This is a genomic window from Nonomuraea sp. NPDC049725 (assembly GCF_040674795.1).
GTDB classification, from domain to species: Bacteria; Actinomycetota; Actinomycetes; order Streptosporangiales; family Streptosporangiaceae; genus Nonomuraea; species Nonomuraea ceibae.
Window position 1 is genome coordinate 338818 of the sequence record NZ_JBFANJ010000005.1, and the last position, 111164, is coordinate 449981.

The window sequence follows — 111164 nt, forward strand, 5'->3', positions numbered from 1 at the left end:
CCCTAATGCAAGGAAACTCACTACATGTCCGCTGTTGACCATTTCACCCACGGTCCGCTCACGCCGGTCCTCGCCTACGTGATGTCGTGCATGGGATCGATGCTCGGACTGCGGCTCACCGCCCAGGCCCACGCGTCGCGAGGTGCCTCGCGGATGCGCTGGCTGATCGGCGCGGCCATCTCCATCGGCGGCACCGGGATCTGGGTCATGCACTTCATCGCCATGATGGGCTTCGAGGTGGAGGGCACCCAGATCCGCTACGACGTGCCGCTCACCGTCGCCTCGGCCCTGGTCGCGATCATCGTCGTCGGCACCGGCCTCTTCCTCGTCTCCTACGGCGGGGGCCGCGTCCCCGCGCTGCTCGGCGGCGGCCTGCTCACCGGGCTCGGCGTGGCGAGCATGCACTACCTCGGCATGTACGCGATGAACATGTCCGCGCACGTCTCCTACGACCGCACCCTCGTGATCGCCTCCGTGGTCATCGCCGTGGTCGCGGCCACGACCGCCCTGTGGTTCACGCTGCGGGTCAAGCGGACCGTGTGGATCACCGCCGCGGCGCTCGTCATGGGCCTGGCCGTGGCGGGCATGCACTACACCGGCATGTTCGCGATGATCGTCCAGCTCCACCCGCAGCCCGCGGCCGTCTCCGGGGCCGACGCGCTCGACTTCCTGGTGCCGCTGATGACCGTGATCAGCCTCATCACGCTGACCATGCTGCTCATGGTCATCCTGGCGCCGTCGGAGCAGGAGCTGAACGAGGACGCCGAGCTCCTGGCCCGCCTGGAGCTGCGCCGCAAGGCCGCGCAGGAGCAGCAGCAGCTCAGCTACCCCGCCGCCGCCCCGGGGCCGCAGCCGGTCTACCCCGCCCCGGGGCCGCGGCCGGTCTACCCCGCGCCGGTGCCCCACCAGCAGGCCGCGCCGCGCAGCCGCCGGAGATAGTTGCCTCTGCGGCGATGTGCCCCCATACTCCCTGCGTCGGCTTATGGGGGCACACCGCTGACCGCCGCCTCGGCGCTGCCGGCCGTCGTCCTGTCGCCCTCGGAGCGGGAGCTGCGCAGCGAGCGGGAGTTTCTCGACCGGCTGCGGGGAGGCGACGAGGGCGCGCCGGAGGTGGATCTCTCTGGCACGCCCCGCGGTTGAACTATGCGTAGGTACGGCTTGCGACGCGTGGTGGGCCGCCGACTCTCCGCGGCGCAAGCCGTACCCTCGAAGGGGGTTGTAGCGGTAACCCCGCTGCTCCAGAAGGTACGGCCGCCCGCTTGCAAGCCGCTTTCAATCAGCCGAAGAACACCTCCGCCTCGGCGTAGCGCGAGGCCGGGACGGTCTTCAGCTCGGCCGTGGCCTCGTCGAGCCCGACCCGGACGATGTCGGTGCCGCGCAGCGCCACCATCATGCCGAAGTCGCCCTCGTGCGCCGCGTCGATCGCCTGCAGGCCGAACCTGGTGGCCAGCACCCGGTCGTAGGCCGTCGGCGTGCCGCCGCGCTGGATGTGGCCGAGCACGGTCGTGCGGGCCTCCTTGCCGGTGCGCTTCTCGATCTCCTTGGCCAGCACCTCGCCGATGCCGCCGAGCCGGACGTGCCCGAACGCGTCGAGCTCGCCCGCCTGCAGCGCCATCTGCCCCTCGATCGGGTGGGCGCCCTCGGCGACGACGATGATCGGCGAGTAGCGGGTGCGGAAGCGGGACTCCACGTACTCGCAGACCCGGTCGATGTCGAAGGGCTTCTCCGGGATGAGGATGACGTTGGCGCCGCCCGCCATGCCTGCGTGCAGCGCTATCCAGCCGGCGTGGCGGCCCATGACCTCGCAGATCAGCGCCCGGTGGTGCGACTCGGCCGTGGTGTGCAGCCGGTCGATGGCCTCGGTGGCGATGTTGACGGCGGTGTCGAAGCCGAAGGTGTAGTCGGTGCCGGACAGGTCGTTGTCGATCGTCTTGGGCACGCCGACGACCTTGACGCCGCGGTCGTAGAGCTGCTTGGCGACGCCCAGCGTGTCCTCGCCGCCGATGGCGATCAGCGCGTCGACGCCGGTCGCGGCCAGGTTGTCCTTGATCCGGTCGACGCCGCCCTCTATCTTGATCGGGTTGGTCCGCGACGAGCCGAGGATGGTGCCGCCCCTGGGCAGGATGCCCCGCACGGCCTGGATGTCGAGCGGCATCGTGTCGCCTTCGAGCGGGCCGCGCCAGCCGTCGCGGAAGCCGACGAACTCATGACCGTAGACGCCCACTCCCTTCCTGACGACAGCCCTGATCACAGCGTTGAGACCGGGGCAATCGCCACCTCCGGTGAGCACTCCGATACGCATAACGGGTTCCTCCCGACGGGGTTCACGACCAGAATCGCATTGTGCCCATACAGGCGGGCATTGGTCTAGACCAAACGCGTGTGGACCGAGTGAAAGGCGATTTCGTGAGCGTGTTGGCCATCGACGCCGGCACCACGGGCGTCACCGCTCTCGTGGTGTCCGAGGACGGCCGGGCCGAGTCCCGCGGCTACGAGGAGTTCGCCCAGCACTTCCCGGAGCCAGGCTGGGTCGAGCACAACCCCGAGGACATCTGGCAGGCCACGCTGAGCGCCTGCGCCGAGGCGCTGCGCGGGGCCGCCGCCACGCCGGTCTGCGTCGGGATCACCAACCAGCGCGAGACCGCGGTGCTGTGGGACCGCGAGACGCTGGCCGCGCCGCGCCGCGCGATCGTCTGGCAGGACCGGCGCACCGCCGGGATCTGCGCCCGGCTGCGCGAGCGGGGCCACGAGCCGCGCGTCGCCGAGCTGACCGGCCTGCGCCTCGACCCCTACTTCACCGCCTCCAAGCTGGCCTGGCTGGCCGCGCACGACCCGCGCGCGTGGGAGGGCGTCACGTCCGGCCGGGTGGTGGCGGGCACCGTCGACTCCTACCTGATCGCCCGGCTCACGGCGGGCGCGCGCCACGTCACCGACCCGTCCAACGCCTCACGCACGCTGCTGTACGGGCTGGAGTCGGGCGGGTGGGAGCCGGAGCTGTGCGAGTTGTTCGGCGTGCCGGAGTCCGCGCTGCCGGCGATCGTGCCCAACTTCGGCGAGCTGGGGCGCACCGAGCCCGCCGCGTTCCTCGGCCTGGACCTGCCGATCAGCGGGGTGGCCGGCGACCAGCAGGCGGCGCTGTTCGGGCAGACCTGCTACACGCCCGGCGAGGTCAAGTGCACGTACGGGACGGGCTCGTTCATCCTGTCCAACACCGGCACGGAGATCGTCAGGTCGCCGGACGGGCTGCTGACGACGGTGGCCTGGCAGGCGCCGTCGGGCGAGCGCACGTACGCGCTGGAGGGGTCGATCTTCGTGACCGGCGCGGCGGTGCAGTGGCTGCGCGACGGGCTCGGCCTGATCGGCACCGCGCCGGAGTCGGAGGCGGTGGCGCGCACGGTGCCCGACAGCGGCGGCGTGGTGTTCGTGCCCGCCCTGACGGGGCTCGGGGCACCGTACTGGGACCCGGACGCGCGGGGGCTGATCACCGGCATCACGCGCGGCACCACGCGGGCGCACCTGGTGCGGGCGACGCTGGAGGCGATCGCGTTCGAGGTGCGCGACGTGGCGGCCGTGATGGGCGGCGACGGCATCCCGGTGCTCAAGGCCGACGGCGGGGCCAGCGCGAACGACCTGCTCATGCAGTTCCAGGCCGACCAGCTCGGCACTCCGGTGGAGCGCCCGGCGGTGCGGGAGACGACGGCCCTGGGCGCGGCGTTCCTGGCGGGGCTGGGCGCGGGGGTGTGGGGGTCGGCGGACGAGCTGCGCGAGACGTGGCGGCTGGAGCGGCGCTTCGAGCCGGGCGCGCGCGACGACGCCGCCTACGACCGCTGGCGCGCGGCCGTGGCCCTGGCGTGTGACGACCGGCGCTAACCTGCCCCGCACCCGCGTGCCCGGCGGGGCGCGGCCTGGCGTGTAAATAAACTTTGACATCGTGTCCGCGGCGTTTTACATTGACCAATGTCAGCTTTGTTTTACATGAGGAGCGGGCATGGCCTTCGAGGAAAAGCGCGCCTGGGTGATGATCGTGCTCTCCGTCGGCGCGTACGCGATCTACGTGGCGATCGTCCTGAGCCGGGCCGGCGATGGCCCGTTCGCCGACGTCGCCTACGCCGGAGCCCTGCTGTGGACCATCGGCGGCGCCGTCGTCGCCGGGATCGCGGCCAACATCGCGATGGCCGTCGCGGGCGGCAAGGGCGCCGACCGCACCGACGAGCGCGACCGCGAGATCAACCAGGTCAGCGAGCGCATCGGGCAGTCCTTCGTCGTCATCGGCGCGCTCGCCGCACTGATCATGGCCGTCGCCGAGCTGCGCCACTTCTGGATCGCCAACGCCGTCTACCTGGCGTTCGTGCTGTCCTCGGTGCTCAGCTCGATCGCCAAGATCATGGCCTACCGCAAGGGCGGCTTCCAGACGTGGTGAAGCCGACGCAGGTCACCAACACGATCCGGGCCCTGCGGTTCGCGCACGGCGAGATGACCCAGGCCGAGCTGGCCGACCGGGTCGGCGTCACCCGCCAGACCATCATCGCGATCGAACAGGGCCGCTACTCCCCCTCCCTGGAAATGGCGTTCCGCATCGCCCGGGTGTTCCGGGTCGGGCTCGACGACGTCTTCCAGTACCCCGACACCGAAGGAGACCCCCCATGAAGGCGATCGTCCAGGACGAGTACGGCCCGCCGCGCACGCTGAGCCTCGGCGAGGTCCCGACGCCGGAGCCGGGCGCCCGCGAGGTGCTGATCCGGGTGCACGCGGCCGGCGTCGACTACGGCGTGTGGCATCTCATGACCGGGCTGCCACTCGTCGGCCGCGTCGCCTTCGGCCTGCGCCGGCCGCGCAACCGCGTGCCGGGCATGGACGTGGCCGGTGTCGTGGAGTCCGTCGGCGCCGGCGTGAGCGGCTTACGCCCCGGCGACGAGGTGTACGGCGCGGCGACCGGCGCGTACGCGGAGTTCGCCGTCGCCCGCCCGGGCAAGCTCGCCCGCAAGCCCGCCAACCTGAGCTTCACCGAGGCGGCGGCGGTGCCCGTGTCGGGGGTGACCGCGTTACGGGCCGTCGGCCGGGTCACGCCCGGCGAGAAGGTGCTGGTCATCGGCGCGGGTGGCGGAGTGGGCAGCTTCGCGACGCAACTGGCGGTCGCCGGCGGCGCCGACGTCACCGGCGTGTGCAGCACGGCCAAGGCCGGCCTCGTCCGGTCGCTGGGCGCCGGGACCGTCATCGACTACACCCGCGAGCCGCTCACCGGGACGTACGACCTGATCATCGACATCGCGGGCAACCGGCCGCTGCGCGAACTGCGCGGGCTGCTCGCCGAGCGGGGCCGACTCGCCCTCGTCGGCGGCGAGGGCGGCGGCCGGTGGTTCGGCGGGCTCGGCCGGCTGCAGGCCGCCCGGCTGATCACTCCGTTCACGCGTCAGCGCCTGGACCCGCTGCTGGCGCTGACCCGCACCGCCGACCTGGACACGCTGCGGGACCTCATCGAGGCCGGGGCCGTGCGGCCGGCCGTCGGGCGCACGTACGCCCTGGCGGAGGCCGCAACCGCGGTGGGCGACCTGGCCGCGGGCGACGCGCCGGGAAAGCTCGTCATCACGGTGCGCTGACCCGGGGCCGAAACCGGCAGGCCAGGCCAGGGCTACGCGGGGAGCACGCAGGACGGGCTCTCGACCTCGATCACCTCGCCGGTCGGCGCCGGCACGCCGCCGGTCAGCGCGAAGACGGCGACGCCGCCCGACTGCTGGTTGGCCACGTAGAGGCGGTCGCCGTCGAGGGCGAAGTGGCGCGGCCAGTCGCCGCCCGAGGGCACCTCCGCGACCGGGCTCAGGTCGTCGGCGCGCAGCACGGCGATCGTGTTGGGGCCGCGGTTGGCCACGTACACGAAGTCGCCGGCGAGCTCCAGGTGGGACGGGTAGTTGGTCTCCCCGGAGGCGGAGGCGGGCACGGTGGTGAGGCTCCCGCCCTCCAGCAGCGTGACGGTGCCGTCGAGCTCGCCCGCCACGTAGAGGCGCGATCCGGCGAAGGCGAAGTGGCGGGGGCCGGTGCCGGGCGGCAGCCGGATCGGCTCCAGCGGCGCGCCGTCGAGCGAGTAGCGGCGGATCTCGTCGGTGCCCAGGTCGGAGACGTGCAGCACGTCGTCGTGGAAGACGCACTGGTGGGCGTGCGGGCCCTGCTGGCGCTCGGGGTCGGGGCCGGAGCCCTGGTGCCGCAGCACGATCGGGTCGCCGGTGAACACGCCGCGCCCGTCGAGGCGGTGCAGGCTGGCCACGCCGTCGCCGTAGTTGGCGACCGCGAGCAGCTCGCCCGACGGGTGCACCGCCAGGTGGCAGGGGCTGTCGCCCTCGGAGGAGCGCTCGTCCCAGGGCGAGAGCCCGCCGTCGGTGCCGAACGCGGTGATCCAGCCCTGGGCGAGCTCGCCGGCCGCGTAGAGCACCGGGAGCGAGGGGTGCGGGGCCAGGAACGACGGCGAGGCGAGGCGGGTCAGCCCTTCGCCGGTGCTCAGGATGCCGGGACCGTAGCCGCCGACGTAGAGGTGCCTCTTCACACCCGCCATCATCTCATGCTTGACTGAGGCAATGGATTCGCTGACGGAGTCAAGAGCTTTCGAGGTACGGGCGTTCAACCGCTTCTACACGCAGGCCATCGGGGTCCTCCAGGCCGGCATGCACCACTCGCCCTATTCGCTGACGGAGAGCAGGGTGCTGTTCGAGCTCGCCCAGGCGGGCAAGCTGGAGACCGGCGAGGTGCGGGCCCTGCTCGACCTGGACGCGGGCTACCTCAGCCGCATCCTGACGCGCTTCGAGAGCGACGGGCTGATCGTCCGCGAGCGCTCGGCCACCGACGGGCGCAAGCAGGTCATCCGGCTCAGCGCGGCCGGCACGGAGGCGTACGGCATGCTCGACCGGCGCTCCCAGGAGGAGATCGGCCGCCTGCTGGCCCGGCTGCCCGAGGAGGGCCAGCGGCGGCTGGTCGAGGCGATGGCGACGATCCGCGACGTGCTCGGCCCGCCGCCCGAGCGCGAGCCGGTGGTCATCAGGGCGCCGCGCGCGGGCGACCTGAGCTGGGTCGTCCACCGGCACGGCGTGCTCTACGCGCAGGAGTACGGCTGGGGCATGGCCTTCGAGCGGACCGTGGCGAAGGTCGTCGGCGAGTTCGACCCGGGGCGCGACGCGGCGTGGATCGCCGAGGCCGGCGGCGCGCCCGCGGGCTGCGTGTTCTGCGTGCGCAAGGACGCCACGACGGCGCAGCTGCGGCTGCTGCTCGTCGAGCCGTCCGCGCGCGGGCTCGGCCTGGGCCGGCGGCTGGTCGAGGAGTGCGTGCGCCACGCCCGGGCCGAGGGATGCCGGCGGATGGTGCTGTGGACGCGCTCCTGCCTGGAGAGCGCGCGGCGCATCTACCGGGCCGCCGGGTTCACGCTCGACTCGCAGGAGCCCGCTCTGGAGAACGGGGTCGAGGTGGTCGACGAGATGTGGTCGCTCGACCTCGCGGCCACCAGTTGAGCGGCCCGGCCAGCCGCATCAGGCTCGGCACCAGCACCGCCCTGATCACCGTCGCGTCCACCAGCACGGCCACCGCCATGCCGACGCCGAGCATCTGCACGAACGACACCGACGCGGTGGCGTAGGCGGCGAAGCTGAGCGCCAGGATGCCGCCCGCCGCCGTGATCAGCGGCGCGCCGCGCTGCAGCCCGGCGGCCACGGCCTGCTCGGTGTCGCCGGTCCTGTCGTACTCCTCCTTGACCCGCGACAGCAGGAATACCTCGTAGTCCATCGACAGCCCGTAGGCGACGCAGAGCATGAGGATGGGGATGCTCGGGTCGAGCGAGCCCGTCGGGGTGAAGCCGAGCAGCCCCGACAGGTTGCCCTCCTGGAAGACCCAGACGATGGCGCCGAACATGACGCCGAGGCTGAGCACGTTCAGGATCGTGGCCTTGACCGGCAGGATCACGCTGCGCGTCATGAGCGCCAGCACCGCGAGCGTCACGCCGAGCATGAGCGCCAGCAGCAGCGGCAGCCGGTCCACCACCGAGGCGCGATAGTCGGCCAGCTCGGCGGGATAGCCGCCCACCAGCACCTCGAACGGCGGCTCGACCGCGCGCACCGCCCCGGCGAGGCGGACGGGGTCGCCGGCGAGCGCCTCGGCCGAGGGCACCACCGACAGCCAGCTCCCGCGCCCCTCGAACCGGGACGGATCGCCGTCGCCGGTCCGCCGCCCCTCGGTGAAGACGCCGGCGGCCGAGTCGACCTGGGCGACGCCGGGCAGCCGTGACAGCTCGGCCGCGTAGGCGGTGACGTCGCCGCCCGCGCCGGTGGAGACGACCTGGATGGCGTCGGTCTCCTCGGCGGGGAAGGTCTGGCGGATCACGTCCTGCACCTGGCGGGGCCCGGCGTCCGGGGGCAGGATGCGGTCGTCGGCGACGCCGAAGCGCAGCCCCAGGAACGGCGCGGCCAGCACGAGCAGCACCGCCGTGGCCACCCCGCCGTACAGCAGCGGGCGCCGCATCACCCGGACCGCCAGCGCGTGCCAGAACGTGCCCGGCCGCTCGGGCCGGGATCGGCGCGGCAGCATCGCGCCGCCCGCGACGGCCAGCACGGCCGGCAGCACGAACACCGCCGCGACCAGCCCGCCGATCACCACGGCGATGCCGGAGTACGCGAACGACCTGAGGAAGTCGAACGGCAGCGCGAACAGCACGGCCAGGGACGCGGCCACCGTCAGGCCGCTGAACAGCACCGTCCGCCCGGCGTGCTCGACCGCCCCGGCCACCGCCTCGGCCCGGTCGCGGCCCAGCGCCACCTCCTCGCGGAAGCGCGCGATCACGAACAGGCAGTAGTCGATGCCCAGCCCGAGCCCCATGGCGAGCGTCAGGTTGAGCGCGAACGTCGAGATGCCGGTGAACAGCAGCGGCCCGCGCAGCAGCGCCAGCGCGATCGCCATCGCGAACACCCCGGCCAGGATCGGCACCAGCGCGGCCAGCGCCCGGCGCAGGTAGAGCCAGAGCAGCGCGAACGCCAGCGGGAAGATCACCAGCTCGGCGCGGACGAAGTCCTGCCTGGCCAGCGGCACCGTGGCGCGGAAGACCTCCTCCCCTCCCCCGGCCCGCACCCGCAGCAGCTCGTGCTCGGCGGTGATCGCCGGGACCAGCCGGGGCAGCACGCCCGCCCGCACGTGGTCGGCGTCGCCGGGGACGCGCACGAGGATCAGCGCGTGCCTGCCGTCCGCGCTGCGCAGGGTGGCGGGCCTGCCCCGGCCCCAGTACGAGGCGACCTCGGCCACGCCGTCGTGCGCGGCGGCGCGGGCCGCGAGCTCGCGCCCGGCGGCCTCCACGGCGGCGTCGTCGACCGTGCCGCGTTTCGCGGTCACCAGGAAGATCAGGTCCGGGCTGCCGGTGCCGAACCGGGCGGCCAGCTCGGCCCGCGCCCGGTCCGACTCCGATCCCGGCGCCTCGAACCTCGCCAGCGACAGCCGGGGCACCGCGCCCGCCGCCAGCGCCCCGGCCAGCACGGCCAGCGCCAGGGCCAGCCCGAGCACCGCGCGCCGCCGCCTGACCAGGAAGAACCCCAGCCTGCGCAGCGGCGCGTCCCGCCCTTGGGTCGTCACCACTCCCCGCCCCCAAACTCGGTAAACTACTCGTGTTTCATTGGCCGAACCAGAAATACAAGTAAATGCTCGCATTTGTCAACGGGGAGACCGCATGACCGAACGCGCGGTGCGCCGGCAGGCGCGCGGGCTGAAACGGATGGCGGAGATCCTCGACGCCGCCGAGCTGGTGATCGCCGACGTCGGCTACCCGGACCTGACGACCAACCAGGTCGCCGCCCGCGCCGGGCTCTCACCGGGCTCGCTCTACCAGTTCTTCCGCAACAAGGAGGAGATCCTCGACGGCCTGGTCACCCGCTACACCACCGACCGGGAGGAGTTCTGGGCGGCCAGGCTCGCGGCGGTCACACCCGACGTGCCGCTGGAGGCGCTGGTCGGCGCGCTCGTGGACGAGAGCGTCGCGTTCAAGGCCGCCAGCCCCGCCTACTGGTCGCTGCTGTACGGCAGCGCGACCGGCGACAAGCTGGCCGCCGCCGCCCGCGTGCTGCACGAGGCCGTCGCCGCCCAGGTCGCCGCCATGCTGCGCCGCCGCTCCCCCGGGCTGGACGAGGAGCGGGCGCTGATGATGGGCACGATGGCGGTGGCCATGGTCAAGGCCGTGATGCCGCTCGCCGGCGACGCCACCCCCCGGCGGGCCGCCGAGCTCGTCGAGGAGCTCAAGGTGATGCTGGTGCGCTACCTGAGCTGATCAGCCCCGGAACGGGCCCGCCACCTCGTACGTGGTCGCCTCGCCGGACGCCGCCGTGGCCGAGAAGTAGAGGCGGTCGCCGCCGGGCGCGAACGCCAGGCCGGACAGCTCGGCGTCGCCGTCGAGCGTGAGGAACGGCGCCATCTCCCGGTCCGGCGTCACGACGTCGATCCGGGAGCCCCGGCGGGCCACGTACAGGTCACCGGAGGGCGCGGCCGTGACGGCGCCGACGCCGTCGCACACCCGCTCCACCGCGCCGGTCCGCGTGTCGTACGCCCACAACGCCCCGCCAACGGTCGCGGCGCCGCTTCGGGTGGTGTCGCCCCGGGTGGTGTCGCCTCGGGTGGTGAGGAAGCAGACGCCGTCCGCGTAGTGACAGGCGTCGCCGCCGTCGAAGCGGCGTGCCCCCGCGACCTGGTGGCGGACCGGCTTGAGCAGTGCGGCCGGTGACGGCACCCGCTCCCACGCGCCCGAGCCGCACAGCACCTCCAGCGTGCCCTCCGTCAGGTCGCCCCAGTCGCCGGGCCGGAACCGGTAGAAGCAGCCGTCACGCTCGGCCTCCGTCAGGTAGACGACGCCGAGCCCGGGGTCGCAGGCCGCCCCGCCGTGCGCGAACCGTCCCATCGCCAGCCTCGGCCTGCCCGCGCGCATGCCGTACGGGTCGCACTCGAACACCCGGCCCCGGTGGCCGAGCTCGCAGGACAGCCAGGTGTGCCACGGGGTGGCGCCGCCGCCCCGGTTGACCTCGGTGCCGGACAGGATGCGGTAGGCGCCGCCCACGCTGCCGTCGGGCCGGAAGCGCAGCGCCGACGCGCCGCCGACCACCGGCAGCGCGGCGTTGGAGACGTAGATCCAGCCGGGGCCGTCGGGGAAGCACGCGCCCGCGCCGGGCGCGGCGTGCCACGTCAGCCCGGCCACCTTGCCGCCGGAGCGCGCCACCACCCGCCCCCGGAACCCGCCGGGCACGGCCGGCCGCCCCGGCCCCGCCGAACCGCCCGAGCCCGCCTGACCGCCCAGGCCGCCTGTGCCGCCTGGGGCCGCGGGCTCGCCGGGGCCCGGCTCGGTGATCGGGCCGTACGGGCTCGCGCCGCTCTGCCGGATCGGGCCCGTGCGGAGGAGAGTCTTGCGGGACATCGTCAGGCCTCCCTCTTGATGCCACGCTAGTCCACCGCACCGACGTGAATGGGGAGGATCCCCAAGTCCGAACAGTACGCAAACTGCCACGCGAAAGCCCGGGGCGCGGGACTCCGGCTCCGGGCTTCGGTTTCGAATCTCGTCCCCCCGGCAGGGTCAGCGCTGGGCCTGGAACATCCAGCGCTGCTTCTCCACGTCCTGCGTCACGGCGATGAGGATGTCCTGCGACACCTGGTCGGGCTCCTCCGTGGCGTCGATGCGCTCGCGCATCCGCTTGCTGATGCCGTCGAGGACGTCCGTGATCGTGGCGACCACCTTGCCGTCCTCGATCCAGCCGTGCTCCGGCTGCGGGAGCTTGGTCGCCTTCGCGACGGTGGCGGCGCGGCCGTCCGGGCTCACGCCGAGCGCCACGAGCCGTTCGGCGACGACGTCGGTGTGCTGGCGCGCCAGGTCGGTGAGCTCGTCCAGCTGCAGGTGGATGGGGCGGAAGTGGGAGCCGATCACGTTCCAGTGCGCCTGCTTGGCGACCAGGGACAGGTCGATCAGGTCGATGAGAGCGCCCTGGAGAGCCTGGGCGGTGGTCTTCTGCGCGTCACCCTTGATCGGGCCGGAAATCGTAGACATGTCCTCCCCTCTCCCCGAGGAAGCGGGCTTCATTCCCCTCGTTCTTGACAGTGCAACAATGACAGTGTCAGTGTGGTGGCATGAGCGAGACGTGGACGATCGGCGAGCTGGCGGAGCGCGCGGCCGCCCAGCTCCGCTCGCGGGCGCAGCCGCTCAACGGCCGGGTCCGCGAGGTGCCGGGCGAGCGCCTGATCAGGTGGTACACCACGATCGGCCTCGTCGACCCGCCCCTCACCCGCCAGGGCCGGATCGCCCGCTACGGGCGCAGGCACCTGCTCCAGCTCGTCGCCGTCAAGCGCCTCCAGGCCGCCGGGCTGTCCATCGCCGACATCCAGACGGCCCTCGCCGGAGCCACGGACGCCATGCTGGAGGAGGCGGCCCGCCTCACCCCGGATCCCGGCCCCCGGTTCTGGACCCGCCACCCGGCCCCCGACTCCTCCTCGGACGGGCCCCGGGACCTGCCGAACGCCCAGGACGCCCCGGCCGATGCGCCCCCGGCCGCGGCGCAGGACCTCTCAGGGCCGCGAGCCCCCGCACGGGCATCCTCGGGGCCGCCGTCCGAGGGTGCGGGCGGGCCCCGGGGATCGGACGGGCCGGGCGCTTCGGAGGAGCCGGAGGGTCCGGCGGTGCGTGGCCGGAGGGCTGCCGGTGGGCACGGTCCCGGTGAGGCCTCGCCCCTGTGGGGGGTCAGGCTCGGGGAACGGGTGACGCTGCTCGTGGAGGGACGGGCTCTGTCGGACGAGGACATCCAGGCCGTGCTGGCGGCGGCGGAGCCGCTGCTCGCGGTGCTCGAAGAGAGGAATCTGGCATGAACATCACGACACTCGAGCCCGCCCGGTGCGCGCCGGTGCCCGACGCCGGGATCGGCGCGCTGCGGACCGCGCGCGGCAACCTGCCGCTGGAGAGCGTGGACGTGTCCGCCGAGGTGTCCGGGCTGGTCGCCGGGGTGAAGGTGGCGCAGGGGTTCCGCAACCCGTTCGACGTCACGCTGGAGGCCACGTACGTGTTCCCGCTGCCGGACCGGGCGGCGGTGACGGCGTTCCGGATGGAGGCGGACGACCGGGTCGTGGAGGGCGTGCTGAAGGAGCGCGGCCAGGCGCGGGCCGACTACGACCGGGCGCTGCGGGAGGGGCGGCGGGCGGCGATCGCCGAGGAGGACCGGCCCGACGTGTTCACGATCCGGGTGGGCAACATCCTGCCCGGGGAGCGGGTGACGGTGCGGCTGGAGCTGAGCCAGCCGCTGCCGTACGAGGACGGGGCGGCCACGTTCCGGTTCCCGCTGGTGGTGGCGCCGCGTTACGTGCCGGGCACGCCGCTGGACGGGCCCGCGGCGGGCGACGGGGTGGCGCCCGACACGGACGCGGTGCCGGACGCGTCCAGGATCAGTCCCCCGGTGCTGCTGCCCGGCTTCCCGGACCCGGTGCGGCTGTCGCTGGCGGTCAAGGTCGACGCGGGCGGCCTGGATCTGCGGGAGCTGGCGTCCAGCCTGCACGTGGTGGAGGAGGCCGGCGGTGTCGTACGGGTGCGTCCCGGCGAGCGGCTGGACCGCGACTTCATCCTGCGGATGGCGTTCGATGCCTCGACGGCGCTGCAACTGGACGGCGCGGGCACGTTCGCGCTGACGGTGGTGCCCCCGGCGCTGGAGTCGCCGAGGGCGCCGCGTGACCTGGTGCTGCTGCTGGACCGGTCGGGCAGCATGGCCGGCTGGAAGATGGTGGCGGCGCGGCGGGCGGCGGCGCGGATCGTCGACACGCTGACGGCTCAGGACCGGTTCGCGGTGCTGGCGTTCGACTCGGTGGTGGAGGAGGCGTTCGAGGGGCTCGCGGAGGGCGGCGACCGCAACCGCTACCGGGCGGTGGAGCATCTGGCGCGGGTCGACGCGCGGGGCGGCACCGAGCTGCTGGAGCCGCTGCGCCGCGCGATCGACCTGCTGGGCGGCGGCGACGGCGGCCGGGAGCGGGTCGTGGTGCTGGTGACCGACGGCCAGGTGGGCAACGAGGACCAGATCCTGGAGCGGGCCGGTGGCGCGCTGTCGGCGATGCGGGTGCACGCGGTGGGCATCGACCGGGCGGTGAACGCGGCGTTCCTGGGCAGGCTGGCCGGGCTGGGGGCGGGCCGGTGCGAGCTGGTGGAGTCGGAGGACCGGCTGGACGCGGCGATGGAGCAGATCCACCGCCGGATCGGCGCGCCGCTGGTGACGGACCTGTCGCTGAAGGGCCTGGACGTGGAGCCGGGCACGCTCACGCACCTGGGCTCGATCTTCCCGGGCGTTCCGCTGCGGGCCTACGGGCGGTGCCGGGAGGGTTCGGCGGTGACCGTGCGCGGGCTGGCGGCCGGGGCGCCGTGGGAGCAGCGGGTCGAGGCGACGGTCGTCGACAGCCCGGCGCTGCGCGCCGTGTGGGCGCGCGCGCACCTGCGCGAGCTGGAGGACCGCTACGCGATGGGCGAGCACGGGCTGGAGCCGGAGATCGTCCGCGTGTCGCTGGAGCACGGGGTGCTGTGCCGCTTCACCGCGTACGTGGCCGTCGACAGCAGGCAGGTGGCCGAGGGCGCGCCGGAGCACCGGGCGATCCAGCCGGTCGAGCCGCCGAGCGGCTGGGAGATGCCGGCGCCGGCGGGCGGGTTCGCCTGGATGGCGGCGGAGGCGCCGCGCGGGATGCGGGCCATGGCCGCGCCCGCTCCCGGGCTCAACCCCGGCGGCGGGGGCGACCCGGTCGTCATGGCGGCGGCGCGCGGGCCGCTGTTCGCCGCGCCGATGGCGGCCGGGCCGGCGCGGAGCGCGCCGATGGGGGCCAGGCCGGTGCCGCACGGGCTCGACACGGTCCGCGCGCAGCTCGCCGCCGAGCTGGACCGGCTCAAGGCGCTGACCGTGCCGGACGTGCTCTACCTTGCGGACCTGGGCTCCCGGCTGGCGGCGCTGGCGTCCTACCTGGGCGGGCACGCGGAGCTGGCGGCGCTGGCCCGCGAGCTGGAGACGGCCGAGCGGCCGGGCGCCGACCCGGAGGCGCTGCGCCGCCGGGCGATCGAGGTCCTGACCGCCCTGACCGCCCCCGACCGCCCCACCCCCGGGGGAGGCCCCGGGCTGGGCGGCGGGCCTGCCACCGGCGGCGGCTTCGGGCCTGGTGGAGGGGCCGGGCCGGAGGGGCGGGCCGGGGGTGAGGGGCCGCGGCGGCCCTTCTGGAAGCGCGCCTGAGCCGGGGCAGCGGCACGTCAAGGGAAGGGCAAGGCGGGGCCGGCGGACGCGGGCGCGGCGGCCCCGCGCACCCGTTCGGGGACCATACTCTGGACGGGTGACCACACTCGTGCTGGACGGCGGCCTGTCCACCCATCTCGAAGCGCTCGGCGCCGACCTCGGCGACGCGCTCTGGTCGGCCAGGCTGCTGCTGGAGGACCCCGGGCTCGTCCGGCAGGTGCACGCCGACTACTTCGCCGCCGGCGCCGACGTGGCCACCACCGCGAGCTACCAGGCGTCCATCCCCGGCTTCCGGCGCCGGGGGCTGGACCTGGCCGAGGCCGAGCGGCTGATCGGGCTGTCGGTCGAGCTGGCCGCGCAGGCCCGTGACGAGGCGGGCGGCGGGCTGGTCGCCGCCTCGGTCGGCCCTTACGGGGCGTTCCTGGCCAACGGCGCCGAATACACCGGCGACTACGACCTGGACGAGGACGGCCTGCTGGCCTGGCACCGGCCGCGCTGGGAGATCCTGGCCGCCTCCCAGGCCGACCTGCTGGCCTGCGAGACCATCCCCTCCTACGCCGAGGCGCGGGCGCTGGCCCGGCTGCTGGCCGAGACGCCGTCGGTCAAGGCGTGGGTGAGCTTCTCCTGCCGTGACGCGGCCCGCATCAGCGACGGCACCCCGATCGCGGAGGCGGCGGCGCTGTTCACCGGCAACCCGCAGGTGATCGCCGTCGGCGCCAACTGCACCGCGCCGCGCCACATCCCCGGCCTGATCACCGAGCTGACCGGCAAGCTGCCGGTCGTCGTCTACCCCAACTCGGGCGAGACGTGGGACGCCGGCGGGCGCCGCTGGCTGGGGCTGTCGGACCCGCTGGAGTACGGCCAGGCGGCCAAGGAGTGGCAGGCGGCGGGCGCCGCGCTGATCGGCGGCTGCTGCCGCACCACTCCCGACCACATCCGCGAGGTCCGCGCCCACCTGTCCTGACCGACCGCCCTGACCGAACTGTCCTGATCGAGCTGTCCTGATCGGGCTGTCCTGACCGGGTGCCGCTTCGTCGCGGTCAGGCGGCGCGGCTGCCGGTCAGCTTCTTGTCCAGGCCGAGGATCCGGTCCAGGGCCAGCGCGCCGCCGCCGGTGAAGCCGATGGCCAGGCTGGCCGCGGCGAGCGCGAGCACGTACTCGTAGCCGCCGTCGCCGACGGCGAAGCCCGCCTGAAGGTGGGCGAAGAAGATCGCGCCCACCATGTCGAGCGCGAGGAGCGTGCCGAAGACGGGCAGGCCGACGCCGAGGATGAGCGCGATGCCGCCGACGACCTCCAGCACGGCGACGAGCGGGGCGGCGAGGCCGGGGAGCGGGATGCCGATCGACTCGAAGAACTGCGTGGTCCCGGCGATCCCCATGGTGGCGAACTTCTGGTAGCCGTGGACGAGGAAGATCACGCCTGTGGCCACCCGGGCGAGCAGCAGTGCGATGTTACGCGCTCGGTCAAGCATGTTGACTCCTTGAAGTTCGTACAGATTTGAACGAGACTCTACCGCGAAAGTTCAAATGTGAACAACAAGTAGACTGATCTGATGAGTGACACCCGGTGGCTCGACCCGACGGAAATGGCGGCCTGGCGCGCGTTCCTCTCCACCGCCCACCTGCTCGAACGGCGCATCGAGGAGCAGCTCAAGGCGGCGGCGGGGCTGACCCATCCGCAGTGGGAGATCCTGGTCAGGCTGGCCGACGCGCCCGACCGGCGCATGCGCATGACCGAGCTCGCCCGGGGCGTGGTGGTGTCCAAGAGCGCGCTGACGTACCAGATCACCCAGTTGGAGAAGGCGGGGCTGGTCGAGCGGACGACCTGCCCGTCCGACGACCGGGGTGTGCTGGCCGTGCTCACCGACGCCGGGACGCGCTGCCTGGAGCAGGTGGCCCCGGGGCACGTGGAAGTGGTGCGCGCCTATCTGATCGACCGGCTCACCCGCGAGGAGCTGGAGACGATGACCAAGGCGATGGGCAGGACCGAGCAGGCCCTGCGCGACTGACCTGGCGGGCGGCCGTCAGCCCGCCGCGGCGGCGCGGGCGGCGCGCTCCATCTCGACCTTGGCGCTGGCGGCGTACTTGTCGACGTACTCCTGCTCCGACAGCTCCATCAGCGCGTACATGATCTCGTCGGTGACCGCGCGCAGCACCAGCCGGTCGTCCTCCATCCCGTAGTAGCGGGAGAAGTCGAGCGGCTTGCCGAACCGGACGCCGGGCCGGATGCCGAGCTTGGGCAGCGGCCGGCCGGGCGGCATCATCTCGAACGTGTTGACCATGGCCCACGGGATGACCGGGGCCCGCGACTCCAGCGCGAGCCGGGCCACGCCGGTCTTGCCCTTGTAGAGGCGGCCGTCGGGCGAGCGGGTGCCCTCGGGATAGATGCCGAGCAGGTTGCCCTCGCGCAGCACGCGCAGGCCGGTGCGGAGCGCCGCCTCGCTGGCCTTGCCGCCGGACCGGTCGATCGGCACGGTGCCGACGCCGCTGAAGAACAGCCGGGTGAAGAAGCCCTTGACGCCGCGCCCGGTGAAGTAGTCGGACTTGCCCAGGGAGATGACCTTGCGCCTGAGCTGCAGCGGGCCGAAGAAGTGGTCGGCGAAGGACAGGTGGTTTCCGGCCAGGATGGCGGGGCCCTGCCGGGGCACGTTGTCGATGCCCTCCGCCCACGGCCTGAAGACGAGGTGGAGGATCGGCGCCAAGATGGCCTTGACCACCCAGTAGAACACCCGGCCACCTCTTCCTCATGCGACTGTCTGCGAGCACTCTGCGCGAGCACAGTCATCTTCCCATCCCGGCCCCGATGCTCCTACACCAGCTCTCGCACAATTGCCCCGGATCGTGCGACGATCGGGCAGTTCGGGGATGAAAATGCATGGAGGAGCTGTTATGCCGCTCATGCCAGGCGCTGAGCCCTATCACCATCACGCAGGTCAGGTCGGCGTGCTGCTGTGCCACGGATTCACCGGCAGCCCGCAGTCGCTGCGCCCCTGGGGCGAGCACCTGGCCGCGCACGGCGTCAGCGTCTCGCTGCCCCGCCAGCCCGGGCACGGCACCACCTGGCAGGAGATGAACCACACCCGCTGGGAGGACTGGTACTCCGAGGTGGAGAAGGCGTTCAAGGACCTCCAGGGGCGCTGTGCGGAGGTGTTCGTGGCGGGGCTGTCGCTGGGCGGCTGCCTGGCGCTGCGGCTGGCCGAGGTGCACGGCGACGCCGTCCGGGGCGTCGTGGTGGTCAACCCGTCGATCACCAACGACGTGCCGCTGCTGCGGCTGGCGCCGGTGCTCAAGTGGTTCGTCGCCTCGGTGCCGGGCGTGGCCAACGACATCAAGAAGCCGGGCGCGACCGAGCTCGGCTACACGCGCACCCCGGTGAAGGCCGCCGCGTCGCTGCCCCGGCTCTGGTCCCTGGTCCAGGCCGACCTGGAACGGGTGACGCAGCCGCTGCTGGTCTTCCACAGCACCGAGGACCATGTGGTGAAACCGGCCAGCGTGGCGATCATCCGCCGGAAGGTGCCCCAGGCCACGATCGAGGAGCTTACCGATAGCTACCATGTTGCGACGCTTGACAACGATGCCGACAGGATCTTTGCCGGGAGCCTCGACTTCATCCGGACACATGCCTCGGTACCCTTGCAGAGGGACTGATCGCACCCAGGGGGAAGTCGCGATCGCTGTGGAGAGGCCCATCTAGGTGACGCCCCAGAGTGACGAGGACGAGGTCTGGCGGCAGATCGTCGCGTCCTTCAACGACACGGCCGAGCGCGACTCGGCTGATCAGCCATGGCCGGACAGCGAGAACGTCCCCGCCGAACCGCTGCGGCGGGTGGTGAAACCACCGGAGGAGTTCGCCGACCTCGACCTGAACGGGGAGCCCAGGGAGCCCCGCGAGTCCCGTGACGGCGACACGCTGGACCGGGGTGACGAGGGCGACACGCCGGGCGACGAGGAGGACGAGGGCCACTTCGAGCCGCCGCCTCCTCCCCCGCTGCCCAAGCTCGACCTGCCGACCAAGCTGGCCTGGCTGGCGCTGTTCGGCGGTCCCGCCTACCTGCTGGTGGCGGCGATGGCCGACTGGCGCATGGAGGGCTGGGCGCTGTTCACCGCGGTGGCGGCCTTCATCGGCGGCTTCGTGGCGCTGGTGGTGCGCATGGGCGACGGCCCGCCGAACGACGGCGGCTGGGACGACGGCGCGGTCCTCTAGACAGCTCTGGAGGACCGGCGCCCCGGAAGGACCGGGTCAGGAGTCGGGGTCGTCCGGCTGGCCCGGGCCGAACGACTCCACCACGTCCGTGTAGCGCTCCTGGTCGTCGACGGCGTGCCCGACGGCCCACACCGCCTGCCTGCCCGCCAGGTAGGCGACCGCCTGCAGCCGCACGCTGCTGCGCCCCTCGGCGGCGGCGCCGCGCAGGACCTCGCACGAACGCTTGTCGCAGCGCAGCATGAACGCCTGCGAGGCGCGCGCCGGGTCGTAGCCCGAGATCCAGTAGCGGCCCTTGCCGTCGCCGGTGACGCCGTAGAGGCGGGCGCCCTTGACCGGCAGCGACAGCCGCTTCCACCGCTTGCCGTTCCAGGCCAGGGCGAGCGGGCCGACCTCGCCGGGGCCGTGGTAGACGCCGCCGACGGCCAGCGCCCGCTTGCCGCTGTCGACGTGGATGTCACGCAGGTAGCCGCCTGGCACCGACGGCACCGGCATGCTCTTCCAGTCGCCGCCGGACTGGTGCACGATCAGCGGCGCCCGCCCGGTGTCGCCCACGGCGAAGCCGCCGGACACCGCGTACAGGGCGCCCTTCTCCTTGGTCGGCTGGAACGTCCACTCGTTGTCGTGCCAGGTGACGATGAGGCCCTTGTCGTCACGGCTGCCGACGGCGGTGACCCGCTCGCCCGCCGCGTCGATCCCGCCGAGCCAGTCGCCGCTGCGCAGCCCCTCCGGCCGGACGCGGTCGAAGCCGCCCGTGTCGCCGCGGGCGATGAACGGGACGCCGTCGTGGCCGTCGCCGGCCGCCCACACGTCGCCGGAGGAGGCGGCCGAGATCGAACGCAGGCTGCCCGCCCCGGTGGTGTCGCGGATGGGGGCCTCGCCCCAGCGCTCGCCGTTCCAGTGGCGGATGGTGCCGCGGTTCTTCCACACGTCCCAGATCTGCTGCTGGCCGACGGCCCACACGTCGCCGGAGGACAGGGCCAGCACGTCGGAGAGCGAGCCGTCGGCCACCAGCCGCACGCTCGTCGTCCGCTCCCACGCGTCGATGGCGGCGGGGCGGGGCTCGGCATGCGCGGCGGGCGTGACCCCGGACAGGGCCACGGACGTCGCCAAGGTCAAGGAGAGCGCACGCCGCTGATAGCGACGGGTCATGGATCAAATGCTATTGGCTGAACGCCGCTGATGCCCCGTTAGGGGAAGACTCGCAGTTCGGCGAGCACCGGGAGGTGGTCGCTGGCCCCGGTCAGGTCGGGGCTCGCGGCTTCCACGCCGCCGCACGACTCGACACGCAGCCCGCGCGCGGCGAACAGGGCGTCGATGCGGTGGCGTGGCTTGGCGGCGGGGAAGGTGAGCCCGTCGCCGCGCGGCGCGGCGGCGTGGCAGTCGGCCAGGCGGGCGGCCAGCAGCCGCCAGGCCGGCCGGCAGGGGTGCTCGTTGAGGTCGCCGCCCAGCACCGCCTCGGCGTCGTGGCGGGCGGCGACGGCCTCGGTCAGCTCCAGCGCCTCGGCGGCGTGGCACGTCCTGGCGGCCTCGTGCAGGTCGAGGTGGAACGAGCCGACCGCCAGCCGCGCCCCCTCGACCTCGACGACGGCCACGGCCAGGGCGCGGGCCTCCAGCCCGGCGAAGACCTTGAGCACGTGGCTCTCGGCGTGCAGCACCCGGGCGCGCGGCCCGGCCAGCACCGCGACGCCGCGCCGGGTGTGCCCGCCGGCCGTGCGCAGCCCGTGGCGGGCGATCAGGCGGCGCCAGCGCAGCCGCCGGTGGGGCAGCCGCGGCACCTCCTGGACGCAGATCACGTCGGCGCGGGCCGCCGCGATCACCCGCTCCAGCGCGGCCCCGTCGTCCCTGAGCCCATGCAGGTTGTACGTGACCACCCGGACATCCGGGACAGCGGGAACGTCACGGCCGGGCGGGCCGGGCACGGCGGCAGACTCAGGCCCGGCGGCGCCGCCGGGGGCGCCGGCGGTCAGCGGCGGCGGGCGAGGTCGGCGGCGCCCACGACGCCGGCCGAGGCGCCCAGCTCGGCCATCCGCACCTCGGCGACGGGCCGGTGGCCCCGGCCGGTGAGCCGCTCCTCGAAGGCCGCGCGGGCCCGGTCGAGGAACAGGTCGGCGGCCCTGGACACGCCGCCGCCGAGGATGAAGCACCCGGGGTCGAGGACGGCGGCGAGGTCGGCCATGCCCTGGCCGAGCCAGTCGGCGACGCTGGCGAAGGCGGCGAGCGAGGCCTCGTCGCCCATCCGGGCCGCCTCGGTCACCTCCTCGCCCTCGATCCGGCCGCCGGCCAGCCCGAGCAGCGTCCGGGCGCGCTCGGGGTGCAGGGCGGCGGTCTCCCTGGCCTCGGCGACGAGCGCGTTGCCGCTGGCGTACTGCTCCCAGCAGCCGTGGCGGCCGCAGCCGCACAGCCGCCCGTCGGGCACCACCTGCATGTGGCCGAGTTCGGCGCCCATGCCCCAGTGGCCGCGGTAGAGGTGGCCGTCGAAGACGATGCCGCCGCCGATGCCGGTGCCGATCGTCAGGCAGACCACGTGGGACTGCCCGCGTCCGGCCCCGAACCTGGTCTCACCCCAGGCCATGGCGTTGGCGTCGTTCTCGATCACCACGGGCAGGCCGACGAGCCCGCTGATCTTCTTCTGCAGGGGCTCCTCGCGCCAGGCGAGGTTGGGGGCGAAACGTACGATCGACCGGGTCTCGTCGACGAACCCTGCCGCGCCGACGCCGACGGCCTCGATCTCGCGGTCGCCCGCGAGCTCGCGCACCACGTCCGCGACCGTCTCGGCGACCAGGTCGGGCCGGTCGGCGGCGGTGGGCCTGAGCGCGTGCTGGACGATCTGTCCGTCGTCGTCGACCACACCGGCGGCGACCTTGGTGCCGCCGATGTCCACACCGATCGTGAACATTGCCCGCCTTCCCCTTTTTATCCCAGGTCTATGTGCTCGACATTGTCGCGGTCGCGCTCGTCGCGCGGCCGGCGGGGGGCGGGCCTGCTCAGCGCGTCGAGCGCCTCGCGGAAGGCGGCGAACAGCTCGCCGCCGGCGGCCATGATGTGCCCGGCGACGTCGCCCGCCGCCTCGCCTGCCCGGTTCGTGGCGCCTTCGCGCTGCGCCGCGATCGCGCGGCAGAAGGGGCACGCCTTGCAGACGTACTCGCCTTCGGGCTCGGACACGGCCTCGCCCCAGACGTCCTTCTGCTCCCGCCCGCCGCCGCCCGTGAACGAGTTGAACACGGTCTTGCCGACCTGGCGGGTGGCCCGGCCCTGGATCGCGTCGAAGAGCTTGCGCGCCTCTTCGGCGACGGTCCCGATGGGATCTCTGTCGTTGTTGTCGGTCATGTGGCCCTCCCGGCTGATGCGGCGCTCATCCCGTCGCGTGCGCTTCGTCGGATTTCGCCTCCGAGGTGAACCGTACCCGGAGCGCGCCGTCGCGGAGCACCGCCGAGCTGATCTTCCTGCGGGCGAGGGCGGCGGGCAGCGCCAGGATGCGCCGGTAGGGCCCGGCGGTGATGATCAGTTCGTCGCCCTTGCGGGCCAGGTCGACGTCGCCGTGGCGGGCGCCGGGCAGCGCCAGCGTGAGCTCGTCGGCCGACAGCCGCAGCGGCGGCGGCGCGGCGGGCGGGGCGAACGGGTCGGCCTCGCCGTAGAGCGCCTCGCCGAGCCTGGCCAGCGCCTCCTTGCCGACCGGCTCGGCGGGCAGGTAGGGGACGACGTGCACGGGCAGCGGCGCGAACGACTCCTCGGCCTCGGCCAGCAGCCTGCTCTGGGCCTCCACCCACTGGGCGCGCCACGGGTCGGCGTCACCGGCGGGGAAGACCCGGTTGGCGACGACGGCGTCGACGCGGTAGCCGTACAGGTTGAGCGAGGTGAGGGTGCGCCGGGCCTCGGCGAGCACCACCGACTCGGGCGTGAGCACGAGGCGGACGGAGGCGTGGCCGCCGGTGAGCAGGTCGCGCACCTCCATCAGGCCGCGGTGGAAGCGTTCGGCGGCGCCGACCACCTCGTCGCCGGGCGCGCTGACGCGGGCGACGCCGCGCACGAACGGCGCGGCGACCCGCAGCAGCCGGCGGCCGAGCGGCATCAGCCGGTTGACGTGCCAGTCGAGCGCCTCGGGCAGCGCGAGCAGGCGCAGCGTCTCGGCGGTGGGCGCGCAGTCGACGACGATGACGTCCCAGCGGCCCTCGCGGGCGTGCTCGCGCAGCTCCATGAGGGCGATGAGCTCCTCCGCGCCGGGCAGCACGGTCAGCTCCTCGGAGGTGATCTCGTCCAGGCCCAGCTCGGCGAGCAGGCCGCGGGCGTAGTCGCGCAGCTCGCCCCAGTGGCGCTCCAGCGAGCGCTGCGTGTCGACCTGGTGCAGGTGCAGGCCGGGCGCGACCTCGCCGGGCTCGACGGCGAGCGCGTCGGCCAGCGAGTGGGCGGTGTCGGTGGAGACGATCAGCGTCTTGAGCCCGCGCCGGGCGGCGAGCGTGGCGGTGGCCGCGGCGGCCGTCGTCTTGCCGACGCCGCCCTTCCCGGTGAACAGCAGGACGCGGGGGCTCACCTCAGCGGCCTTCGACGCGCTTCTTGAGGCCCTTGAGCGCGGTGTCCACGATCACCTTCTCCGCCTTGCGCTTGATCATGCCGATCATCGGGACGGCGAGGTCGACCGCGAGCTCGTACGTCACCTCGATCCCCCTGCCCGTGTCGGCGAGCAGATAACTGCCGTCGAGGCGGGAGACCATCTTGCCGGGCTCCGACACCCGCCAGCTCACGCTCTCGTCGTCGTTCCAGGTGTAGGCGAGGGTGTAGGTGTCGCTGATCATGCCGGCGTCGAGGACGAACCGCACGGACTCGGGCCTGCCGTCGGCGCCGGTGGACAGGACCTCGGCGCTCTTCACCTGGCCGGCCCACTCGGGGTAGGCGGGCAGGTCGGCGATGACCGCCATGACGCCGGCGCGATCGGCGTCGATGACGATGCTCGAACTGGTGCGATCAGCCATGCGACCAAGATACTGGGCCGCTCACCATTCGAGGATGTACGGAACGCCCTTTCCCCGGAAATGGCCCACGTTCACGCATTCGGTGCGGCCGATGCGCAGGCGCGGGTAGAGCGGCTGGTGGACGTGGCCGAACAGGGCGTAGCGCGGCTGGGTCCGCCTGATCAGCTCCAGCGTGGCCTCGCTCCCCCGCTCGAAGCGCCGGGCGACCACGTCGTAGAGCAGCTCGGGCACGGCGGGCGGGATGTGGCAGCACAGCACGTCGACCTCGCCGAGCGCCTCGACCTTGGCGGCGTACGCCTCGTCGCTGATCTCGTACGGGGTGCGGTAGGGGGTCTTGAGCCCGCCGCCGACGAACCCGAAGCGCAGCCCGCCGATCTCCGCCGTCTCCCCGTCGAGCACCTGGTGGCCGGGGCGCAGGTAGTCGGCCCACAGGCGCGGGATGTCGACGTTGCCGTAGGTGAGATAGGCGGGCGCGGGCATGGCGGCGAACAGGTCGCGGTACTGGGCGCGCACGTTGCGCTCGATGTGCTCGCGCGGGTCGCCGTCGAGGCTCGCCCACAGCGCCGCCGACATGGCCCTGGCCTCGTCGAAGCGCTTGGCCGTGCGCAGCGCGATGAACCGGGCGGCCTGCTCGGCGCCGAACAGGTCGGCGAAGATGCCCTGCGCGTGGTCGTCGTAGTCGATGAACAGGATCAGGTCGCCGAGACAGATGAGCGCGTCGGCGCCGTCGCCCGCCCGCGCCAGCGCGTCCGCCCTGCCGTGCACGTCACTGACCACGTGGACCCTCATGGGCCGATCCTATGAACAACGGCTGCTAGCGTGATGAATGCCCTTCATCACGTCTGGATGACGAACCTACCGGCGCGTAACTTGTCGCGGTAACGTCCAGCGCATACCCAGAAGCGTGCACCCGACTAGGAGTGGATCCGTGCGCGAGTACAGCGTCCCGGTGCTGGTGGATGTGCCTGCCGCCGCCTGCCTGCCCGACACCGTGTTCCGGCGGGGCGAGCAGGAGCCCGGCCGGGTCGTCATGCGCCGCAAGCAGGACGACGCCTGGCCGGTCGTCACGGCGGGCGAGTTCCGCGACCAGGTGGTGGCGCTGGCCCGCGGCCTCGTCGCGGCCGGCATCGAGCACGGCGACCGGGTGGCGCTGATGTCGCGCACCCGCTACGAGTGGACGCTCATCGACTACGCGATCTGGTCGATCGGCGCGGTGACCGTGCCGGTGTACGAGACCTCCTCGGCCGAGCAGGTCCGCTGGATCCTCGCCGACAGCGGCGCCAAGGCCGTCTTCGTCGAGCTCGACACGCACGAGGAGACCGTGCGCGAGGCCGCCCCCGACCTCAAGCTCGTGTGGCGGGTCGACGCCGGCCCCGAGGGCGCCGACGTGGAGGAGGCCGCGGTGCACGAGCGGCGCTCCCTGGTGTGCGCCGCCGACCTGGCCACGATCGTCTACACCTCGGGCACCACCGGCCGGCCCAAGGGCTGCCGGATCACCCACGACAACCTGCTGTTCACCGCCGTCAACGTGCTGCGCGGGCCGCTGGAGCCGCTGTTCGCCGCCAAGGACCCGGCGGCGCTGCTGTTCCTGCCGCTGGCGCACATCTTCGCGCGGATGATCCAGGTGGTGCTCGTCGAGGCGGGCGCGATCATGGCGCACACCCCGAACATGAAGAACGTCGCCCCCGACCTCCAGGACTTCAAGCCCACGTTCCTGCTCGGCGTGCCGCGCGTCTTCGAGAAGGTCTACAACGCCGCCGAGCAGAAGGCCATCGCGGGCGGCAAGGGCAAGATCTTCGCCCGCGCCGTCGACGTGGCCGTGGCCTGGAGCAAGGCCGAGAGCTCCGGCGGCGCCCCCCTCGGCCTGCGGCTGCGGCGGGCGCTGTTCGACAAGCTCGTGTACGGCAAGCTGCGCGCGGCCACCGGCGGCAGGCTCACCGCGGCGGTGTCGGGCGGATCGGCGCTCGGCGACCGGCTCGGCCACTTCTTCCGCGGCGTCGGCATCGAGGTGTACGAGGGCTACGGGCTCACCGAGACCTCGGCCCCCTGCTCGGTCAACATGCCGGGCGCCAACAAGATCGGCACGGTCGGCAAGCCGCTGCCCGGCGTGACGCTGCGCATCGGCGACGACGGCGAGATCCTGGCCCGGGGCCGCAACGTGTTCGCCGGCTACTGGAACAACGACGAGGCCACCGCCGAGGCGATCGACGAGGCCGGCTGGTACCACACCGGCGACGTCGGCGAGCTCGACGCCGACGGCTACCTGCGCATCACCGGGCGCAAGAAGGAGATCCTGGTGACGGCCGCGGGCAAGAACGTCGCCCCCGGGCCGCTCGAGGACTCCCTGCGCGCCCACCCGCTCATCTCGCAGGCCATGCTCGTCGGCGACGGCCGGCCGTTCGTCGGCGCGCTCGTCACGCTCGACCCCGAGGCGCTGGAGCAGTGGTCGTCCGGCAACGGCCGCCCCGCCGACCCGCGCACCGACCCGCGCATCCTGGCCGAGGTGCAGGGCGCGGTCGACCGGGCCAACGCCATGGTGTCGAAGGCGGAGCAGATCAAGAAGTTCACGATCCTGGCCGCCGACCTCACCGAGGAGACCGGCCACCTGACCCCCACCCTCAAGGTCAAGCGCAACCTCGTCATGCGCGACTTCAACCCCGAGATCGAGGCCCTGTACGGGTAGCCTCGCCGACCGATCGGTTCGGAGGCCGTCGGCCCGTGGGAGCGGGTTCGGCGGCCTCTTCGGCGTTCGTGGGGCGGAAACGCACACGTTGACAGTTTGAAATGGTGCGTTTTCGATGAAGGGTGAGTGAACTCGGGGGAACTTGAGGGTCCGGCAAGGAGGAACCATCATGGACCAACGTCCGCCACTCTCCCGCCGCAATCTCCTGATAGGGGCCGCCGCCGCGTTCGGCGTGCCCGCCGTCCTGGCCGGGTGCGGCTCCGGCGCGCCCGCGCCCGGCGGCAGCACGACCGGCGGCACCGGCGCCGGGGCCGGCGCCGTCACGCTGGGTTCCAACGCCTCGGACGAGGTGCCGAAGAAGTCACTGGAGACTGTGCTGAAGGGCTTCACCCCCGGCCAGGTGAAGGTCAACACGGTGGACCACAACACCTTCCAGGAGAACATCAACCGCTACCTGCGCGGCACCCCGGACGACGTGTTCACCTGGTTCGCGGGATACCGGATGCAGTTCTTCGCCGAGCAGGGCCTGGCGACGGACATCTCGGACGTGTGGCGGGAGATCGGGGCCGACTACACCCCGGCTTTCAAGGCGGCGTCGACGGGCACCGACGGCAAGCAGTACTTCGTGCCGTTCACGTACTATCCGTGGGCGGTCTTCTACCGCAAGAGCGTGTGGGAGGAGAAGGGGTACGAGCCTCCGAGGACGCTGGACGAGCTGACGGCGCTGTCGCGGCGGATGAAGGCCGACGGGCTGGTCCCGATCGCGTTCGCCGACAAGGACGGCTGGCCGGCGATGGGCACGTTCGACATCATCAACATGCGCACGAACGGCTACGACTTCCACATCGCGCTCATGGCCGGGAAGGAGTCGTGGACGGATCCCCGGGTGAAGCAGGTGTTCGAGACGTGGCGCGGGCTGCTGGAGCACCACCAGCCGGCCGCGCTGGGCCGCACCTGGCAGGAGGCGGCGCAGTCGCTGGCGGAGAAGAAGACCGGCATGTACCTGCTCGGCATGTTCGTCGCCCAGCAGTTCCCCGAGGCGGACCGGGACGACCTGGACTTCTTCACGTTCCCCGAGATCAACCCGGCCTACGGCACCGACTCGATCGACGCGCCCATCGACGGCTACATGGTCTCGGCCAAGGCCAGGAACGTCGACGGCGCCAAGGCGCTGATCAAGCACTTCGCCCAGGCGGCCGCGCAGAACGTGGCCACCGAGGCCGACCCCGGCACGCTGGCGGCCAGCTCCAAGGCCGACACCAGCGGCTACAGCGCGCTGCAGAAGCGCGGCGCCGAGCTGGTCTCGCAGGCGTCGCACATCGCCCAGTTCCTCGACCGTGACACCCGGCCCGACTTCGCCTCCACCGTGATGATCCCGTCGCTGCAGTCGTTCATCGACAAACCTGCCGAGATCGACTCCTTACTCGTGTCCATCGAGAAGCAGAAGGCCAACATCTTCCGTTGATGGCCGTCAAGACCCGTCGCTACTCCGCCCGCGACGTGACCGTGCTGGTCATCGGGCTGGGGGTGGCCGTCATCGCCAGCGTGGGCCTCGTCTGGGGGCCCACGCTCGCCTCCGTGGTGCTGTCCGCGACCGACTGGAACGGCTTCGGGCCGATCGAGTGGGTCGGCGGGCGCAACTACGGCGACCTGGCCGGCGAGTATCCGCCGTTCTGGTCGGCCGTGCGCAACAACGTCCTGTGGCTGGGCTTCCTCGGGCTGGTCGCGACCCCGTTCGGGCTGTTCTGCGCGGTGCTGCTGGACCGGCGGCTGCGGCTGTCGCGGTTCTACCAGAGCGCGCTCTACCTGCCGGTGGTGCTGTCGCTGGCCGTGGTCGGGTTCATCGCGCAGCTCGTCTACTCCACCGACTACGGCGTGCTGAACGCGGTCACCGGGCTGTCGGTCGACTGGCTGGGCGACCGGTCGGTCAACATCTGGGTGGTCATGGTCGCGGCGGCCTGGCGGCACGTCGGCTACGTGATGATCATCTACCTGGCGGGGCTGAAGGCCGTCGACCCGGCGCTGAAGGAGGCCGCGGCCATCGACGGGGCCAATGAGGCGCAGGCGTTCTTCCGGGTGGTGTTCCCGACGCTGCGGCCGGTCAACGTGATCGTGCTGGTGATCACGGTGATCGAGGCGCTGCGCGCGTTCGACATCGTCTACGCGATCAACAAGGGCCGCAACGGGCTCGAACTGCTGTCGGTGCTGGTCACGGAGAACATCGTGGGCGAGGCCAGCCGGATCGGGTTCGGCTCGGCGATCGCGGTGGTGCTGCTGGTGATCTCGCTGGGGTTCATCGTGACGTACCTGTCGCAGCTGTTCAGGGCGGAACGATGACGGCCCTCGCCCCGGCCCGGCGCCGGGCCAGGCCGCTGCGCGTCCTGCTGCACGCCTTCCTCGCGCTGGTGGCGCTGGGCTGGCTGCTGCCGCTGGCGCTGGCCGTGTACGCCTCGCTGCGCCCGTACGAGGAGACGGCCAGGCTCGGCTACTTCTCGCTGCCCGAAAGCCTCACGCTGGACTACTACGGGCAGGCGTGGAGCCAGGCCGAGCTGCCCCGCTACTACCTCAACACGCTGATCATCGTGATCCCGGCCCTGCTGCTGACGCTCTTCCTGGCCTCGTTCGCCGCCTTCGCCATCGCCCGGGCCAGGATCCCCGGGCGCCGGACCCTGCTCATCGTCTTCACCGCGGGCAACCTGCTGCCGCCGCAGGTGCTCATCACCCCGCTCTACACGCTCTACACGCTGGTCCCGCTGCCGCTGTGGCTGTCGGACTCCCAGGCGCTGTACGACTCCTACCTGGGGCTCATCCTCATCCATGTGGCGTTCCAGTTCGGGTTCTGCGTGTTCGTCCTGGCAAACTTCATGCGCACGATCCCGGAGGAGATCACCGAGGCGGCGCTGGTGGACGGGGCGAGCGTGTGGCGGCGCTACTGGAAGCTGACGCTGCCGCTGTGCCGCCCGGTGCTGGCGGCGCTGGCGACGTTGCAGTTCACCTGGATGTACAACGACTTCCTGTGGGCGCTGGTGCTCATGTCGTCGGGTGACAAGCTGCCCGTCACCTCGGCGCTGAACAACCTGCGCGGCCAGTTCTTCACCGACTACAACCTGCTGGCGGCCGGGTCGGTGCTGGTCGCGCTGCCGACGCTGATCGTCTTCCAGCTCCTGCACAAGCAGTTCGTCGCCGGGCTCACGCTCGGCTCCACGAAAGGGTGATCAGGCAGGGGTGATCACAAGAGGGCGCGGAAGCGGTCGGCGACCCGGTCCCACGACCATTCGGCGGCGATCCAGTCGCGGCCGGCCTCGCCCAGCTTCCGTGCCCGCTCGGGCGCGCTCAGCAGCTCGATCAGGGCCGCGGCCACCTCCCCGGTGTCGCGGCCGTCGACGACCAGGCCGGTCTCGCCGTGCCGCACCGCCTCGGGGGCGCCTCCGGACGCGCCCGCCACCACCGGCAGCCCCGTCGCCGACGCCTCCAGGAACACGATTCCGAGCCCTTCCACGTCGACCCCGCCCCACCGGGTACGGCACGGCATCGCGAACACGTCGCCGGCCGCGTAGTAGCCGGGCAGGTCGGCGGCCGGGACGCTGCCGGTGAACACGATCGACGGGCTGCCCGCGGCCAGCCGTTCCAGCCTGCGCCGGTGCGGGCCGCCGCCGACCAGCAGCAGCACCGCGCCCGGCACCTCGCGCAGGACCGTCGGCCAGGCTCTGATGAGCTGGTCCTGCCCCTTGCGCGGCACCAGCCGGGACACGCACACCACCACCGGCCCGCCGCCGGGCCGCCGGGGCTCCACGTCGGGCCGGAACTGCGTCACGTCCACGCCGGGGGCCAGCCGTACCAGCTTGTCCTCGGGGACGACCGGCGCCAGCCGGGCGCGGGTGTAGGGGCCGAGGTAGGTGACCACGTCGGCGTGGCCGGCGATGCGGCGCAGCACCGAGCGGAACACCGGCGCGCCCGCCCAGGACGCCTCGTGGCCGTGCGTGAGCATGACGATCCGCCGCGCGCCCGCCGCGCGCAGGCGCGGCGCGAGCAGGCCGAGCGGCGCCGCCGCGCCGAACACGACGGTGTCGGCGCCGTGCTCGGCCACCAGCCGCGCCGCCCGCCGGGCGACGGCGGGCGTCGGCAGCATCAGCCGGCCCGGGTGCCGGACGACCCGGTACGGCTGCCGCCGGTCGAACTCGGCGCAGCCGGGCCAGGCCGGAGCGTAGACGGCCACGCCGGGGGTGCGCAGGGCCAGGCCGTGCACGAACGACTGGATGCCGCCGGGGCGCGGCGGGAAGTCGTTGGTGACGACGACCACCCGGCGAGGTGCGCTCACGGCTGGGGGCGGCCGTTCAGCTCGGCCCAGGAGCGGGCCATGGCGATCCGCTGGGCAGCCGTGGGATGGGAGGCATAGAGCACATATTCCACCGCATCTGGCGACAAGTCGGAAATATTGGCTGTTGCCAGGCGTTTCTGCATCGCGACGAACGTCGCCGGGTCCCCCGTCAGGTCCAGGGCGTGCGCGTCGGCCCTGGCCTCGATGTGGCGGCTGATCACGTTCTGCGCCGGGCCGGACAGGAACGTCGCCAGCGTCATCAGCCCCAGCACCACGCCCACCGCCCGGGGATCGGTGATCGGCGCGCCGCCCGTACGCCGCCGTGCCGCTCCGAACACCAGGAACAGCAGGACCGCCCCCAGCGCCGCGCCGAGCGCCCCGACGAGCGTGCCGTGCAGCACGTCGCGGTCCTTCGCGTGGCCGAGCTCGTGCGCCACCACCAGCTCCACCTCGCGCGGCGGCGCCTTGAGCAGCGTGTCGTAGACGACGATCCGGCGGGTCGCGCCGAACCCCGAGACGTAGGCGTTCAGCGCGGTCGTCCGGCGCGAGGCGTCGGCCACCAGCACGTCCTCCACCGGCACCCCGTCACGCTCGGCCATCGCCATCAGGTTGGCGCGCAGCGGTGAGTCCGGCATGGCGTGGAAGTCGTTGAACACCGGCTCGAACACCACCGGGTAGACGAACGACGCCCCCACCGTCAGCGCGAACGCCCCGGCGGCGGCCGGGATCCACCAGCGCCGGATCCGCCGCGCCAGCGCCACCACGGCCAGCACCATGACGGCCAGCAGGGCCGCGTTGATGCCGACGCTCTTGAGCCGGTCGCCCGTCCAGGCCGCCCAGTCCTGCGTGGACAGCCCGAAGTCGCGCAGCACGCCCTCGAACCACATGCCGAGCGGCCACCGTACGGCCTCCTCGATCACCGTGAGCACGAGCACGCCCAGCAGCACCCGCGCCCACCACGGGCCCCGCAGCCATCCCAGCAGCCTCGCGCCGAGCGGCGTGGCCACGAGCAGCCCGGCGAACACCAGCGTGAGGCCCAGCGACAGGTAGCTCGGCACGCTGGTGGCCGCGTCGAACGCCTGCGAGCGGGCGATCTCGGCGGCGCCGAAGTCACGCGCCGGGTCGGGCGTCACCTCGGGCGCCCCGGCGGGCAGCGCCGTCCACGGCGTCGTGAACGCCACCACCCCGGCGATCACCGCCCCCAGCACGGCCAGCCCTGCCCCGGCCTCCCGCCGCAGCCTCACCTCACGCCCGCCCCCGTCGCCGGCGGCCCCGTCCCGTTCCCCGGCCACGTCCTCGTCCCCCGTCTCGGGCGACGGCTCGGCGACGTCCGCCCCCTGCAGGGCGCGGGTGGCGGGCGGGCCGACGTCCTGTTCGGTCGTCTCGCGCCGTTCCTGCCGGTCGTCCATGTCGCGTCCCCTCACGCCAGTCGGTCCCGGACGTACGCACGCCACAGCCGGGTCAGCGTGCCCGCCGAGATCCCCAGCGAGGCCAGCGCCCGGCCGGCGCCGTACGTCTGGGCATCACGGTAGAGCCTCACCAGGCTCTTCTCACCCCAGCGCGCGGCGACGAAGCGACACACCAGCCAGGCTTCCTGGTACGCGCGGGCGAGCCGGCCCGCGTCGGCCCCGGGGACGAAGTCGGCCGCGTCCGGCAGATCGGACGGCGTCCGCCCGGCCCGCACCTCGGCGGCCAGCTCGGCGGCGGCCACCTCGACGGGCAGCCCGGCGTCCCGGTAGGCCACGTAGTCGGCGAAGCCCTCATACAGCCAGACGGGCAGCCCGTCGGTCCCGGCGGCCACGTGGGTCAGCTCGTGGGCCAGCACGACGTCACGCCCGACCGGGGTGAGACGGGCGAAGTGCTCGGGCACCACGATCACGCGCCCCCGGTCGGCCACCGCCGCCAGCCCGTCGACCGACGCGACGCCCGCCAGCACGGCGGCCTCCCGCGCCGAGGCGGGCACCAGGACCACGGCCCGGACGTCACCGCCCAGCACTCCGCCGACCCGCCGCCCCGCGGTGTCGGCCCGGCGCGCCAGGTCCGCCAGCAGCCCGGGGGGCGCGTCCTGCCCGGCGACGAGCGACCGCTCACCGCGTACGACGTCGAGCCCGTCGCCCCAGCGCGCCCGCACGCCGGCGAGCACCCCCGCCTCGATGGCGGCGCCTCCCGGCCCCAGGACCGGCCCGGACCCCCCGGCCAGGGACGCCGCGACAACCAGCAGCACCACCGGCACGACCCGCCGGCGCCCCCGCGCGGACACCCTCCCGGACGTGCTGCCGGGCGCGCCGCCGGACGTGCTGCCGGACGTGCTGCCGGACGTGCTGCCGAGCCCCTTGCCGGACGTGCCGCCGGGCCCATTTCCAGGCCCGCTGCCGGACCCCCTGTCGGACACGCTGCCCGATCGTAGCCGCCGATCCTGAGCGTCAGCCCGGTCCGGAGCCCGGGAAGGCCGAAGGCCCCGTCCCGGGGCGGGGACGGGGCCTTCGGCGCAGGTCACAGACCGGGACGCACCGCGCCCGCGAACGACGCCTTGCGCCAGCCGCGAAGCTTCTCGACGCGCACACGCTGGCCCGTTCTCGGCGAGTGGACCATCTTGCCGTCGCCGACGTACATGCCCACGTGCCCGAGTCCGCGGAAGAACATCAGGTCACCCGGCTGCAGGTGCTTGTAGGAGACCTTCTTCCTGATGCGCGCGAACTGGCTGTTCGTCACGCGCGGGATCTTCACCCCGGCCTTCTTCCAGGCGTACTGGACGAGGCCGGAGCAGTCGAACGACCCGGGGCCGGTGGCGCCGTAACGGTACGGGTCGCCGATCTGCTTCTTGGCCACGGAGACGGCCTTGCGGGCCTTGGCCTTCTGCCGAGCGACCTTTGCCACCTTCGACGACTTGACGGACTTCTCCGTCTTGGTCACCGCGGTGGTGGCGAACTCATTCGTCGTCGCCGCCTGCGCCGTCGGGGCGTGGACGACCAGACCTCCGGCCGTCACGGTGATCAGCGCTACGCCACTCAGGGCGAGACGGGACAGACGGGGGTTGTGCGAGAGGGTAGACAGGATTGCTCCTAGGGGCTTCCACGAACGCCTACCGGGTTAGCTGACGGATTCGGGCCTGGAAGTCGCCCTACGGCGCTGAACGCGCCGATTCACCCCTGATCACCGCGTACGGGATCGTTGGGTCCCCGGCTCCGTGCCTCCTGGCTGCACGGACTCGGCAGGCCACCGCCGCGTCTTCGCGCCTCGGGGGCGCTGGCCGCGGTGACCGGCGGATGGTTCTCTCTGTCGAACATCGGGGGACCCGATGGTGACCGGCGGGCGTCCTGGCTGGAACGCCGCGACGCCAGAAGTTACGCCGAAAAGTCACGTAATGGCAAAGCCTGAGTAAGCGAGTAAAGATCAGACACGCCGGGAGTCAGGTCCTCATCCCCCGCCGGAGCAGCGGGTTTCGTTACCCAAGTGTGACCCTCCTCACACTTGGGCCGACCCCGTCTTGTCAGGGGCGTACGGCGCCCACGAGGCGGCGCCCGTACGACGAGAGTGTGACCACCTTCACCACGTCACCCGTCTGCGGCGCATGCACGATCTTGCCGCCGCCCGCGTAGATGCTCACGTGCCCGAGGCCCTCGCTGAAGATCAGGTCGCCGGGCTCCAGCGCGTTGAGCGACACCTTGCGGCTGGCGCCCCACGACCACTGCTGCCAGGTCGTGCGCGGCAGCGACACGCCACCGGCCCGCCAGGCGGCCTGCGTGAGCCCCGAGCAGTCGTAGCCGCCCGGCCCGGTGCCGCCGAACACGTACGGCTTGCCGACCTGCGCGTACGCGAAGCGCAGCACGGCCGCCGCGTTGCCCGAGGCGGGACCCGTGTACTTGAGGCCGGTGCTGTTGGGATTGCCCGCCTTGTACGCGCCCAGCCGGTCGAGGAGCTTCTTCTGGTCCTTGATGAGGTCCAGGATCTCCGCCCGGTCCTTCTTGACCGCGTCCCGCTCCTTGTCGGCCGCGGCCAGCGCCTCCTCGGCGCGGTCACGGTCGGTCTTCAGCCCCTGATTGGCCCGGTCGAACGCGGCGAGCTTCTGGGTGCGCTCCTGCGCGAGCTGCCCGCGTAACGCCATCCCATACAGCAGATCGGCCGGATCGTCGCTGGTCATCATGGTGGGCAGGGTCGAGAAGTCGCCCCCCAGCTTGTACGTCTCGACGGCCATGTTGACGACCTCACCGCGCAGATCCGCGACGGTCGCCAGCTTGCGCTTGTACGTGTCGTTCAGCCGGCTGTAGCGCGCCTTGGCCTCTTTGTACTTCTCGGTGGCCGTGTTGTAGCGGTCCACGACCTTGTCGGCCTTGTCGTTGAGCTTGTCGAGCTTCGCTCTCGCCTGCGCGAGAGTCGGCTTGGGATCGGCCAGCACCCCTCCGACGGGGGTCATCACCAGTCCGAACACCAGACCCGCGGCCAGCGGCACCCGGCCCAACCTCACAGCGTCGCCTCCCAGGGGATCATCCTCGGGGCGAAATAGTACAGAAGTGGCGAGTAATCCTCACCTAAACGCCATATTCGTCATCTAGGCGCGACCGAGCCGCCTCAGCAGCAGCGCGGACGGCACGGGCCTGGCGCCCATCCGCCTGACGGACTCGGCCACCTCGCGGTCGGAGGACACCACGGCGATCGCCCGGCCGGGCGGCTCGGCCCGGACGAGCTGGCGGATCAGGTCGTCGGCGATCTCACCCGGCGCGCTGAACAGCACCCGCACCCCGCGCGGCGCCACCACCTGCACCGGAGAGTTGAGCTCGGCGCCGTCGAACACCACGGTCACCTCGACGCGCGTCTGCGCGACCAGCCCGCCGAGCCCGGTCATCAGGCGGGCGCGCTGGTCGGCGAGCGTGAGCGTGCCGTAGCCGGACTTGGTCACGTTGTAGCCGTCGATGATCAGATGCACCTGCGGCAGCGCCAGAAGCTGATCGAGCAGCTGCGGGTCGTCGTCGGCCAGCGCGCGGGCGGGCACGCCGCGCACACCCGGCCGCTCACCGGTGAGCGCCGCGACCGAGTCGGCCGGCCGGCTGATCATGGTGGGCAGCGCCAGCTCCCTGCGCAGCCCCGCCGAGGCGTCCTGCAACGCGTCGAGCAGCACCCGGATGCGCGCGTCCTCGACGCTGCGCCCCTCACGCGCGGCCCGGCGCGAGGCTTCGAGCTGCTTCTCCACGTCGGCCAGGCGCTCACGCAGCCGCCGCAGCTCCGACTCCCCCGCGCTGCCGGCGGCCGTGGCCGCGTGCCTGGCCTCCTCGGCGGCCTGCTCCATCTCCTCGGCCCGCCGCACCGCGCCCTTCGCGCGCTCGCGGGCCTCGTGCAGCTTGCGGCGCAGCTCGGAGTTCTCGCCGCGGGCCGCCTTCAACTGCTCGCGCAGCCGCTCGGCCTCCTCCTTGGCCGCGCTCTTCTGCGCGGCGAGCTGCTCGCGCAGCCGGGAGACGACCTCCTCGCGCTCCGACCCCTCGGCCGCGGCGGCGGACTGCTCCAGATCGGCGCGGGCCGACTCCACCATGTCGGCCCAGCCAGGTGGCCGCGTGAGATAAGCCGCGGCGGCGACCAGCACCGGATCGGCGGCGGGCGGCACGTTCCCCTCGGCCAGCGAGGCCACCAGCTCCGGCCAGCCGGAGGCCACCGACTCGGCGACCACCTCGCGGAACTTCTTGTCGTTCTCCAACTGCGCGGCGATCGGCGCACTGCCCAGCCGGGCACGCTTACGCGGGTCGAACTTGGCGATGCCGCGCAACGGCGCCGGCACCGCCACAGCGGGCATCGAACCGAGAACCTGGGCCGCGAGGTCGACCACATTGAGCCGCACCTGCTCGGGAAGCGGGCGAGACAGGCCTTCACCCGCTGAACTCATCCCACTGTCCCTTCATGACATGCCCTTTCAGACAAGGGTACGGCTGCCCGCTACCTGTCCGTAACGGCCACCCATGATGGGACAAGCGCTCGTCCAAGCCTCGCACCCCCACACGCCGCCCCCACAGGCCCCAGCAGCACCCCCTCCGAACCCGGCACAGCCCGCACAGGCCCGACCACAGCACGCAGGGGGCCGGACACGGCACTCTCCCCCCTCCCTGGGACCGGACGCAACACCCCCGGGCCCGACACTCCGCGTAGCCGACACGGCAACCCCAGGGCCCACACGGCACCCGCCGGTGCCCACACGGCGCTGCCGGGACTCCGCACAGTCCCCAGGGAACCTGCACAGCATCCCCCGGACCCCGCACGGCACTCCCGGCCTTGACACCCCCGCGCCCGGGCACCCCTGCGCCCGAAACCCTCGGACCGGCACGGCACCCCCTGGCCGGGTAGGACATCCCCGGACCCGGCACGGCACCCTCCTGGCCTGCAGGGCACCCTCCGGACCCGGCACGGCCCTCGCGGACCCGACACCCACGCCCCAGCCTCGGCACGGCGCCCCAGCCCCGCCCCCAAATCCCCGCCCCCAGCCTCGCCTCCGGCCGGTACGCCTCACGGACCGGTGGCCGCCTGGACGGCTCCGGCGCGACAGAACCCGGGAAAGCTGGAATCCCAGCCCCGTCAGCTCGCGTCGTAGACCAGCAGCGCGATCTGGACCCGGTTGTTCAGCGCCAGTTTGGTAAGGATGCGCGAAACATGCGCCTTGACCGTGGGCACGCTCATGTACAGCTCGCGGCCGATCTCCGCGTTGGACCTGCCCCGCCCGACCGCCAGCGCCACCTCACGCTCGCGCTCGCTGAGCCGAGACAGCAGCCCGCGCGCCCGCTCGACCCGTCCGACAGCGCCGCCGTGCGACACGTGGGTGATGAGCTGCCGGGTGACAGCGGGCGACAGGATCGGCTCCCCCGCGGCCACCTTCCTGATCGCGGCCACCAGCTCGACGGGCGGGATGTCCTTGAGCAGGAACCCGGCGGCACCCGCGCGCAGCGCCCGCAGCACCTGCGCGTCGGCGTGGAAGGTGGTCAGCACCACGACCTCCGGCGGCGCCTTGGTCGCCCGCAGCGCCTCGGTCGCGGCCAGCCCGTCGACGCCGGGCATCCGGATGTCCATCAGCACCACGTCGGGCCGGTGCTCGGCGACCAGCGGCGGCACCTGCGCCCCGTCACCCGCCTCCCCCACGATCTCGATCCCGTCCACGCCGCCCAGGATCATCGCCAGCCCGGCCCGCACCAGCGCGTCATCATCAACGATCAGCACCCGGATCGACCCAGCCGCCGACCCGGCCGTCGGCCCACTCCTTGACTCGCTCATCACCCCGCCTGTCGCCCCTATCAGCCCGCTCACCGCCCCGGCCGTCACCCCGTTCTCCGCCCCGCCCATGGCCCCGGGAGATGGCCCAGCGACCGGCCCTGGAACCCGCTGTGGGAACGGTCCGGAGATCGGTTCGGCGGCCGCCCTGGCATCGCTCCGAGGACCGGTCCGGAGGCCGACCCGGCGGCCCTCCTTGGGATCGGCATGGAGGTCAGTTGGGCGACCGGTCCGAAGGTCGGCCCGGCGGCCCGCCCTGGGATCGGTCTGGAGGTTGCTCCGGGGACCGGGCCGGAGGCCGAGCGGCAGGTCGGCCCGGAGGCCGGGCAGGACGTCTGCCTGGGGGTCGGGAGGGAGGTCGGTTCGGGAACCCGGCCGGTCGGGTCCATCATGCGCTCTCCTCTGGGCAAGGCCACGGCAGCCAGGCGCGCACCACGAACTCGCCGTCCGGCGTCGGCCCGTGCTCCAACCGGCCGCCAGCGAGCTCAGCCCGCTCGGCCAGCCCGATGAGCCCCGCCCCGGCCCCCGGGATGCGGGCGGCATGCCGCGACCCGAGTGCGTTGTGCCTGGACCCCAGCGCGTTGCGTACCTCGGCCGACAGCCCACGCCCCGGCGCACCCGCCACCGTCACGGTGGCCGGTGCCCCGCCCGCATGCTTGCGCGCGTTGGTGAGCGCCTCCTGCACGATCCGGAAGACGTTGCGCCCCAGCGCCTCGGGCAACCGCTGCCCTCCGTACGGCGCGCGCACTCCGGGCGACGCGGGTCCCTCGGACGGCGCAGGCCCTCCAGCGGCCGGTCCGACAGGGGGCGCGCCGGCAGGAAGGGCGGCGGGCACGTCGGCAGGCACGATGGCGGGCACGGCAACGGGCGCGTCCATGGACACAACGACAGGCGCGGCGGCGCGTACGTCGGAGGGCGCTTCTGCGGACACGTCGGCAGGCGGGTCCACGTGCAGGTCGAGGCGGACGTCGAGGCCGGCGCGGCGGCATTCGGCCACCAGGGCGGGGAGGTCGTCAAGGGTGGGCTGGGGGCGGTCGGGGACGGGGTCGTCGGCGGGCGCGCCGGAGTGGCGCAGCACCCCGATGACCTCCCGCAGGTCCTGGAGCGCCTGGTGGGCGCCCTGGCGGATGGCGCCGGCGGCGCGGGCGACCTCGGCCTCCGGCGCCCCGGGGCGGAACTCGAGCGCGCCGGCGTGCAGGCTGAGCATCGACAGGCGGTGCGCGAGCACGTCGTGCATCTCGCGGGCGATCCGCTCGCGCTCCAGCCGTCTGGCCTCCTCGGCGGCCCCGTCGGCGCGCTGCCGGAGGGACCAGACGAGCTGCCGCCTGGCCCGTATGACGATGCCCCAGGCGAACACGGTCAGCAGGATCGCCAGCCCGAAGACGAACGTGCCGAGCCAGCCGAGCTCGGCGTCGGGCCAGATCATCGCGTTGGGCGCCAGGGTGAGGACGCCGAGCAGCGCGACCGGCCCGGAGATCTTGAACGGCCGGTGGACGGCGACGGTGAACAGGGCGACCACGGCCGCCCCGCCGATGAGCAGCAGCGAGGAGGAGAGCGTCAAGGTGACCAGCGCGAGCGCGACCGGCCATCGGCGGCGCAGCCAGACGGCGAGGCAGGACAGCACGCCCAGCGCCTGCTCGACGGCCTGGACGGGCTCGGGCGCGTCGCGGATCTCGGCGAGGGTCATCAGGGTCAGGCCGCAGGCGCCGAGGAAGAGCGTGAGGTCGACGATCCAGTCTCGCGTCGAGCGGCGCACGGGCCGGCCCGCGCCGCCGTCGCCGAGCAGCACGGACGGCAGGGCCCACCGGTATTCGGGGGCGTGCTCGGGTCCGTTCACGTTTCCCGAGGTTATGCGGTGGGCGCGGGCGGGCGGTAGCGACCAAAGTCGATGCTTCCCCCTGACCTGGGTCGGCCCCCACCGCGTCACCGGGCGGCGAAGCAGCGGGCCGCCCCGGTCGTGAGCCGCGCGAATCCCCGTCGGTCCTGCCCAGGCCCCTGTGCTGGGCAGGCGTGCTCGCGCGGCTCACGTATTGCTTGCTGACATAACCGTATTTGTCACGCTTGCAGGGGAGTTGCAGGATCTTTAACTGTTGACGTACGCCCCCGGCTGGCGGAGGATCTCCGCGTGGCGCCCGGACCGGTGATCTCGTGCCGCGCTCTCACCTGCCGTGCGGGCGGCCGCACGGTCGTCGAGGAGCTGTCGCTCGACCTGGGCGAGGGCGAGCGGGTCGCGCTCATGGGCCCGTCCGGGTCGGGCAAGACGACCCTTCTCACGACGCTCGCCGGGCTGGCGCCGCCGGTGGCGGGCCGGGTGCTGGTGGGCGGCGTGCCGCTGGACGAGCAGCCGGGGCTGCGGGCCGGGCTGGCGCTCGTCTTCCAGTCGTACGGCCTGCTGAGCCTGCTCACGGCGGCCGAGAACGTCGAGGTGGCGTTGCGCGCGGCCGGCCGGTCGCCGCGTGAGGCGATGCGGCTGGCGGCGGAGGCGCTGGAGCGGCTGCGGGTGGAGAGGTTCGCCGATCACCTGGTGGAGGAGCTGTCCGGCGGCCAGCAGCAGCGGGTGGCGGTGGCCAGGGCGCTGGCGTTGCGCCCGGTGGCGCTGCTGGCCGACGAGCCGACGGCCGAGCAGGACGCCGGGCACCGGGAGGTCGTGCTGGAGGAGCTGCTGGCGGCGGCCGGCGACGGCGTCGCGCTGCTGATCGCGACCCACGACCCCGAGGTGGCCGAGCGGTGCGACCGGGTGGTCGAGCTCCGCGCGCCCCGGGCCCGGCAGGCGGTGGGCGGCCCGTGATCACGAACCCGGGCGCGACCGGGAGCGGCCCATGAGCCCGACGAGTCCCACGAGCATGGTGCGCTGCGACGGGGTCGTGCAGATCTACCGGGCCCGCGACGTCGAGGTGGTCGCGCTGCGCGACGTGGACCTGGTGATCGACGCGGGCGAAACGGTGGCGCTGCTGGGCCCGTCCGGGGCGGGCAAGTCGACGCTGCTGTGGCTGCTGGCGGGGCTGTTGCGGCCGAGCGCCGGGCGGCTGTGGCTGGACGGCGTGGAGGTGGGCCGGCTCGACCAGCGCCGCCTGGACCGGCTGCGCGCCCGGCGGATCGGCACCGTGCTGCAGAACCCGGCCCGCAACCTGATCGGCTACCTGCCGGCCGCGCAGAACGTGGCGTTCGCCCAGCGGGCGGTCAGGCGGGATCGCGGCAGGGTGCGTGAGCTGCTGCGCCGGGTCGGCCTGGACGATGCGGGCAACCGGCCGGCGAACCGGATGTCGGGCGGCGAGCAGCAGCGGCTGGCCCTGGCGGTGGCGCTGGCGAACGCGCCCGCGCTCCTGCTGGCCGACGAGCCCACGAGCCAGCTCGACGCCGCCTCGGGGGCGCGGGTGATCGAGCTGATCAAGCACGCGGCGCAGGCCGACGGCACGACGGCGGTGGTGGTGACGCACGACGTGGCGGTCAGCGAGGCGCTGAGCCGTACGGTGACGATCCGCGACGGCCGGGTCGGCTCGGAGGGCAGGCGCGGCGAGGACCTGGTGGTGGTCGGCCGGGAGGGCGCGGTGCAGGTGCCGCCGGAGTTCCACCATCTGCTCCCGCCCGGCTCGATGGCCCGCATCGAGCCGCTGGACGACGGCATCGTGCTCAGGAGGGCCGGCTCGTGATCCTGCGCGGCCTGTGGGAACGCCGTACGCTCTCGCTGGTCGTGCTGCTCATCGCCGTCGTGCCGATCGCCTGCGCGGCGGTGGGCCCGATCTACACGGCGGCGGCCGCCACCACGGTGGTCCGTGACGCGCTGATGGCGGCGCCGGTGGACGGGCGCGGCTGGCGTTACACGACCAGGACCGGCGGCATCCAGGCGAAGGCCGCCGCGCTGACGGCGTCGTTCACGGCCGCCCCGGTGTACGGGATGGAGATCTCCAGCGGCGACGCCGACCTGTCGAGGGAGCTCTCGTACACCCTGGTGTGGCAGGACGGCCAGTGCGAGCGCCTGCGGCCGGTCGAGGGCCGCTGCCCCCGGGCGGCGGGCGAGGTGATGGCGAGCCGGGCGTCGGGGATGGCGGTCGGCTCCGAGGTGCGGCTGGCGGCGCTGGTCAGGCGCGAGCCCGGCACCACGGAGCTGCGGCCCGCGCCGCTGAAGGTCGTGGGCGTCTACGGGCACGAGTCGGCGGGCGACCCGTTCTGGTTCGGCCGCTCGCTGACCACGCCCGGGGGCGAGAGCGGTTCGTCGCGGATCGACCCGCTGTTCACGGTGCCGCAGACGCGCGAGGAGACGGCCGTCGCGGGTGCCGCGCTGACGGCGGACCCGGCGCAGCGTGGCGGGTGGACCGACTACGCCATCGTCACCGTCGACGCGGGGCGCGTCCTCGGCTCCGACCTGGGCGCGCTGACGGCCCTGCAGGCGGCGGCCGACACGGCGGGCCGCGAGACCGACGACATCGTCTACTCACGGATGCCCGTCACGCTGCGGGCGATGACGACGAGCTCGGAGACGCTCGGCGTGCCGACGCTGCTGGTGTCGGCGCAGCTCGTGGGGCTGGCCTGGCTGCTGCTGTTCCAGACCGTGGGCGATCTGGTACGGGCGCGCGGCGCGGAGATCGCGCTGGCCCGGCTGCGCGGTCACGGCCGGGCGCGGGTGTGGCGGTTCGCGCTGGCCGAGCCGCTGCTGCTGCTCGCGCTGGCCGTGCCGCTCGGGCTGGCGGCGGGGCTGCTGGCCGCGCGGGCGATGGTGGAGGCGCTGCTGCCGCCGGGCATCCCCGCCGTGTTCCCGGCGCAGGCGGCGTACGCGGGGCTGGCCGCGACGGCGGGTGGCCTGATGGCGGCGGTCGTGTCGGCCTGGCGGGTGGCGACGCGCCCGGTCACCGAGGAGTGGCGGCGCACACCGCGCCGCAGCGCGCGCGGCTGGGTGCCGGACGCGGTCGTGCTGGTGGTGACGGCGCTCGGCCTGGTCGAGCTGCTGGCGGGCGGGGTGATCAGCGACACGACGGGGCAGTCCTCCAGCGCGCTGGCCGTACCCGGCCTGATGGCGCTGGGCGTGGCGCTGCTGGCCGCGCGCGGGCTGCCGGTGCTGGCGCGCCGGCTGTTCGGCCTCACCCGGCGGCGGGGCGGCCTCGGCCCGTTCCTGGCGTTGCGGCAGGTGGCGCGCGGGCCGGTCACCACGGGGAGCGTGATCGTGCTCGGCACGGCGTTCGGGCTGGCGACGTTCGCGGTGTCGGCGTGGACGGCCACGTCCGCCGACTACCGGCGGGCCGCCGCCTTCCACAACGGCGCCCCGGCGGCGATCACGGTCCAGCCGGTCGGGCCGCGCGCGTTCGCCGACGCGGTGGAAGCCGCCGACCCGGGCGGCACGGCAGCCCCGGTGATCAAGGTGCCGGGCCCGCCCCAGCTGATCGCCACGGACCCGGAACGGCTGGCCCGCGTCGCGACCTGGGACCCGGAGCTGGCCGGAGGGGTGCGGCTGGCAGAGGCGGCCGCGGCGCTGCCCGGCCCCGGGACGCCCAGGGTCATGGTGAGCGGCGACCGGTTCCGGCTCACCGCCCGCCATGACGTGCCGCCCGAGGGCTGGCAGGTGCGGCTGTTCGCCACGTTCCGCATCCCGGACCGGCTCAAGCCCGCCGCGATCCCGCTCGGCGTCCTGCGCCCGGCCGGCGGCGGCTCGTACGCGTGGAACCTGCCGCTGTCCTGCCGTGACGCGCCGTGCGAGCTGCGCCGGGTGCACGCCGAGTTCACCCCGCTGGACGAGCAGGCGACGATCCCGCGGATGGAGGTCGTCGTGACGCGGCTGGAGCTCCGGGACGAGGGCCGCTGGCAGCGCGTCCCCACCCCGCGCTGGCGGGTGGACGGCGACCCGGACCGTGACGACGGCGGCTTCGTCGTCTCGCTCCAGAACAACCAGACGCTCCGGCCCGCCACCTACGATCCCCGGCCGGCCGCCGTGGTCGTCGGCGTGGGCGCCAAGCTGGTGCCGGGCCTGGACCACGCCTTCGCCACGGGCGTGCGGGCGGTCGCGACGGCCTCGGCCGCGCCCGGCCTGACCGGGCCCGGCGTCGTGATGGACCTGGAACAGGCCGACCGGATCGCGTACGGGGTGCACGAGCAGGCCGTCTACCAGGTGTGGACCCGTGCGGCGGGCGTCCCGGCGCTGGAGCGGGCGCTGCGCGAGCAGGGGCTCACCGTGGTCTCCACCCGCTACGAGAGCGAGGTGGCCGCCGCCTTCGTCCGGCAGGGTCCGGGGCTGGCCCTGGTCCTGCTGCTGATCTCCGCGCTGGCCGCCGCCTCGCTCGCGCTCGGCCGCACCGTGCTGGCGCTGCACACGGCGGCCAAGCGGCGCGGCTACGAGCTGGCCGCGCTGGAGGCGTCCGGCGCGAAGGTGGCGGCGCTGCGCGTGGCGCTGCTGCTGGAGCAGCTCATCACGGCGGCGGCCGGCACGCTGGCCGGGCTGGTCGCCGGGCTGCTCGCGGCCGGGGCCGCGCTGGGCCGGATCCCGCAGTTCGCCGAGCCGCTGGTGACGCCGCCGCTCGCGCACGACGTGGCGGCGGCGCCCGTGGCGCTGCTCACGGGCGCCGGCCTGCTGGCCGCCCTGCTGTGCGCGGTCGCCGTGTCGGAGGCGCTGCTGCGCGGCATCCGCGTGGAACGCCTGCGCGACACCCCCGCGTGAGGGTCAGCTGCCGACCGGCTGCTGCGACAGCGCCTGCATGAACGCCTTGGCCATGGTCAGCGCGCCGTCGAGCCCCTCCTTCTCGGGGATCAGCACGACGTTGCCGGAGGCCGCGGGCTCGCCCTTGGGCCGCTGCGCGCCCGCGTAGTCGATCTCCACCACGACGGCGCCCCGCCGCACGGTCACGGTGCCGCTGCCCGCGAACACCTCGCCCTTACGGGTCCCGACATAGACGCTGTACGCCTCCTCGCCCAGGCCGGGCACGTCGCGCACCTTGCCCCACGAGATGCCGCCGAGCGACGACTGCGCCAGGTTCTTGTCGCCGCCGAGCTGGCCCGTGTAGAACGACCGGGCGGCGGTCTCGTCGGCCACGCCGGCCCGGTTGGTGAAGGAGTGCACGGTGATGAGCACGCTGCGGATCTTGGTCACCTTGTCGCCGGCGGGCACGTCCAGGTTGAGCCAGCGGCACTCGGTCTGCGTGTCGTCGCCCACCTCCAGGCCGCGCGCCCGGGGCGTGTGGCCGGGCACGAGCTTGGCGGCCGTCGGCGTCACCGTCTCGCAGACGGGCGGGAAGACGACCAGCGGCGTCGGCGAGGGTGTGGCGGCGGCGCTGGGCGAGGCGGTCGCCGCCTTGTACGGCTGCGCCAGGACGTCCGGGTGCCGCGCCTTCCAGTCGGCCACGCCCTTGGCGAAATGCTTGACCAGGCCGCTGACCTCGCGGATCGCGTTCGACTCGGTGACGGACTGGGTGGTCTCGTTGCTGAGGATCTGCGCGTCCTTGCGCTGCTGGCTCGCCTGGTAGCGGACCTCGATCGTGATGTCCTGGACGCGCGCGTACGCCTTGCCGTAGGAGTACCACATCAGGCTGCCGGAGCGGCGCCAGGTGTACTGGGCGAAGGCGGCGTCGCCGGCGCCCTGGATGTCGGTGACCGGGGAGGTGTAGTCCTTCTCGCCCTTCTTCGGCGTGGGCTTGGCGGTCTCGGCGTACTTGGCGCCGCCGTAGTCGACCTCGTAGGAGTTCTGCGCCATGGCGCGGCCGGTCTTGGCGCCGTCGCCGCGGTGCTGCTGGACCTTGACGTCGACCTCGCGGCTGCGCCACCACTCGCCGTGGGAGATGCGCTGGTTGTTCCAGTTGCAGGAGAAGTTGACCGTGTATTCGCTGTCGCGGGAGTCCTTGGACACGGTCGCGCCGGGCACGAGGCGCTCGGCCTCCTCCTTGGGCAGCATGGCGCACACGTCGGGGCCGGTCACGGCGGCGGGCTTGGTCAGCCCGGCCGTCGACGGCTGGCCCGTGGCGGGCGGCCCGGCGATGCCCTGGCCCCGGGTGAGCTGGCCGTACAGCAGGTAGGCGCCCGCGCCCGCGCCGACGAGCACCACGAGCGTGGCGGCGACGACCGGCAGGATCCACGGGCGGCGCCGCGGCGGCCGAGGGGGCAGCGGCACGGGAGGCGGCATCGGCGGCAGGGTCGGCGGCTGGGTCGGCGGCTCGAACTGCCCTCCGGGCACCGGGTGCGGGTGGGTCGGCGGCTGGTGCTCGCTACCGGGATTCACGAGGGACTCCTGGGGTTTGCCATGACGTGCGGTGAAACATGCTAGTCAGCCCGGTTGCAGGATGCTTGCACCAGTTCAGGACCGCAACGCGGCCGAGACCATCGCGGCGGCGGCGCGGGCGGGCTCCTCGTCGGCCGGATCGTCCTTCGGCAGGTCCCTGCGCTGCCAGACCACCTCGGCGAGCACGTTGCTGGTCCGCAGCAGCACGGTGCTGGTGCCGGTGCCGAGCTGATCGGAGTTGCTGTAGAAGCGGAAGGAGTTCTGCACGAACGCGGCCTCCCCCAGGCCCGGCACGTCGCGGACCTTGCCGACGTGGTTGCGGAACGCCTGTCCCGCGGCTCCGGCGCGGCTGGCGCGCTCGATGGCGAAGCGCTGGACGGCCACCTCGGGCCCGCCCCGGCCGCCGGCGGGCCGCTCGGCCCACACCCTGACGGTGAGCGAGGAGATCTCGCGCGGCCCCCTGCTCAGGCGCCACTCGCACTCGCCGGGCCTGGTCTGCTGTCCCCGCACCTCGCTCTTCATCATCTCGGTGACCTGGGCGCCGGTGAGCAGGCCGCAGGCGGCGGGCGCGGCGGCGAACCGGCCGGTGTCCTCCTGGGTGAGCGCGCGCACGCCGTACCAGCCGCCGGCGCCCAGCACGGCGACGGCGGCGAGCGCGGCCACGGCCGGCCCCCAGCGGCGGCGACGGGCGCGCGGCGGGACGGCGCCGGGGCCGGTACTCGTGCCGAGCAGCCGCTGGAGCCCGTCGCGGACCTGCGCCGCGCCGGGCCGGACGGCGGGGTCCTTGGCGAGCATGGCCAGCAGCAACCCGCCGAGCTCGCGCCCGGCCCGGACCGGCGGCGGTGGGTCGTGCAGCAGCACCGCGGCGGCGACGGCGGCGGGCATCGCGCGCTCGAACGGCGCCCGCCCCTCCACGGCGGTGTAGAGGCTGGCGCCGAGCGACCACAGGTCGGAGGCGGGGCCGGAGGGCTGCTCGTTGAGCCGCTCGGGCGCCATGTAGCCGGGCGAGCCGGCGCTGCCGTAGCGGTCGCCGCGCCCGCCGAGCGGGACGGCGATGCCGAAGTCGGTGAGCATGGCGGAGCCGTCGGCGTCGAGCAGGATGTTGGCCGGTTTGACGTCCTGGTGCACGATGCCGTGGGAGTGGGCGACGGTCAGCGCCGACAGCACGCGCAGGCCGATGCGGGCCACGGCCTCGGGCGGGAGCGGCCCGTCCTCCTTGATCCCCCGGTCGAGCGACCGGCCGCTGACCAGGTCGAGGATGATCCACGGCTGCTCGCCGGTGAGCACGACGTCGTGGACCAGCACGATGGCCGGGTCGCGCAGCCGCCCGGCGGACCTGGCCTCGTGGATGGCCCGGTCGGCGAACTCGGCGCGCTCGCGCGGCGACAGCTCGGCCGGGACGCGGACCTGCTTGACCGCGACCTCCCGGTTGAGCATCTCGTCGCGGGCCCGCCACACCGTGCCCGCGCCGCCCTCCCCGAGCCGCTCGACGAGCCGGTAGCGGCCCGCCAGCACGTAGCCGTCACCCCGCACCGCGAAGCTCCCGCTCGGCCGTCCTGGCCGCCCTCAGGGCGGACTCCTTGATCTGGTCGTCGGTGGTGCGGTCGTCGACCCTGGTGAACTCGGCGGCGACCACGAGGTTGGCCAGGCGGAAGTAGACGATGGCCGAGTGCATCCGGCCGGTCTGCCCCAGCAGCTCGAACGCGAACGCCTCCTGCCCCAGGCCGCCGAACGACCTGACGGAGGTGCGGGTGACGTCCTGCGGCTTGGTGACGCCGATCTCCTTCCACACCCAGCCGAAGCTCCCGTGCTTGGCCCAGTAGCGCTGCTGGTTGGCGAAGAGGCTGCGGGCCGTGACGGGGGTCATGCTCCACGGGTCGCGGGTGTCGGAGTCCTTCTGGAGCTGCACCGAGACGCCGATGCCGGGCTTGGTCCAGTTGCACTCGGGGCCGTACTCGTCGGAGGCGGGCACGCCCTTGGGGATCTGCTGGGTGCGCATCAGCAGGCCGACGTCCTCCGGGGGGAGCAGCGTGCACAGGTCCATCGGCACGGTGAAGGCGGCCGGCACCCCGTTGTCCTGATTTTTCAGGACCAGGAAGACGATGGTGGTCGCCGCCGCGATCGCCAGCGCCGCCGCCGACGCGATCCACAGCACGGCCCTGCTCCGCTTCCTGACGTGGCCGGGCACGGTGGCGTCGTGCTGCGGCGGCAGCGCGGCCGGCTCGCCCGCGGCGACCCGGCGCAGCGCCTGGGCCATCAGCGGCGCCACCGGCCGGGCCGCCGGATGGCGCGCCATCATCGCGGCCAGCAGCGGGCCGAGCGGCTGCGGCGCGACCGGGACCGGCTGGGTCAGCGTCGCCCTGATCCGGTCGGCGGTGGTGCCGTCGTAGGCGGCCCTGCCGGTGGCCGCGAGGAACAGCGTCGCGCCGAGCGACCACACGTCGCTGGCCGGGCCGCCGGGCTCGCCCTCCAGCCGCTCGGGCGCGATGAACCCGGGCGAGCCGATCATCAGGCCCTGCTCGGTGAGCGTCGCCTGGCCCTCCTGCCGCGCGATGCCGAAGTCGGTGAGCACCACCCGGCCGCTGTCGGTGAGGAACACGTTGCCCGGCTTGACGTCGCGGTGCTGCAGCCCGCGGGCGTGCGCGGCCGACAGCGCGTCGAGCATGTCGGCGCCGATCCTGGCCACGTACTCCGTCGGCATGGGGCCGTGCGCCTGCACCGCCTCGCCCAGCGTGCGGCCGCGCAGCAGCTCCATCACCAGCCACGGCCGCTCGTGCTCGACGACGACGTCGTGCAGCGCCACGATGCCCGGATGGCGCAGCTGCGCGGTGGCCTGCGCCTCGCGCACCGCCCGGGTGACCAGCTCGGCGCGCTCGCCGGGGGACAGCCCCTCGGGCAGCGTCAGCTCCTTGACCGCCACCTCGCGGTCGAGCATCTCGTCCCTGGCCAGCCACACCCGGCCCATGCCGCCGCTGCCGAGCGGCCGCAGCAGGGAGTAGCGGTTGGCGAGTCTTGCCCCGGACATAGAGGGAAGACTAACTAAGGATCAAGCGCAATAGTTATTCGTTGGATCCGTATCTGTCGGTGCCCGTCTCTATGGTCTTGGTTCGTGGACCCGGTACAAGGCACTCTCGACGAGCTCGGCACCCCGCTGAGCGACGTCACGTTCGTGGTGTTCGACCTCGAGACCACCGGCGGCTCGCCGGCCGAGCACATGATCACCGAGATCGGGGCGGTCAAGGTCCGGGCGGGCGAGGTGCTCGGCGAGTTCTCCACCCTGGTCGATCCCGGCGGGCCGATCCCGCCGTTCATCTCCGTGCTGACCGGCATCACCGACGCCATGGTGGTCGCCGCGCCGCGCATCGAGTCGGTGCTGCCGAGCTTCCTGGAGTTCATCAAGGGCGCCACGCTGGTCGCCCACAACGCGAGCTTCGACACCCGCTTCGTCAAGGCAGCCTGCGCCGCCCACGGCTATCCCCCGCCGGTCAACCCGGTGGTCGACACCGTCGACCTGGCCCGCCGGGTGCTGACCCGCGACGAGACGCCCAACGCCAAGCTGTCCACGCTGGCCCGGTTCTTCCGCAGCGCCACCGAGCCGTGCCACCGCGCCCTCCAGGACGCCAGGGCCACCGTCGACGTGCTCCACGGCCTCATCGAGCGGGCCGGCTCCTTCCAGGTCCACACCCTCGAAGAGCTCAAGTCGTTCGTCCGCGCCCCCACGCCCGAGCAGCAGCGCAAGCGCCACCTGGCCGAGTCGGTGCCGCACGCCCCCGGCGTCTACATGTTCGAGGACGAGCGCGGCGAGGTCCTCTACATCGGCAAGTCCACCAACCTGCGCAACCGCGTGCGCTCCTACTTCACCGCGAGCGAGACCAGGCCGCGCATCCGCGAGATGATCGGCATCGCCGAGCGGGTCCGCCACATCGTCTGCGCCACCGCGCTGGAGGCCGAGGTCAGGGAGCTGCGCCTGATCGGCGGCGCCAAACCGCGCTACAACCGCCGCTCCCGCTTCCCGGAGAAGGTCGTCTGGCTCAAGCTCACCGGCGAGCCGTTCCCGCGCCTGTCGATCGTGCGCGACCTGAAGGACGACGGCGCCTCCTACCTCGGCCCGTTCTCCAGCACCCGGCTCGCCGACGAGGCCCGCATCGCGCTGCACGAGGCGGTGCCGCTGCGCCAGTGCACCCAGCCGATCAGCCTGCGCACCCGGCGCTCGGCCTGCGTGCTGCACGAGATGGGCCGCTGCGGCGCGCCGTGCGAGGGCAAGCAGTCGCAGGCCGACTACGCCGTCCACGTCGAGACCGCGCGCCGGGCCATGACGCTCGACGCCTCGCCGGTCTTCTCCGCCGTCTCGGCCCGGATGGAGCGCCTGTCGGTCGAGCAGCGCTACGAGGAGGCCTCCGTCGACCGGGACCGGCTGGCCGCGTTCGTCCGCGCCGCCGCCCGCATGCAGCGGCTCACCTCGATCACCAGCATCCCCCACCTGGTGGCCGCCAGCCCGGCGTTCGACGGCGGCTGGGAGATGCACGTCGTGCGCTACGGGCGGCTCGCCGCCGCCGCCATGATGCCGCGCGGCGCCCACCCCAAGCCGTTCGTGGCCTCGCTCACCGCCACCGCCGAGGCGGTCATCCCCGGCCCCGGGCCCGTCCACGCGGCCAGCGCCGAGGAGACCGAGTGCATCCTGCGCTGGCTGGAGTCGCCGGGCGTGCGACTGGTGGAGGTCGACGGGCAGTGGAGCCTGCCCGCCCACGGCGCCGCCCGCCACAAGGCCCGCATCGACCTGGCCTATCGCGGCCTGTGATTCGATACAGTTGGCACATGGTCACGGCTATCGTTCACATCAACGCCGAGGTCGACCGGATTCCGGAGGTTGCGGCGCAGATCGCCGAGATCGACGGCGTCAGCGAGGTCTACTCCATCACCGGCGACTACGACCTGCTGGCGATGGTCCGCGTGGCGGCCTACGAGCAGATCGCCGAGGTCGTCCCGGGCCGGCTCAACAAGGTCCCCGGCGTGCTCCAGACGGAGACCCACATCGCCTTCCGCGCCTACTCCAAGCACGACCTCGACGCGGCGTTCTCCATCGGCCTGCACGAGGCCGACTGACCCGTCCCGCCTCACCTCACCGGAGCCCCCGCCCTCGGCGGGGGCTTTCGCGTTCCCGGAGCCTCCGCGAGCCCCGGGAACGGGACAGGCCCGGACCTCTAGCGAAGTCCGGGCCTGCCCCTCAGGCGGTGTGTCCAGCGGTGTGTCAGTGGGTGAGCGACTTGTCCTCGCCCGGGCCCACCGCCGCGTGCTCGTCCTCGTGGCCGTGCTCGTGCCCCTCGTCCAGCGGGATCTTCTCCCCGCCGTACGCCTTGGACATGCGGCCGCGCAGCTTGCCGAGCGGCCCGCGCATGCCCTTGGGCGGGATGCCCGAGGTGTCCTCGTCCACCGGGAGCATCGGGACGGCTTCCTTGCCGCGCATGTGCGCCGCGATGTCCTCCGCCGGAGGCGTGTGGACCTCGATGAACTCGCCGTGCGGCAGACGCTTGATCACACCCGACTCCACACCGTGGCTGATCACCGCGGCGTCGGAACGCTGCAGGCCCAGGCAGATGCGGTAGGTGATGATGTAGGCCAGCGCCGGCCCCACGAAGATGAGCGCCCGGCCCACGTACGTGGTCATGTTCAGGTTGATGTGGAAGAACGCCGACAGTTCGTCGTTGGCGCCCAGCAGCCACAGCACGCCGTAGAACACGATGGCGGACATGCCGATCGAGGTGCGGTGCGGGTTGTTGCGCGGACGGTCGGCCACGTGGTGCTCGCGGTGGTCGCCGGTGATCCACCGTTCGAGGAACGGATAGAGCGCCAGGCCCGTCATGACCAGTCCGAGCGGCACCAGGGCCGGGATGATCACGCTGAGCGGCAGCGTGCCCGCCTGGGCCGTGCCGAACAGGTTGATCTCCCACGCCGGCATCAGGCGCAGCGAGCCTTCGAGGAAGCCCATGTACCAGTCAGGCTGCGAACCCGCCGAGATGTCGGCCGGTGTGTACGGGCCGAAGATCCAGATCGGGTTGATCTGCGCGAACGTGCCCAGCCCCGCGACCACGGCCAGCGTGAACAGGAAGTACGCGCCCGCCTTGGCCATGAAGGCCGGGTAGAACGGCGCGCCCACCACGTTCTTGTTGGTGCGGCCCTTGCCGGGCATCTGCGTGTGCTTCTGCACCCACATGAGCACCATGTGGGCGGTGACGAGCGCCAGCAGGATGCCGGGGATGAGCAGGATGTGCAGCGAGTAGAAGCGGGCGATGACGTCCTCGCCCGGGTACTCGCCGCCGAACAGGAAGAACGAGATGTACGTGCCGACCAGCGGCAGCGAGATCGCCACACCCTGGGTGATCCGCAGACCGGCGCCGGAGAGCAGGTCGTCGGGCAGGGAGTAGCCCGTCAGGCCCTCGGCGAGGGCCAGCGTCAGCAGCAGGATGCCGATGATCCAGTTGATCTCGCGCGGCTTGCGGTAGGCGCCGGTGAAGAACACCCGGAGCATGTGCACCATCATGCCCGCGACGAAGAGCAGGGCCGCCCAGTGGTGCATCTGCCTCATGAGCAGTCCACCCCGGACGTCGAAGCTGATGTTCAGCGCCGACGCGTAGGCCTCCGACATCATGACGCCCTTGAGCGGGGCGTACGAACCCTCGTAGATCACGTGTCCCATGCCCGGCTGGAACCAGAACGTCAGGAACGTACCGGTGAGCAGCAGGATGATGAACGCGTAGAGGGCGATCTCCCCCAGCAGGAACGACCAGTGGTCGGGGAAGATCTTGCGCATGTTGCGCTTGAGGAAGTTGGCCCCGCCCAGCCGCTCGTCCAGGACGCTGGATGTGCCGGCGATGGCCTTGGGCACCTTGTTCAGGTCGTCACTCATGCCTGGCCTCCCTTGGCCCGGACAGCGGCCTCGGCGTCGCCACGCTCCCAGAAGCTGGGACCGACCGGCACCGCGAAGTCACCCTGCGCGATGAGGTAGCCCTGGTCGTCGACCGAGATCGGCAGCTGCGGCAGCGGCCGCGCGGCCGGACCGAAGATCACCTTGGCGCCGTCGGCGGCGTCGAAGGTCGACTGGTGACACGGGCACAGGATGTGGTGGGTCGTCTGCTCGTACAGGGCCGCCGGGCAGCCCACGTGCGTGCAGATCTTCGAGTAGGCCACGATCCCGTCGTGCGTCCAGTTCTTGTTGGTGCCCGACTTGATCTCCTCGGGCCGGAACTTGATCAGGATCAGCGTGGCCTTGGCGAGCACGGTCAGGTCGTGCTCGTAGCCCTCGGGCACCACCGACAGGATGCCGCCGGGCGAGTTGAAGTCGGCCGCGCGGATCGGCTGGCCGGTGCCCTCGACGACCAGGCGGAGGTTCTTGCCCTCCTTGGTCTTCTCGCCCCACACCGTGTGGCGCAGCTCGTTGTGGAACTGCGACGCCGGCATGTCGTTGTTGTCCAGGTCGCGCAGCAGGATCAGCGGGATCAGGCCGAGCGGCGCGGCGCCGAGCAGCAGCGTGCGGCGCAGCATCTTGCGCTTGACGAAGCCGCTCTCGTTGGCGCCCTGGAGGAACGTCTCGGCCACGACGGCCCGGTCCTCCTTGGCGGAGACCATGTCGTGGCGGTCCTGGACCAGGGAGTACTTCGGCATGATCTGGCGGACCCAGACCACGATGCCGACCGCCAGGCCCAGCACGGCCAGCGTGAGCGTGCCGCCGAGCGCCAGGTTGGACAGGCCCGTCGCCTCCGGGCTGCCCACCGGGAGGATCACGTAGAAGATGAGGAAGGCGATGCCGGCGGCGAAGGTGATCAGGAAGCAGAGCGACACGATCCTCTCCGCCTTGCGCGCCTTCTGCTCGTCCTGCAGGGTGACGCCGGGAGTCTCGCCGCCGGCCGTCGCGGCGGCGGCGGCCTCGGGCTGGTCGCCGAGCAGCGAGGTGCCCGGCGCGGGGGTGCCGATGACGCGCTTGGGGACGCGCTCGTCCGGCTGCTCGATCTCGTGCTCGTTGTCTGTCATGACTTCTGTCGCTTCTTCGCGGTGATCCAGATGGAGGCGAGGACCAGGGCCAGGATGCCCACGATCCACACGACGAGGCCTTCGGTGACCGGGCCGATGCGCCCGAGGCCGAAACCTCCGGGATCCTTCTGCTCGCGGACCTGGGTGATGTAGGCGATCATGTTGCGCTTCTCTTCGGGCGTGATCGTCGAGTCGTTGAAGACCGGCATCGCCTGGGGACCGGTCACCATGGCCTCGTAGATCTGCTCGGGGGTGGCCTCGTTGAGGTTGGGCGCGTACTTGCCGCGCGTCAGCGCGCCGCCGGCGCCCGCCCAGTTGTGGCACTGGATGCAGTTGGCGCGGAACAGCTCACCGCCCTTGGCCGCGTCGCCGAGCTTGGGGTCGACCTGCTCCTTGCCCGGCACCTGCGGGCCGCCGCCGAGCGACTGCACGTAGGCGGAGATCTGCCGGATCGCGTCCGGGTTCTTCTTGACCCAGTCGGGCAGCGGCTTGCGCGGCACCTGGGCGCCCGGGTCGGAGGCCGGCATGCGGCCGGTGCTCATCTGGAAGTCGACCGCCGCGGCGCCCACGCCGATGAGCGTCGGCCCTGTCGCCGTGCCCTGCGCGTTGAGCCCGTGGCAGCTGGAGCAGTGGGCCTCGAAGAGGCTCTTGCCCTCCGCCACGTCGTCGACCTTGCCCGCCGCGAGTGCTGCGTCAGCGGGCCTGCTCACCTGCACAAACGTGGCATATACCGTCCCGACCAGCGCCAACGCCAGGATCAGGACGGCGTATCTCGCGAGCGGATGCCGCCGCCATGCGGTGATCCTAGTCACAGAGATCCCGTTCCTTACTGAATGATGTAGATGGTCGCGAAAAGGCCGATCCAGACGACGTCCACGAAGTGCCAGTAATAGGACACGACGATCGCACTGGTGGCCTGCTCATGCGTGAAGCGCTTCGCGGCGTACGTACGTCCCAGCATGAACAGGAACGCGATCAGTCCACCGGTCACGTGCAGGCCGTGGAAGCCTGTCGTGAGGTAGAACACCGAGGTGTAGGCGTTGGCGGACAGGGTCGCGCCCTCGCTCGCGAGCTCCATGTACTCGTACAGCTGGCCCGCGATGAAGACGGAGCCCATGAGGAAGCTGACGAAGTACCAGAACCGGAGCTTGCCGACCTGCCCCTTCTCCGCGGCCCACACGCCGAGCTGGCACGTCACACTCGACAGAACCAGGATGATCGTGTTGGCCGTCGCGAACGGGATGTTCAGGTGAGCCGCGTGCTCGCTCGAGGCGCCCTGCTGCAGGAGCGCGGGACCCCACTCGAGACCTTGGCCGAGGCTCACCGACCGGATGGTGAAGTACATCGCGAACAGCGCCGCGAAGAACATGAGCTCAGAGGACAGCCAGACGATCGTCCCGACGCTGACCAGGTTCGGTCGTCGGTACGGCTGGGCTGTCGTCGTCGAAGTTATTGCGGATGCTGTCGCCACGGGCAGCATTATTGCGGCTCCGGTGGTCGGTCCGGCGCACGACCCCCCGTTAGCGGGTACAAACCGGGAGCCAAGCTGGGATAATTGCCACAAAACACCCACAAGAGGTGCCAGCCTGGGCTTCCACACCACACCACCGGTACGATCCCAGGTGACCATACCGCTACGACCGATAGTGAGCGCGACCGTGAGCACCGACGACACGATGAGGGTCCTCGTCTACAGCGACGACGCCGCCACCCGTGAAGAGGTCCGGCAGGCCATCGGGCGGCGGCCGGCTGCTGACGTCCCCTTCGTGGAGATCGTGGAGTGCGCCACCGAGCCCAAGGTCCACCAGTGGCTCGCCTCCGGCGAGATCGACGTGGCCGTGCTCGACGGCGAGACCCAGCCCGCCGGCGGCATGGGCGTCGCCCGCCAGGCCAAGGACGAGGTCTACGACTGCCCTCCCATCTGCCTGATCATCGCCAGGCGCGACGACCGCTGGCTGGCCGAGTGGTCCAAGGCCGACGCCGTCGTCCCGCAGCCCCTCGAGCCCATCGCGCTCGCCGACGCCGTGGCCGGCCTGATGCGCCGCCGCTCCTCCAGCCGACTCAACGCTAAGTAGGTGCCTACCGTGGACTCGCGGACGACCTGGCCGGCGCTGCTCTCCGCTCTCCTGTCCGGCGAGCACCTCACGGCCGACGAGGCCGCCTGGGCCATGCGGGAGATCATGTCCGGCTCGGCGACGCCCTCGCAGATCGCCGGGTTCGTGATCGCGCTGCGCGCCAAGGGCGAGACCGTGGCCGAGGTGGTCGGGCTGGCCCGCACCATGCTCGACCTCGCCACCCCGCTCCACGTCGAAGGCCCCGTCGTCGACGTCGTCGGCACCGGCGGCGACCGCGCCCACACCGTCAACGTGTCCACCATGGCCGCCATCGTCGCCGCCGCCGCCGGCGCCCGCGTCGTCAAGCACGGCAACCGCGCCGCCTCCTCCTCCTGCGGCGCCGCCGACGTCCTGGAGCACCTCGGCATCCGCCTCGACCTCACCCCCGAGCAGACCGCCCGGGTGGCCGCCGAGGCCGGCATCGCCTTCTGCTTCGCGCCCGTCTACCACCCCGCGCTCCGCTTCGCCGGGCCGACGCGCAAGGAGATCGGCGTCCCCACGGTCTTCAACTTCCTCGGCCCGCTCACCAACCCGGCCCGCCCCTCCGCGCAGGCCATCGGCGTCTACGACGCCAACATGCTGCCGGTCCTGGCCGGCGTCTTCGCCGAGCGCGGCGTGTCCGCCCTGGTCTTCCGCGGCGACGACGGCCTCGACGAGCTCACCATCGCCACCACCTCGACGGTCTGGACGGTCCACGACGGCGCCGCCACCCGGACGACGTTCGACCCGGCGGTCCTCGGCATCCCGCGCGCCGAGGTCGGCGCCCTGCGCGGCGGCGACGTCGCCTTCAACGCCCAGGCGGTGCACGACCTCGTCGGCGGCAAGACCGGGCCGGTGCGCGACGCCGTCCTCCTCAACACCGCCGCCGCCCTCGTGGCCCTCGACGGGCCCGGCGACGACCTTGACTCCGCCATGATCGACGCCTACTCGCGCGCCGTGCAGGCCGTCGACTCCGGGCAGGCCGCCCGGACCCTCGACAACTGGATCGCCGTCAGCAGCGCCTTCCCCGCCCGCTGACCCTCGTCCGGGCCCTCAGTGGGCTTCTGCCGCCCTTCAGGGTCCGGGGCGCGCTCGTACGGGCGCGCAAGGGCCCGGGGCCCGGCCGGAGGCGTCAGGAGAAGGCCAGGGTGGGGCCCGCCTTCAGGGAGCTCCACCTGAGCCACTGCTTCCAGCTCTCCTGCCAGTGCCCCCACCCGTTGGTCGGCTCCAGCTTGCGCGGCGACCCGGTGATGACGATGGGGTCGCCGATCAGCGTGTTCTTGATGAACCAGGCCGCGTTGTCCGGGCTGATGTTCACGCAGCCGTGGCTGACGTTGGAGTTGCCCTGGGAGCCCACCGACCAGGGCGCGCTGTGCACGTACTCGCCGCTGTTGGAGATGCGGACGGTGTTGTAGACGGTCATCCGGTAGTAGCCGGGCGAGCCGGGCCCGATGCCGGGCGAGATCATGATGGTGACCGGTTCGCGGGACATGGCCAGGTGGATGCCGGAGGTCGTGTAGTACTTCCACTGGCCGCCCTGCCCGGCGCTCATCGGCATCTCGCGGATCTTCTTGCCGTCGCGCCTGACGTGCAGGACGTGCTCGTCGGTGCTGCCCTTGGTGATCTGGGAGCGGCCGATCCTGAAGTCGAGCGCCAGGTCGCGCTTGCCGTACAGGCCGTTGCCGCCCCGTACGCCCGCCAGGTTGGCCTCGACGCGGACGTCGGTGCGGGCGGGCCAGTACTCGCGCGGCCGGAAGTCGACGTGGCGGTCGTCGAACCAGTGCCAGGCCCCCTCGACGGGCTTGGAGCTGCGGACGAGCAGGTTGCGCTCGACGGAGACGCGGTCGGTGATCGGCTGGTCGAAGGCGATCATGATGGGCATGCCGACGCCGACGGTGAGGCCGGTGTCGTCCCGGTTCGGGGTGATGCGCTCGATGTCGAAGGTCTTGACCGCCTTGACCGTGGAGAACGTGCTCTTCTGCTCGGACTCCTTGCCGTCGGCGTTGGCGACGACGGAGGTGATCGTGTACGTGGTGCCGGGGCGGGCGGTGGCGGTGCTGCGCCAGCGGGTGCGGTCGGCGCTGAGCGTGCCCGGCAGGGCGCCGTCCTTGCCGCGCACGGTGACGCTCTTGAGCGTGCCCGCCTGGGCCGCCACGACGACGGTCTGGTCGGTCGGCACGTTGGCGGCCCTGTCGTGCGGGTACATCGTCACGGTGGCGTCGGGCGCCTTGGCGGCCTTCTCCTCGTCGGCGGCGCTGCTCGTCGAGCAGGCCGTCAGCAGCGCCAGTGCCAGCAGGCCGGCTGTTCGATACGCAACGCGCCCCACGAGTACTCCCCCGTCCGAGTAGAGCAGATTCACCTCCCTTATTACCCTGAGTGATCGAATCACCACATCCGCCCCCCGGTAAAGAACGCCAAAAAGCGGGCGTCCCTCCCGAAAAGGAGGGGCGCCCGCCCGGCGGGGTCGCTCAGTGCGAGAAGTGGCCCCGGTAGTACTGGAAGACGAATCCGATCATCGCCATGATGACCAGGAACACGCCGATGATGAACATCCACAGGCCGACGACGAACCCGGCGAAGGCGAAGGCCGCCGCCAGGCAGACGAACAGCGGCCACCAGCTGCTGGGGCTGAAGAAGCCGATCTCGCCGGCCCCGTCGCTGATGTCGGCCTGCTTGTTGTCCTCCGGCTGGGCGCCGATGCGCTTGGCCGTGAACATCAGGTAGTAGCCGATCATGAACGCGAAGCCGACCGAGATCGCCATCGCGGTGGTGCCGACCGGCTCACCCTGCCCCGTGGCCGCCTTGGTCCAGAACCAGTAGGCGACGTCGACGCCGGCGAAGAACAGGCCGCACAGGAGGAACAGCCAACCCTGGACCTTCATCAGTCCTCAACCTCCTTGGCGGGCTTCGCGGACGTGTGCGGGTACTTCAGGTCGAACGCGGGGCGCTCGGACCGGATGGGCGGCAGCGAGGTGAAGTTGTGCCGCGGCGGCGGGCAGGAGGTCGCCCATTCGAGCGAGCCGCCGTAGCCCCACGGGTCGTCCACGGTGACCTTGGGCGCGGTGCGCCAGGTCTTCCAGACGTTGTAGAAGAACGGCAGCGTCGAGGCGCCCAGCACGAACGCGCCGACCGACGAGATCATGTTCAGGTCGGTGAAGCCGTCAGCCGGGCTGTAGTCGGCGTAGCGGCGCGGGAAGCCGAGCACGCCGAGCCAGTGCTGGATGAGGAACGTGGCGTGGAAGCCGACGAACAGCAGCCAGAACTGGAGCTTGCCGAGCTTGTCGTCGAGCATCTTGCCGGTGAACTTGGGCCACCAGAAGAAGAACCCGGCGAACATCGCGAACACCACGGTGCCGAACACCACGTAGTGGAAGTGCGCCACCACGAAGTACGTGTCGCTGATGTGGAAGTCGAGCGGCGGCGAGGCCAGGATGACGCCCGTCAGGCCGCCCAGCAGGAACGTCACCAGGAAGCCGATGGAGAACAGCATAGGCGACTCGAAGCTGAGATGCCCTCGCCACATCGTGCCGACCCAGTTGAAGAACTTCACGCCCGTCGGCACCGCGATGAGGAACGTCATGAACGAGAAGAACGGGAGGAGCACCTGCCCGGTCGGGAACATGTGGTGCGCCCAGACCGTGATGGAGAGGCCGGCGATGGAGATCGTGGCGCCCACCAGGCTGATGTAGCCGAAGATCGGCTTACGGCTGAAGACCGGCAGGATCTCGGTCACGATGCCGAAGAACGGCAAGGCGATGATGTAGACCTCTGGATGGCCGAAGAACCAGAACAGGTGCTGCCAGAGCATCGGCCCGCCGTTGTCCGACGAGAAGATGTGGGTGCCGAACTTGCGGTCGGCCTCCAGGGCGAGCAGCGCGGCGGCCAGCACCGGGAAGGCCATCAGCACGAGCATGCTGGTCAGCAGCACGTTCCAGGTGAAGATCGGCATGCGGAACATGGTCAGGCCGGGCGCCCGCATGCAGATGATCGTGGTGATGAAGTTGACCGAGCCGAGGATGGTGCCCAGGCCGCTCAGCGCCAGACCCATGATCCACAGGTCACCGCCGATGCCCGGCGAGCTGATCGCGTTGGACAGCGGCGTGTAGGCGAACCAGCCGAACGCGGCCGCGCCCTCCGGGGTGAAGAACCCGGAGACGGCGATGATGCTGCCGAACAGGTAGAGCCAGTAGCTGACCATGTTGAGGCGCGGGAACGCCACGTCGGGCGCGCCGATCTGCAGCGGCATCAGCTCGTTGGCGAAGCCGGCGAACAGCGGCGTCGCGAACATCAGCAGCATGATCGTGCCGTGCATGGTGAACAGCTGGTTGAACTGCTCGTTACTGGTGAACTGCAGCCCCGGCTGCGCCAGCTCGGCCCGCATGACCAGCGCCATGACGCCGCCGATCAGGAAGAACACGAACGAGGTGATCAGGTAGAGGTGTCCGATGATCTTGTGATCGGTGGAGGACAGCCACTTGGCGATCACCTGACCCTTCGTCACGGGCCGGGGGGCACTCGTCACGAGTGGTTCATGGATGGCGGTCACTGGGCACTCCCAGCCTGGTTGGACGCGATGTACGACTTGAAGTCATCCTGGCTGACGAGCTTCACCGAGAAGAGCATGCGGCTGTGGTCGGCGCCGCACAGCTCGGCGCACCGTCCGGCGTAGACGCCGGTCTCCCCCAGCGTCTTGATCTCGAACTTGCGCCCGGGGTTGTCGTCCGGGATGCCGGGGATGATGTCACGCTTGAAGATCATGTTCGGCACCCAGAACGAGTGGATGACGTCATCGGTGAACAGGTCGAACTCGACCGTGGAGTTCACCGGCAGCACGAGCTGCGGCCCCTGCTGGTAGTCGCTGACCGGCATGCCGACCACCGGCTTGCCGGCCTTCCCGTCGACGGTCGTGGTGAAGCGCCAGCTCCACTGGAACGCCTCGACCTTGACCTTGACGTCAGGGTTGCCGGACACCTTGGTGAGCGTGTCGCTGTCGCGCGCGGTGAAGAAGAAGAACACCGACACCATGACGAGCGGGACCAGGGTGTAGAGCATCTCGATCGGCAGGTTGTAACGCACCTGCGGCGGAAGCTCGGCCTTGGCCTTGCGCTTGGTGTGGAAGATGCACGCCCACACGATCAGGGCGATGACCACGGCGCCCGTGGCCAGCGCGGCGATCCACGCCCCGTTCCACAGATTCGTGACGACGTCACCCTGCGTGGTGATGGATTCCGGCAGAAGGCCACGGGACCAATCGGCCTCGGGAACGTCATTTGCACACGCCGTAGCGGAGGCCAGAAGCAACGCCAAAGCGGCGGCGCGCGGCACTCTACGCCGGGCCAACGAACGCCGCGTCGTACGGCGGGTCGGACTCACGGATCGCCTACCCCACAGATGAAGCCCAGGAGTCTTCTCCTGAGCGCTCGTATTTCCAGATGCACAGCTGATTGCAGACACATTAGCGTGCAAGGGCCTCGCCCTTCCGCGCGCCCCCTCGGTGGCGCGCCGCGGATGGGACGATAGGTCTCGTGGCGTACTTTGACGCGGCCTCGACCGAACCGCTTCACCCTCAGGCGCGCGAAGCGCTCCTGGCGGCGATCGACGTCGGCTGGGCCGACCCCGCGAGACTCTATGGCCAGGCCCGCCGTGCCCACCTGCTGCTGGAGCAGGCTCGCACGGAGGTGGCCGAGGCGCTGGGCGCGCGCCCCGACGAGGTGTCGTTCACCTCGTCCGGCACGCAGGCCGTGCATCTCGGCGTGCTCGGCACAATACAGGGCAGACGCCGAGTCGGCCGACATCTGGTCACCAGTGCCGTCGAACACTCCAGCGTCCTGCACGCCGCCGCGCTGCACGAGCGCGACGGCGGCACGGTCGAGACGGTGGGCGTGGACCTGATGGGCCGGGTCGACCTGGCGGCCTTCACCGAGGCCGTGGCCAGGCCGGACACCGCGCTGGCCTGCCTGCAGACGGCCAACCACGAGGTCGGCACGCTCCAGCCGGTGGCCGAGGCCGCCGCGGCGTGCCGGCGCAACGGGGTGCCGCTGCTGGTCGACGCGGCCCAGACGGCGGGCCGGATGCCGGTGCCGCCGGGCTGGTCGGTGCTGACGGCCAGCGCCCACAAGTGGGGCGGGCCGCCCGGGGTGGGCGTGCTGGCCGTGCGCAAGGGCACGCGGTTCCGCTCGTTCGTGCCGGAGGACGAGCGCGAGCGCCGCCGGGTGCCCGGGTTCGAGAACGTGCCGGGCATCGTGGCCGCCGCCGCGGCGCTGCGCGCGATGGCGGCAGAGGCGTCGCGGGAGCGCTCCAGGCTGTCGGCCCTGGTCGACAAGATCCGCGAGACCGTGCCGAAGGTCGTGCCGGACGTGGAGGTGATCGGCGACCCGGTCGAGCGGGCGCCGCACATCGTCACGTTCTCGTGCCTGTACGTCGACGGCGAGGCGCTGCTGGCGGAGCTGGACAAGGCCGGGTTCGCCGTGTCGTCCGGCAGTTCGTGCACCGCTAGTACGCTTCGTCCATCGCACGTCCTGGAAGCGATGGGCGTGCTGACGCACGGGAATGTCCGGGTGTCACTGCCCAGGGGCGCTTCGGCGGCCGAGGTCGACAGGTTCCTCGCCGTGCTGCCCGAGCTGGTGAGCCGGATCCGCCACGACGCAGGAGTCTCATGACCGAGGCCACTCAGCCGGCATTGACGATCGACGCGCTCGGGAAGAAGTGCCCGATCCCGATCATCATGCTCGCCGAGCAGATCAACCACATCCCGCTCAACGCGGTGGTGGCCGTGCTGGCCGACGACCCCGCCGCGTTCACCGACGTGCCCGCGTGGTGCCGGCTCAAGTCGCACCGCCACGTGGGCTCGTACGAGCTTCCGCAGGGGGGCTGGGCGATTCACGTACGGCGTAACTACTGACGCCCGAACTGGGTAGGGCCCCCGGAAAGCACCGATATCCGGGGGAAAGAGACATGACCGATCAGACTGCTCGCGACCTCATGAATCCGGGCGCGGAGTGCATCCAGGCTCACGAGACGCTCGACCGCGCCTCGCAGATGATGCGTGACATGGGGGTCGGGGCGCTGCCGGTGTGCACCGACGACCGCGTGAGCGGCATCATCACCGACCGCGACATCGTCATCAAGTGCGTGGCGGCGGGCCACGACCCCGCCAAGGTGCGGGCCGGTGACCTGGCGACCGGGCTGGTGTGGGTGGCCGCCGACGCCACCGTGGAAGAGGCGCTGGCGCGCATGGAGGAGCACCAGATCAAGCGGCTGCCGGTGATGCACGACAACCGCATCGTCGGCATGATCACCGAGGCCGACCTGGCCAGGCACCTGCCCGACGACCAGCTCGCCGAGTTCGTGCACCGCGTCTACGCGCGGTCCTGAGCGGCCCCGCCGCCGGGCGGGGCCTGCCCGGGCCCGTGATCAGGGGTGGTAGCAGCGGATGTGCGGGGCGATCTCGGCGGCCGCCTCGGCGCCGTAGGCGGAGCTGAAGCGCTCCATGAACGCCCGCTGCCCCAGCTCGTACTCCTGGCCGCCGACGCGCTCCAGCACGTGCGTGGCGGTCAGGTTGCCGATCTGGCCGCACCGCTCCAGGGACAGGTCCCAGGCCAGGCCCGCGAGGAAGCCGGCCCGGAAGGCGTCGCCGACGCCGGTCGGGTCGGCCTTTCCGCGCTCGGGGGCGGGGGCGACGGCGATGGACGGCTCGCCCTTGCGGTCGATGACGGCGCCCTTGGGCCCGAGCGTGGTGACGCGGACGCCGACGCGGTCGAGAATCTCCTCGTCGCTCCAGCCGGTCTTCTGCTCGATGAGGCCCTTCTCGTAGTCGTTGGAGAAGAGGTAGGCGGCCCCGTCGACGAGCTGGCGGATCTGCTCGTCCTCCATGCGGGCGAGCTGCTGGGAGATGTCGGCGGCGAACGGGATGCCGCGGTGGCGGCACTCGTCGGTGTGGCGCAGCATGCCGTCGGGGTCGTTGGGGCCGACGAGCACCAGGTCGAGCCCGCCCACCCGGTCGGCGACCGGCTGCAGCTCGATGAGCCGCGCCTCGGCCATCGCCCCGGTGTAGAAGGAGGCGATCTGGTTGTGGTGCTTGTCGGTGGTGCACAGGAACCGCGCGGTGTGCTGGGTCTCGGAGACGTGCACCGAGTCGCAGTCGACGCCGTGGCGCTCCAGCCAGGACCGGTAGTCGGCGAAGTCGTTGCCGACGGCGCCCACGAGATAGGGCTTCAGGCCGAGACAGGCCATGCCGAAGGCGATGTTGGCGGCGCATCCTCCGCGCCGGATCTGCAGATCGTCGACCAGGAACGACAGTGACACCCGGTCGAGTTGCTCGGCGATGAGCTGATCGCCGAAGCTGCCGGGGAACGTCATCAGGTGGTCTGTGGCGATGGAGCCGGTGACGGCGATGCGCACGGGATTCTTCTTCCTCGTTGTCAGCAGGCCATGGACATCCTCCCCCTCCGTGAGCGAGGGGGGTCCTCACGGTCGCCCGTGAGGGTTCCTGCTTCACCGCCGGTCGCCCTCCTGAGAGGACTCTCGTCAGGGTCGTGCGCCGGATCCGCAGGCGTTTCAGCTCTCCGCCGGCCCGGCGGCGAGGTGGTGCCGATGTTCGTCCGGTGGCTCGGTTGCGGCCACCGCCCGGACACCCTACCGAACCGTGCGGCCCCCTGGGGCCCGGCCAAGGGCACGCGAAGGCCCCGTACGCACCAGGGCGGACGGGGCCTGCGGGCGCACCCGACTAGTTGAAGGAGTCGCCGCAGGCGCAGGAGCCCGTGGCGTTCGGGTTGTCGATGGTGAAGCCCTGCTTCTCGATCGTGTCGACGAAGTCGATGGAGGCGCCCATCAGGTAGGGGGCGCTCATCCGGTCGGTGACGACGCTGACGCCACCGAAGTCCGTCACGACGTCGCCGTCCATCGAACGGTCGTCGAAGAAGAGCTGGTAGCGCAGGCCGGAACAGCCGCCCGGCTGCACGGCCACGCGCAGCTGCAGGCCCTCCTCGCCCTGCTGCTCGAGCAGGCTCTTGACCTTGGCGGCGGCCGCGTCGGTCAGGATCAGGCCCTGCGTCGTGGTCTCGCTGCTCTCAACCGTCATCTGCTGACTCCCTAACCCGGCTGTCTGTTCCGACGTCTACTGATGACGCTACCAACACCTGCCGGGTGCTACACATTCCCTCCCCCACCGGACCCCGGAATATATGCCCCCATACCGTGTGTCATAGTTAGTCGTCAGTTCGACGATAAGGGGGTACGGCCATGGCCACCCAGACTGGGCTGCCGCTCTTCGTCCTCGGCCGGGGCGCCGATCCGCACAGCGAGACGGGGGTGGACTGTCCGGGCGAGCTGCCGCCCGCCTCCGACCCGCACCTGGTGGAACGGGCGCGCAAGGCCAAGCAGGCGCTCGGCGACCGGCTCTTCGTGCTCGGCCACCACTACCAGCGCGACGAGGTCATCCAGTTCGCCGACGTGACCGGCGACTCCTTCAAGCTGGCGCAGCAGGCCGCCGCCCGGCCCGAGGCCGAGTACATCGTGTTCTGCGGCGTGCACTTCATGGCCGAGTCGGCCGACATCCTGACCACCGGCTCCCAGCGGGTGGTGCTGCCGGACCTCGCGGCGGGCTGCTCGATGGCCGACATGGCCACCTTCGACCAGGTCGAGGAGTGCTGGGAGGCGCTGGAGGACGCGGGCCTGGCCGACCAGGTCGTGCCCGTCACGTACATGAACTCCAGCGCCGACATCAAGGCCTTCTGCGGCCGCAACGGCGGCGTGGTGTGCACCTCGTCCAACGCCAGGCGGGCCCTGGAGTGGGCCTTCGAGCAGGGCTCCAAGGTGCTGTTCCTGCCCGACCAGCACCTGGGCCGCAACACGGCGGTGCTGGAGATGGGAATGTCGCTCGACGACTGCGCCGTGTGGAACCCGCACCGCCCCAACGGCGGCCTCACCCCCGAGCAGCTCACGCGGGCGCGCATGCTCCTGTGGAAGGGCCACTGCTCGGTCCACGGCCGCTTCACGGCCGAGTCGGTCGACGACGTACGCGAGCGCGTCCCGGGCGTGAACGTGCTGGTGCACCCCGAGTGCCGGCACGAGGTGGTGCTCAAGGCCGACCACGTGGGCTCGACCGAGCACATCATCAAGACGCTGGCCGCCGCCCCCGCCGGGTCGAGCTGGGCCGTGGGCACCGAGCTCAACCTGGTCAAGCGGCTGGCCCAGATGTTCCCGGACAAGAACGTCTCGTTCCTGGACCGGACCGTCTGCTACTGCTCGACGATGAACCGCATCGACCTGCCCCACCTGGTGTGGGCGCTGGAGTCGCTGGCGCTGGGCGAGGTCGTCAACCAGATCACGGTCGACGCCGACACCGCCCACTGGGCGCGCGTCGCCCTGGACCGGATGCTCGCCCTGGCCTAGCCCCCCGGCTAGGACGCCTGGTCGCCGAAGGCGTGCACCACCCGCACGGTGACGGTCAGGCCCTGCTGCCCGGGGCTGACCGAGCCCTGCTCGGCGGCCGCGGCCAGCCGCATCGGCTGCGGCCCCCGCTCCACCTCCTCGCTCACCGCGACGACCCCGCCCAGGGGCCGTCCGGCGAGCTCGGCGTACTGGGCGGCCTTGGCCCGGGCGTCGGCGAACGCCGCCGCCCTGGCCTCCCTGAGCACGGCGGCCGGGTCGGAGACCTCGAAGACCACGCCGTGCAGCCTGGCCTCCTCGCCCACCCGGGCGACGGTGTCGATGACCTCGTCGGCCCGCGACAGGTCGCGGATCACGGCCTCGACGCCCTGCGCCGCCCGGTAGGCCGACACCTTCGGGTACGCCTCGTACTCCGGGCCGAGCGACAGCTCGGTGGTGCGCAGGTCGCGCTCGGCGATCCCGGCCTGCCGCAGCGCCTCGGCGAGCCTGCTCGCGGCGGCCCTGGCCCCGGCGAAGGACTCGGCGGCCGTCTGCCGGCGCACCTCGACCCCGGCCTGCAGCCGCATGACGTCCGGCACGGCCGCGACCGTGCCCTCTCCGACGACGGTGATGTCCACCCTTGCCCCTTTCCCGAGGGCCATGCCGACCACACTAACCTTCAGACGGCGTCGGCGATCGCGGGCAGCACGTTCAGGTGCACGCGCAGCCGCGTGACGGGCAGCCGGACGAGCCTGCCGTTCAGCTCCTCCACCAGCCTGGCGCCGCGGGCGCGCCCGCTGACGAGCACGGTCACCGGCACGTCGGGGAAGGCGTGCTCGGCGCGGATGAGACGCAGGTCGGCGGCCATGTCGCGGCGCGCCAGCCACTCCCCCGCGGCGGCGGCGAGCACCCGGCCCTGGCTGTAGAGGCCGTGGGCGTCGGCGGTCCCGCAGAGCAGCCGGTGGAGCGCCGGGCCGGTGAGGCGGGCCAGCGCCGCCGCGCCCCAGGTGCCGCCCAGCGCGGGCAGCCAGCGGCCGAGCGCCCTGCCGGGCGAGGACGTGCCCCGCCGGCCCCGGGGCGCCGCCGCGGGGTCGACGAGGACGAGCGCCGACACGCGCAGCGGGTGCAGCCGGGCGAACGCCTCGGCGTGCCAGGCGGCGGCCCGGTGCGCGACGACCGTGACCCGTTCGGGGTGCTCGGGGGCCAGCGCGGCCAGCCGCGCCGCCTCGCCGTGCAGCGTGGGCGGCACCGGGGAGGCGGGGCTGAGCCCCAGCCCCGGCCGGTCGAACCTGATCACCGTACGGGTGCGGGCCAGCTCCCTGGCGACGCCGTCCCAGTGGCACCAGGCCGCCGAGGGGCCCCCGGCGATCAGCACGGCCGGTCCCCGGCCCTGGCGGACCACGTGCGGCAGGGCGGGCGCCGGGACGGGCACGTCCGCGACGAGCAGCCGCAGCGCCGCGTACACCAGCCAGGCGGCCACGACGAGGAGCTGAAAGCGCTGCGCCAGCCCGGCCAGGTGCCCGGCGGCCAGGGCGGCGGCGGTGACGAGCGTGGAGGCGACGGTCAGGCCGGTGAGGACCCAGGCGGGCCAGGTGCGCCAGCGGGCGGCCAGGAGCGCCATCGCGGCCGGCGCGGCGACGGCCGCGAGCAGGCCGGTCACGACATGCGCGTGGTGGGCCGGCGTCAGCGGGCCGCGCCCGCACGCCGGGGAGCTCAGCGCGGCGCAGTCGAGCGGGAACAGCCCCCCGGCGGTCGTCAGCGCGCCGAACGCGGCCAGCGCCAGCCAGCCGGGCCACTCACGGCCGGCCCTCGGCATCAGCGCCACCCCGGCCAGGCAGGCCAGCCCCGCCAGCGCGTCGCTGGTGCGGAACAGGCGCGTCCACGGCTGGTCGCGGGCCGCCAGCTCGCTCACGTAGCCGTGCGCGCGGTCGACCGCCGGCGTGGTGAACTGGCCGGTGATCCACGCGGAGTACAGCACGGCGGTCACGATGAACGCGGAAGCCGCGAGCACGTACAATCTTCGCTCCACGTGATGATTACATCACCGAGCGCACTCAAAGGCCCGGAGCGCCCCAGACCGGGAACCAGCGGCCGAGGTCCTCCTCCAGCGGCAGCTCCCCCGCCAGCGCGCCTCTGACCTGCAGCTCGAGCGCGTTGTCGCGGCGGTCGCCGTCCAGCGGGGCGAACGGGTAGAAGGAGCCGCGCTTGTAGAGGTAGACGACGGCCAGCCGCCTGCCGTCTGCGTCGGCGCCGGGGTCGGCGAACGACACCAGCGAGCACAGCAGCGACGGGCCGAACCCGGCCGACTCCAGCGACGAGTTGACCGCGTGCAGCTCGGTGACCAGGTCGCCGAGCAGGTCGGGCGCGCGCCGCACCAGCAGCCAGGTGTAGCCGTAGCCGTCGTCGGACTCCTCGACCCGGCCGCCGAGCAGCGCCTTGACGTCCTGTTCGAGCCGGGCGAACGCGCCGCCTTCGGCCGCGCGGAAGGCCACCGAGCCGAGCCCGGTGGGCGCCAGCCCCGTGGCCGCCTGCAGCGTCACGGCCGCCGACGGCAGCGCGAACAGCGCGTCCAGGTCGGGCTTGGCCGGCTTGGAACGGCCCAGGATCGCATCGAGCCAGCCCATCGTCGTCAGCCCCTCCCGAGCTGCGCGGAGATCCGCGCGAGCTGCTCCAGCCGCCGCTCCAGCGGCGGATGCGTGGAGAACAGGTTGGCCAGCGTCTCCCCCTTGGCGAGCGCCGGGGCGAAGTAGAAGGCGTTGAACGGCTCGGCCTCGCGCAGGTCGCGGGTCGGGATCCTGGCCATCTCGCCGGACACCTTGGTCAGCGCGCTGGCCAGCGCCGACGGCTGCTGCGTGAGCAGGGCGCCGGCCCGGTCAGCCGACAGCTCACGGTAGCGCGACAGGGCACGGGTGAGGACGAAGCTGATCGCGTACACGAGAACCGAGACCAGCATGACGATCAGGCCGATGGGCAGGCCGCCCTGGCCGTTCTGGCGGCGGCCGCCGAGGCCCGTGTAGAGGGCGACGCGCGTCATGAGCCCGGCGACGATGCCGAGGAACGAGGCGATCGTCATCACCGCCACGTCGCGGTGCGCGACGTGGGACAGCTCGTGGGCCAGCACGCCCTCCAGCTCGCGCGGCTCCAGGCGGCGCAGGATGCCGGTCGTCACGCACACGACCGCCTTCTTCTGGTTGCGGCCGGTGGCGAAGGCGTTGGGCACGTCGGACTGGGCGATGGCGACGCGCGGCTTGGGCATGTCGGCCAGCGCGCACAGCCGGTCGATCAGGCCGTGGAGCTCGGGGGCCTCCTGGGGCGAGACCTCCCGCCCGTGCATCGCGTAAAGGGCGATGCGGTCGGACAGGAAGTACTGCGCGAGCAGCAGGACCCCCGCGATCACCAGCACGGTCAGCGCCCGCACGCCCAGGGCGACGAGGACGCCGACGAACACCACGTAGAGCAGGCCGAGCAGGAACATCGTCACGACCATGCGGCGGGTCAGGCCGCGGTCGGCCGCGAACCGGGTGCGCACGGGCTCAGCCCGGAATGAGGCCCTGGTCGCCCAGCATCTCCCGGACTTCCTCGATCGAGGCGTCCGCGGGGGGAAGGATCAGCTCTGACGGCTCAAGGCTGTCGTCGGGAAGCGCCTTGCCCACGTGGCGCACCTTGTCGAGCAGGGCGTGCAGCTTGACCCGGAAGGCCTTCTGGTCGTCGGCGTCGATGGCCGCCTCGAGCTCGGTGTCGAGCTCGTTGAGCACGGCGATGTCGTCGGCCGAGATCTCCACCTGACCCTCGCCCATGATCCTGACGATCATGCGCCCTCCCCTGGCTGGCGCAGCTGCTGCGTCTGCTGGTTGGGCTGCTGCTGCTGGGGCTGCTGCTGCTGCCCCTGCTCGATGGCGCCCTGCGGGGCCGGGCCCTGGCCGAGCTCGGCCTTCATCCGGGCCAGCTCCAGCTCGACGTCCATGCCGCCGCCCATGCGGTCGAGCTCGGCCTGGATGTCGTCACCGCGGGTGCCGCTGAAGTCGTCGAGCGCGCCCGAGGCGAGCAGCTCGTCGATGGCGCCGGCGCGGGCCTGCATCTGGGCCGTCTTGTCCTCGGCCCGCTGGATCGCCAGGCCGACGTCGCCCATCTCCTCGGAGATGCCGGAGAACGCCTCGTTGATGCGGGTCTGCGCCTCGGCCGCGGTGTAGGTCGCCTTGATGGTCTCCTTCTTGGTGCGGAAGGAGTCGACCTTGGCCTGCAGCCGCTGGGAGGCCGTGGTGAGCTTCTCCTCCTCGGCCTGCAGGTTGTCATGCTGCACGCGCAGATCCGCGATCTGCGACTGCAGGCCGGAGCGGCGCGACAGCGCCTCACGGGCGAGGTCCTCGCGCCCCACCGACAGCGCCTTGCGGCCCTGCTCCTCAAGCCTCTTGCCCTGCTGCTCCAGACCGTTGATCTGGAGCTCCACACGCTTGCGAGAGGTGGCGACGTCCGCCACGCCACGACGCACCTTCTGCAGCAGCTCCAGCTGCCGCTGGTAGGAGTAGTCGAGGGTCTCGCGTGGATCCTCCATCTTGTCCAGGGCCTTGTTGGCCTTGGACTTGAAGATCATCGAAAGTCTCTTCATCACGCTCATGCGCGTCGGCCGTCCCCTTCTTAGGTCGTGCTGTCGTTCACCCACTGCAGCGCAGCCGCCTTGGGATTACCCTACGCATAACGCACGAGGGCGTCACTAAGTTGCACTCCAGGTAGGGTTGACGTCGTGTTGCGACGCCGTTCCCAAACCTCCGTGGACGACACCCCCGTCCCCGTTGACGATCCTAAGCCCCAAGGTAAGGGTCGTCCCACACCCAAGCGCCGAGATGCCGAAGGCAGGCGGCGCCAGCTGGTCAGCGCGCCGAAGGACCGCAAGGAGGCCTATCGGCAGATGCGCGCCAAGCAGGCCGCCGAGCGCGACCGGGCCCGGCGCGGCATGCTGGCCGGTGACGAGCGCTACTTCCCGGCCCGTGACAAGGGGCCGGCGCGCAAGTTCGCCCGCGACTGGGTCGACTCCCGCCGCCTCCCGAGCCAGTACTTCCTGCCCTTCTCGCTACTGATCCTGCTGGCGACCTGGGTGCCGTGGCCTCCGGCCGTCCGCGTCCAGGTGCTCAACGCGGTGATCGTGTTCGGCTGGCCGATCATGATGATCGGCGTCGTCTTCACCTCCGTCTACGTGGCGTGGAAGGTGAAGAAGGAGGTCGCGGCCAAGCTGCCCAACGAGAGCCTCAAGGGCGTGGGCTTCTACGCGGCGATGCGGGCGCTGCAGATCCGCAAGCTGCGCTTCCCGCCGCCCCAGCTGCTGCCGGGCGGCAAGCCGGTGCCGCCCAAGAAGTAGCTCAACGGGCGCGGGTCCACCGCAGGACGCCGCCCTTGACGACCGGGCGGCGGCCGTCGACCGGGGCGCCCGTCTCCAGGGCGGCGGCGACCTCGCGCATCAGCGCGTAGTAGGACGGCCGGTCACCGGCCGCGGCCGCTCGCCCTGTCGCGCCCTCCCGCCCCGCCGCGCCGTCTCGCCTGGCGGCGGTGACGAGCGCGTGGCCGCCGCGCCCCGGCCTGAGCCCGAACGGGACCAGCCCGCGGTGGCGGCCCTCGGCGTCGCGCGCGCACCTGGCCCGCCAGGCGTCCCTGATCTCCCGGACGCGCAGGTTGACCCCGCCGCCGAACCCGAAGCCCCGCGCGCCGTCGTGGCGCAGCAGCGAGGCCCTCAGGTCGTCGGGGAACTCCAGCCCCGTCTGCGCCTCGGCGACCGCGATCGTGCGCGCCCTGCCGGGACGGCCGAGCCCCGCGTAGGTCTTCGGCGCGTTCGTGCTCAGCCAGCGCTCGATGCGCCGCCACTGCCGGTTGACGGCCCGCTTCACCTGCGGGTCCAGCGGGCGCACCGTCACCACAGGGTGCCCGGGATCGCACGGCTGCGGCGCCGCGCTCCCCTGCCGCGAGGGCAGGGCATGCGGCTCCGGCGGCTCCGTGAGGAACTCCGCCGGCGGCTCGGCCCGCTCCGGCGCGGCGTCGCGTACGGGAGAGCCGCCGGGCGAGGACGCCTCGCGCGCGGGCTGCCCCGGCCACAGGCCCGTCCCGAGGAGCGCCAGCGCGGCCAGGACCGCCACCGTGCCCGCTACTGTGCCCGCCACGAGCGCGCTCGACCGCCCCAGGCCCGGCCGCCGTCGTTGGCGCGGCGCGGGGAGGGCGTCGGGGGCGGGCGGGTCGGTGCGTGGCAGGCGGGCGCGACGGCGCAGCCGCACGGCGATCGCCGCCAGGACGGCGGCGGTGAGCGCCGCCCGGAGGAGATTGGGCACCGGCCGACCCTATCGCCCCGCACCGACGGATGATCTCCCCTCCGCGCCCCTGGTGACCGTGATGCCGGGACAACCCCTAAGGTCGGATGTATGGAATTCCGTCACCTCGGCCGCAGCGGTCTCCTGGTCAGCGAGATCAGCTACGGCAACTGGCTCACCCACGGCTCCCAGGTCGAGGAGGACGCCGCCAAGCAGTGCGTGCAGGCGGCTCTCGACGAGGGGATCACCACGTTCGACACCGCCGACGTCTACGCGGGGACGAAGGCGGAGGAGGTGCTCGGCAGGGCGCTCAAGGGCGTCCGCAGGGAGTCCCTGGAGATCTTCACCAAGGTCTACTGGCCGACGGGCGAGGGCCCGAACGACCGCGGCCTGTCGCGCAAGCACATCACCGAGTCGATCAACGGCTCGCTGCGCCGCCTGCAGACCGACTACGTCGACCTCTACCAGGCGCACCGCTACGACTACGAGACGCCGCTGGAGGAGACGCTCAAGACCTTCGACGACCTGGTCCGCCAGGGCAAGGTCCTGTACGTGGGCGTCAGCGAGTGGACCGCCGGCCAGATCGCCGACGCGCTCAGGATCGCCGACGAGATGGGCTTCGACCGGATCGTGTCCAACCAGCCGCAGTACTCGATGCTGTGGCGGGTCATCGAGTCGGAGATCGTGCCGCTGAGCGAGCGTGAGGGCGTCAGCCAGATCGTCTGGTCGCCGATCGCGCAGGGCGTGCTCACCGGCAAGTACCTGCCGGGCCAGGCCCCGCCCGAGGGCTCGCGCGCCACGGACACGGCCGGCGGCAGCGGCATGATCGCCCGGTTCATGAACGACGACGTGCTGGCCCGCGTGCAGGAGCTCAAGCCGATCGCCGCCGATCTGGGCCTGACGATGGCGCAGCTCGCGGTCGCCTGGGTCCTGCAGAACCCGAACGTGGCCAGCGCCATCGTCGGCGCCTCCCGCCCCGAGCAGGTGCGCGACAACGTCAAGGCCGCGGGCGTCAAGCTCGACGCCGAGGTGATGAAGCGGATCGACGACGTGGTGGCGCCCATCATGGAGCGCGACCCGGCCAAGACCGCGAGCCCGCCCAAGCGCCCCTAGTCACGCGCGTAACGAAAACCCCTTGAGCGGCGTACGCGCTCAAGGGGTTTCTCCATTCCGGCGGTTATTGCTGGCGCAATGACAAGCCCGTGTACTCGACCCGGTCCTCGTCGAGCAGGGCTACCTGCTCGACGCCGGATTCGAGGAGTTCACGCCAGTTCTCCCCGAGCCAGGACTCCGCGTCGGCCTGGCTCGGGAAAACCTCTCGCGGCAAAGGGCGATCCGTCACCTCACCGCCCTGCGCGTTTTCATAACGCCACCGCCATGTCATGCCATACGCTCCTTTTTCCGCGGGTTCGCCGGCGCAGCCTCTCGACGGCACTGGAACCCTACTCCGGCTCGCCGCCGCGCCCGGCACGGCCGTCCTCCTGTCCTCCCCCGTCCCACCGGCGCCACTCGTGCGGGGCGTGTGACGGCCGGCTCACGGGGGTTTGTACGCTCGGCCCGGTGGAGCTGCTTCTCACCGGGACTTCCGGCGACGCGGGCTGGCCCGAGCCGGGCTGTCCCTGCGCGTCGTGCCTGACCCGCCCCTCGCGCCGGGCGCCGTTCGGGCTCGTGGTCGACGGGAGGGCGGCGTACCCGTGGACGGACGCGCCGCCCGGCTACCGCGTGCACGCGGGCGGCCTCGGGCTCACCGCCCCGGACGGCTCAGCCCTCCTGTACGCGCCCGCGGGGGCGCCGCCGCCCCCCGACGGCCCCGGACGCTACGACGCGGTGCTGATCGACCTCCTGGAGCGCCCTGAGAGGCTGGGGGAGATGCGCCGGGCCGGGCTGGTGGACGAGGGCACCCACGTGGTCGCCGTCGGCCTGGACCACCGCGTCCGGTCCGAGGACGAGCTGGCCAGGCGGCTGCGCCTGTGGGGCGCCCGCGCCGTGCCCGACGGCGCCGTCCTGGACACGCGCGTGCCGCCGTCGCCGCCCGCCCCCGCGCCCCGGCGGACGCTGCTGCTGGGCGGGTCGCGTTCGGGCAAGTCGGCCGAGGCCGAGCTGCGCCTGGCCGCCGAGCCGTACGTGACCTACGTCGCCACCGGGCCCGGCGGGGAGGGCGACGGCGAGTGGGCGGCGCGGGTGCGCGCCCACCGGGTGCGCAGGCCCGCGCACTGGGCGACGGCCGAGACGACGGACCTGACGGGCGCGATCGGGGCCGCCACGGGGCCGCTGCTGATCGACGGGCTCGGCACCTGGCTGGCGGCGGTGTTCGACGAGCACGCGGCCTGGGAGGGCGACCGCGCGCCGGTGGAGCGGCGCTGCGACGAGCTGGTGCGCGCCTGGCGGCACGCGCCGCGCCGGGTCGTGGCCGTGTCGGACGAGACGGGCATGGGCGTGGTGCCCGCGACGGCCGGCGTGCGCGCCTTCAGGGACGCGCTGGGCAGGCTGAACGAGCGCCTGGCCGCCGAGTCGGAGGACGTCGCCCTGGTCGTGGCGGGGCGACCGCTGCCGCTGTGAGCCTCAGGGCCGGACCGAACGGGCGTACCAGCGGCCGTCGAGGCGGTCGACGTGCAGCGGCAGGCCGAAGCAGTCGGACAGGTTCGCCGGGGTGAGGACGTCGTCGACCGGCCCGGCCGCCAGCACGCGGGCGTCGCGCATGAGCAGCGCGTGCGTGGTCGTCGCCGGGACCTCCTCCAGGTGGTGGGTCACGGTGACGGTGGTGAGCACCGGCCGGGTCCCGGCCAGGTTCTCCACGGCGCTGATCAGGTCCTCGCGGGCCGGCAGGTCGAGACCGGCGAACGGCTCGTCCAGCAGCAGCACCGCCGGGTCCCCCATGAGCGCCCTGGCCACCCTGACCCGGGCCCGCTCGCCCTGGGAGCACACCCGGAAGGGCCGCTCGGCCAGGTCCTTGCAGCCGAGGTCGGCCAGCAGGCGCAGCGCCCGCTCCCGCTCCGCGTCGCCGTACTTGTCCCAGATCGGGGCGCTCGTGCCGGTGTGGCCGGTGAGCACCACGGTGTGGGCGGTCGCCCCCTCCTCCTCCATCAGCTCCTCGTCGATCAGCCGCTGACTGGCCGCGACCAGGCCGATGTGGCGGCGCAGCTCCCGCAGGTCGACGCGGCCGAGCCGGTGGCCCAGGACGTTCACCGCGCCCGTCGTCGGATGCCGCACGGCCGCGGCCAGCGAGAGCAGCGTCGTCTTCCCGGCGCCGTTGGGGCCCAGGATCACCCAGTGGTCGCCGTAGGCCACCTGCCAGTCGATCCCGTCCAGCAACGTCTTGCCGACGACCCGGACGCCTACGCCTTCGAGTTCAAGCACGTGCATCCGGCCACCCTAGTCGGCCCCATAGGATCGTCGGTTATGCAGCTCCCTGGGCGGATGTTCGATCTCTTCGGCGAGGACGCGATCTGGTCCGACGACCACGAGGGCCTCAGCGGCGAGACGCTGCGCGTCACCGGCCCCACCGGCGCCTTCTACGTCAAGCAGGGCCCGGGGGCGCGGGCCGAGCACGAGCGGCTGCTGTGGCTCAAGCGGTGGATGAGCGTGCCGGACGTGGTGGCCTTCGAGGGCGACGCGCTCGTGCTGGCCGACGCCGGATGGCTCAGCCTGGAGCGCAAGCCGTCCGCGGACGCCGGGGCCGTCATGGGCGCGGCGCTGCGCGCGCTGCACGACGTGCCGGTCGCGGAGTGCCCGTTCGACGAGCGGCTCGACGTCAAGCTGGCGCGGGCGGCCGAGCGGGTGCGCGACGGGCTGGTCGACGACGACGACTTCGACGACGACACCGCCGGGCTCACCCCCGCGCAGGTCTACGACCGGCTGGTGGCCGAACGGCCCGCGCGCGAGGACCTGGTGGTCACGCACGGCGACTACACCCCGGCCAACGTGCTGGCGTCGCCGTCGGGCGAAGCGGTCCTGATCGACGTGGGCGCGCTCGGGGTGGCCGACCGGCACGTGGACCTGGCGCTCGCGCTGCGCGAGCTCGACGGGCCCGCCGCCGGGGAGTTCCTGCGCGCGTACGGGGCGGCCGAGGTGGACGACGACAGGCTGCGCTACTACCGGCTGCTGGACGAGCTCTTCTGATGCGCGGGCCGGTCTGATGCGCGGGCTTCTCTGATGGACGGGCTGCGGTTCGCCGCCGGGACGCTGAGCGTGTTCCCCGTGCGGGTGGAGCGGGTCGACCGGGAGGTGGCGGGGCGGGCGATGGCGCTGGCCCCGCTGGTGGGGCTGGCGCTGGGCGTCGTGGCGTCGCTCGCGCTGCTGCTGCCGGGGCCGCCGCTGATGGGCGCGGCCCTGGCTCTCGGCCTGCTGGCGGTCCTGACGCGCGGCCTGCACCTGGACGGGCTGGCGGACCTGGCCGACGGGCTCGGCAGCGGCAGGCCGGCGTCTCAGGCGCTCGACATCATGAAAAAGTCGGACATCGGGCCGTTCGGCGTGGTGACGCTGGTGTTCACGCTGCTGATCCAGGCGGCCGCGCTCTCCGCCGGGGCCGGGGCCGGGACTGCGGTTGCGGGCGGTGGTCCGGCGCTGTTCCTGGCGGGCGCGCCCGCGCTGGTGACCGCCTGCGTGACCGGCCGGCTGGCGCTCACCTGGGCCTGCCGGGCGGGCGTCCCCGCCGCCCGCCCCGACGGCCTCGGCGTCCTGGTCGCGGGCACGGTACGCGCGCGCACCGCCTGGCTCGTCACCGTGGCCGCCCTGGCAGGCTGCGCGGCCCTCGGGACCGGGTGGGCCGGTGAGGCGGGTATCCCCGGGCCGGTCGTGCTCGTGGCGGGGGCGCTGGCCGGGCTGGGGGCGGCGCTGGCGCTGCTGCGGCACGCCCGGCGGCGGCTCGGCGGGGTCACCGGGGACGTGCTCGGCGCCCTGGTCGAGACGGCCACGGCGGTCACGCTCGTGGTGTGCGCCGCGCTCGGCTGATCACACCGCCGGCGTGCTCCGTACCGGGAGCTTCTTCAGCAGCACGGCCGCGCAGGCCGCGAGCAGGACCCAGCCGACGAGGCCGGACGGCCCGGCGAGCACCAGGTCGGGCGGCGACGCGACGTCGCCGAGCAGGAAGACCGCGGGGCCGACCGCGTTGAGCGAGCCGTGCGCCACGACGGCGGGCCACACGCTGCCCGAGCGCAGCCGCAGCCACCCGAGCAGCACCCCGGCCAGCACGCAGAAGCCGACGAAGTAGACGGCGGCCCACGAGCCGAGCATCGGGTAGTTGTAGCCGAGCAGCGTCAGCGGCGCGTGCCACAGCCCCCAGACGACGCCCGACAGCGCCAGCCCGGGCAGCACGCCGCGCCGCTCCGCCAGCAGCGGCGCCAGGTAGCCGCGCCATCCCCACTCCTCGCCCAGCGACGGCAGCACGTTGAGCAACGGGCCTGCCAGCGCGGCGACCACGACCTGGGTGACGGCGACGGGCGCCAGGTTCTCGGGGACCGGCACGCCGGTGGCCCGCAACTGCTCGCGGAACAGGCTCATCCCGTCGAGGTCCAGCGTGATCAGGCCGAGACCGGCGCTGATCGCGACCGCGGCGAGCACCAGCAGCGGCACGCCCAGCCAGGCGGCCAGCACGAGCAGGCCCGTGCGTCCCTTGCGCTCGCCCAGGGTGAGCCCGGTCTCGCGGGCCCACTGGCGCGGCGGCGTCCGACTGACCAGCCAGGCCGCCAGCACGCCGATCGCGGGCGTGAACATCATCAGCAGCGCCAGCGGCCGGGCCAGCGGCGAGGCCAGCCCGCCGGCCAGCCACAGGGGCAGCGCGACCACCCAGGACAGGACGAACGCGACGGTGAGGAAGACCGGCAGCGGCTTCACGCGACGCTCCTTTCGGCGACGAGCGCGTTGATCAGGGCGGCGCCGCGGCCGGCGTCGTCGACGCTGACGGCCAGCTCGCCGCCGGTCCGGTAGCGGATGACGAGGCAGTCGCCGCCGCGCAGCATGATGGTCGCGCCGCCGGGCAGCCCGCGCACGCCCCAGCCGCCGACCTGGCTCGGGTAGCGCTGCTCCGGCCAGGCGCTGTCGATCTTGGCGAGGGGGATGCGGCGCACCGGCCATCCCAGCGGGCCGAACCCGATCGCCACCCCGTCCGCCGTCACCCGCACGCGCGCCGACGAGGTGAACAGGCCGGCGATCAGCACCACGGTCAGCACGGGCACCAGCGCGTCGAGCGGTGCGCCGGAGGCGATGCCGGTCAGGCGCAGCACCCCCGCCACGGCGAGCGCCGCGGCGGCGGCGCAGGTGGCGGCGAGCAGCCACGGGTTGCCCACCCGGCTCACCCACACCGCGCGCTGGCCGGGGCGCAGCTCCAGCGACGGCGGCTCCCCCTCGGGCGCCCGCTCCGCGCCGCCCCGGCCGAGCCAGGCGGCCGCCGCCATCGCGGCGAGCGGCACCACGGCGACGGCCAGGGGCGCCCAGGCGGGCAGGCGCGCGTCGGACCAGCTCGCCGCGTCGAGGTTGGCCAGCACCGTGGAGACGGCCACGCCCAGCGCGAGCAGCCCGCCGCCGGCGAGCAACGCCCACGCCCCCAGCGCCCGCACCCGCCCCGGCCCGGCAGCCGCCCGCCCCGGGCCCGCGCCCGGCCGGGCGGCGCCGCGGGCCACCGCCGCCAGGGCGAACAGCCACATCAGCGCCCAGGTGCCGAGCAGCGTGGTGACGAACACGGCGAGCGGCGCCGAGCCGTCGGGCACCGAGCCCGGCCCCCAGTGCACGGCCAGCGGCTCGGGCAGCCGGTCACGCACCGCCAGCGGCAGCAGGATCAGGACGGCGGTGACGGCCGCCCCCGTGAGGGCGGCGATCCGGATGTTCATGCGAGCTCCTCCAGCAGCGTGATGACGTCCTCCCGGCGGTATCCGTACCTCTTGGCCTCGTCCAGCAGTTCGCGCGCCCGCTCGCGGAGCAGGGCGCGCCCGTCGGCGTGGCGCGCGACGCTGACGCCGCGCCCCCGCCGGAACTCCAGCAGCCCCTCCTCCCGCAGCTCACGCAGGGCGCGCAGCACGGTGTTGGGGTTGATGCCGAGCGCGTCGGCGAGGTCGCGGGCCGGCGGCAGCCGGTCGCCCGGCGCGTAGGAGCCCTCGCCGATGGCGCGGCGGATCGCGCCCGCGACCTGCTCGTGCAGGGGACGGGCGTCGTTGAGGTCGAGCGTCAGCAACATGGTGCTAATGACAATAGCACCATGTCGCTAGTCATGATTCATGGGATGAACCCCTGTTTGTGGGGCCTGGAAACCCTGGATAGCATCGGTTTACGTGACCACTGTGCGGCTGAACTCAGCAGATCCCGTCTCGTTCGACACCGACGCGCTCATCGTCGGGTTCCTGTCCGGCCCCGGCGGTCCCAGCCCCGCCACAGGCGCCGAATCCCTCGACGCGGCCTTCGGTGGCAAGCTCGCCTCCTCGCTGACCTCCGTGGGCTTCTCCGGCAAGCCGGGCGAGCTGGCCAAACTGCCCACGTTCGGCTCCGTCACCGCTCCGGTGCTGGTGGCCGTCGGGCTCGGCGAGTCCCCTGACGCCGAAGGGCTGCGCCGCGCCGCCGGCGCCGCCGTGCGCTCGCTGGCCGGCACCGCCCGCGCCGCGCTCGCCTTCCCCGCCGGCTCCGCCGCCGAGGCCGAGGCCGTCGCACTGGGCGGCCTGCTGGGCGCCTACGGCTTCTCGCGCTACCGCACCGGCGAGGGCCAGAAGGAGCCGGTGAGCGAGCTGACCGTCCTGTCGGGCGAGGACGCCGCCGCCGGCGAGCGTGCCGCGATCCTGGCCGACGCCGTCACGCTGGTGCGCGACCTGGTCAACACGCCGCCGTCCGACCTGTGGCCGGCCAAGTTCGCCGAGATCGCCGAGCGCACCGGCGCCGAGCACGGGCTGAGCGTCGAGGTGCTCGACGACAAGCAGCTGCGCGACGGCGGCTACGGCGGCCTCGTCGGCGTCGGCCAGGGTTCGGTCAACCCGCCGCGGCTCGTCCGGCTCTCCTACACCCACCCCGAGGCCACCAAGACGCTGGCGTACGTGGGCAAGGGCATCACGTTCGACTCCGGCGGCCTGTCGCTGAAGCCGTCGGCGTCCATGGACTGGATGAAGTCCGACATGGGAGGCGCGGGCGCCGTTTTCGGGGCGCTCGTCGGCATCGCCCGCCTGGGCCTGCCGGTCAACGCCATCGGTTACCTCTGCCTGGCGGAGAACCTGCCGAGCGGCACCGCCCAGCGCCCCTCCGACGTCATCCACAGCTACAGCGGCAAGACCGTCGAGGTGCTCGACACCGACGCCGAGGGCCGCCTCGTCCTCATGGACGGCATCGCCCGCGCCGCCGAGGACAACCCCGACCTGATCGTCGACGTCGCCACGCTGACCGGCGCGCAGATCGTCGCCCTCGGCTGGCGCACCGCCGGCGTCATGGCCAACGACGACGCCGTGCGCGAGCTCGTCGTCGAGGCCGCGACCGCCGCCGGCGAGGGCGCCTGGGGCATGCCGCTGCCCGAGGAGCTGCGCAAGGGCCTCGACTCCCCCGTCGCCGACATCGCCAACCTGCAGCCCGAGCGCTGGGGCAGCATGCTGGCCGCGGGCATCTTCCTCAAGGAGTTCGTGCCCGACGGCGTCCGCTGGGCGCACATCGACATGGCCGGCCCGGCCTTCAACAAGGGCGAGGCGCACGGCTACACCCCCAAGGGCGGCACCGGCGCCTTCGCCCGCACCCTCATCGCGCTCGCCGAACGGCACGCGAGCATCTGAGGGGACCGGCACCCGAGCGCCCGGAACAGATGAAAAGATGACGGCATCACGAACACCCCGACAAGGAGCCTTCCTGTGGCCTACGACATCGTCGTCCTAGGTGGCGGCAGCGGCGGTTACGCCTGCGCGCTGCGGGCAGCCGAGCTGGGCATGACGGTCGCCCTGATCGAGAAGGACAAGATCGGCGGCACCTGCCTGCACCGGGGATGCATCCCCACCAAGGCCCTGCTGCACTCCGCGGAGGTCGCCGACGAGACCCGCGAGAGCGCCTCGTTCGGCGTCAAGGCGCACTTCGAGGGCATCGACGTGGCCGGCGTGCACGCCTTCAAGGACAAGATCGTCAGCCGCGCCTGGAAGGGCGTGCAGGGCCTGCTCAAGGCCGCGGGCGTGACGGTGGTCGAGGGCGAGGGCCGCCTGCTCGCCGAGCGCCGCGTCCAGGTCGGCGACGAGGTGTACGAGGGCCGCAACGTGGTGCTCGCCACCGGTTCGGCGCCCCGCAGCCTGCCCGGCCTCGACATCGACGGCGAGCGGATCATCACCAGCGAGCACACGCTGAAGATGGACCGGGTGCCCGCCTCCGTGGTCGTCCTCGGCGGCGGCGTCATCGGCGTCGAGCTGGCCAGCGTCTACCGCTCCTTCGGCGCCGAGGTCACCATCGTCGAAGGGCTGCCGCACCTGCTGCCCACCGAGGAGGAGTCCAGCTCCAAGCTGCTGGAGCGGGCCTTCCGCCGGCGCGGCATCAAGTACGAGCTCGGCGTCTTCTTCGAGAGCGTCAAGACCACCGACACCGGTGTGCTCGTCACCCTGGCCAACGGCAAGACCCTCGACGCCGAGATCCTGCTCGTCGCGGTCGGCCGCGGCGCCGTCTCGGCCGGCATGGGCTTCGAGGAGGCCGGCGTCACGATCGAGCGCGGCGCCGTCACGGTCGACGAGCACTGCCGCACCACCGCGCCCGGCGTCTACGCCGTCGGCGACCTGATCCCCACGCTGCAGCTGGCCCACGCCGGGTTCGCCGAGGGCATCATGGTGGCCGAGCACATCGCGGGCCTCAACCCGCCGCCCATCGACTACGCGGGCGTGCCCCGGATCACCTACTCCGACCCCGAGGTCGCCTCGGTGGGCATCACGTCCGCGCAGGCCGCCGAGCGCGGCATCGAGATCGTCGAGCAGGTCTACGACCTCGCGGGCAACCCCAAGAGCCAGATCCTCGGCACGGGCGGCGCCGTCAAGGTCCTCGCCCGCAAGGACGGGCCGGTCGTCGGCGTCCACATGGTGGGCCGCCGCATCGGCGAGCTCGTCACCGAAGGCCAGCTCATCTACAACTGGGAGGCGCTGCCCGCAGAGGTCGCCCAGCTCATCCACGCACACCCGACCCAGTCCGAGGCGGTCGGTGAGGCGATGCTGGCCCTGGCCGGCAAGCCGCTGCACGTACACAACTAATCCGCCCTCGAGATCAGAACGCGAGAGAAGAATAACGATGCCGGTCTCCGTACAGATGCCCCAGCTCGGCGAGAGCGTCACCGAGGGCACCGTCACCCGTTGGCTGAAGAAGGAGGGCGAGCGCGTCGAGGCCGACGAGCCGCTCCTCGAAGTGTCGACCGACAAGGTCGACACCGAGATCCCGTCGCCTTCCGCGGGTGTCATCACCAAGATCGTCGTGGCTGAGGACGAGACCGTCGAGGTCGGCGCGGAGCTGGCCATCATCGACGAGAGCGGCCAGGCCGGCGCGGCCGCCCCCGCCGAGGAGGCCGCCCCCGCCGCCCAGCCCGAGCCGGAGCCCGAGCCTGAGCCCGCTCCGGCTCCCGCCTCCTCCATCCCGCAGCCCGCGCCCGCCCCGCAGGCGGCCCCGCAGCCCGCCCCGGCCCCGCAGCCGGAGCCCGCTCCGGCGCCGGCCCCCGCCCCGGCTCCCGCGCCCGCCCAGGCCGCCGCTCCCGCGCCGCTGCCCACCTCGGGCGACAGCCCGTACGTGACGCCGCTGGTGCGCAAGCTGGCCAACGAGCACGGCGTGGACCTCGACGCCATCACCGGCACCGGCGTCGGCGGCCGCATCCGCAAGCAGGACGTGCTCGAGGCCGCCAAGAGCCGCCGCGAGCAGGCTCCCGCCGCCCAGGCCGCCCCGGCCGCGGCTGCTCCCGCCGCTCCGGCCGCCGCTCCGGCGCAGGCCGCCGCTCCGGCTGCCGCGCCCGAGCCGGTCGAGGTCGACACCACGCTGCGCGGCCGCACCGAGAAGATGACCCGCCTGCGCCAGACGATCGCCAAGCGCATGGTCGAGTCGCTTCAGACGGCCGCCCAGCTCACCTCGGTCGTCGAGGTCGACGTCACCAAGATCGCGCGGCTGCGGGCGCAGGCGAAGGACGAGTTCTTCCGCCGCGAGGGCGTCAAGCTGACGTTCACCCCGTTCTTCGCGATGGCCACCGTCGAGGCGCTCAAGCAGCACCCCAAGCTCAACGCGACCATCAACAACGAGACCAACGAGGTGACCTACTTCGACGTCGAGAACCTCGGCATCGCGGTCGACACCGACCGTGGCCTGCTCGCCGCCGTGGTCAAGGACGCCGGCGACCTCAACCTCGCCGGGCTCGCCCGCAAGGTCACCGACCTGGCCGAGCGCACCCGCGCCAACAAGGTGACCCCGGACGAGATCACCGGCGGCACGTTCACGCTGACCAACACCGGCAGCCGCGGCGCCCTGTTCGACACGCCGATCCTCAACCAGCCGCAGGTCGGCATGCTCGGCACCGGCGCCGTCGTCAAGCGTCCCGTCGTGGTCGACACGCCGGAGGGCGAGGTCATCGCGGTCCGGTCGATGGTCTACCTGGCGCTCACGTACGACCACCGCCTGGTCGACGGCGCCGACGCGGCCCGCTTCCTCACCACGATCAAGCGGCGCCTGGAGGAAGGGCGCTTCGAGGCCCAGCTCGGCCTCGCCTGACCACCGCACGCCCCTGGGGCCGGACGCGCACCCGCGCGCCCGGCCCCGCGCCTTTTCCCGGGGCCTCCGCCCGGTTTGGAGCGGTCCCGTACGCGCCCCCAAGGCCCCCACAGGACCGGACCGGCGCTAGGTCCCCACAGGACCGGGCCCGCCGCTAGGTTCCTCACCTGACCGGGCCCGCGCGGGGAGCCACCCCGAGCGCCCAGCGGTCCCCCGGCCCTACGGTCCCCGGCTTCCCCGGTCCCCAGACCCGAGCCCCGCGGGCCACGGAACGGCGAGCCGCCCAGGCCGGCCCCAGGAGGGCCCCACTGCCCCGAGGGGCCGCCTGGCCGCAGCCTCCGCATGCGGCCACCCGTGAGGGCGGGGCAGGCGGGAGGGGACGCCTGCCGAAGCCCCGGAGGGCGGGGTTCTCGGAGGACGGGGAGCCCGAACGGCGGGGAACCCAGTGGCCGCGCCCCAGAAGGCCGCGCCCCCGGAGGGCCGTGTCCCCCGGAAAGCCGCGTCCTCGGAAGGTGGGGTGGGGCGGCGTAGGGTTGGGGGATGGCGATCGTGGTGACCGGGGCGTCGGGGTTGCTCGGCGGGCCGCTGGTCGAGGCGTTGCGGGCGGGCGGGGAGCGGGTCGTGACGCTGGTGCGGCGGGAGCCGCGCGGGCCCGACGAGGCGCGGTGGGAGCCGCGTGCGGGGGTGCTGGATCCGGCGGTGCTGGACGGGGCGCGGGCGGTGGTGCATCTGGCCGGGGCGCCCATCGCGGACCGGCGGTGGAGCGCGGACTACAAGCGGGAGCTGGTGCGCAGCCGGGTGGACAGCACGCGGCTGCTGGTGGAGGCGATGCGGGGGCTGGAGCGTCCGCCGGCGACGCTGGTGACGGCGTCGGGCGTGGACTTCTACGGCGACACCGGCGACGAGGTGGTCGACGAGAGCCGGGGCAAGGGCGAGGGGTTCCTGGCGGAGCTGTGCGAGCGGTGGGAGCGTGAGGGCCGGGCCGCCGGGGAGTTCGGGGTGCGGGCGGCGCAGTTGCGGACGGGGCTGGTGCTGAGCCGGCGCGGCGGGGCGCTGGGCCGGATGCTGCCGATCTTCCGGGCGGGGCTGGGGGCGCCGCTGGGGTCGGGGAAGCAGTACTGGTCGTGGATCTCGGAGGACGACTGGGTCCAGGCGACCATCCATGTGGTGAAAAATCGGGATCTGGTGGGGCCGGTGAACCTCACCTCACCGACGCCGGTCACGAACGCCGAGTTCACCCGCACGCTCGGCCGGGCGGTGCGACGCGCCACGATGCCGATCCCGGTGCCGGGGTTCGCGCTGCGGCTCGGGCTGGGCGAGTTCGCGCAGGAAGGGCTGCTCCCGGGGCACCGGATCGTCCCTGACAAGCTGGTGAACAGCGGTTATGGCTTCGCGCATACGCGCCTCGGCGATGCGCTGCGCGCCGTACTCTAGTGTGCTGTTCGTCCTACGCATCGGGGAGATTCCGACATGACCAGGTCAGGGCAGTCCCACATTCTCGCCATCGGCGGCGGATCGTTCCGCGCCACCGAGCGCCACGGCTTCCTGGAGGCGAGCCCGCTGCTGCGCTACGGGCTCGATCTGACGGGGCAGGACCGGCCCAAGCTGGGCCTGCTCGCGACCGCGATGGGTGACAGCGCCGATTGGGTGCTGAAGATGTACGGCGCGTTCGCGGGCTGGGACGTCGAGCTGAGCCATCTGACGGTGTTCCCGATGCCCAACGTGGCCGATCCGCGGGCGTGGATGCTGGAACAGGACATGATCTACGTCAGCGGCGGCAGTGTGGCCAATCTGATGGCGTTGTGGCGGCTGCACGGCCTGGACGAGGCGTTCGAGGAGGCGTGGCGGGCCGGGGTGGTGCTGTCGGGGCAGAGCGCGGGCGCCCTGTGCTGGCACGTGGGCGGCAACACCGACTCCTTCGGCCCCGAGCTGCGGGTGTGGGCCGACGGCCTGGGCTTCCTGCCCTACTCGTGTGGCGTGCACTACAACGCCGAGCCGCAGCGCCGCCCGCTGCTGCAGCAGTCGGTGGCCTCGGGCGAGCTGCCGGGCGGCTACGCGGCCGACGAGGGCGTGGCGCTGCACTACGTCGGCACCGAGTTCATCCAGGCGGTGACGACCGATCCTGACGGCTATGCGTACAAGCTGGAGCATGACGGCGCGGGCGGCGTGAAGGAGTTCAGGATCGAACCCCGCCTGCTGACTTCCTGAATTACCCTACAAGGGTGAGGGAACGGCACAATGGACACATGCGCCCCACCCATGGGGTCGATCCCCACGCACTCGCCGTCGTCCGCCTGGGCGTCGACGTCCCGTACGAGCAGGCCTGGTCGCTCCAGCGCTGGGTGCACGGCAAGCGGGCCGCCGGTGAGCTCACCGACACGCTGCTGATGCTGGAGCACGCGCCCGTCTACACGGCGGGCAAGCGGGCCAGGCCGGACGAGCGGCCGTCCGACGGCACTCCGGTGGTCGACGTCGACCGCGGCGGGCGGGTCACCTGGCACGGGCCGGGGCAGCTGGTCGGCTATCCGATCGTGGCCGTCTCCGACGTGACCGACTACGTCTGCCGGCTCGAGGAGACGATGATCCAGATCTGCGCCGACTTCGGGGTGACCGCCCGGCGGGTGCGCGGGCGGGCCGGGGTGTGGGCGGTGGGCGACGCCGGTCTGGGGCTGCCCGACCGGCAGCTCGGCGCGGTGGGCATCCGGGTGTCGCGCGGTGTCACGATGCATGGTTTCGCGCTCAACTGCGCCAATGATCCGCGGTGGTTCAACCGGATCGTCCCGTGCGGGCTGCCCGACGTGGGCGTCTCCACGCTCTCCGCGGAGACGGGACGGCGGATCGTGGTGGAGGAGGTCATGCCGATCGCCGAGAAGCGCCTGGCCGAGGCGCTCGGGCGGGAGCCGTTCGACCTGCACGAAGAGGATCTTCTCCGCAGATAGTGGCCGATGGGCGACATGCCGCTCTACTATCGCGATGTGAAACGGGTCACAGCGTTCCTCCTCGCCCTGCTCGTGCATGCGCTCACCGTCGCCTTCGTGGTGCTCGGCGGCTGGACGATCGCGGTCAACGCGGAGTTCGCCGTCGCCTGGGTGCTGGGCGGCCTGCTCATCGGCATCGGCTGGATGCTGCGCCCGCGCCTGGGGCGGCTGCCCGACGACGCCGAGGTGCTCGACCGCGAGTCGGCCGGTGAGCTGTACGGCACGGCCGAGCGGGTGGCGGACCGGATGGGCGTCAGGCGTCCGGTGAGGATCGCGGTCAGGGACATGGCCCCGGCCGCCTCGTACGAGAAGCTGGGGCTTTTCCGGACGCCCGTGCTGGTCGTCGGGCTGCCGTTGTGGATGGCGCTACCGGCCAGGCAGCGGGTGACGCTGCTGGCGACGGCGTACGCCGGGTCGGCGGACGGCGACGGCGTGGTGATCGGCGGCGCGCTGTCGACGCTGGCCGAGTGGCGCGGGGCGCTGCTGGGCGCCGCGCCGTTGCAGGCGCGCGAGGACGCCGAGGTCAAGATCACCGTCACGCTGGGCGCGCTCGACGCGCCCACCACCGGCTACCAGGCGGCGGGGCTGCTGGGCCGGTTGATCGGCCGGGTGTTCGGCGCGCCGGTGCTGCTGCTGGAGTACGGCCTGACGCGGCTGGCGCGGTCGGGCGACGGGCAGGCGGCCGAGCGCAGGCGGGCGCTGGCGCTGCGGGTGGCGACGGCCGAGGAGCTGGCCGAGCTGGAGGACCTGGTCGCCGGACACCGCTACCTGGCGCCGATGCAGGCCGCGGTGCTGCGCGGCGAGAACGTGACGGCGATCCGGCAGGGCGCGCTGGCCCGCTTCGGCGCGCGGGCGAGCGAGGTGCCCGGCTCGTCCAACGCCGTCCTGCTGGGCGAGGCCGAGTCCGACCGGATCGACGCCGAGCTGCTGCGCCACTACACGCGGGCGATCCGCAGCTTCGGCCTCATCACCTGAGAGCGACGTCAGCTGAGAGCGACGTCACCTGAAAGCGACCCTCGATCCGGCTCGGGCGGCCGGAGACGTAAGCTGTGAGGGTGACCGTTGCTCCTGAAGGCCGAAAGCTCCTCCGCCTGGAGGTGCGCAACGCCGAAACCCCTATCGAGCGCAAGCCCCCGTGGATCAAGACCAAGCTGAAGACGGGCCCCGAATACACCGAGCTCAAATCGCTCGTGCGCCGGGAGGGCCTGCACACGGTCTGTGAAGAGGCGGGCTGTCCCAACATCTACGAGTGCTGGGAGGACCGCGAGGCGACCTTCCTCATCGGCGGCGACCAGTGCACGCGCCGCTGCGACTTCTGCCTCATCGACACCGGCAAGCCCACGGAGTACGACCGTGACGAGCCGCGCCGGGTGGCCGAGTCGGTCCAGCAGATGGGCCTGCGCTACGCGACCGTGACGGGCGTGGCCCGCGACGACCTGCCCGACGGCGGCGCCTGGCTCTACGCCGAGACGGCCCGCCAGATCCACGCGCTGCTTCCGGGCTGCGGCGTCGAGCTGCTGGTTCCGGACTTCAACGGCAACCGCGAGCAGCTGGAGGAGGTCTTCTCCAGCAAGCCCGAGGTGTTCGCGCACAACGTCGAGACCGTGCCGCGCATCTTCAAGCGGATCCGTCCCGGGTTCCGTTACGAGCGGTCGCTGGAGGTGCTCACGATGGCCCGCGAGGCCGGGCTGGTCACCAAGTCCAACCTGATCCTCGGCATGGGCGAGACCCGTGAGGAGATCGTCGAGGCGATGCGCGGCCTGCACGAGGCCGGCACCGACCTGATCACGATCACCCAGTATCTGCGCCCGACCCCGCGCCACCACCCGGTGGACCGCTGGGTCAAGCCGGAGGAGTTCGTCGAGCTGCAGGCCGAGGCCGAGGCGATCGGCTTCGCGGGCGTGCTGTCCGGGCCGCTGGTCCGCTCCTCCTACCGCGCCGGCAAGCTCTACCAGCAGGCGATCGCGGCCCGCCAGACGGCCTGATCGAATCGCTACCATGGGGTGAGCATCCTGAGGGAGGCTCCCCCCATGGCCGTGTTGATCCGCGCCGCCGACGTGCCGGCGGCCGAGCGCCGCGAGGCGTGGCTGAGCGTCGTGTGCGACGCGCTCGGGCCGCTCGACGTGCGTGTCGACGCCGACGCGCCGCTGCGCGGGCAGATCGAGGCGGGGCAGCTCGGGCCGGTGGGCGTCGGCAAGGTGCAGACCTCGACGCCGCACAGCGTGCACCGCACGCCCGGCCTGATCCGCCGCGACAGCCCCGAGCTCTACCGGCTGGTGCTGCCCGTGTCGGGCACCCCGCTGCTGGGCCAGGACGGCAGGCAGGCGCGGCTGCGCCCGGGCGAGTTCGCCCTCTACGACTTCACCCGGCCCTACGAGCTGGTCTACGACTCCGCGGTGCGGCTGGCGGTGTTCAGCTTCCCGCGTGAGCTGCTGCGGTTACCGCCCGGCGCGGCGTCGGTCACGGCGGTGCCGATCGCCTCGGGCGAGGGCGCCGGGGCGCTGGCCGCGCCGCTGCTGCGCCGGGTGGCGCTCGACCTCGACTCCTACCGGCCCGCCAGCGCGGCCCGGCTGGCCGGCGTGGTGATGGACCTGGTCACCACGGCCGTGGCCGAGCGGGTCGAGGAGCTGGGCGCGGTGCCGCACGAGACGCGGCAGGAGGTGCTGCTGGCCCGGGTGCACGCCTTCATCGAGAAGCACCTGGGTGACGCCGGGCTCGATCCGGCGGGCGTGGCGGCGGCGCACCACATCTCGCCGCGCTACCTGCACCGGCTGTTCGAGGCTCGGGAGACCACGGTCGCGGCGTGGATCCGGCACCGGCGGCTCGAACGCTGCCGCGCCGACCTGGCCGACCCGGCGCTGCGCGACACTCCGGTGAGCGTGCTCGCGGCGCGCTGGGGGCTGCCCGACCCGGCGCACTTCAGCCGCCTGTTCCGCAGCGCCTACGGGGTGCCGCCGGCCGCCTACCGGCGCGCCTGCGGGTAGTGCGCTGATCGTCAAGTCCCCGGCGCGCACGTGCAAGACCGGGGCCGGTCCCGGCGAGCATGCTTGAGGCACGAACTCACCGGAAGGACTGGAAGAAAATGCAGCTGTTCGTGAACCTCCCCGTCAAGGATCTCGCCCGGTCGAAGGCGTTCTTCACCGAGCTCGGCTTCACGCTGTTCGGCGCCGCCGACGACATGGCCTCCGTCGTCGTCAACGACGAGACGCAGGTGATGCTGCTGGCCGAGCCCACGTTCGCGTCCTACGCGCACCGCGAGGTCGGCGACGCCACCAAGGCCACCGAGGCGATCCTGGTGCTCGGCGTGGAGAACGAGGCGCGGGTGGACGAGCTGGCCGCCAAGGCCGTCGAGGCCGGCGGCACCGCGCTGGGCGGGGCCCGGCGTGACGCCTTCCGCTACCAGCGCGCCTTCGCCGACCTCGACGGCCACCACTGGGAGGTCCTGTGCCTCGTCCAGCCTTCGTGACCGGGACCTTCACCGTCACCTCGGCCGACGGCACCGCGATCGCCGTCGACCGGCACGGCGCCGGTCCGGCGCTCGTGCTGGTGCACGGGGCGTTCACCGGCCGCGGCCATCCGCTCATGGCCGCGGTGGCCTCGGGGCTGGCGCCGTGGTTCACGGTGTTCGACTACGACCGCCGGGGGCGCGGGGCCAGCGGCGACACGCCTCCTTACTCGGCCGAGCGTGAGATCGACGACCTGGCCGCCGTCGTGGCGGCGGCCGGCGGGCGGGCCATGGTGTTCGGCGGCTCCTCCGGCGCCGCCCTCGCCCTGGAGGCCGCCGTACGGATGCCGCAGATCTCCAAGCTGGCCCTGTGGGAGCCGCCCTACCACGTCGGCGCGGACGCGCCCGGGCTTCCCGCGGACTTCGCCGCCCGGCTCGCCGATCTGGTGGGGCGGGGCAGCCGGGGTGAGGCGGTGGAGCTGTTCATGACGGCCGCCGCCGAGACGCCCGCGGAGACGGTCGCCGCGATGCGGGCCGGCCCGCACTGGGCGGAGCTGGAGGCGCTGGCCCACACGCTGGCCTACGAGGCGGCCGTGATGGGGCCGGGCAACGCGCTTCCTGCGGCCCGCATCGCCGGGCTCGACCGGCCCGCGCTCGTGCTCAACGGCGAGCTCAGCCCCTCCTGGATGGGTGCGGCGGGCCGTGCCGTGGCCGCGTGCGTGCCCGGCGCGGCGCACCGGGTCCTGGAGGGCCAGACGCACAACGTGGCGGCCGGGGCGCTGCTGCCCGAGCTGCTGGAGTTCTTCGTGGCGGCGTGACCCCTGCCGGGTTCCCGTACTTGTCCGGTTCGTTTGTATCCTTCCTTGCATGGCGAAGTCCGAGGACCCAGATAAGCCGGGGCGCATCAAGCAGCTCCGCATGATCGCGCAGATCATCAAGCAGGCCAATCCCAAGGGGATGCCGATCGTCTTCCTCTCGGCGGTGGGCACGCTGGCTGTGGTCGTCGTGATCGGCCTGGTCACGGACTACCTGTGGTATTCCGTGTTCCTGGGCATCCTGGCCGCCTTCACGGTCGGCCTGGTGGTGTTCGGGCAGCTCGCGCAGCGGGCCCAGTATTCGATCCTGCACGGCCAGACCGGCGCGGCCGCCGCGGTGCTGCAGGGCATGCGCGGCAACTGGCAGGTCACCCCCGCCATCGCGGTCAACCGTGACCAGGACCTGATCCACATGGTGGTCGGCTTTCCGGGCGTCGTGCTGGTGTCGGAGGGTCCCGGCAACCGGGTGGCCAAGATGCTGGCGGCGGAGAAGAAGCGGGTCGCCCGGGTGGTGCTGGGCGTCGAGATCTACGACGTGCAGTGCGGTGACGGCGAGGGCCAGGTGCCGCTCGGCAAGCTGCAGCGCCACCTGATGAAGCTGCCGCGTAACCTGAAGAAGCCGGCCGTCAACGAGGTCAAGGACCGGCTGCGGTCGCTGCCGAAGAACATGCCGATGCCCAAGGGCCCGATGCCCAAGGGCGCCCGCATGCCGCGCGGCCCCAAGATGCGCTAGTGATCTCACCCTCGTCGCGGGCCAACCGGGGCTGGTGGGACGGCAACGCCGACGACTACCAGCTGGAGCACGGCGACTTCCTGCGCGACGACGGCTTCGTCTGGTGCCCCGAGGGCGTCGACGAGGCCGACGCGCGGCTGCTCGGCGACGTGCGCGGGCGGCGGGTGCTGGAGATCGGCTGCGGGGCGGCGCAGTGCGCCCGCTGGCTGCTGGGCCAGGGGGCGCGGGTGGCGGCGTTCGACCTGTCGCACCGCCAGTTGCGTCACGCCCAGCGCATCGACCTCGACGGCGCTCCCGGCGGCCGGGCGGTGCCGCTGGTGCAGGCCGACGCCGAGGCGCTGCCGTTCGCCGCGGAGAGCTTCGACCTGGCGTGCTCGGCGTTCGGGGCGCTGCCGTTCGTCGCCGACCCGCTGGCGGTGCTGCGCGAGGTGCGCCGGGTGCTGGTGCCGGGCGGGCGGTTCGTGTTCTCGGTCAGCCATCCGATCCGGTGGGCGTTCCCGGACGATCCGGGCCCGCGCGGGCTGACGTCCGACCGCTCCTACTTCGACCGTTCGCCCTACACCGAGCACGACGAGGACGGCGAGCTCAGCTACGTCGAGCACCACCGGACCTTGGGCGACTGGGTGGGTCTCGTCGTCGCCTCGGGGCTGGCCCTCACGGGCCTGCTGGAGCCGGAGTGGCCGGAGGGGCACGAGCGGGTGTGGGGCGGCTGGAGCCCATTGCGGGGCCGCCACCTGCCGGGCACGGCGATCTTCAGCTGCGCGCGTACCTAGCGGCCATGGCGTGGAAGACCTGGCGGGGCCGCCAGCGGGTCTCGTCGAGCATGCTGACGACGCCGTAGGAGCCGAGGTCGGCGGCGCCGCCGATCCGCGTGTAGCCGGCGAACGTGAACCACATCGCGGCCTCGACGCCCTCCTGCTCGAACACGTCGAGCAGCTCCTCCAGGTAGCGGACCTGCTCGCCCTCGTCGGGCACGGCGTCGCCGGGGACCGCCCAGGCCGAGCCGCCCCGCTCGGCGGCGCCCCGGTAGGGGCAGGTGCCGAACTCGGTGACGACGACCGGCTTGCCGTGCCCGAAGTGGGCGCGCATCTCGTCGCGGAAGGCGTCCGCGTTGTAGGCGGCGCGGTAGGCGTCGACGCCGACCAGGTCGAACGGCGTCCAGTCGACGAACTCCCACGGCCCGGCGGCGTAGGTGAGCCGCCCGCCGAACAGCGGCCTGACCGTCTCGGCGGCCTCGGCGAGGAACGCGTCGAGCCGCGCGACGACGGGCGGGACCGTGGTCGCCCACCATGCGGCGTCGGCCTCGCCCATGGCGGCCATGCGGGCGCCGTAGGTGGCGCCGGGCAGGTAGCCGTGGCCGAAGGCGCTGGTCTCGCAGCCGGTCACCAGGACCACCTCGGCGCCGGTGCGGCGCAGCGCCTCGGCCCGGCGGGCCGACTCGGCGTACAGCTCCAGCGTCTCGCCCGGGTGCAGGTCGACGGGGAAGGGCGCGTAGTAGACCGCCAGCCCGGCCGCGGCGGCCTCCTCGGCGGCGACGGTGAGCCGGGCGGGGTCGGCGCCGGAGACGCGGACCACCGTGCAGTGCAGTTCCTCGGCGATCACGCGCATCTCGCGGCGCGCGGTGTCGCGGTCGAAGCGGACGCGGCTGCGGCCGGGCTCGGGCAGGAACCCGGTGTCGTAGTTGATGCCCTTCTTCACTGTTTGATCCCGTTCTCGAGGAGGTCGAAGGCGAGCTCGACGTCGGCGGCCATCAGCCGCCGTGCCTCCTCCAGCGGCGTCCCGGCGGCCAGCCGCTGGAAGAACGACTCCTGGAGGGTGGTGAGGGCGGCGGTGATCTGCCCGGCCAGCAGCGGCGCGAGCGCCTCCCCCACGTCGGCGGCCAGCGCGGCGGCCAGCTCGTAACGGCGGCCCAGGTGAGCCTGGTAGACGCCGGCCATGAGCGCGGGGGTCGCGGCGATCACCCGCACCTGGGTGAGCAGGTGGCCGACGTCGATCTCGTCCACCGCGCCGGCCGCCGCCCGCCGGTAGTGCTCGCGCAGCGCGGCCAGCGGCGGCTGCCCCTCCGGCCGCCCGGCGACGACGGCCGCCGTGTCGTCGGCCACGCCGTCGAGGACCAGGCAGTCCTTGGACGGGAAGTAGTTGAACAGCGTGACCTTGGCGACGCCGGCCGCCTCGGCGATCTCGTTGACCGTCACCGCGTCGTAGCCGCGCTCGTCGAACAGCCGCAGCGCCACCTCGGCGAGGTGCCGCCGGGTGCGTTCCTTCTTGAGCTCCCTGAGCCCTGCCATCATCACGAGGGCAGCGTAAACCGTACCGGGTATAAATTCAAACCCGGTACGGTTTTTTCGTCGTCACATGCGGACGACCATCGTGTTGGACGCCCGGTCGTGCAGGCCGCGGTGGTCGCGGTCGAAGATCAGCGCCGGGATCGCCAGCGCGAGCAGCGCCGTGCGCGCCAGCACCGGCACCCAGCGCGGGTCGCCGCCGTCCATCGCCGCCACGCGGATGCCCGCCAGCCGGTGGCCGAACGTCTGGCCCATGGCGCCCACCAGTACCAGATACTGCGCGGCGAACACCACGGCGGGCAGCCACGGCGCCTGGGCCGGGTCGGTGCGCAGCAGCAACTGCGTGATCACCCAGGTGCAGATCATCCAGTCGATCACCAGGGCGGCGATCCTGCGGCCCCACCCGGCGATCGCGCCGCTGCCCTCCTCCGGCAGCCCCAGCCGCTCCCCCGGGTAGCCGAGGTCGACTCCGGCGGCGCGCACGCCGCCCAGCCAGGTCTGCGTCCAGCGCGGCTCGTTCCTGCTCATGACTCAAAGGTATCCGGCGGGGCGGGCGCCCTGGATCGTGACCTGCCCGCGCTTCACCGCGCCGCCGTTCACGGCCATCATGTACGCCATGCCGTACGGGGACGACCTAGACGCGCGCTTCAACGAGCTGGTCGCGCAGATCGGCGCGGACGAGCGGCGCCGGATGAGGGCGGCGGCGAGCAAGGCGGCCGGGGAGCCGCACCCGGGCCGCCGCCTGTGGCTGGCCGCCGCGGCCGTGCTCGCGGTGATCGCCGCCGCCGGCCTGGTCGTGGCCTTCCGGCCTGACCTGCTCACCTCCGCTCCCCCGCCCCCGCCGCGCGGCAGCGCCCCCGTGTTCGCCGTCCCGCCGTCCGTGAACGGGGCCTCCGACCCCGCGTAACACATGCGAAACAATCGAGACACCGTACGGAAACGGCCTCGTCCTACGGTCGGGCTCATAGCCCGTCCCCAGGGAGGTTCGAGAGTGTTCAACTCCGCCGACGACGTCCTGAAGTTCATCAGGGACGAAGGGGTGCAGTTCGTCGATGTCAGGTTCACCGACCTGCCGGGGACGACGCACCACTTCACCTTCCCGGTCGAGAACTTCGGCGCCAGCGTGTTCACCGACGGCCTGATGTTCGACGGCTCGTCGATCCGGGGCTTCCAGGCCATCCACGAGTCCGACATGCTGCTCCTGCCGGACCCGTCCAGCGCCGTGGTCGACCCGTTCCGCCAGCACAAGACGCTCAACATCAACTTCTTCGTGCACGACCCGCTGACCGGCGAGGCCTACAGCCGCGACCCGCGCAACGTCGCCCGCAAGGCGGAGGAATACCTCAAGGGCACCGGCATCGCCGACACCGTCTACTTCGGGCCGGAGGCGGAGTTCTACATCTTCGACGACGTCCGCTTCGAGACGAAGGCCAACGCCGGCTACTACTACATCGACTCCATCGAAGGCGCCTGGAACACCGGCAAGGCCACCGAGGGCGGCAACCTCGGCTACAAGCCGCGCTACAAGGGCGGCTACTTCCCCGTGCCCCCGATGGACCACTTCACCGACCTGCGCTCGGAGATGGTCCGCAACCTCATCGAATGCGGCATCGACGTCGAGATGCAGCACCACGAGGTCGGCACGGCCGGCCAGGCGGAGATCGACTTCAAGTTCGGCACCCTGCTGCGGACCGCCGACAACCTGATGCTCTACAAGTACATCATCAAGAGCACCGCCCAGGAGTACGGCCACACCGTCACGTTCATGCCCAAGCCGATCTTCGGCGACAACGGGTCCGGCATGCACTGCCACCAGTCGCTGTGGAAGGACGGCTCGCCGCTGTTCTACGACGAGGTCGGCTACGCCGGGCTCTCCGACACCGCCCGCTACTACATCGGCGGCCTGCTCAAGCACGCGCCGTCGCTGCTGGCGTTCACCAACCCGACGGTCAACTCCTACCACCGCCTGGTCCCCGGCTACGAGGCCCCGGTCAACCTGGTCTACTCGCAGCGCAACCGGTCGGCCTGCGTCCGCATCCCGATCACCGGCTCCAACCCGAAGGCCAAGCGCATCGAGTTCCGGGTGCCCGACCCGTCGTGCAACCCGTACTTCGCGTTCGCCGCCATGCTGATGGCGGGCATCGACGGCATCCGCAACAAGATCGAGCCGCCGGAGCCGGTCGACAAGGACCTGTACGAGCTGCCGCCGGAGGAGGCCCGCCAGGTGCCCCAGGTGCCCGGCTCGCTGACCGACGTGCTCAACGCCCTCGAGGCCGACCACGACTACCTGCTCGAAGGCGGCGTCTTCACGCCCGACCTGATCGAGACGTGGGTGGCCTACAAGCGCGAGAACGAGGTCGACCCGATCCGCCTGCGCCCGCACCCGCACGAGTTCGAGCTCTACTACGACTGCTAGAACGCGCAACAGGACGACCCGGCATCGCATCGCGGCGCCGGGTCGTTCGCGTGTCCGCGCCCCGCATAGCACGAGGCGCCGCTCCTCAGGAGTGGGTTATAGGTGGCGGATGAGGCATGGAACTGTGCATAGACACCCAGAGTAATCAATTGAACACTCTTGGTGACAGCACTCCCCATCGGGAAAGGACCCTCCATGCCGACTGCACGCATCGCCGCCGGGCAGACCAGCTCCGGCCAGGGCTGGAAAGCGTACGGCGCCAACGGCATCTTCATCGACGTCGACACCACCTCCGCCCGCTTCTCCGGCCGCCCCCACTACGTCACGTCCATCTCCGGCCCCGGCGGCAGCCACTGGAACCTGGTCGGTCCCAGCGCCGTCTACTCCCCCACCGCCACCTCGTTCCGCGTCTACGTCCAGTGGAAGGACGGCAGCGCGATCACCCCGGCCACCGCCCAGCAGTACGGCTGGTACATCACCTGGATCGGCTACGACAACCCCTGACACCCGGACCCCCGAGAACGGCCCCCGCACCCCCTGCGGGGGCCGTCCCTTTGGGCCCTGCCGAAGACGCGGCGCACGGGCCGGCGACTGACGCGCGGACGGCGGGTTCACCCCCGGGGCCCGGATGGCGCCTCAGGTCAGGGTCGCAGGGTTCACGACCAGGCGCACTGACCGCGCCTGGCCGAGTGGACGTCGAAGCCGAAGTCCTCGACGAGCTCCCACGGGGAGATTTCGCGGCGCTCGCCGTTGTAGTCCGGCTCCGCGTAGAAGCACCACGGCTCGTGGTCCTGGCTCACCGCCCGGACGACGGGCGGGACGATGGAGGGCTGGTCCGCCATGAAGAATCTCAGCTCGCCCGCCGCGGTCTGGGCGCAGACCACCCCGATGATCTTCGGGCAGGGAATCGGCGCGGCGGCCTGGGCCGCGGCGGCGGGCAGGGCCAGACCGGCGGCGGCGGTCGCCGTGGCCAGCAGCAGCCCGGCGGCTTTGCGGAGGCGGGTCGTCATGGGGAACTCCTTTGCTGTGTCGGCATGCCTGCGGAGGCAGACACCCCACTCAACAGCGGAGCGTAGAGATATGACAACAGAGAGTTACATGACTCTGGCGTTCCCGCTCACCGGGCCCCGATCAGGCGACCTTCCGGAAGACGACGACGGCGCGGTAGCGGTTGTGGTGCTCCCCGTCTGGCTCGGCTTCGGCGCTGATGACGTCCAGCTCCGCCCCTGACCCGAAGAACTCGAGCGCCTGCGCCACGGCGCCCTCCCTTATCTCGTCCGGGGTCGCACCGTTCACCGTGACGCGCAGGGTCAGCGGAAACGATCGCACGCCCATACGTGACCTCCTTCACCCATAGGCGATCTTCTTTGAGCGTAACACCGCGAATCAGCACAAAGGGGTTCCGCCGTCGACGCGGCGGAACCCCCGGACGCCGCCGTTACGGCGCGGAGATCTCGTTCACCAGGCGGGAGCTCCACGGGCACCAGATGAGGCCGGGCAGGAACGCGCCGCCCGCCTCGTCCAGGTGGTCCTCGACGTACGGGATGCTGGCGTCGCACACCTCGATGGCCACCTCGAAGAAGTCGACGGTCTCGGGGCGGAAGTGGTAGCTCCAGCGGGGGTTGTAGGAGGCGGTGCGCTTGTCGATCCGGCCGTAGAGGTGCGGCCGCTCGTCGGTCGCGCCGCTCAGCAGGTCGCGGGCGTGCTGGATGTCGGCGGGGTCGGTGAGCTGGACGACGAACTGTTCACGGGTGATGTCGGTCATCGTGAAGTACGCCGGCGTGGCCTGGAGCGCGGTGGCCGGAGCCGCCGCGGTGAGGACGGCGAGCGCGGCGGCGGCCGACATGACGCCGATCTTGCGGATGATGCTGGGCATGGAAGCCTCCCGGTAGTCGTTGCGTCACTCAACGTAGTTATACGCGTGCGTAGAGTGACAGTCACCGGATGGTCAGTTCTGCCATGCCTGCCGGCGGGCCCGTAGGTGGCCTGCCAGGGCGTAGCAGGCGGCGGTGGCGGCCGTCAGGAGGGCGGCGGCGAGCAGGGGGCGGGCCAGGCCAGCCAGGACCGCGACGCCGAGGGTGGCGCCGGCCTGGCGGGCGGCGTTGAGGACGCCGCCGGCGGTGCCCGCCGTGCCGGGCGGGGCGCCCGCGATCACGCCCGCGACCAGGGCGGGCAGGCACAGCGACAACCCCGTGCCGGTCACCAGGAGCCACGGTGCGAGCGCGTCCGTCAGCGCCAGACCCGCCAGGCCCACCGTGAGGAGCGCCAGCCCGGCCAGGATCGGCGGGCGGGCCCCGTAGCGGGCGACGATCCGGCCGGTGAGCAGCGGGTTGACGGTCATGGGCAGCGTCAGCGGCAGGAACGCCAGCCCGGCGGCCATCGGGGTCAGGTGGCGCACGTCCTGAAGGAACAGGGTGAGGACGAACAGGGCGCCCGCGAACGCGAAGTTCGCCGCCGCCCCGGCCACGAGCTCCGGCCACACCGCCCTGACCAGCCCCGGAGGCGCCGCACCGGCCGCCGACCCGGCATCCCGGCGTCCGGCTCGCGCCGACGCGACGCCCCGCCGTACCAGCAGGGTCGCCGCTGGCAGGGCCGCGGCGGCGGCGAGGGCGGCGGCGGAGCGGGTGGTGGCGGCGTGGGCGAGGAGGGCGAGCGTCAGGCAGGCCGGCGCCTGGGCCGCCCAGGCGACCGGCCGCCGTCCCGCCGGGGAGCGGACGCCGCGGAGGGCGAGCAGGCCGAGGGCGGCGAGCGGGGCGTTCACCAGGAACACCGCCCGCCACCCGGCCTGCTCCACGAGCAGGCCGCCGAGGAGCGGCCCGGCGGCGAGGGCGGTGCCGGTGGCGGCGGCCCACACGCCGGTGGCGCGCGCCCGCGCGGCCGGCGACGGGTACAGCTCGGCGAGCAGGCCGAGCGAGCCGCCCACGCAGAGCGCGCCCGCCACGCCGAGCGCCGCCCGCGCGCCGACGAGCACGCCGAGCGAGGGCGCGGCGGCGCACGCCAGGGAGAGCAGCCCGAACGCGGCCACGCCCGCCCTGAACACCCGGGCGGCCCCGTAGCGGTCGGCGACGGCCCCGCCGGTGAGGAGGGTGGCCGCGAAGGCGACGGTGTAGGCGTTGACGGCCCACTGCTGCCCGGCGACCGATCCGCCGAGGGAGGCGCGCAGGTCGGGCAGGGCGATGGTGAGCACGGTGGTGTCCAGCAGGACGAGGAAGTAGGCGAGGCAGACCCCGAGGAGCTTCATGCGGGCCAGCCTGCGGGCGGGCCGGGGGCGCGCTCAACAGCCGGGACCGTGGGGCGCGTTCGGGAGGACCGTATGCTCGGCATCGTGGATCTGCGTCATTTGCGATGCTTCGTAGCGGTGGCCGGGGCGGGCACGGTCACCGGGGCCGCGCATGGGCTGGGGCTGGCTCCGGCGTCGGTGTCGGAGCAGGTGCGCAGGCTGGAGGCGGGGCTCGGGGTGTCGCTGTTCGAGCGGACGCCGCGCGGGATGCGCCTGACCGGCCACGGCACGGAGCTGCTCGGCCGGGCGCAGGCGCTGCTCGACCATGCCGAGGAGGTGCGGCGCGCGGTCACGGGCACGCGGCGGCGGGTCACGGTGGGGGCGCTGGAGATGCTGGCGGCCACCCGGCTGCCCGCCGTGGTGCGCCGCCTGTCGGAGCGCCGGCCCGACCTGGACGTGGAGGTGCGGTCGCTGCCCCGGCAGGCGCTGCTGGCCGAGCTGGCGGGCGGCGGCGTGGACGCGGCGCTGCTGCTCGACGCGGGCCCGGCCGTGGGCACGCTGGGCTTCGACGCGCCGCCGGACCTGGACTTCGCCGATGTGGGCGAGGTCGAGCTGCTGCTGGTCGCGGCCCCGGACGGCGACCGCGACCCGCTGCTCGTCTCCGCGCCCGGCTGCTCGATCCGGCTGGCCGCCGACCGGCTGCCGGGGGTGACGGGCCCGCGCCGGGAGCTGACCAGCGTCGCCACGGCCCGCGAGTGGGCCAGGCGGGGCTTCGGCAGGGCGCTGCTGCCGGACTTCGCCGTCGAGGACGACCTGGCGTCGGGCGCGCTGGTACCGCTCACGTCAGAAGCGGACCGACCGGCGCACCGGCTGGCCCACCGGCTGGCCCACCGGCTGGCACTGCGGCTGGTCTGGCCGCGCGGCCGGGAGGGGGCGCTGCGCGACGTGCTCTACGCGATGAGCGAGCCGCGCCCGAGCCGGTAGAGGACGTGCGGGCGCAGCGGGCTGCCCTCCGGGACGCTCGGGTGCTCGAAGTCGCAGGAGTGGTCGCGGGTCATGCCGAGCCGCCGCATCACCGCCTGGGAACGGGTGTTGGTCAGGGCCGTCATGGAGATGATCTCCGTCAGCCCGGCCTCGCCGAAGGCGTGGGCGGCGGCCCGGCGGGCGGCCTCGACGGCATAGCCGTGGCCCCACGCCTTCCTGGCCAGCCGCCAGCCGATCTCCACCGCGGGCAGGAACGGCGCGTCGAACGTCTGCAGCGCCAGCCCGGTGAACCCGATGAACTCGCCGCTCTCCCGCACCTCCAGCGCCCACAGCCCGTAGCCGTGCTCGTCGAAGCGCTGCTCGATCTTGTCGGCGAAGGCGTCGCTCTCGGCCCGGCTCAGCGTGGCCGGGAAGTGCTCCATGACCTCGGGGTCGGCGTTGAGCGCCGCGAACGGCTCACGGTCGGCCTCGCGCCACCTGCGCATGATCAGACGTTCGGTCTCCACGTCCGGCATGCTAACGCCGCGACCGGATGCCGGTGATCCGCCGCAGGACGTCCCACCAGAACGGCGCCCCGAACAGCAGCGCCACGTACGTCAGCAGGAAGCCGGGCCAGTGGCTCGGCGTGGTGAGCCGGTCCCACCACAGGCCGCCGTTCCAGTGCACCGACGGGTCGCCCTCGGCCGGGATCGAGACGCTGACGATCGCGTGGTCGAACAGCTTGACCAGCGCCGGCTCGCTGAGCGTGTCGGTGATGCAGCCCACCGGGTCGGCCTGCTCGCAGCGGGCCTTGAGCTCCTCGTACGCCTCGGGCCCGGACACGGCGGTCACCGAGGCGCGGAAGGCGTTGTCGCGCAGCAGCGTCTTGCCGTACTCCAGGCCGTCCATGGTGAACAGCAGCGTCACCAGCAGCCCCAGCGCGGTCACCACCCACTTGACGTAGCGCTTGTAGAGCATCGACAGCCGCTGCATCTCGCTGTCGAACCAGCTCTCCACGCCCTGCCGGAACCGGTCGAGGTCGCGCTGGGCGCTCTCCCACACGCCGTTGAGGTGACCGTACAGCGGGCTGCCCATGGCCTTGAGCTTCTCCAGCAGCCCTTCGACGCCGCCGGGTTCGCGGGCGGCCATCTCCATGACCGCCACGGAGAAGCGGCCGGGCGGCAGGTTGGAGATGCTGGTGCGCCCCCGTTTGGGGTGGTCGATCTCGCGGACGCGCTCGTACAGCAGGCTCGTCAGGGCGCCCCCGCCGTCGCTCGCCGGCACCTCGGCCGACTCGGCGGGCGCGGGTTTCGGGTCGTGCGCGGGCCTGGGGTCGCGGGCGAACGGCAGCGCCGCGAACACGTCGCGCACCCGGCCCGGCAGCCACGACCTGCCGCGCGCGTCGGCGCCGTCGAGAGTGTCGCGCAGGTAGGCCCACAGGAACTTGCTGCGGATCGACAGGACCCGGACGACCGCCTCGTTCAGCCCGCTGACCAGCAGCGACAGCAGCAGGAACGACAGCACGAGGCCGAGGGCGAGATCAACGTAGGCGGATAACACCTCTGATACTTACACCCTGGGCCTCGGGGGGTGTCAACCTTCGTAGAAGACGCGCTCGACGACCTGGCGGGCGCGGCGGGTGACGCGGCGGTAGTCGTCGAGGAAGTCCTCCGAGCCGTCGGGCGGGTAGCCGAGCGCCTGGGCGAGCAGGCGGCGTTCGCGCGCGTCGGCGGGCACGCTGTCGCCGGGCCGCCCCTTGACCAGCATGATCGCGTCGCGGACGCGGGAGGCGCACCGCCACGCCTCGCCGAGCACGGCCTCGTCGGCGGCGTCGAGCAGCCCCGCGGCGACGGCCGCGCGCAGCGCCTCCAGGGTGCGGGTGGTGCGCAACGACGGCGTGTCACCGGCGTGCCGGAGCTGCAGGAGCTGCGCCACCCATTCGACGTCCGACAGCCCGCCGGGGCCGAGCTTGGTGTGCAGCGCGGGGTCGGCGCCGCGCGGCAGCCGTTCGGCCTCCATGCGCGCCTTGAGCCGCCTGATGTGGCGTACGGCCTCGCCGGTGAGGCCGTCGGCGGGGTAGCGCAGCTCGTCCACCATCGCGGTGAAGGCGGCGCCGACCTCGGCGTCGCCGGCCGAGAAGCGGGCGCGCAGCAGCGCCTGCGCCTCCCACGGCGCCGACCAGCGCGCGTAGTAGGCGCCGTAGGAGGCGAGCGTGCGCACGAGCGGGCCCTGCCTGCCCTCGGGCCGCAGGTCGGGGTCGATGTGCAGGGGCGGGTCGGGGGCGGGCAGCGACAGCAGCCGGCGCAGCTCGTTGGCGACGGCGTGGGCGGCGTCGGTGGCCTCGCGCTCGTCGGCGCCGGGCAGCGGCACGTGCACGAACATCACGTCGGCGTCGCTGGCGTAGGACGACTCCATGCCGCCGAGCCTGCCCATCGCGATGACCGCGAACCGGGTGGGGAGCGGGCTGCGGCGTTCGGCCTCGACCTTGCCGAGCGCGGCGCCGAGCGCGGCCCGGATCGTCACGTCGTTGAGCGCCGACAGCGCGGCCCCGACCTGCTCGATGTCGGCCAGCCCCGACACGTCGGCGACGGCGGTGCGGAACAGCTCGCGGCGGCGCAGCGCCCGCACCGCGGCCACGGCCGTCTCGGCGTCGTCGCCGTAGCGGGAGACGGCCGCCGACGCCTCGCCGAGCAGCGACTCCGGCGGCCTGGGGGCCAGGTCGTCGTCGCTGCCGAGCAGCGCGACCGCGTCGGGGGCGTGCATGAGCAGCCCGGCGGCGTAGCGGCTGGTGCCCAGCACCCGCGCCATCCGGGCGGCCACGGCCGTCTCGTCGCGCAGCAGCCGCAGGTACCACGGCGTGGTGCCGAGCTTGTCGCTCACCTGCCGGAAGCCGAGCAGCCCGGCGTCGGGGTCGGGCGTGTCGGCGAACCAGCCGAGCATGACCGGCAGCAGCGTCCGCTGGATCGCCGCCCGCCTGGACACCCCGGCGGTCAGCGCGGCGATGTGGCGCAGCGCGCCCTCCGGGTCGACGAACCCGAGGGCCGACAGGCGGGCCGCCGCCGCCGACGGCGACAGCCTGGCCTCCGACTCCGGCAGCCGGGCCACCGCCTGGAGCAGCGGCCGGTAGAACAGCTTCTCGTGCAGCCGCCGCGCCTCCCGGGCGTGGCGCCGCCAGCGCTGGGTGAACTCCCCCACCGGGTCGGCCTGCATGCCGAGTGCCCGGCCGAGCCGGCGCAGGTCGGCCGGGTCCTCCGGCAGCACGTGGGTGCGCCGCAGCCGGTGAAGCTGCAGCAGGTGCTCGACCTGGCGCAGGAACGTGTACGCCTCGGCCAGCCCGCGCGAGTCGTCACGCCCCACGTAGCCGCCCCGCGAGAGCGCGGCCAGCGCCGGCAGCGTCGCCCGGCGGCGCAGCAGCGGGTCGAGCCGGCCGTGCACGAGCTGGAGGAGCTGCACCGCGAACTCGATGTCGCGCAGCCCGCCCGGCCCGAGCTTGATCTGGCGCTCGCCCTCCGTCTTGACGTGCGCCTCCACGCGGCGGCGCATCGCCTGGACGTCCTCGACGAAGTTCTCCCGGGTGGCGGCCGACCAGACGAGCTCGTTGACCGCCTCCACGTACGCGGCGCCCAGCTCCAGGTCGCCCGCCACCGGCCGGGCCTTCAGCAGCGCCTGGAACTCCCACGTCTTGGCCCAGCGCCGGTAGTAGGCCAGGTGGCTGGCCAGGGTCCGCACCAGCGGGCCTGACCTGCCCTCGGGCCGCAGCCCGGCGTCCACCTCCCACAGCGCGCCCTCGGGGGTGGCGGTCGAGCAGGCGCGCATCATGGCCTGCGCGAGCCGGGTGGCGGTGCGCAGCGCCTTGGTCTCGTCGGCGCCTTCGCGCGGCTCGGCCACGAAGATCACGTCGACGTCGCTGATGTAGTTGAGCTCCCGGGCGCCGCACTTGCCCATCCCGATCACGGCCAGGCGCACGTCACCCTCGCCGCCCTCGCCGACCTCGCCGACCTCACCGCCCTCGCCGACCTCGGCGCGCGCCACGGCCAGCGCGGCCTCCAGCGCGGCCCCGGCCAGGTCGGACAGCTCCGCGGTCACCTCGGCCTGGGACGCCTCCCTGGTCAGGTCGCGGGCGGCCAGGTGCGCCAGCCGCCCCCGGTAGGCGACGCGCAACGCGACCAGGGCGTCGTCCCGTCCGGCCACGGGCCGCTGGAGGTCGGCGCGGGCGCCCACGGCGTCGAGGAGCGCCGTGCGGGGATCGTCCGGGCGGGGGGTGGCCAGCAGGTCGAGGTGGGCGGGATGGCGTACGAGGTGATCGCCCAGGGCGGCGCTGACGCCGAGGACGGCGAGCACGCGCTCGCGGAGCCGGGCGTCGGCGCGGAGCCGGTCGAGGGCGCCCGGGTCGCTCTCGGCGAGCCGGGCGAGCGAGGCCAGCGCCAGGTCGGGGTCGGCGACCCCGACGAGCGCGTCGAGCAGGTCGGTGAGGTCGGCGGGGGCCTGCTGGACGAGCCGCGCCGCCGTGGCTCCGTCGGCGAATCCGAGCTTGGCGAGGCGCGCGGCGGTGGACTCGATCCTGGGCACCCCTCCATCTTGACAGGCCCGGACCGGCGCGACCTAGACTACAACGCAACGTTGCGTTGTGTTTTGCGGAGGGGGCGGACGTGGAGAGGGTGCCGGCGACGGTGACGTGGGGGCTGCTCGCGGCCTGGATGGTGCACGACGCGGAGGAGCTGGCCACCATGGCCGGCTGGGCGCGGGCGGCCAGGCCCCGGCTGGAGAAGCGGTTCCCGGGCGTGCCGTGGGAGCGCCTGGAGGTGTCGCAGCGGCACGTCAACGTGGCCATCGGGCTCATGGGCGGCGTGATGGCGGGCGCGTCGGCGCTGGGGGCGCGCACCGGCGGGCGCAGCGCCACCTTCCAGACGGTGCTGCTGGGCTTCGGCGCGCACGGGGTGGTGCACCTCGCCCAGGCCGCCGCCACGCGCGGCTACACGCCGGGCGTGATGACGTCGCCGCTGGTGGTGATCCCGTTCTCGGTGTGGGCGTGGCGCCGGCTCAAGGCGTCCGGCGTGCCCGTCGCGGGCGGGGCGAAGAGCTGGGCGGGGCTGGCGGCGTTCCCGCTGCTGCTGGGGGGCGTCCACGCGGTCGCCCACGCCGTCGCCGCCCGCCGCCCCGGCGAGGGCCCCGCTGTCGGGGCGCGGGTGCGGGGGCGGTTCAGCCGCGATCGCTGGTTCTGAGGTCGCCCGCGCGCTGCCGGGCGGCGGCGCGGATCGTCGCGGTGAACGCCTCGGCCAGCGGGCGCCAGGCCGACTCCAGGGCGGGGGCGGCGGCGCGGACCTGCTCGTCGAGGCGGCCGGCCGATTCCAGGCCGGTGGCGGCCGTCCAGGTGGCGAAGATGTCCGGCGTCGCCTCGGGGTGGAACTGCACCGCCCAGGCCGCCGGGCCAAGCCGGTACGCCTGGTTGGGGTACTGGGCGCCGGCCATCAGCGGCACCGCGCCGTCGGGCAGCCGCGTCATCGCGTCGCCGTGGTACTGGACGGCCGGCACCGGGCCGGGCCGCGCGGCGATCCCGGCGAAGAGGGGGTCGGAGGCGGCCTGCGGCAGGGCGGTCAGCTCGGACACGCCGGCCTCCAGCCCGTTGCCGCCGCGCTCGACCGTGCCGCCGCAGGCCAGGGTGAGGAGCTGGGCGCCCAGGCAGACGGCCAGCGTGGGGGTCGCGTCGGCGACCGAGCGGCGCAGCAGCTCGCGGGTGGCGGGCAGCCAGGGCCAGCGCTCGTCCTCCCAGGCGGCGGCCTCGCCGCCGAGCACGACGAGCCCGTCCGCGGCGGCTTCGGGCACGGGCTCTCCCCGGTACGGCCGCACGACGTCACAGGGGAGGTCCAGCCAGCGGCCCAGGTAGCCGAGCCCGGCGTCGGCCTCGTGCTCGATCACGGTGATGCGCATATTTCAGGATTGTGCCGGACAATCTTGCGCTCGACACCAGCGCGACCTCGGCCGGGTCTCGTTCCGGTCCGCCCCCGGCCGACGGGGGCGGACCGGACGGGCGTGCTAGCGGGGCGTGATCCAGGTGGCCTGGGCGGCTGCGACGAGGGTGCCGTCCACCTCGTACACGGCGCTCTCGCCGAACAGCTTGCGGCCCTCGCGGCCGGTGGCGCGGCCGACGACCGAGTAGGCGCCGCCGGGGATGACGTCGCGGTGGAACTGGACGGCCAGGCGGCCGAGCAGGGCGGACTCGCCGGGCTGGAAATGGGCCCAGCCGGTGACGCAGTCGAGGGCGGCGGCGACGATCGAGGCGGGGACGCCGTCCTCGTCCGCGACCGTGAACGGCACCCGCCAGCCGGCCGCGACGAGGCCGTCGCCGTCCACCGGGCCGGGGAAGATGCGCAGGCCGTCGCCGGGCTCGCGCAGGCCGCAGGCGAAGCACTCGGGGAAGGCGTGGCCGCGGTGCCCGGCGAAGCCGGCCTCGGCGCGGGCCGCCTCGGTGAAGGCGACGAACGGCGGCGCGGGCACGTTCTCGACCACGGGGATGGCCTCGACGAGCAGCTTGTCCCCGTCGTAGAGGGAGACGGTGTTGGCGACGTGCTCCAGGCGCAGCTCGCTGTCGAGGGGCGTCGGGGCGTGCAGCGTGACCTCGACCGCCGATCGTTTGCCGTTGAGCGCGTCGGCGAGGGTTCCGGCCAGCCAGCCGCCGTTGGCGACACCCGCGGGGCCCCGGAAGCGCTCGGGAACGGTCAGCACGGTCTGCAGGGCAGCCGTCGTCATGCCACACCCTCCAATATCGCCACTAAGGGCGGTAAGTCCAGAAATATCATTTAGAACAGGCCGATTTTACTGGAAGCATTGATCTACCAGCACCCGGGGCCTGCGCTACGACATAACGCGACAAACCCACACGAACTTCCCCACTCCCCCGCGTGGAACGGTTCAGGTGATCGCTAAAAGATACGGCGGGCCCGGCGTTCCCACATGACTTCCGGGCCGAAGTGACAATGGTCACGTTCTGTACCGCGCCCGGCACCCGGCAGACTGGCCCGCATGGACCGGCTGACCCTCTGGGAACGACGCACCGGACCTGCGCTCCTGGCCATCGGCGTCTGCTTCCTGGCGAGCTGGGCGCTGCCGGTCGTCGTGCCGGCGCTGCCTCCCGGGGCCGACCGCGTCCTGTGGTACGTCCAGGTCGCCGCGTGGGCGCTGTTCGCGCTGGACTACGCGGTGCGGCTGACGCTCGCGCCGCGCCGGCTGCGGTTCGTGGTGCGCAACGTGCCCGCCCTGGTGGTGGTGCTGCTGCCGATGCTGCGCCCGCTCTGGCTGCTGCGGGCGCTGCTGCTGCTCCAGGTGGTCGCGGCCCGGGTCAGGCTGCCGCTGCGCGTGCGCGCGGTCGTGTACGTGAGCGGCACGGCGCTGTTCCTGGCCCTGGTGGGCAGCGTCGCCGTGCTCGACATCGAGCGCTCGCACGCCGACGGCAACATCAAGACGATCGGCGACGCGCTGTGGTGGGCGCTGACGACGATGACCACCGTCGGCTACGGCGACCGCTTCCCCGTCACCCCGGAGGGCAGGCTGGTGGCGGCGGGCCTGATGACGGCGGGCATCGCGCTGCTGGGCGTCGTGACCGCGGCCATCGCCTCCTGGTTCGTGGAGCGCTTCCAGGCGAGCGCGGCGGCGGAGCGGCGCAGCGAGGCCGAGCTGAAGCAGGCGCTGGAGGAGCTGGCCGGGATGCGGCGCGAGCTCGGCGAGCTGCGGCAGGCGGTCGGCGAGCTGGGCCGGCTGCGCGAGGAGCTGGCGGCCCTCACCGAGCGCCTGGGGGGCCGCTGACCGGCCCGCCCGCGTCTACAGGACCGGCAGGTAGCGGCCCAGCTCGAACTCGGTGACGTGGCGCCGGTATTCGCGCCACTCCGAGCGCTTGTTGCGCAGGAAGAAGTCGAAGACGTGCTCGCCGAGCGTCTCGGCGACCAGCTCGCTCTGCTCCATGACGGCGATGGCGTCGTCGAGCGACTGCGGCAGCGGCCGGATGCCGAGCGCGCGCCGCTCGGCGCTGGTCAGGGTCCAGACGTTGTCCTCGGCGGCCGGCGGCAGCTCGTAGCCGTGCTCGATGCCCTTGAGCCCGGCGGCCAGGATGAGCGCGAAGGCCAGGTAGGGGTTGCAGGCGGAGTCGAGCGAGCGGAACTCGATGCGCGACGAGCCGCCCTTGTGCGGCTTGTACATGGGCACCCGGACGAGCGCGGAGCGGTTGTTGTGGCCCCAGCACACGTAGGAGGGCGCCTCGCCGCCCTGCCCGGCGATGGCCTCGGCGCCGCCCCACAGCCGCTTGTAGGAGTTGACCCACTGGTTGGTGATGGCGGTGATCTCGGCGGCGTGCTTGAGCAGCCCGGCGATGAACGAGCGGCCGATCTTGGACAGCTGGTAGTCGGCGCCGGCCTCGTAGAAGGCGTTGCGGTCGCCCTCGAACAGCGACATGTGGGTGTGCATGCCGGAGCCGGGGTGCTCGGTGAACGGCTTGGGCATGAACGAGGCCCAGATGCCCTGCTCCAGCGCGACCTCCTTCATGACCAGGCGGAAGGTCATGATGTTGTCGGCGGTGGTGAGGGCGTCGGCGTAGCGCAGGTCGATCTCCTGCTGGCCGGGCGCGCCCTCGTGGTGGCTGAACTCGACCGAGATGCCCATCGACTCCAGCATCATGATCGCCTGGCGGCGGAAGTCGTGGCCGGAGCTGTGGGGGGTGTGGTCGAAGTAGCCGCCGGAGTCGATGGGCTCGGGCCGCACGCCGGGCTCGGGCCGGTTCTTCAGCAGGAAGAACTCGATCTCCGGGTGGGTGTAGAAGGTGAAGCCCATGTCGGCGCACTTGGCGAGCGTGCGCTTGAGCACCCAGCGGGGGTCGGCGTGGGAGGGCGAGCCGTCGGGCATGAGGATGTCGCAGAAGATGCGGCCGGCGCCGGGCGTCTCGCTGCGCCAGGGCAGGATCTGGAACGTCGACGGATCGGGCTTGGCCAGCATGTCGGCCTCGTAGACGCGGGCGAAGCCCTCGATGGCCGAGCCGTCGAAGCCG

General features: G+C 72.9%; 112 protein-coding genes and 1 riboswitch (1 of these 113 running past the window's edge). Of the genes, 52 read left to right on the forward strand and 60 right to left on the reverse strand.

The annotated features are described in order from the left end of the window. Positions 1–24 precede the first annotated feature (24 nt). A complete protein-coding gene (locus tag AB0J53_RS15800; protein ID WP_364172415.1) occupies positions 25–939 on the forward strand; it encodes an MHYT domain-containing protein in 915 nt (304 codons plus the stop codon). Positions 940–1276: 337 nt separating this feature from the next. Here AB0J53_RS15800 and AB0J53_RS15805 read toward each other — a convergent pair whose 3' ends face one another. Then, the gene (locus AB0J53_RS15805; RefSeq protein WP_219514207.1) at positions 1277–2302 is read right to left on the reverse strand and encodes a 6-phosphofructokinase; all 1026 of its coding nucleotides are present in this window, start codon (positions 2300–2302) and stop codon (positions 1277–1279) included. A 104-nt stretch (positions 2303–2406) separates the two neighbouring features. Here AB0J53_RS15805 and glpK point away from each other — a divergent pair, with 104 nt between their 5' ends. The 4 genes from glpK to AB0J53_RS15825 all read left to right on the forward strand — a co-directional run bounded on the left by glpK (position 2407) and on the right by AB0J53_RS15825 (position 5597). Further along, a complete protein-coding gene (glpK, locus tag AB0J53_RS15810; RefSeq protein WP_364172418.1) occupies positions 2407–3870 on the forward strand; it encodes a glycerol kinase GlpK in 1464 nt (487 codons plus the stop codon). 118 nt (positions 3871–3988) lie between these two features. Beyond that, positions 3989–4420: a hypothetical protein gene (locus tag AB0J53_RS15815; protein ID WP_364172421.1), complete on the forward strand. Its 432-nt coding sequence runs from the start codon at positions 3989–3991 to the stop codon at positions 4418–4420. Then, complete coding sequence (locus AB0J53_RS15820) at positions 4414–4647, forward strand: helix-turn-helix transcriptional regulator (protein WP_364172424.1); 234 nt, start codon at positions 4414–4416, stop codon at positions 4645–4647. Before AB0J53_RS15815 ends, AB0J53_RS15820 begins: the two co-directional genes overlap by 7 nt. Next, positions 4644–5597, forward strand: coding sequence for an NAD(P)-dependent alcohol dehydrogenase (locus AB0J53_RS15825; protein ID WP_364172427.1), 954 nt, complete (start codon positions 4644–4646; stop codon positions 5595–5597). Before AB0J53_RS15820 ends, AB0J53_RS15825 begins: the two co-directional genes overlap by 4 nt. Before the next feature lie 32 nt (positions 5598–5629). Here the strand turns inward: AB0J53_RS15825 and AB0J53_RS15830 are convergent, their stop codons facing one another. Beyond that, positions 5630–6535, reverse strand: a complete 906-nt coding sequence (locus AB0J53_RS15830) for a beta-propeller fold lactonase family protein (RefSeq protein ID WP_364172430.1) — start codon at positions 6533–6535, stop codon at positions 5630–5632. A 31-nt stretch (positions 6536–6566) separates the two neighbouring features. On the opposite strand from AB0J53_RS15830, the gene AB0J53_RS15835 reads away from it, so the two are divergent. Then, on the forward strand, positions 6567–7490 hold the full coding sequence (locus tag AB0J53_RS15835) for a helix-turn-helix domain-containing GNAT family N-acetyltransferase (RefSeq protein ID WP_364172432.1): 924 nt from the start codon (positions 6567–6569) through the stop codon (positions 7488–7490). Here AB0J53_RS15835 and AB0J53_RS15840 read toward each other — a convergent pair. Next, on the reverse strand, positions 7402–9591 hold the full coding sequence (locus tag AB0J53_RS15840; protein WP_364172435.1) for an MMPL family transporter: 2190 nt from the start codon (positions 9589–9591) through the stop codon (positions 7402–7404). The two genes, AB0J53_RS15835 and AB0J53_RS15840, sit on opposite strands and share 89 nt — an antisense overlap. 94 nt (positions 9592–9685) lie before the next feature. On the opposite strand from AB0J53_RS15840, the gene AB0J53_RS15845 reads away from it, so the two are divergent. Further along, the gene (locus tag AB0J53_RS15845; protein WP_364172438.1) at positions 9686–10279 is read left to right on the forward strand and encodes a TetR/AcrR family transcriptional regulator; all 594 of its coding nucleotides are present in this window, start codon (positions 9686–9688) and stop codon (positions 10277–10279) included. Here the strand turns inward: AB0J53_RS15845 and AB0J53_RS15850 are convergent, their stop codons facing one another. Together AB0J53_RS15850 and AB0J53_RS15855 are read right to left on the reverse strand one after the other, a co-directional pair. After that, positions 10280–11413 carry an alkaline phosphatase PhoX gene (locus AB0J53_RS15850; protein WP_364172441.1) on the reverse strand — a complete coding sequence of 378 codons (1134 nt, stop codon included), beginning with the start codon at positions 11411–11413 and terminating at the stop codon, positions 10280–10282. A gap of 156 nt (positions 11414–11569) precedes the next feature. After that, the gene (locus AB0J53_RS15855; RefSeq protein WP_219514154.1) at positions 11570–12037 is read right to left on the reverse strand and encodes a DNA starvation/stationary phase protection protein; all 468 of its coding nucleotides are present in this window, start codon (positions 12035–12037) and stop codon (positions 11570–11572) included. A gap of 80 nt (positions 12038–12117) precedes the next feature. On the opposite strand from AB0J53_RS15855, the gene AB0J53_RS15860 reads away from it, so the two are divergent. The 3 genes from AB0J53_RS15860 (at position 12118) to mmuM (ending at position 16194) form a co-directional block, all read left to right on the forward strand. Next, positions 12118–12849 carry a helix-turn-helix domain-containing protein gene (locus AB0J53_RS15860; protein WP_364172444.1) on the forward strand — a complete coding sequence of 244 codons (732 nt, stop codon included), beginning with the start codon at positions 12118–12120 and terminating at the stop codon, positions 12847–12849. After that, positions 12846–15230, forward strand: a complete 2385-nt coding sequence (locus AB0J53_RS15865) for a VIT domain-containing protein (protein ID WP_364172447.1) — start codon at positions 12846–12848, stop codon at positions 15228–15230. The genes AB0J53_RS15860 and AB0J53_RS15865 overlap by 4 nt, the downstream gene beginning before the upstream one ends. 97 nt (positions 15231–15327) lie before the next feature. Then, entirely contained in the window at positions 15328–16194 is an 867-nt protein-coding gene (mmuM, locus tag AB0J53_RS15870; protein WP_364172450.1) for a homocysteine S-methyltransferase, read from the forward strand. Positions 16195–16270: 76 nt separating this feature from the next. Here the strand turns inward: mmuM and AB0J53_RS15875 are convergent, their stop codons facing one another. Then, positions 16271–16702, reverse strand: coding sequence for a DoxX family protein (locus AB0J53_RS15875; protein ID WP_364172453.1), 432 nt, complete (start codon positions 16700–16702; stop codon positions 16271–16273). An 81-nt stretch (positions 16703–16783) separates the two neighbouring features. Between AB0J53_RS15875 and AB0J53_RS15880 the strand changes: the two genes are divergently transcribed. Next, positions 16784–17239 (forward strand): MarR family transcriptional regulator, encoded by a 456-nt coding sequence (locus AB0J53_RS15880; protein WP_219514133.1) that lies wholly within the window; start codon positions 16784–16786, stop codon positions 17237–17239. Between the two features lie 15 nt (positions 17240–17254). Here the strand turns inward: AB0J53_RS15880 and AB0J53_RS15885 are convergent, their stop codons facing one another. Continuing rightward, positions 17255–17959: a lysophospholipid acyltransferase family protein gene (locus tag AB0J53_RS15885; protein WP_219514132.1), complete on the reverse strand. Its 705-nt coding sequence runs from the start codon at positions 17957–17959 to the stop codon at positions 17255–17257. Positions 17960–18119: 160 nt separating this feature from the next. Between AB0J53_RS15885 and AB0J53_RS15890 the strand changes: the two genes are divergently transcribed. Further along, positions 18120–18878 carry an alpha/beta fold hydrolase gene (locus AB0J53_RS15890; RefSeq protein WP_364172457.1) on the forward strand — a complete coding sequence of 253 codons (759 nt, stop codon included), beginning with the start codon at positions 18120–18122 and terminating at the stop codon, positions 18876–18878. Between the two features lie 46 nt (positions 18879–18924). After that, the gene (locus tag AB0J53_RS15895; RefSeq protein WP_357586520.1) at positions 18925–19434 is read left to right on the forward strand and encodes a hypothetical protein; all 510 of its coding nucleotides are present in this window, start codon (positions 18925–18927) and stop codon (positions 19432–19434) included. 36 nt (positions 19435–19470) lie between these two features. Here AB0J53_RS15895 and AB0J53_RS15900 read toward each other — a convergent pair whose 3' ends face one another. The 7 genes from AB0J53_RS15900 to AB0J53_RS15930 all read right to left on the reverse strand — a co-directional run bounded on the left by AB0J53_RS15900 (position 19471) and on the right by AB0J53_RS15930 (position 25190). Then, on the reverse strand, positions 19471–20583 hold the full coding sequence (locus tag AB0J53_RS15900; protein ID WP_364172460.1) for a hypothetical protein: 1113 nt from the start codon (positions 20581–20583) through the stop codon (positions 19471–19473). A 38-nt stretch (positions 20584–20621) separates the two neighbouring features. Then, positions 20622–21305: an endonuclease/exonuclease/phosphatase family protein gene (locus AB0J53_RS15905; protein ID WP_364172463.1), complete on the reverse strand. Its 684-nt coding sequence runs from the start codon at positions 21303–21305 to the stop codon at positions 20622–20624. A 92-nt stretch (positions 21306–21397) separates the two neighbouring features. Further along, positions 21398–22330, reverse strand: a complete 933-nt coding sequence (locus tag AB0J53_RS15910) for an ROK family glucokinase (protein WP_219511203.1) — start codon at positions 22328–22330, stop codon at positions 21398–21400. A gap of 17 nt (positions 22331–22347) precedes the next feature. Further along, entirely contained in the window at positions 22348–22761 is a 414-nt protein-coding gene (locus AB0J53_RS15915) for a hypothetical protein (protein ID WP_364172466.1), read from the reverse strand. Positions 22762–22786: 25 nt separating this feature from the next. Then, positions 22787–23962 carry an ArsA family ATPase gene (locus tag AB0J53_RS15920; protein WP_357586514.1) on the reverse strand — a complete coding sequence of 392 codons (1176 nt, stop codon included), beginning with the start codon at positions 23960–23962 and terminating at the stop codon, positions 22787–22789. Between the two features lies 1 nt (position 23963). After that, complete coding sequence (locus AB0J53_RS15925; RefSeq protein WP_364172469.1) at positions 23964–24401, reverse strand: SRPBCC family protein; 438 nt, start codon at positions 24399–24401, stop codon at positions 23964–23966. Positions 24402–24422: 21 nt separating this feature from the next. Beyond that, positions 24423–25190, reverse strand: a complete 768-nt coding sequence (locus tag AB0J53_RS15930) for a metallophosphoesterase (RefSeq protein WP_364172472.1) — start codon at positions 25188–25190, stop codon at positions 24423–24425. 139 nt (positions 25191–25329) lie between these two features. Between AB0J53_RS15930 and AB0J53_RS15935 the strand changes: the two genes are divergently transcribed. The 4 genes from AB0J53_RS15935 (at position 25330) to AB0J53_RS15950 (ending at position 30299) form a co-directional block, all read left to right on the forward strand. After that, the gene (locus AB0J53_RS15935; protein WP_364172475.1) at positions 25330–27084 is read left to right on the forward strand and encodes an AMP-dependent synthetase/ligase; all 1755 of its coding nucleotides are present in this window, start codon (positions 25330–25332) and stop codon (positions 27082–27084) included. A 169-nt stretch (positions 27085–27253) separates the two neighbouring features. Beyond that, entirely contained in the window at positions 27254–28549 is a 1296-nt protein-coding gene (locus AB0J53_RS15940) for an ABC transporter substrate-binding protein (RefSeq protein ID WP_364172478.1), read from the forward strand. Next, positions 28549–29421, forward strand: coding sequence for a sugar ABC transporter permease (locus AB0J53_RS15945; protein WP_364172481.1), 873 nt, complete (start codon positions 28549–28551; stop codon positions 29419–29421). The genes AB0J53_RS15940 and AB0J53_RS15945 overlap by 1 nt, the downstream gene beginning before the upstream one ends. Then, positions 29418–30299 carry a carbohydrate ABC transporter permease gene (locus AB0J53_RS15950; protein ID WP_364172484.1) on the forward strand — a complete coding sequence of 294 codons (882 nt, stop codon included), beginning with the start codon at positions 29418–29420 and terminating at the stop codon, positions 30297–30299. The genes AB0J53_RS15945 and AB0J53_RS15950 overlap by 4 nt, the downstream gene beginning before the upstream one ends. A 14-nt stretch (positions 30300–30313) precedes the next feature. On the opposite strand, the gene AB0J53_RS15955 is transcribed toward AB0J53_RS15950, so the two are convergent. From AB0J53_RS15955 to AB0J53_RS15990, 8 genes are all read right to left on the reverse strand, one after another. After that, positions 30314–31402: a glycosyltransferase family 4 protein gene (locus AB0J53_RS15955; RefSeq protein ID WP_364172487.1), complete on the reverse strand. Its 1089-nt coding sequence runs from the start codon at positions 31400–31402 to the stop codon at positions 30314–30316. After that, positions 31399–32811, reverse strand: coding sequence for a M48 family metallopeptidase (locus AB0J53_RS15960; RefSeq protein WP_364172490.1), 1413 nt, complete (start codon positions 32809–32811; stop codon positions 31399–31401). Before AB0J53_RS15960 ends, AB0J53_RS15955 begins: the two co-directional genes overlap by 4 nt. 11 nt (positions 32812–32822) lie before the next feature. Further along, positions 32823–33794: a hypothetical protein gene (locus AB0J53_RS15965; protein ID WP_364172493.1), complete on the reverse strand. Its 972-nt coding sequence runs from the start codon at positions 33792–33794 to the stop codon at positions 32823–32825. 101 nt (positions 33795–33895) lie between these two features. After that, entirely contained in the window at positions 33896–34390 is a 495-nt protein-coding gene (locus tag AB0J53_RS15970) for a C40 family peptidase (RefSeq protein ID WP_364172496.1), read from the reverse strand. Between the two features lie 76 nt (positions 34391–34466). Continuing rightward, positions 34467–34626: riboswitch (cyclic di-AMP (ydaO/yuaA leader) on the reverse strand. A gap of 266 nt (positions 34627–34892) precedes the next feature. Next, positions 34893–35867 (reverse strand): NlpC/P60 family protein, encoded by a 975-nt coding sequence (locus AB0J53_RS15975; protein ID WP_364172499.1) that lies wholly within the window; start codon positions 35865–35867, stop codon positions 34893–34895. 84 nt (positions 35868–35951) lie between these two features. Beyond that, positions 35952–37184 carry an NYN domain-containing protein gene (locus AB0J53_RS15980; protein WP_246646282.1) on the reverse strand — a complete coding sequence of 411 codons (1233 nt, stop codon included), beginning with the start codon at positions 37182–37184 and terminating at the stop codon, positions 35952–35954. Positions 37185–37957: 773 nt separating this feature from the next. Continuing rightward, on the reverse strand, positions 37958–38647 hold the full coding sequence (locus AB0J53_RS15985) for a response regulator transcription factor (RefSeq protein ID WP_364172504.1): 690 nt from the start codon (positions 38645–38647) through the stop codon (positions 37958–37960). A 385-nt stretch (positions 38648–39032) separates the two neighbouring features. Beyond that, a complete protein-coding gene (locus AB0J53_RS15990; RefSeq protein ID WP_364172507.1) occupies positions 39033–40481 on the reverse strand; it encodes a histidine kinase in 1449 nt (482 codons plus the stop codon). A gap of 288 nt (positions 40482–40769) precedes the next feature. Here AB0J53_RS15990 and AB0J53_RS15995 point away from each other — a divergent pair, with 288 nt between their 5' ends. The 3 genes from AB0J53_RS15995 to AB0J53_RS16005 are packed head-to-tail and all read left to right on the forward strand — an operon-like array spanning position 40770 to position 45287. Further along, positions 40770–41432, forward strand: a complete 663-nt coding sequence (locus AB0J53_RS15995) for an ATP-binding cassette domain-containing protein (RefSeq protein ID WP_364172509.1) — start codon at positions 40770–40772, stop codon at positions 41430–41432. Positions 41433–41463: 31 nt separating this feature from the next. Continuing rightward, positions 41464–42294: an ATP-binding cassette domain-containing protein gene (locus tag AB0J53_RS16000; RefSeq protein ID WP_364172512.1), complete on the forward strand. Its 831-nt coding sequence runs from the start codon at positions 41464–41466 to the stop codon at positions 42292–42294. Further along, entirely contained in the window at positions 42291–45287 is a 2997-nt protein-coding gene (locus AB0J53_RS16005; protein ID WP_364172515.1) for an FtsX-like permease family protein, read from the forward strand. Before AB0J53_RS16000 ends, AB0J53_RS16005 begins: the two co-directional genes overlap by 4 nt. A 3-nt stretch (positions 45288–45290) precedes the next feature. Here AB0J53_RS16005 and AB0J53_RS16010 read toward each other — a convergent pair whose 3' ends face one another. From AB0J53_RS16010 to AB0J53_RS16020, 3 genes are all read right to left on the reverse strand, one after another. Further along, positions 45291–46838 carry a hypothetical protein gene (locus AB0J53_RS16010; protein WP_364172518.1) on the reverse strand — a complete coding sequence of 516 codons (1548 nt, stop codon included), beginning with the start codon at positions 46836–46838 and terminating at the stop codon, positions 45291–45293. A gap of 75 nt (positions 46839–46913) precedes the next feature. Beyond that, on the reverse strand, positions 46914–48371 hold the full coding sequence (locus AB0J53_RS16015; protein ID WP_364172521.1) for a serine/threonine-protein kinase: 1458 nt from the start codon (positions 48369–48371) through the stop codon (positions 46914–46916). Then, positions 48361–49863, reverse strand: a complete 1503-nt coding sequence (locus tag AB0J53_RS16020) for a serine/threonine-protein kinase (protein WP_364172524.1) — start codon at positions 49861–49863, stop codon at positions 48361–48363. The genes AB0J53_RS16015 and AB0J53_RS16020 overlap by 11 nt, the downstream gene beginning before the upstream one ends. 84 nt (positions 49864–49947) lie before the next feature. Between AB0J53_RS16020 and AB0J53_RS16025 the strand changes: the two genes are divergently transcribed. Together AB0J53_RS16025 and AB0J53_RS16030 are read left to right on the forward strand one after the other, a co-directional pair. Continuing rightward, positions 49948–51636, forward strand: coding sequence for a DEDD exonuclease domain-containing protein (locus AB0J53_RS16025; RefSeq protein WP_364172526.1), 1689 nt, complete (start codon positions 49948–49950; stop codon positions 51634–51636). A gap of 17 nt (positions 51637–51653) precedes the next feature. Next, entirely contained in the window at positions 51654–51941 is a 288-nt protein-coding gene (locus AB0J53_RS16030; protein ID WP_219511155.1) for an Lrp/AsnC ligand binding domain-containing protein, read from the forward strand. A 145-nt stretch (positions 51942–52086) separates the two neighbouring features. Here AB0J53_RS16030 and AB0J53_RS16035 read toward each other — a convergent pair whose 3' ends face one another. The 4 genes from AB0J53_RS16035 to AB0J53_RS16050 are packed head-to-tail and all read right to left on the reverse strand — an operon-like array spanning position 52087 to position 56343. Beyond that, positions 52087–53742 (reverse strand): ubiquinol-cytochrome c reductase cytochrome b subunit, encoded by a 1656-nt coding sequence (locus tag AB0J53_RS16035; RefSeq protein WP_219511153.1) that lies wholly within the window; start codon positions 53740–53742, stop codon positions 52087–52089. Beyond that, a complete protein-coding gene (locus AB0J53_RS16040) occupies positions 53739–54863 on the reverse strand; it encodes a Rieske 2Fe-2S domain-containing protein (RefSeq protein WP_219511152.1) in 1125 nt (374 codons plus the stop codon). The genes AB0J53_RS16035 and AB0J53_RS16040 overlap by 4 nt, the downstream gene beginning before the upstream one ends. Then, complete coding sequence (locus AB0J53_RS16045) at positions 54860–55675, reverse strand: c-type cytochrome (RefSeq protein ID WP_219511150.1); 816 nt, start codon at positions 55673–55675, stop codon at positions 54860–54862. The genes AB0J53_RS16040 and AB0J53_RS16045 overlap by 4 nt, the downstream gene beginning before the upstream one ends. A gap of 14 nt (positions 55676–55689) precedes the next feature. Continuing rightward, the gene (locus AB0J53_RS16050; protein WP_219511148.1) at positions 55690–56343 is read right to left on the reverse strand and encodes a heme-copper oxidase subunit III; all 654 of its coding nucleotides are present in this window, start codon (positions 56341–56343) and stop codon (positions 55690–55692) included. A 196-nt stretch (positions 56344–56539) separates the two neighbouring features. Here AB0J53_RS16050 and AB0J53_RS16055 point away from each other — a divergent pair, with 196 nt between their 5' ends. Together AB0J53_RS16055 and trpD are read left to right on the forward strand one after the other, a co-directional pair. Further along, positions 56540–56938, forward strand: coding sequence for a hypothetical protein (locus tag AB0J53_RS16055; protein WP_219511207.1), 399 nt, complete (start codon positions 56540–56542; stop codon positions 56936–56938). A gap of 9 nt (positions 56939–56947) precedes the next feature. Then, complete coding sequence (gene trpD / locus AB0J53_RS16060) at positions 56948–57994, forward strand: anthranilate phosphoribosyltransferase (protein WP_357586479.1); 1047 nt, start codon at positions 56948–56950, stop codon at positions 57992–57994. 94 nt (positions 57995–58088) lie between these two features. On the opposite strand, the gene AB0J53_RS16065 is transcribed toward trpD, so the two are convergent. From AB0J53_RS16065 to AB0J53_RS16080, 4 genes are all read right to left on the reverse strand, one after another. Then, complete coding sequence (locus AB0J53_RS16065; protein WP_219511143.1) at positions 58089–59282, reverse strand: Ig-like domain-containing protein; 1194 nt, start codon at positions 59280–59282, stop codon at positions 58089–58091. Positions 59283–59424: 142 nt separating this feature from the next. Continuing rightward, a complete protein-coding gene (locus AB0J53_RS16070) occupies positions 59425–59838 on the reverse strand; it encodes a cytochrome c oxidase subunit 4 (protein ID WP_364172533.1) in 414 nt (137 codons plus the stop codon). After that, positions 59838–61502, reverse strand: coding sequence for a cytochrome c oxidase subunit I (ctaD, locus tag AB0J53_RS16075; protein ID WP_364172536.1), 1665 nt, complete (start codon positions 61500–61502; stop codon positions 59838–59840). Before ctaD ends, AB0J53_RS16070 begins: the two co-directional genes overlap by 1 nt. Beyond that, entirely contained in the window at positions 61499–62107 is a 609-nt protein-coding gene (locus AB0J53_RS16080) for a cytochrome c oxidase subunit II (protein ID WP_364172539.1), read from the reverse strand. The genes ctaD and AB0J53_RS16080 overlap by 4 nt, the downstream gene beginning before the upstream one ends. Before the next feature lie 374 nt (positions 62108–62481). Here AB0J53_RS16080 and AB0J53_RS16085 point away from each other — a divergent pair, with 374 nt between their 5' ends. The 3 genes from AB0J53_RS16085 to AB0J53_RS16095 are packed head-to-tail and all read left to right on the forward strand — an operon-like array spanning position 62482 to position 64330. Further along, on the forward strand, positions 62482–63615 hold the full coding sequence (locus AB0J53_RS16085) for a cysteine desulfurase family protein (RefSeq protein WP_219511136.1): 1134 nt from the start codon (positions 62482–62484) through the stop codon (positions 63613–63615). Then, positions 63612–63857 (forward strand): sulfurtransferase TusA family protein, encoded by a 246-nt coding sequence (locus AB0J53_RS16090; protein ID WP_049566388.1) that lies wholly within the window; start codon positions 63612–63614, stop codon positions 63855–63857. Before AB0J53_RS16085 ends, AB0J53_RS16090 begins: the two co-directional genes overlap by 4 nt. Positions 63858–63910: 53 nt before the next feature. Continuing rightward, positions 63911–64330, forward strand: coding sequence for a CBS domain-containing protein (locus AB0J53_RS16095; RefSeq protein ID WP_219511134.1), 420 nt, complete (start codon positions 63911–63913; stop codon positions 64328–64330). Positions 64331–64369: 39 nt separating this feature from the next. Here the strand turns inward: AB0J53_RS16095 and AB0J53_RS16100 are convergent, their stop codons facing one another. Both AB0J53_RS16100 and erpA read right to left on the reverse strand, forming a co-directional pair. Then, complete coding sequence (locus AB0J53_RS16100; protein WP_219511133.1) at positions 64370–65356, reverse strand: PfkB family carbohydrate kinase; 987 nt, start codon at positions 65354–65356, stop codon at positions 64370–64372. Between the two features lie 325 nt (positions 65357–65681). Next, a complete protein-coding gene (erpA, locus tag AB0J53_RS16105; RefSeq protein ID WP_049566397.1) occupies positions 65682–66035 on the reverse strand; it encodes an iron-sulfur cluster insertion protein ErpA in 354 nt (117 codons plus the stop codon). Positions 66036–66196: 161 nt separating this feature from the next. Here erpA and nadA point away from each other — a divergent pair, with 161 nt between their 5' ends. Further along, entirely contained in the window at positions 66197–67348 is a 1152-nt protein-coding gene (nadA, locus tag AB0J53_RS16110; RefSeq protein ID WP_364172544.1) for a quinolinate synthase NadA, read from the forward strand. A gap of 8 nt (positions 67349–67356) precedes the next feature. Here the strand turns inward: nadA and AB0J53_RS16115 are convergent, their stop codons facing one another. Genes AB0J53_RS16115 through AB0J53_RS16140 form a run of 6 tightly spaced genes read right to left on the reverse strand, consistent with a single transcriptional unit; the run spans position 67357 to position 71939 of the window. Continuing rightward, the gene (locus AB0J53_RS16115) at positions 67357–67962 is read right to left on the reverse strand and encodes an SIMPL domain-containing protein (protein WP_219519630.1); all 606 of its coding nucleotides are present in this window, start codon (positions 67960–67962) and stop codon (positions 67357–67359) included. 41 nt (positions 67963–68003) lie between these two features. Then, positions 68004–69353 carry an alpha/beta fold hydrolase gene (locus AB0J53_RS16120; RefSeq protein WP_357586473.1) on the reverse strand — a complete coding sequence of 450 codons (1350 nt, stop codon included), beginning with the start codon at positions 69351–69353 and terminating at the stop codon, positions 68004–68006. Positions 69354–69378: 25 nt separating this feature from the next. After that, the gene (locus AB0J53_RS16125) at positions 69379–69948 is read right to left on the reverse strand and encodes a hypothetical protein (protein ID WP_364172548.1); all 570 of its coding nucleotides are present in this window, start codon (positions 69946–69948) and stop codon (positions 69379–69381) included. A 5-nt stretch (positions 69949–69953) separates the two neighbouring features. Next, entirely contained in the window at positions 69954–70853 is a 900-nt protein-coding gene (gene htpX / locus AB0J53_RS16130) for a zinc metalloprotease HtpX (protein WP_364172551.1), read from the reverse strand. A 4-nt stretch (positions 70854–70857) separates the two neighbouring features. Then, on the reverse strand, positions 70858–71136 hold the full coding sequence (locus tag AB0J53_RS16135) for a hypothetical protein (protein ID WP_219519616.1): 279 nt from the start codon (positions 71134–71136) through the stop codon (positions 70858–70860). Beyond that, on the reverse strand, positions 71133–71939 hold the full coding sequence (locus tag AB0J53_RS16140; RefSeq protein WP_219519612.1) for a PspA/IM30 family protein: 807 nt from the start codon (positions 71937–71939) through the stop codon (positions 71133–71135). The genes AB0J53_RS16135 and AB0J53_RS16140 overlap by 4 nt, the downstream gene beginning before the upstream one ends. Positions 71940–72092: 153 nt before the next feature. Between AB0J53_RS16140 and AB0J53_RS16145 the strand changes: the two genes are divergently transcribed. Further along, positions 72093–72677, forward strand: coding sequence for a DUF3043 domain-containing protein (locus AB0J53_RS16145; protein ID WP_364172555.1), 585 nt, complete (start codon positions 72093–72095; stop codon positions 72675–72677). 1 nt (position 72678) lies between these two features. Here AB0J53_RS16145 and AB0J53_RS16150 read toward each other — a convergent pair whose 3' ends face one another. Then, on the reverse strand, positions 72679–73635 hold the full coding sequence (locus AB0J53_RS16150) for a hypothetical protein (RefSeq protein WP_364172557.1): 957 nt from the start codon (positions 73633–73635) through the stop codon (positions 72679–72681). Between the two features lie 90 nt (positions 73636–73725). Here AB0J53_RS16150 and AB0J53_RS16155 point away from each other — a divergent pair, with 90 nt between their 5' ends. Then, positions 73726–74727, forward strand: a complete 1002-nt coding sequence (locus AB0J53_RS16155; RefSeq protein ID WP_219519607.1) for an aldo/keto reductase family protein — start codon at positions 73726–73728, stop codon at positions 74725–74727. A gap of 64 nt (positions 74728–74791) precedes the next feature. On the opposite strand, the gene AB0J53_RS16160 is transcribed toward AB0J53_RS16155, so the two are convergent. After that, positions 74792–74998, reverse strand: coding sequence for a hypothetical protein (locus tag AB0J53_RS16160; protein WP_357586467.1), 207 nt, complete (start codon positions 74996–74998; stop codon positions 74792–74794). Positions 74999–75174: 176 nt separating this feature from the next. Between AB0J53_RS16160 and AB0J53_RS16165 the strand changes: the two genes are divergently transcribed. Further along, positions 75175–76173 (forward strand): bifunctional adenosylcobinamide kinase/adenosylcobinamide-phosphate guanylyltransferase, encoded by a 999-nt coding sequence (locus AB0J53_RS16165; protein WP_364172561.1) that lies wholly within the window; start codon positions 75175–75177, stop codon positions 76171–76173. A gap of 3 nt (positions 76174–76176) precedes the next feature. On the opposite strand, the gene AB0J53_RS16170 is transcribed toward AB0J53_RS16165, so the two are convergent. Further along, positions 76177–76977, reverse strand: coding sequence for an ATP-binding cassette domain-containing protein (locus AB0J53_RS16170; protein ID WP_364172564.1), 801 nt, complete (start codon positions 76975–76977; stop codon positions 76177–76179). Between the two features lie 54 nt (positions 76978–77031). On the opposite strand from AB0J53_RS16170, the gene AB0J53_RS16175 reads away from it, so the two are divergent. Both AB0J53_RS16175 and AB0J53_RS16180 read left to right on the forward strand, forming a co-directional pair. Further along, positions 77032–77733, forward strand: coding sequence for an aminoglycoside 3'-phosphotransferase (locus AB0J53_RS16175; RefSeq protein WP_364172567.1), 702 nt, complete (start codon positions 77032–77034; stop codon positions 77731–77733). A gap of 33 nt (positions 77734–77766) precedes the next feature. Further along, positions 77767–78564 (forward strand): adenosylcobinamide-GDP ribazoletransferase, encoded by a 798-nt coding sequence (locus tag AB0J53_RS16180; RefSeq protein WP_364172570.1) that lies wholly within the window; start codon positions 77767–77769, stop codon positions 78562–78564. Here the strand turns inward: AB0J53_RS16180 and AB0J53_RS16185 are convergent, their stop codons facing one another. Genes AB0J53_RS16185 through AB0J53_RS16195 form a run of 3 tightly spaced genes read right to left on the reverse strand, consistent with a single transcriptional unit; the run spans position 78565 to position 80782 of the window. Then, a complete protein-coding gene (locus AB0J53_RS16185) occupies positions 78565–79446 on the reverse strand; it encodes a type II CAAX endopeptidase family protein (RefSeq protein ID WP_364172573.1) in 882 nt (293 codons plus the stop codon). It lies immediately after the preceding gene. Then, the gene (locus tag AB0J53_RS16190; RefSeq protein ID WP_364172576.1) at positions 79443–80438 is read right to left on the reverse strand and encodes a hypothetical protein; all 996 of its coding nucleotides are present in this window, start codon (positions 80436–80438) and stop codon (positions 79443–79445) included. Before AB0J53_RS16190 ends, AB0J53_RS16185 begins: the two co-directional genes overlap by 4 nt. Beyond that, entirely contained in the window at positions 80435–80782 is a 348-nt protein-coding gene (locus tag AB0J53_RS16195) for a GntR family transcriptional regulator (protein ID WP_364172579.1), read from the reverse strand. Before AB0J53_RS16195 ends, AB0J53_RS16190 begins: the two co-directional genes overlap by 4 nt. Before the next feature lie 94 nt (positions 80783–80876). Here AB0J53_RS16195 and AB0J53_RS16200 point away from each other — a divergent pair, with 94 nt between their 5' ends. From AB0J53_RS16200 to AB0J53_RS16260, 13 genes are all read left to right on the forward strand, one after another. Continuing rightward, entirely contained in the window at positions 80877–82346 is a 1470-nt protein-coding gene (locus AB0J53_RS16200; protein ID WP_364172581.1) for a leucyl aminopeptidase, read from the forward strand. A 75-nt stretch (positions 82347–82421) separates the two neighbouring features. Beyond that, entirely contained in the window at positions 82422–83786 is a 1365-nt protein-coding gene (gene lpdA, locus AB0J53_RS16205; RefSeq protein ID WP_357586454.1) for a dihydrolipoyl dehydrogenase, read from the forward strand. Positions 83787–83823: 37 nt separating this feature from the next. Next, on the forward strand, positions 83824–85278 hold the full coding sequence (gene sucB, locus AB0J53_RS16210; protein ID WP_364172584.1) for a 2-oxoglutarate dehydrogenase, E2 component, dihydrolipoamide succinyltransferase: 1455 nt from the start codon (positions 83824–83826) through the stop codon (positions 85276–85278). Positions 85279–85818: 540 nt separating this feature from the next. After that, positions 85819–86712, forward strand: coding sequence for a TIGR01777 family oxidoreductase (locus AB0J53_RS16215; protein ID WP_219516370.1), 894 nt, complete (start codon positions 85819–85821; stop codon positions 86710–86712). Positions 86713–86748: 36 nt separating this feature from the next. Further along, on the forward strand, positions 86749–87486 hold the full coding sequence (locus AB0J53_RS16220; RefSeq protein ID WP_364172587.1) for a peptidase E: 738 nt from the start codon (positions 86749–86751) through the stop codon (positions 87484–87486). A gap of 38 nt (positions 87487–87524) precedes the next feature. Further along, positions 87525–88217 carry a lipoyl(octanoyl) transferase LipB gene (gene lipB, locus AB0J53_RS16225; protein WP_364172590.1) on the forward strand — a complete coding sequence of 231 codons (693 nt, stop codon included), beginning with the start codon at positions 87525–87527 and terminating at the stop codon, positions 88215–88217. Between the two features lie 36 nt (positions 88218–88253). Continuing rightward, entirely contained in the window at positions 88254–89231 is a 978-nt protein-coding gene (locus AB0J53_RS16230; RefSeq protein ID WP_364172593.1) for a hypothetical protein, read from the forward strand. 80 nt (positions 89232–89311) lie between these two features. Then, positions 89312–90241, forward strand: a complete 930-nt coding sequence (lipA, locus tag AB0J53_RS16235; RefSeq protein WP_219516418.1) for a lipoyl synthase — start codon at positions 89312–89314, stop codon at positions 90239–90241. A 45-nt stretch (positions 90242–90286) separates the two neighbouring features. Further along, positions 90287–91240: a helix-turn-helix domain-containing protein gene (locus AB0J53_RS16240; protein ID WP_364172596.1), complete on the forward strand. Its 954-nt coding sequence runs from the start codon at positions 90287–90289 to the stop codon at positions 91238–91240. 98 nt (positions 91241–91338) lie between these two features. Beyond that, positions 91339–91722, forward strand: coding sequence for a VOC family protein (locus tag AB0J53_RS16245; RefSeq protein ID WP_219516435.1), 384 nt, complete (start codon positions 91339–91341; stop codon positions 91720–91722). Next, the gene (locus tag AB0J53_RS16250) at positions 91701–92519 is read left to right on the forward strand and encodes an alpha/beta hydrolase (RefSeq protein ID WP_364172600.1); all 819 of its coding nucleotides are present in this window, start codon (positions 91701–91703) and stop codon (positions 92517–92519) included. The genes AB0J53_RS16245 and AB0J53_RS16250 overlap by 22 nt, the downstream gene beginning before the upstream one ends. Positions 92520–92568: 49 nt before the next feature. Then, the gene (locus AB0J53_RS16255; protein ID WP_219516439.1) at positions 92569–93249 is read left to right on the forward strand and encodes a DUF4191 domain-containing protein; all 681 of its coding nucleotides are present in this window, start codon (positions 92569–92571) and stop codon (positions 93247–93249) included. After that, complete coding sequence (locus AB0J53_RS16260; protein WP_364172603.1) at positions 93249–94022, forward strand: class I SAM-dependent methyltransferase; 774 nt, start codon at positions 93249–93251, stop codon at positions 94020–94022. Before AB0J53_RS16255 ends, AB0J53_RS16260 begins: the two co-directional genes overlap by 1 nt. Here the strand turns inward: AB0J53_RS16260 and AB0J53_RS16265 are convergent. From AB0J53_RS16265 to AB0J53_RS16275, 3 genes are read right to left on the reverse strand one after another with little or no spacing between them, the layout of a single operon-like run. Then, the gene (locus tag AB0J53_RS16265) at positions 94003–94947 is read right to left on the reverse strand and encodes a hypothetical protein (protein ID WP_364172606.1); all 945 of its coding nucleotides are present in this window, start codon (positions 94945–94947) and stop codon (positions 94003–94005) included. The genes AB0J53_RS16260 and AB0J53_RS16265 overlap by 20 nt on opposite strands. Beyond that, positions 94944–95540, reverse strand: a complete 597-nt coding sequence (locus AB0J53_RS16270; protein ID WP_364172931.1) for a helix-turn-helix domain-containing protein — start codon at positions 95538–95540, stop codon at positions 94944–94946. The genes AB0J53_RS16265 and AB0J53_RS16270 overlap by 4 nt, the downstream gene beginning before the upstream one ends. A gap of 60 nt (positions 95541–95600) precedes the next feature. Next, on the reverse strand, positions 95601–96062 hold the full coding sequence (locus AB0J53_RS16275) for an RDD family protein (RefSeq protein WP_219516452.1): 462 nt from the start codon (positions 96060–96062) through the stop codon (positions 95601–95603). Here AB0J53_RS16275 and AB0J53_RS16280 point away from each other — a divergent pair. The 3 genes from AB0J53_RS16280 to AB0J53_RS16290 all read left to right on the forward strand — a co-directional run bounded on the left by AB0J53_RS16280 (position 96061) and on the right by AB0J53_RS16290 (position 98454). Further along, complete coding sequence (locus tag AB0J53_RS16280) at positions 96061–96441, forward strand: hypothetical protein (protein WP_364172609.1); 381 nt, start codon at positions 96061–96063, stop codon at positions 96439–96441. The genes AB0J53_RS16275 and AB0J53_RS16280 overlap by 2 nt on opposite strands. Before the next feature lie 84 nt (positions 96442–96525). Continuing rightward, positions 96526–97950 carry a type I glutamate--ammonia ligase gene (glnA, locus tag AB0J53_RS16285; protein ID WP_219516471.1) on the forward strand — a complete coding sequence of 475 codons (1425 nt, stop codon included), beginning with the start codon at positions 96526–96528 and terminating at the stop codon, positions 97948–97950. 195 nt (positions 97951–98145) lie between these two features. Then, positions 98146–98454 carry a hypothetical protein gene (locus AB0J53_RS16290; protein ID WP_364172613.1) on the forward strand — a complete coding sequence of 103 codons (309 nt, stop codon included), beginning with the start codon at positions 98146–98148 and terminating at the stop codon, positions 98452–98454. 152 nt (positions 98455–98606) lie between these two features. Here the strand turns inward: AB0J53_RS16290 and AB0J53_RS16295 are convergent, their stop codons facing one another. The 4 genes from AB0J53_RS16295 to AB0J53_RS16310 all read right to left on the reverse strand — a co-directional run bounded on the left by AB0J53_RS16295 (position 98607) and on the right by AB0J53_RS16310 (position 101191). Continuing rightward, positions 98607–98960, reverse strand: coding sequence for a hypothetical protein (locus AB0J53_RS16295; protein ID WP_364172615.1), 354 nt, complete (start codon positions 98958–98960; stop codon positions 98607–98609). A gap of 121 nt (positions 98961–99081) precedes the next feature. After that, positions 99082–99285, reverse strand: a complete 204-nt coding sequence (locus AB0J53_RS16300; protein WP_219516477.1) for a hypothetical protein — start codon at positions 99283–99285, stop codon at positions 99082–99084. Between the two features lie 103 nt (positions 99286–99388). Further along, complete coding sequence (locus AB0J53_RS16305; protein WP_364172617.1) at positions 99389–99826, reverse strand: calmodulin-binding protein; 438 nt, start codon at positions 99824–99826, stop codon at positions 99389–99391. A gap of 72 nt (positions 99827–99898) precedes the next feature. Then, the gene (locus tag AB0J53_RS16310) at positions 99899–101191 is read right to left on the reverse strand and encodes an MFS transporter (protein WP_364172620.1); all 1293 of its coding nucleotides are present in this window, start codon (positions 101189–101191) and stop codon (positions 99899–99901) included. Between the two features lie 84 nt (positions 101192–101275). On the opposite strand from AB0J53_RS16310, the gene AB0J53_RS16315 reads away from it, so the two are divergent. Beyond that, entirely contained in the window at positions 101276–102154 is an 879-nt protein-coding gene (locus AB0J53_RS16315) for a LysR family transcriptional regulator (RefSeq protein ID WP_364172623.1), read from the forward strand. Here the strand turns inward: AB0J53_RS16315 and AB0J53_RS16320 are convergent. Genes AB0J53_RS16320 through AB0J53_RS16330 form a run of 3 tightly spaced genes read right to left on the reverse strand, consistent with a single transcriptional unit; the run spans position 102121 to position 106702 of the window. Continuing rightward, complete coding sequence (locus tag AB0J53_RS16320) at positions 102121–102669, reverse strand: GNAT family N-acetyltransferase (RefSeq protein ID WP_364172626.1); 549 nt, start codon at positions 102667–102669, stop codon at positions 102121–102123. The two genes, AB0J53_RS16315 and AB0J53_RS16320, sit on opposite strands and share 34 nt — an antisense overlap. A 1-nt stretch (position 102670) precedes the next feature. Further along, the gene (locus AB0J53_RS16325) at positions 102671–103693 is read right to left on the reverse strand and encodes a hypothetical protein (protein WP_219510794.1); all 1023 of its coding nucleotides are present in this window, start codon (positions 103691–103693) and stop codon (positions 102671–102673) included. Positions 103694–103726: 33 nt separating this feature from the next. Next, entirely contained in the window at positions 103727–106702 is a 2976-nt protein-coding gene (locus AB0J53_RS16330; protein WP_364172630.1) for a bifunctional [glutamine synthetase] adenylyltransferase/[glutamine synthetase]-adenylyl-L-tyrosine phosphorylase, read from the reverse strand. 80 nt (positions 106703–106782) lie between these two features. Here AB0J53_RS16330 and AB0J53_RS16335 point away from each other — a divergent pair, with 80 nt between their 5' ends. Further along, positions 106783–107355: an HXXEE domain-containing protein gene (locus AB0J53_RS16335; RefSeq protein ID WP_364172632.1), complete on the forward strand. Its 573-nt coding sequence runs from the start codon at positions 106783–106785 to the stop codon at positions 107353–107355. On the opposite strand, the gene AB0J53_RS16340 is transcribed toward AB0J53_RS16335, so the two are convergent. Together AB0J53_RS16340 and AB0J53_RS16345 are read right to left on the reverse strand one after the other, a co-directional pair. Then, positions 107333–108061: a type 1 glutamine amidotransferase gene (locus AB0J53_RS16340; RefSeq protein WP_364172635.1), complete on the reverse strand. Its 729-nt coding sequence runs from the start codon at positions 108059–108061 to the stop codon at positions 107333–107335. The two genes, AB0J53_RS16335 and AB0J53_RS16340, sit on opposite strands and share 23 nt — an antisense overlap. A gap of 105 nt (positions 108062–108166) precedes the next feature. Beyond that, complete coding sequence (locus AB0J53_RS16345) at positions 108167–108880, reverse strand: hypothetical protein (RefSeq protein ID WP_364172638.1); 714 nt, start codon at positions 108878–108880, stop codon at positions 108167–108169. A gap of 273 nt (positions 108881–109153) precedes the next feature. On the opposite strand from AB0J53_RS16345, the gene AB0J53_RS16350 reads away from it, so the two are divergent. Beyond that, positions 109154–109933, forward strand: coding sequence for an ion channel (locus AB0J53_RS16350; RefSeq protein ID WP_357586429.1), 780 nt, complete (start codon positions 109154–109156; stop codon positions 109931–109933). 15 nt (positions 109934–109948) lie between these two features. On the opposite strand, the gene AB0J53_RS16355 is transcribed toward AB0J53_RS16350, so the two are convergent. After that, on the reverse strand, positions 109949–111164 hold the 3' portion of the coding sequence (locus AB0J53_RS16355; protein ID WP_219510805.1) for a glutamine synthetase family protein. The gene runs 146 nt beyond the window's last position; 1216 of the gene's 1362 nt are visible here — the last part of the coding sequence; the start codon falls outside the window, past its right edge — the gene reads right to left on this strand; the stop codon is at positions 109949–109951.

Bases quoted from the DNA above. Each gene is read 5' to 3' on its own strand.
- AB0J53_RS15800 (WP_364172415.1), top strand. From the start codon at position 25: ATGTCCGCTGTTGACCATTTCACCCACGGTCCGCTCACGCCGGTCCTC.
- AB0J53_RS15805 (WP_219514207.1), bottom strand. From the start codon at position 2,302: ATGCGTATCGGAGTGCTCACCGGAGGTGGCGATTGCCCCGGTCTCAAC.
- AB0J53_RS15815 (WP_364172421.1), top strand. From the start codon at position 3,989: ATGGCCTTCGAGGAAAAGCGCGCCTGGGTGATGATCGTGCTCTCCGTC.
- AB0J53_RS15825 (WP_364172427.1), top strand. From the start codon at position 4,644: ATGAAGGCGATCGTCCAGGACGAGTACGGCCCGCCGCGCACGCTGAGC.
- AB0J53_RS15835 (WP_364172432.1), top strand. From the start codon at position 6,567: ATGGATTCGCTGACGGAGTCAAGAGCTTTCGAGGTACGGGCGTTCAAC.
- AB0J53_RS15845 (WP_364172438.1), top strand. From the start codon at position 9,686: ATGACCGAACGCGCGGTGCGCCGGCAGGCGCGCGGGCTGAAACGGATG.
- AB0J53_RS15850 (WP_364172441.1), bottom strand. From the start codon at position 11,413: ATGTCCCGCAAGACTCTCCTCCGCACGGGCCCGATCCGGCAGAGCGGC.
- AB0J53_RS15855 (WP_219514154.1), bottom strand. From the start codon at position 12,037: ATGTCTACGATTTCCGGCCCGATCAAGGGTGACGCGCAGAAGACCACC.
- AB0J53_RS15860 (WP_364172444.1), top strand. From the start codon at position 12,118: ATGAGCGAGACGTGGACGATCGGCGAGCTGGCGGAGCGCGCGGCCGCC.
- AB0J53_RS15865 (WP_364172447.1), top strand. From the start codon at position 12,846: ATGAACATCACGACACTCGAGCCCGCCCGGTGCGCGCCGGTGCCCGAC.
- AB0J53_RS15875 (WP_364172453.1), bottom strand. From the start codon at position 16,702: ATGCTTGACCGAGCGCGTAACATCGCACTGCTGCTCGCCCGGGTGGCC.
- AB0J53_RS15880 (WP_219514133.1), top strand. From the start codon at position 16,784: ATGAGTGACACCCGGTGGCTCGACCCGACGGAAATGGCGGCCTGGCGC.
- AB0J53_RS15890 (WP_364172457.1), top strand. From the start codon at position 18,120: ATGCCGCTCATGCCAGGCGCTGAGCCCTATCACCATCACGCAGGTCAG.
- AB0J53_RS15900 (WP_364172460.1), bottom strand. From the start codon at position 20,583: ATGACCCGTCGCTATCAGCGGCGTGCGCTCTCCTTGACCTTGGCGACG.
- AB0J53_RS15910 (WP_219511203.1), bottom strand. From the start codon at position 22,330: ATGTTCACGATCGGTGTGGACATCGGCGGCACCAAGGTCGCCGCCGGT.
- AB0J53_RS15915 (WP_364172466.1), bottom strand. From the start codon at position 22,761: ATGACCGACAACAACGACAGAGATCCCATCGGGACCGTCGCCGAAGAG.
- AB0J53_RS15925 (WP_364172469.1), bottom strand. From the start codon at position 24,401: ATGGCTGATCGCACCAGTTCGAGCATCGTCATCGACGCCGATCGCGCC.
- AB0J53_RS15930 (WP_364172472.1), bottom strand. From the start codon at position 25,190: ATGAGGGTCCACGTGGTCAGTGACGTGCACGGCAGGGCGGACGCGCTG.
- AB0J53_RS15940 (WP_364172478.1), top strand. From the start codon at position 27,254: ATGGACCAACGTCCGCCACTCTCCCGCCGCAATCTCCTGATAGGGGCC.
- AB0J53_RS15945 (WP_364172481.1), top strand. From the start codon at position 28,549: ATGGCCGTCAAGACCCGTCGCTACTCCGCCCGCGACGTGACCGTGCTG.
- AB0J53_RS15950 (WP_364172484.1), top strand. From the start codon at position 29,418: ATGACGGCCCTCGCCCCGGCCCGGCGCCGGGCCAGGCCGCTGCGCGTC.
- AB0J53_RS15960 (WP_364172490.1), bottom strand. From the start codon at position 32,811: ATGGACGACCGGCAGGAACGGCGCGAGACGACCGAACAGGACGTCGGC.
- AB0J53_RS15980 (WP_246646282.1), bottom strand. From the start codon at position 37,184: ATGCCCGCTGTGGCGGTGCCGGCGCCGTTGCGCGGCATCGCCAAGTTC.
- AB0J53_RS15985 (WP_364172504.1), bottom strand. From the start codon at position 38,647: ATGAGCGAGTCAAGGAGTGGGCCGACGGCCGGGTCGGCGGCTGGGTCG.
- AB0J53_RS16000 (WP_364172512.1), top strand. From the start codon at position 41,464: ATGAGCCCGACGAGTCCCACGAGCATGGTGCGCTGCGACGGGGTCGTG.
- AB0J53_RS16020 (WP_364172524.1), bottom strand. From the start codon at position 49,863: ATGTCCGGGGCAAGACTCGCCAACCGCTACTCCCTGCTGCGGCCGCTC.
- AB0J53_RS16030 (WP_219511155.1), top strand. From the start codon at position 51,654: ATGGTCACGGCTATCGTTCACATCAACGCCGAGGTCGACCGGATTCCG.
- AB0J53_RS16035 (WP_219511153.1), bottom strand. From the start codon at position 53,742: ATGAGTGACGACCTGAACAAGGTGCCCAAGGCCATCGCCGGCACATCC.
- AB0J53_RS16040 (WP_219511152.1), bottom strand. From the start codon at position 54,863: ATGACAGACAACGAGCACGAGATCGAGCAGCCGGACGAGCGCGTCCCC.
- AB0J53_RS16050 (WP_219511148.1), bottom strand. From the start codon at position 56,343: ATGCTGCCCGTGGCGACAGCATCCGCAATAACTTCGACGACGACAGCC.
- AB0J53_RS16055 (WP_219511207.1), top strand. From the start codon at position 56,540: ATGAGGGTCCTCGTCTACAGCGACGACGCCGCCACCCGTGAAGAGGTC.
- AB0J53_RS16070 (WP_364172533.1), bottom strand. From the start codon at position 59,838: ATGAAGGTCCAGGGTTGGCTGTTCCTCCTGTGCGGCCTGTTCTTCGCC.
- AB0J53_RS16090 (WP_049566388.1), top strand. From the start codon at position 63,612: ATGACCGAGGCCACTCAGCCGGCATTGACGATCGACGCGCTCGGGAAG.
- AB0J53_RS16095 (WP_219511134.1), top strand. From the start codon at position 63,911: ATGACCGATCAGACTGCTCGCGACCTCATGAATCCGGGCGCGGAGTGC.
- erpA (WP_049566397.1), bottom strand. From the start codon at position 66,035: ATGACGGTTGAGAGCAGCGAGACCACGACGCAGGGCCTGATCCTGACC.
- nadA (WP_364172544.1), top strand. From the start codon at position 66,197: ATGGCCACCCAGACTGGGCTGCCGCTCTTCGTCCTCGGCCGGGGCGCC.
- AB0J53_RS16125 (WP_364172548.1), bottom strand. From the start codon at position 69,948: ATGGGCTGGCTCGATGCGATCCTGGGCCGTTCCAAGCCGGCCAAGCCC.
- AB0J53_RS16135 (WP_219519616.1), bottom strand. From the start codon at position 71,136: ATGATCGTCAGGATCATGGGCGAGGGTCAGGTGGAGATCTCGGCCGAC.
- AB0J53_RS16140 (WP_219519612.1), bottom strand. From the start codon at position 71,939: ATGAGCGTGATGAAGAGACTTTCGATGATCTTCAAGTCCAAGGCCAAC.
- AB0J53_RS16155 (WP_219519607.1), top strand. From the start codon at position 73,726: ATGGAATTCCGTCACCTCGGCCGCAGCGGTCTCCTGGTCAGCGAGATC.
- AB0J53_RS16160 (WP_357586467.1), bottom strand. From the start codon at position 74,998: ATGACATGGCGGTGGCGTTATGAAAACGCGCAGGGCGGTGAGGTGACG.
- AB0J53_RS16170 (WP_364172564.1), bottom strand. From the start codon at position 76,977: ATGCACGTGCTTGAACTCGAAGGCGTAGGCGTCCGGGTCGTCGGCAAG.
- AB0J53_RS16175 (WP_364172567.1), top strand. From the start codon at position 77,032: ATGTTCGATCTCTTCGGCGAGGACGCGATCTGGTCCGACGACCACGAG.
- AB0J53_RS16180 (WP_364172570.1), top strand. From the start codon at position 77,767: ATGGACGGGCTGCGGTTCGCCGCCGGGACGCTGAGCGTGTTCCCCGTG.
- AB0J53_RS16190 (WP_364172576.1), bottom strand. From the start codon at position 80,438: ATGAACATCCGGATCGCCGCCCTCACGGGGGCGGCCGTCACCGCCGTC.
- AB0J53_RS16195 (WP_364172579.1), bottom strand. From the start codon at position 80,782: ATGTTGCTGACGCTCGACCTCAACGACGCCCGTCCCCTGCACGAGCAG.
- sucB (WP_364172584.1), top strand. From the start codon at position 83,824: ATGCCGGTCTCCGTACAGATGCCCCAGCTCGGCGAGAGCGTCACCGAG.
- AB0J53_RS16215 (WP_219516370.1), top strand. From the start codon at position 85,819: ATGGCGATCGTGGTGACCGGGGCGTCGGGGTTGCTCGGCGGGCCGCTG.
- AB0J53_RS16220 (WP_364172587.1), top strand. From the start codon at position 86,749: ATGACCAGGTCAGGGCAGTCCCACATTCTCGCCATCGGCGGCGGATCG.
- lipB (WP_364172590.1), top strand. From the start codon at position 87,525: ATGCGCCCCACCCATGGGGTCGATCCCCACGCACTCGCCGTCGTCCGC.
- AB0J53_RS16240 (WP_364172596.1), top strand. From the start codon at position 90,287: ATGGCCGTGTTGATCCGCGCCGCCGACGTGCCGGCGGCCGAGCGCCGC.
- AB0J53_RS16245 (WP_219516435.1), top strand. From the start codon at position 91,339: ATGCAGCTGTTCGTGAACCTCCCCGTCAAGGATCTCGCCCGGTCGAAG.
- AB0J53_RS16255 (WP_219516439.1), top strand. From the start codon at position 92,569: ATGGCGAAGTCCGAGGACCCAGATAAGCCGGGGCGCATCAAGCAGCTC.
- AB0J53_RS16270 (WP_364172931.1), bottom strand. From the start codon at position 95,540: ATGATGGCAGGGCTCAGGGAGCTCAAGAAGGAACGCACCCGGCGGCAC.
- AB0J53_RS16280 (WP_364172609.1), top strand. From the start codon at position 96,061: ATGACTCAAAGGTATCCGGCGGGGCGGGCGCCCTGGATCGTGACCTGC.
- AB0J53_RS16275 (WP_219516452.1), bottom strand. From the start codon at position 96,062: ATGAGCAGGAACGAGCCGCGCTGGACGCAGACCTGGCTGGGCGGCGTG.
- AB0J53_RS16290 (WP_364172613.1), top strand. From the start codon at position 98,146: ATGCCGACTGCACGCATCGCCGCCGGGCAGACCAGCTCCGGCCAGGGC.
- AB0J53_RS16295 (WP_364172615.1), bottom strand. From the start codon at position 98,960: ATGACGACCCGCCTCCGCAAAGCCGCCGGGCTGCTGCTGGCCACGGCG.
- AB0J53_RS16300 (WP_219516477.1), bottom strand. From the start codon at position 99,285: ATGGGCGTGCGATCGTTTCCGCTGACCCTGCGCGTCACGGTGAACGGT.
- AB0J53_RS16305 (WP_364172617.1), bottom strand. From the start codon at position 99,826: ATGCCCAGCATCATCCGCAAGATCGGCGTCATGTCGGCCGCCGCCGCG.
- AB0J53_RS16310 (WP_364172620.1), bottom strand. From the start codon at position 101,191: ATGAAGCTCCTCGGGGTCTGCCTCGCCTACTTCCTCGTCCTGCTGGAC.
- AB0J53_RS16320 (WP_364172626.1), bottom strand. From the start codon at position 102,669: ATGCCGGACGTGGAGACCGAACGTCTGATCATGCGCAGGTGGCGCGAG.
- AB0J53_RS16340 (WP_364172635.1), bottom strand. From the start codon at position 108,061: ATGCGCATCACCGTGATCGAGCACGAGGCCGACGCCGGGCTCGGCTAC.
- AB0J53_RS16345 (WP_364172638.1), bottom strand. From the start codon at position 108,880: ATGACGACGGCTGCCCTGCAGACCGTGCTGACCGTTCCCGAGCGCTTC.
- AB0J53_RS16350 (WP_357586429.1), top strand. From the start codon at position 109,154: ATGGACCGGCTGACCCTCTGGGAACGACGCACCGGACCTGCGCTCCTG.